Origin of the sequence: Zhongshania aliphaticivorans (assembly GCF_001586255.1) — a bacterium.
In the GTDB taxonomy this organism is placed as follows: domain Bacteria; phylum Pseudomonadota; class Gammaproteobacteria; order Pseudomonadales; family Spongiibacteraceae; genus Spongiibacter; species Spongiibacter aliphaticivorans.
In genome coordinates this window covers 287202-402544 of record NZ_CP014544.1, presented here as the reverse complement: position 1 = coordinate 402544, position 115343 = coordinate 287202, and the positions used below count along the sequence as shown (strand labels likewise).

Below are 115343 nucleotides of genomic sequence, written 5' to 3'. Positions count from 1 at the left end.
TGACCCAAACATCAATAGATGCCAAGATAACCCTCACCTATTAATCACAATAATCTAGAACATGCGAAAATAACCTTGTAAGCCGATGTTTTGTATATCGATTACACATATTTCCCCTATTAATATTAATACCAATAAAGAAGCACGCAACGGAGCTGGCAGCGATGAGCAATACCGAAAATCGGGTGATTACCCCACTATTTGATGCCGACGCCAATGCCCAAAGCATTGCGGCAACACTTAACACTCAACGCCAAAGCTTTATCGATGACGGCTACCCCACACTTAAAACTCGCATCGACCGGCTTGATCGCCTTATTGATTTACTGCGCGTGAACAAACAACGATTCTCAGATGCGCTGCGTGCCGATTACCGCGCTCGCTCCCATTTTGACAGTGTGGTATTTGACGTTCTGGTGCCCATTGAAAGCTTAAAATACTTGCGCAAAAACACCGCTAGCTGGATGAAAAAAGAATCCCGAGGCGCAAAGTTCCCCCTCAATTTACTCGGCGCCGACGCCCATGTATTTTACCAGCCACTGGGCGTGGTCGGCATAGTGTCGCCGTGGAACTTCCCTGTACAACTTACCTTTTCGCCGCTGGGCAATGCGATCTCGGCGGGTAACCGCGCCATGATTAAACCCTCGGAATTAACACCTGAAACCTCAGCATTAATGGCCGAGCTTATTCACAACACCTTTGCGACCGAAGAAATTGCAGTAGTTAACGGCGGCCCAGACGTGGCCAGCGCATTTTGCGGTCAGGCTTTCGATCATTTAGTGTTCACTGGTGCGCCGTCGGTGGCCAAACACGTAATGCGCGCCGCCGCTGAAAATCTCGTACCACTAACGCTTGAACTAGGCGGCAAATGCCCAGTGATAATTGGCGAAGGCGCCGACTTAAAAGCCGCTGTTGAGCGCACATTTACCTTTAAAACGATGAATGCCGGTCAGATCTGTTTGGCGCCGGACTACACCTATGTTAAAGCATCACAGCTCGAAGAATTTATTCAGTTTGCCCGCCAATTTGTGGAAAGCAATTTTGGCACACTGAATGACAATCCCGACTACGGCTCGGTAATCAACGCCCGCCACCGAGGCCGAATTACGTCTTATATACAAGAGGCCCATGACCGAGGCTATCGCGTTGAAGCCCTCGCCGACGATATTGGCTTGGCGCAACCAGAAAGCCACAATAAACTCGCCCCCACTTTGGTAATAAACCCTGACAGCGACGCCAAAATCATGTGCGACGAAATTTTTGGGCCAGCTATGGCGGTAAAAACCTACGACAATATCGACAGTGTTTGCACAGAAATTAACGCCGGTGAACGGCCCTTGGCGCTCTATTACTTTGGCTCGTCCAAGGCTGAAATTCAGCAAATCAAATTAAATACCACCTCCGGCGGTATGGTCGTAAATGATATTGCCGCCCATGTTTTACAAGACACCATGCCACTAGGTGGGGTTGGTCACAGTGGTATGGGTAGCTACCATGGCTTTGACGGCTTCCGCCAGCTCAGCCATGCCAAGGCCTATTACAAACAGGGCTTGGTGAGCCTGACCCCGTATTTCAAAGCGCCACACACTGCCAAAATGCTTAAGCTACTAGAGAAAGTGATGGGCTAATACTTCAGCGCTAACTCACTGCTTTTAGACGACAAAGTACAGGTGAAACTCTAATATGAAAGTTGACGCATTTAAAATCGACATTGACCAAGCCCAACTCGATGAACTCAGGCAGAAACTGAGCACCAGCCGCTTACCCAAAGACTTCGGCAATGATCAGTGGGCATACGGCAGCAACGGCGCGTACATGGCTGAGCTGCTGCATCATTGGCAGCACAATTACGACTGGCGCAAGCACGAAGCGGCAATGAATGAGTTTCCGCATTTTCGCTGCGTTATCGACGATATGCCAATCCACTTTATTCATATTAAGGGCAAGAGCAGCGGCGCGCCGTGTAAGCCCTTACTACTGCTACACGGCTGGCCCTGGAGCTTTTGGGACTACCAAAAAATGCTCGGCCCACTGAGCGACCCCGCAGCCCACGGCGGCGATGCCACCAATGCCTTCGACTTAATTATTCCCTCACTACCCGGCTATGGTTTCTCGTCACCGCTGCCAAAAACCGGCATTAATTTTTGGCGTGCTGCCGATATTTTTGTCGAGCTAATGCAGGGCCTTGGCTACGACAAATTCGCCGTCCACGGCCACGACTGGGGCGCAATCATTGCCGCGCAGCTCGGCCACAAACATGCAGAAAAATTAATTGGCAGCCACTTTACCACTTTACTCCCCCTAGACACCTTTACTGGCGGCACGGTTGACCCCAGCTACTTCACCGCCGAAGAACAATCGCTAGCAGAGTACAACGCCCACTTTTTTGCCGACGGTGGCGGCTACTTCGCTATTCAAAGCACACGACCACAAACCGTCGCTTATGGCTTAAATGACTCGCCGACCGGGCTACTGGCTTGGATATTAGAAAAACGTCGCAGCTGGAGCGATTGCGATGGCGTCGTTGAAAGCGTGTTCTCGAAAGACGATTTGATTACCACCGTCATGATTTACTGGTTAACAGAAACCATAGGCAGCTCAATGCGTTTTTACTACGAGGCAGCACACCAGCCTTGGACGCCATCACACGACCGCACACCCGTGGTGGAAGCACCTTGCGGAATTGCCGTTTTTCCAAAAGAAGTGGTGCTGCAACCCAAGGCCTGGATCGAGCATTACTACAATGTGCAGCAGCTGAGCTATTTACCCCACGGTGGGCATTTTGCCGCCATGGAAGAACCCGTAAAACTGTGCAAGGATATTCAGCAGTTTTTCGCCAAACTCCGCTAAACATCAAACGCGGCATAGTCGGGTAAACACCCTCCTATGCCGTCCTGCAGGCCCACTCACACCACCGGGAAACGCGCCGCTAACCACTCGCAAATATCGTCGCTGACCCGCGCGCGATCAGCTTCTAACTCATTAAGAATTTCGTGGTATAGCTCAGGATAAATGTGCACGGTCTTATCTGCTGAAGATATGGAGTCGTGCAATGCCATACTGGATTTGGCGGGAATTAGCTGATCCTCCTCGCCATGTAAAATCAGTATAGGCAAGCTAATTTGATTAAATTTTGGGGGCATGCCCGAAATAGTAGCGACCATCTGAGCTATGGTTCTTATTGGCACCGAGCCATGTAAATTTAAGGGATCATTCGCGTATAAGGCCACCTGCTCAGGGTCGCGACTGACCAAGCTAGGGTCAATTTTCAGTACGGGTAAGCGCGGCGCCAATGCCCCCAGAAATTTACATACCAGCTTCATCGCCCCCGGCACCATGTCGCTATTCAATGCCGCACCCGACAATATTAGCGCGGCCAAGCGATCTTGATGCTGGAGCGTATAGGCCGTGGCAATAGCGCCGCCCATACTGTGACCCAGTAAAATAATGGGGCACTTCTGGAGTGCCACCACGGCAGTCATAAGATGATCTAGATCGTCCACACAATGCTGAAAATTGCGAATCAAACCTCTGGGCGCCCCAGACTGGCCATGACCACGATGGTCTATGGCATAGACACTGAAGCCCAAATCGAGCAAGGTTTTAGCCAACGGCGCGTAACGCCCACCGTGCTCGCCCAGACCATGACTAATCACCACACAAGCCCGCGGCTTTACTGCAGGCCACGACTGCCAAAAAATCGGGGTATTTGCCTTGCCCTGAAACGTACTTTTATCCGCCACCAGCCAACTCCCTATTCGAGGTATTTATCTACACTAATGCTTCAATATCAAAGTAGGCGCACAGCCCCGCAAACTCGTCGCTCACGCAGCTTAACAATAATTTGGGTTCACGTACTGCGGCGGGGTCATAATTTAAAGCAATGCCCGCCACATCCTGGTGACTAATCATGGCAAACATACAGGCGCAGCCGGGGCGCGGCGGCAGCACGTAATGGGATTCGACCAGCGCGCCCGCCAAATAGGCACTGCGCGCCATACCGGGAATATTACTCACCTGCACATCAAGGCGAGATGAATATTGGGCGACAAGCTTTGCCGTTAACTTAATGGGCAATAACATCGCCACTGGCAAGAGTTGATTCATAAAATCTAAGGCTGGCTCGGCGCGGGCGCCACGAACAAAGGCTCGAATAACACTAATCCGTTCTTGAGGATCGGCAATATTCAACGGCGAGGCGTAACTCACACCAGTGAACTGATTGCCCCCCACGGCATCTCCAGGCTTACGCAGGCTAACAGGAAACGCGAGGGGCAGACTCGCTTCATCGTCAACACCAAAGGCCAAGTGATAGCGGCGGAAAGCACCAATGATCAGCGCGAGATAAACATCATTCAGCGAAGCCTGAGCCGCTTTTGCCAACAGTTTCAATGTGGGCAGGGGCAGGTTCAACAAATCGTAGCGGTTGGTCGCGCTGCGCTGCTGGAGCAAACGTGAACCTTTCGAGGCTTGCGCGGCATTAAGAGATTGAATAGATTTTAAATAGCGCTGCGCACTGGTGAGGGAGTAGCCCTCGTCGCGATGCTTCTGCCACACTTTAAAGCCAGATTTGATCATCTTACCCGGCGACGGCATTAACACCCGCTTGTATCGCGCAGCTGGCGCAAGCGCCGTTAAAGATTGCGCGCTGCCCCGCAATTGGCAGTCACTGCGTTCAGACAATGCCGCAGAAAACAGCTGTATCAAGCCGCCACCATCGGTTAAACAATGCTGAATTTTTAGGGCAAAGACGCTCTTATTTCCCGCCAGCCCATCTACAAAAAGCACTTCCCAGGGTGGCCGCTGCATTTCAGTGGGCGTATTCGCAAAATCGCTGAGCGCGCTTATAAGCACATCATTGCCGCTGTTTTGAGGCAGCGACAGACGGCGAAGGTGCTCACCCACTTGAAAGTTCTGGTCATCACGCCAAACTGGGAGTTGGCCGACTCCCAGCTCATGCACACACTGGCGTAAGCGGGGTACCGCCTTGCTCAAACCGTCGACAAAGTCGCAGACATCTTCCCACGACGGGGTCGAAGCCAAAAAATGCAATGAGGTTCCGGCTGAACTCCCTTGGGGGAGCGTCTCCATACGCCACATTAATGCTTCTGCCGCGCTGAGCTGGCTATCGCCACCCCAGTTAGCCAACTGCCTTAATTGCGACTCGGGAAATCGCAGTGCTTCACCAGTGGCGTCAATTTCTGCGCTGTCGTCAGCCAGCTCAGCTTGTACTTTTTGCATCGCCAACAGCCTTTAAAGTAAGCGAAGATTCAGACGCTACAGCGCCGACGGGCTGCGGCCAGTTTTCCAGTGTATCGACAAATTGCTGGCGAACCTTGGCGATATTTTCCGCGAGACTGTCTTCTGGCCAAGCACAGACATCAATCGCATCAAGCACACAAATATCCACCGTACCCGCACGCATCGCATTGTCTTCTCGCCACATTAGTTCCCCAGCATTGCGGATCACCACCGGGATTATGGGCACCCCCGCCTGCCGAGCAATATGAAAAGCGCCTTTTTTAAATTCGCCAACACGGGGCGTATAAGAGCGCGTGCCCTCCGGCGAAATGGCAACAGACAAGCCTCTGCGCAAACGATCAACGGCCGGTTGCAGGGCCTCTATCGCACGCTTACTATTGCTGCGATCTAAAAAGGACATCTCGGCCATTTTCAAAAACGGGCCAATTATAGGGACGTTTTCCGCTTCCTTCTTAACCACACCAGTCAGTTCGCGACGGATAATATTGTAAAACAAGAAGAAGTCGAGCTTGCTTTGGTGATTGAGAATAAACACTGCTGGGCGGTGCTCCCAAAGTTTATGTTCATTAACAATATTGACCTTAATCCCAGCAATGGCCAAGCCCAGCTCGGTGCCAATGCTACCCACCATATCGGCTGCGCGGCGAGGCTCCTTGTAAAGTTTGTTGTAGGCCATGCCTGCAAACATGGTTGCCGCCATGGCCGAGTACGCGCCCACAGTACCCGCAACGGCTTTTATTGATGCGCGTTTTCGCGGTGCGAACTGCAACTCAGGCCAGGCATTAGCAATACCGTGCTTACGCAATTCAGGATGCGGATTCACCATATGCGGTTTTGCCGTTACGGTGAGAAAGGCAATGTCCTCGCGACCATTTGCATAGCCATAACTTTGGCTGAGCTTAATCTTCTTGGTTTTGGCAAACTTGCTGACTGCCGTGGCTTTATTCACGCCCCACAGGGGCTGCCCGCAGAGATTGCCATTGAGCACACCGCGTTTAACTTCTAATTCTGTCGCAAGAATATGTTCAATGCCATATTCCTCTGCCAGTGCCTCTATTTGATATTTCGTCGCCGAGGAGGCAATCGCTACCGTGTGGCCCGCCCGCAAATGTGCGCGTACCAGCTCATAGCCTTCAAAAAACATCGAACTTGCAATACTGCTGTGAAACAGGCCAAACCACATCGCCCGAACATCGTCCTCCGTATTGCCCGCCAAGGTTTTAGCAAACTCACTAAACAACTCGGCAAAGGCTGCCTCGTCCACATCTTGGCGAAACGGTGTGCGCAAGGTATTGAATAATTCGACCAGCCCCATATCGCCTTCGCGAAGCCGCTTTTTAAGATAAACAAGGGCCGAGTAGCCCTCGATTAAGGTGCCATCAAAATCGAAAAACGCCCCTACCTGGGGGCCTTGTGGGCCACGCTTGATCGCGTTTAACGCCGCCGCTACATTACTCATTTACACCACCTTCCTGACTGTTGGCGCAGCGTTCCAGGTCTAGGCTCTCAACATTGGCAAGAGCGGCTACCACACTGTGCAGGTAATCCTTTAGGGCTAATCGGTCTTCGTGTAATCCCAACCTCTGCTCCAGCAAGTCACGATTTTTAGCGAGCTTTAATGCGTTTTTAAATAATTCCTGAGACAAACTCTCAGGACTACGAATTTTGTACTGTAACACCCACTGCCGACCAACCGACAAGCACTCGGCTATAAATAGGCTTTCATCGCTAATTGTTCCACCACCCTTGCTTGCCATTAACTCAGCGACAATAACGTAGGCCTCCATAAATGGCATTAACACGCGGTGGGCCATCAAAAACGGTGCCTGATAAAGCATATTGCGCCGCTCTTCTGCGCGCTGAACTTTGGCGAAAAAATCAGCGTCCAAAATCAGTGCTTCTTCACGCATCTCTTCTTTAAACTTATTTTTCTCGCTAAAGAAGAATTCAAATTTTAGTACATCCCTCAGCGCGTGCGCATCGTCCCAGCCTTGATCGAATATATTTTCATCACCATTATTAATATGACTCGTATGCAGTAAAGTCACTTCCAGAATTGCGCGATTAATAAACCAATGGATAGCGGAATTACGATAGTACGCGGCAATGTTGTGGCTGCCTGCACGAATATTATAAATCGGCTCTAAACCGCCCTTGTAGCAGTCTAATACATCGGCCTTAGCCAGACTGCTCAAAGCATCTTCGATTCCCGAGTGATTATCCAGTTCATCAACTACCTCGGTTGGCAAGGCTCGCCGCCGAGCATAATCTAATAATGGCGAAACTAAGTGGGTAATTTCCGGCAAGGTAAGCGCGCGATTGCGCACTGCGAGCAAAGCCAATGTCGCCAACGCTGGCCCAGTTACCGGCGTCACTTTATTAATTCGTTGAAAGACCTCGATAGCGACTTTCTCAATGGTCGAGGGATTTTTTGAATCTGGATGCATCGCCTCAGTTAAGGACATCAGTTCGCCAAAGCGAACATAAGCAGTACCTATCCATTTACTTTGCATTCGGGCGTAATTCGCCAGCCACGGCAAGCCCTCCTTAGCTTTTTTGGCATTACCGGCTTCTTCTGCAGCCATACCCCATATTTCATGGAGTTGGTCATAAGTGATCGCAACCGGTACCAGAATCACCGATTTACGGCTCTCTACACTTAGAGCCTGCCCGAGATAGCGCAACAAGCCGTACATTGGCGGGCGCAACTTGCCAGTTCTGGACCGTCCACCCTCCATATACCATTCCAAATTCCCGCCACTACGAGCCAGATATGCCAGATACTCTTTGATCATTAACTTGTAAACGCGATCGTCGCCAAAACTACGACGTATCAATATTGCGCCACTGCGTCTCACCACTGAACCCATTGGCCAAAAGCCAATATTATCGCCGCCAAGAATATAATTGCGTGGTAACGCGGAGGAGGAAATCAGTTGCGTAAGGATGAAAGGGTCCGCATAGGAGCGATGCGTTGGCAAAAACACCAACATATTATCCCTGCTCAAAACTTCTAATCGGCGCAGAGACTCTTGATCGACATCTACGGTCCATGCGTTGGTGTGCATAGGGGCTAACACACGGTCAAATAACGTAGTAAACAGTGGCTTTTGCACCGCCACCAGACTTTGCAAACTTCGTCGCGCACGGCTATGCGCCTCAGATTGGGACAGTCCCTCCTTGACAGCCAGTTCCCGCAAGGCATTTTGCACCCGTGACGAACCAAGAATTTTGCTGACTATTGCTTTTTTGCCCATCGTAATGGAGCTATCGCTAGCTTCACTAACTTGCTTACCGGCATGTTGACTGAGATCGCGTTCGTCTTGCTCGATATCCTTCTCTTTCAAGTTTGTCACCTAGCTATTGGTCAATATTACATGCCACCAATTCAAACACGTCGTCATACTGACGCTCCCATTAGTTGAAACCGCTATAATGACTTTAAAGTCAATATATCCGATGCACCGAAACTTCGCAAATATCGTGCGCCAATAAAATAAGCAGTGGAGTGATTTAATGGGGAAGGCGAAAGACGACGAATTCTTAGCGTATTGTCGCAATATACGTATCAACGTCTGCAATAAATTCTGCTAGTGCTAGCTTAGCCTTCGCACCGGGGGTCTTGTTCACCTCAGATAGAGCTGGCAAGGACACCTGAGTGATATGGTAGTCACAAAGTAATTTTCGGCATTTTTTAAGTATCAGCCTAGACCTCGAGGTCTGCAGCGCCGCAAACTCATTTAGCGCTAAAGATTCTTCAAGATCCTGCACTACTGCTTCGAGCAGGGGCTTAAGCAAGCTCCACGATTCATAGTCTGTGCTCATACAAGCCCAATTCTTTAATCATATTAAAAGGCGGGCAGCCTAAATGTGTGGCTGCCCGAAAGGCACAGCAAGCTAGGGCATAGGTATAGGGAAAGCAGACAAGGTATCCGTTGCGGCGCCCAGTTCAGGTAACGCAATACCATCTACCGGAACACCATAAGTACCAAGTAAGGCAAAAATCACTGAGCCGTAAAGCTTTTGAGGTTTACGACCAATTACAGGCAAACCTATGGGTAGTTTCTGCTCTGAGGCCAAGGCAAGTAAAGCGGCCATAGCACCTTTTGGCGAGCCCATTATTTCGAGATCCGCGCCGATCAACGGCACCGCACCTAAGCCATCTTCTATTCCAATGCCTGACAACAGATCGAGCCCAACACCGCCTATTGCCATAGGGTCGACCCCAAAGGGCAAAGCAAGACCGGGAACGCCTGCAGGTAGTTGTGCAACTGCGGGTGCACTCATTCCCGCAATGGCTACTGTAAATACCAAACTAGAAACAAAAACCCTATACTTACGCAATATCGCATTCATGTCTTTCTCCTTTTTTTAATTTAACCTTACTCTGCTGCGCTTACGCAGAAGAAGACATCGTCATCAATCTAGAAGATTACGAGGAGAGCGAGCTTACTCCCGAGTTCCCCCTGCGCCTCTACAGCGCAGCCGTCGCCGATATACGCCCGGTAACACACGACACCGTGCATTTGATTATTGAAGGTAGCGAACTCGCAAACTACAAATTCAAAGCCGGCCAATATTTGGAGATTAAGCCCCCCAACAGCATTGACAGTTGGCGCAGCTTTTCGATGGCCAATACACCCAATGAAGATGGTCGGATTGAGTTAATCATTAAAATCATTGCCAACGGCGAGTTTAGCAACTACCTCAAAGATGCCGCCAAAGTTGGCGATAGAATCGAGTTGCGCGGCCCTTACGGCCAATTTCAATTATCAGAAACATCAGCAGATATTATCATGGTGGCTGGCGGCTCAGGAATGGCGCCAATTATTGCCATGCTAAATCAATTGGTAGCTGAAAAGTCATCTCGGAATATCCGTTTTTTTTTACGGCGCGCGGGGATGTAAAGACCTCTACTTCATAGACGAGATTACCGCCTTAGGGCAACAACTTAATAGCTTCGAATTCATACCGGTACTGTCAGCGCTTGATGACGAAGATGACTGGCAGGGTGAAACGGGATTTGTCACCGAGGCACTGGCAAAACACTGCGACTCACTTCGCGGTGCCGAAGGTTACTTATGCGGCCCACCGCCAATGATTGACGCAGCGGTTGAGGTACTAAAGGCAAAGGGTATGTTCAATAGCCGAATTAAATTCGACAAATTTGTGCAAAACACATAGTTAGATGTTCACCGGCTTGCGCATTCACCTCAGGTGCGCAACTCGACTTGGGGCTTAGATTACTAAGCCCCTTTTTTTAAATATTAGCTAGATCTCTGCTCTACCGCCAAAGGCGCCGATGGCAAGAACAGTGCAGCACCTTTGACCGCAATAACACACAGTGCGATGGTCAGCAGCGTTCCCGCCCAGATCAGGCCTTGACTAAACTCTGCTTCAGATAAGTGCAAGGCAACAATAATGGGGCCACCTAGACCTGCGTTAGCACCAAGCATTGTCATTGGGAACAATACGATCAAACCAAGCAATCCTGCGTGGCCTGAAACACGTCGCCATAACTGCACTGCCAATACGGTAAAGATAATCACCTGAGTGCCTTCGAGCACGCCAATAACCAATGGATAATTCCACAATCGTAGAACATAGGGGCCGTAGTAGGTGTAAACGCCCATGCCTGTCCCGATCATTTCAAACACGCAAGAAGCGCTGATTTCGGCAAGCCAGATCATAAAGAGCAGCTTGGTTGTCATTCTGCCCTCATAAATCATTTTACCAGCATAAAGGCATGCAGTAGCGTAAAGAATAATATAACCACTATGCGACCAATTTGGCTGCACAATACCAAATGCAGTGAAATGTGAGTACATCGCGCCGGCCACGCCATTATGTACATCATAGAACCACAAATCGAATGCGACATCGTAAAGAGGTTCTATAAACGCACCCAAACCAGCTGCCACACAAGCGAGCACATAAAAAGGCGTTTTTTGCTTAACACCCATTTTGCTTGCTATGACAAGCATTACAACAACGATGGCCCAGCTACCCCATGTGAACACGTTCTGCCACACAAGGTTAAGCTCTCCCATCATTACTTCATTTGGCATTGCGCCCATAAATCACCCGTGACTGTCATTATAATTGATTTCAATATATATTAATTGACTCAAAAGTCAATATGAACAAGGGCCACAAAACCCAGCAAGCCAATATTGACTATATAATCAATTTGATCAAGACTAGACAAGTAAAAGTAAGGGGCCAGTGGCACCTACTCCAAACGCACTACAAACATAAAAAATGAGGTATGCCATGCACTTAGGATTCCTGAACAGCGAAATCAATAACAAACCTGATGAAGAGATACTTAGCTCTCGTCGAAAATTTGTTAAAACTGCCGGAGCAATGATCAGCGTTGCAGGATTAGCACCCAGCGTCGCCTTTGCCGCTAAGGCCAAGGAACAGGGCTTTAACGGCACGGGAAGAATGGGTATGTCTACAGGAGAAGACTGGATAGACACTTTCTATACCGGCGGCGCCGAAGCAATCATTCATTACTATGCCGACGATTTTGTTTTCGAAGACATTACCCTATTTCAAACCATACAAGACAAAGAAGAGTTATATAATGCATTCTTGCCATTTGGCAAAGGGTCTCCAGCCGGTGAACACCAGTTCGACGTGCTTCGCTACGATGGCGGCATGGCCGGCGACAGAACCGCGCAATTGCGCACGAAAAACCCCGGCGGTTATACCGATGCCGAATGGCAGCACTGGTCGCACGATACCTTTTTAGGCGCGGAGTACTCCTATGACGAATGGTGCGTAATGCAGTGGATTTGGCGCGGCAAACATAAGGTCGACTTCTTAGGGTTGCCCGCAACTGGCAAAACAACCACCACCCGCGGCATAACATTCCACTGCTATAAAGATCGCAAAATAGTTCGCGAATCGACCTACTGGAACTACCGGGACGTCGCTATTCAATTAGGCGCGGCGCAAGCACCAGATAAGTTCTGGCTTAAAAAGTAGCTTCTCTTTTATGGTGGAGGCATTGCTTTCTTTCATGCCACCACCATCCCGCCTACAGATAAATTCAGCCTAGACCAATACACTCGTCAAGCCGTGTTGCTATCGACACCACTTCACCACTTATCGCCCATCAAGACAGCACCCGGCGGGATACCAACACGTCGACTTGGAATATCGTAGCGAATATTATTTTTCTCAGAGATAGCTTGCGCAAACTAATTAAAAATTGGCTTGCGCATCAGGTTCAGAGACCGTATGTGAGGGCGGCGGCCGAACCAACATTTTTAAACCGTTTGACGTGCCCGCACTGCCATCTCATTTAAGTTTAACGTCTCTGAGGCGACTTTTAGAACGGCTTCACACCCTTTTGGCTCTTTCAAATTCTTAGGGTTATACCATGGACTAAAGGCGCGCAGCAGGCGTGGCGTAATAAAGAAAAACATACCTGAATATGACTTAAACTTACGAATAAAGCCTTTAAAGCCAGCATCAACCCGTCCAGCCTCAATGTCTTTCTTCAACATATATTCACTTAGCGGAACTGCAAAGCCAATCAAATGTGAAGTGGCCTTAATAATGCCACCGAGACGCCCCCAGTAAGTACCGTAGAGCGCCTCTACTACATTAAACGCGCAGCTACGGTGCTCGAATTCCTCTGATAAATGCCAGCGCCATAGCGACAATGTAATGAGATCGACATTTTGATCTTTGAGTCGCTTATTGGCCTGCACTAAAAAGTAAGCAGCAAAAATTGGGCCCGCTGTTTCAAAGCCCTCTGCGTATAACATAGCGTGACGCAGACCATAGTTCTTATCAAAGCGCTCATAATCAGCCTTTAGACGGTCCGTATACTTATCCATCTCTGGATAAAAGCCGGTCGCCCGCACCATATCGTTATACTTCATATGGGTTTTTGAGTGATTAGCTTCTTGTTGACAAAATAATTCGCAATCAGCAAATAGCGCCTCACTATTTTCAGGAAGCATTTTTTTGGCTTTCGCCAGAGCACGAATCAGATAGCCTTCTAGCAGCGGGAGGCCAATGCTCACCGCATTCCAAAATTGCGCTAGCTCCGGATCGTTTGGAATCCAGTCGATTCTAGCGTCGGAAAAATCAACCTCAATTTTGCGCGCTTCGGGTTTAATATTCATATGGGCACCTACTAATTTTATATCGTCGTGGCGGCTAGTGTTGATAATATACATTATATTGATCTTGGAGTCAATAAAGGGGTAGCTATCGCTTGTGAGCAAGATCGTCCGAAATCCCCAGCGCCGCCACCTTTGATCACTAGCATAATCCGGTCACCGCGCTACCTAATCGATCCATTATCACGCATAGCCAACCGGCAGCTACTTTAGCGCCGCGCGACAACGCAACGCCATCAATCAAGTTATTCTAGCGCTACAGTAAAGCCTCTGAATTAGCAGCCCCAGGCATATCCATAATCCCATCAGATCACACAACTAATTGATGGCACACTTAAAATGCTTACCCCATCCAGCCAGAAATTAATTGACTAGCGGCCCGCCAATCACTTTAAGACCAAGAATTACCCCAAAAAAAAGCCCGCAATTACGCGGGCAAAGTTGCATCAGAAACCAATATTTCTCAGCAAATTAATATTCCCATTCGAGACCTACACCGTACATCCGCGGCCTGGCGTAAGACTCACCCACACCAAAGTCCTGACGAAAACGCTGCATATGACTGACCTCATTAGTAAGATTCGACCCCCAACCGTAAAGCTTCATACTAGTCTTTGAATCTCTAATACTAAATCTTGCATTAACTTTTGTGTATTCTTCTTCTGGCACATTATTGGTGGGATCGAACCAGAACCCAGAGTTGTAGTAAGCACCCAGACCCAGCTCGTTTTCAAAACGCCCTATATCAAAGCGATAACTAACATCTACAACACCCGCAAAATCAGCGGTACGAATAGTCGTGTTACCGGAGCAATCGTAAGTGCCTTCTAAACCGGTTTCGGGATCGAAGTTAGTACACTCGTACTCGTCGTAGGCGCCATCCAGCCACGTTCCTGAGAAATTAACTACTAAGCCATCAATGGGCGTGTTGTAGGTCAATTCAAGCTCAGCACCATCAATCGTATATTCGGCGGCATTTTCAAGACGAGTTACACCACCACTGGTTAAGGACAATATTTGCGCGTGTCCGTTGACGACGGTAGTTGTAAACGCTGCCGCGTTGATGCGAAGACTTCCGTCTAGCCAATCAGATTTAATACCAATCTCATGAGACTCAGCTTCTTCAGGCTCGATTCTCGATGGAGGAGCATTAATATTGAGACCATTAAAGTTACCACTCTTAAATGCGGTCGAATAGCTGTAATAAACCATAGCATCTTCAGATAAATCGAAATCTATACCGAAGCTCGGCGTAAAATCCGTCCACGTCGCACTGTCTTCATCGTAGTCAAAAGCCCTCACCCAGTCAGTTGTTCCTAATATTGGCAAATTCTGCACCCGAGCATCTACCGTAGAGATGGGAATAACGCGGGTCTCATCAGAATAGCGACCACCAAATTTTACTGACAGATAATCGGTAATATCTATGTCAAATTCAGCAAACGCCGCCTTAGCATCGGTTTCTACACCGCCGTATAAAAGCAGGTGAATTGGATTAGCTGGCAAACCGTTAATACCCAGCGCGCTCAAACCTAGCGACTTAACAAGATTGTTAAGTAAATTAGGGTTAAGTCCAGCCAGCTGCTGACCAAGCGTAAGCCCGTCTACATATATTGGCGTGGTTTGATCTTTGTAGGTATCTTCAACATAAATACCACCAATCCAGCTCAACCAAGATGGCCCCCAATCCGAGCTAGTGAACACGATATCAATTGAGTCGGTTTCAGCGGTATTTGGAATAGCCTCGATGATAAGCAGCTTCTCGTATGCCATATCGTAGTCCCAGTAAACACCACTGGTTGCTTCAGAGTGACCGAAAATTGCCTTGGTATTGAAGTATTGATTTGAAATATCAAATTCTAATTTTGACGCCTGCGACTCCATCTCGGTGTAAACTTCAGTTCCTACACCTGTTTCCCATGGCTCCGGATTAGCGGTCAATACTGACGAGAACAACGGAGAAGGCTCCGCGTTGGTCAGGGGTGCAGAATCACCAGAGCTGTGACGAATATTGTAATGGCTAGCATTAATTTCCAGCCAATCGGTGGGCGCCCAGCGCGCCTCAACTTTTACGCCACGATCGTCATAATCTAAGTGCTTTTGGCTTGGGTCCGGCGTATAAATCATATACGTTTCGCGATTGGTATATAAACCAGAAACTCCCAAGGCAAGATTATCGCCAACTGGTCCGGATAAGTGCACCTTACCTTTCAATAAATTATAATTCCCCCCCTCAACAGTAACATTCGCCTGAACATCTTCAAAACTTGGCTTTTTTGTTTCCACAACAATGGCACCGCCAACTGCGTTACGGCCATACAGCGTACCTTGCGGCCCTTTTAACACAGTAACTGACTGCACATTACCCAAGGATTGCGCCTGGTTAGATGTCAGCGTTATGTATAAGCCATCAATATAGGTTGCAACACTCGAGTCAATTGGCCCTTGAAATGAATCAGAGCCGACGCCCCGAATAAATATCAAACTATATGCAGCCATTTCGGTTACAGTTAAGGCTGGCGTTACATTCATCAGATCTTTTATGTCTGCAACACCCATTGCATCAAGGGCGGCGCCAGTATGCGAAGTCAAGCTAGCTGAAATATCTTGAATATTCTCTGTTTGCTTACGCGCCGTAACGACAACCTCTTCTAGCTGGCGATTATTTTTTTTCCTTTCAATAGTGGGACTGGCATCGTCTTGCGCATATGCAGCCCCCCCCCAACATGATGAGTAACGTCGAAAATGACGTTAGCAGATGACTTTTTTTCATTGTTTAAAATCCCTCAACCTTACATTGTTATATTTTGTATACATAAGAATTTTGCACACACAAAATCTTCAAGCATTGCTTCTAACTTATTGTGACTCGCATTTAAAAAGTAGCACCTATTGATGCTACGGTCAATATCAGTGCATGTCAAATAGAAAAACAACATCTTTTACAAGCAGAAACACACAAAACCATACAACAGAAAAACATATTTTATATTTTAATATCAATCACTTACAAAGCATTACCCAAAGCTTAACAAAGAGTAGCTGCGAACGAGCAATGACTATTGAGTCTCATCGCAGTAGCGATTTTACAAATAAAATGCAATCTGCGTCACAATTAGCGCTCGCCTATTGCTCCACACCAAATTCATTATTGACTTACAGGTCATTATAGGTGCACACTACGGGAGTATTGATTTTTTTGGAGTGCTTGTAATGAAAAAGAATAAGACGTTTACACGATTTGCTGCATCTGTACTTCTTTGCGGCGCAGCCAGCATAGCTAGCGCTCAAGAACTGCCTGTTATTGGCGGGCTACTTGGCGGAGACATGCTTGGCGGACTTGGCAATTTAGGTGGCGAATCGCTTCCACTTGTTGAAAGCCTACCTGTACTTGGTACATTTTTACCGTTTGCACTGGGCGAGCTGCCCGCAAGTCTGCTAGCAATTGAGCCGCCTATCGATAAAACTATAGCAGGCTTCGGACAGATTGGCGGGTTAGCAGGACCGGTTTCCGGAAACCCTGAATCGCTGATTCGCCCTGTTCAGAAACTAGCTATTCCTGTTGCTTATGATGTAATCCCAGTAACGAAGGTATTACTTAACAACCCAGCTGACCTACCTGACTTCTTCACACAGGGCGGCGTACTGATTATGCCTGATATCGCATTAATTCCTGCGATCCCATTAGTTAATCAGCCTCTGTAGGCTTGCCAAACTGGCTGGCTCAGCGATGCTGAGCCAGCACAAATATCATTCATATCACCAAGCCATCAACACTTAGCCAGATCCATTCAAAAGCAACACTGAAAAGCCTCGCGCGGACGAGAAAACCCGTAGACTACAACAAAGACCTTGGCAATCAGCGAACCTACATGAGCGTATTTAACCAAGCTCTCAGCGACAGCTTGCGCACCGATACACTAAAAATTCGTAACAGCAAGCATTAAATGCCGCATACGAATACCAACCTGATGATAGCCGTCGCGGAAAATTAAAGAAAAATAGATTGCGAATTGTGACCTAACAGTGGAACTTACTCAGGCGCAATATAAATAGAAACGAGAGAATGCACAGTCTTCTTCATAGTCTTTGCAGAGCTGCCTGAAAAATGCATATGTGCAATTGCGTGAGCCATACTCAAAACAACCCGGGCGCCGTCACTGGCATCAATTCTTTCAGAAATTGAATTATCTTTCCTGCCCTCCAAAATCAAACTTCTAAGCGCCTTCACCGTATCGCGATAAAACTCAAGGTACATATCCCAGAGGAAGCCCCGCGTTAAACCACTCCACTCCAACCAAATAGTAATGTATTCAGGGTTGGATGAAATTGATTGCGCAAATGACGACAACATATCTTCAATGCGCTCCGAGGCAGAAGCGTTAAGATGAGCGCGGGACAATACGAATCCATCGAGAAGAAAGCGCCGCACTTCGCGAATCACTTCTTCTTGCAGTTTTTCTATTGTGGGGAAATAGTGAAATACAGTTGGGTTGGCAACGGCTGCGAATTTGGCTACATCCGCGTGAGTGGCATTAAGAATACCTTTTTCAGCAAAAACCAGGATTGCGCATTCCAATAACTGTACGCGACGGCGCTCGGGTGACATCCTCACCGCGCGAACCCTTTTTACGTCGCTTCCATTTGCTAAATCCAATTCTCCCAATTTTTTCTTTGCCATTTTATCTACCAATAACTCTTAAAAAAGGATTTTAGCATTCTTATTAACTATTTACTCAATTCCCAACATAGCATCTACTAACAAGCACTCGAGCTTAAACAGGCCCTAGCGATCCGGTGCCAAATAGCTCATTACCAGAGAGTGCACGGTATTCTCCACTGTTCGCTTGGAGCTCCCCGCAAAGCGCATATGTGCAATGGTGTGAGCCATCCCCATAATAACCCGCGCCGCGTCACTAGCATTGATTGTTGAAGATACCGAGTTATCGACTCTGCCCTGCAAAAGCATTTTGCGTAAACCCGCAACCGCTTCTTTATAAAATTCTAAGTACAGCTGCCAGATCAGGCCACGAGTGAAGCCAGACCACTCCAACCAAATGGTAACATATTCGCTATTTCGATCAATTTGCTCTTGGAAGGTCAGTAGCAAATTTTCAACTCGCTCGTAGGCGGGCCCCTCGGTCTTAAGGCGCGCGGTGATCATCTCGTCGACAAAGTAGCGATGAATAGCCTGCAACACTGCTTGCTGGAGATTTTCAATACTAGGGAAATAATGAAAAATTGTTGGAATAGAAACGCCAATACGTTCGGCAATGTCAGCGTGCGTCGCATTTGCCAAGCCACGCTCTGCGAATGCGGAAATACCTGCATTTAGAATTTGCTCATGACGGGCTTCCGGCGACATCCGCTTTGCTCGCGGTTTGCCTGCATTCACTACAGGAAGGCTGCCAACTTTCTTTTTCACGCATACGCCTCTTTAATATTCAATCTATATTTCGAGCAAAAAGGTCACTGGCCCATCATTTAACAAACTGATTTGCATATCAGCGCCAAATTTTCCGTTAGCTACTTTACCATATAATTGATTAAGTTCTGCCAAGGCGTGTTCATATAACACTTCTGCGATTTTCGGCGCCGCCGCCGTAGAAAAACCAGGCCGCAAACCCTTTTTTGTTTCAGCCGCGAGGGTGAATTGCGAAACGAGTAACACCCCCCCCCCAACATCCACAACCGATTGATTCATTTTGCCGTTACTGTCACTAAACACCCGATAATTAAGCAAGCGTGTCATCATTTTAGTGACAGCGGCTTCATCATCATGTTTTTCTAGCCCCAAAAAAACCAAGAGCCCCTGATTGATCTCGCCAACACACTCACCGTCGACTTCTACGCGAGCAAATTTAACCCGCTGCAATAATGCTTTCATTGTGATCCATACGTAATTTTTCCGTAATTATATAGGTATTACTTAGAGACTCGTATTGGCATTTACGGGCAGCGCGGGAACGGGGAGAGGCTTGAAGGGAGACGGTAAACGCAAAAGCCAAGCTAGTACGGCACGCGGGCTCTGTCATCATGGCGAACGAGAACCTTGGCCCTGCCTCCCCCGTCACGCATTCAGCCTAATAGCTCAACTCACCGCCGCTAAGCAGGTGGGCAACATCATTACTAGCCTTCACCAACGCATCCGCGATACTGGGTTCAAAGGCCGAATGCCCCGCATCGCGAACAATATGTAACTCAGCGCTAGGCCAAAGTTCATGCAACTCAACAGCGCTTTCGAGAGGGCATATCATGTCATAGCGACCCTGCACGATGATGCCGGGAATCGCGGCTATCACCGGCATGGCGGCCAAAATTTGATTGCCGCTTAAAAACCCCTGATTAACAAAATAATGGGTTTCTATGTGGGACATCGACACCGCGGTGTGGGAATTCATCAAATGATCTTCGACATCGTGATTTGGCCGCAAGGTCGAGCAGCGCGCCTCCCACAGTGACCACGCCTTGGCGGCGGCCATCCGCGCCAACTCATTCTCGCCATGGAGCACACGGTGATAGGCTGCAATCCAATTTTCACCGTCGCGACGCACTAACGCCTCGCTAAAATCTCGCCAGTAATCGGGGAAAACGCGACTGGCACCACCCTCGTTGTAAAACCACGCCAATTCCTTTGGCCGACACAGAAAAATGCCCCGCAAGATCATCGCCGCCACCCTCGCCGGATACATCTGCGCATAGACCAAACCGAGGGTTGAGCCCCAAGAGCCACCAAATACCACCCACTTATCAACCGCCAGGAATTCGCGAATGCGCTCCATATCGGCAATCAAGGCCTGAGTGGTATTGTCTTGCAAGCAAGCGTGAGGCTCAGAATGGCCACAGCCGCGCTGGTCAAACAGAATAATGCGGTAGCGCTCGGGGTCAAAAAAACTCCGCGCCTTGGGACTACAGCCAGCGCCGGGGCCGCCGTGAACGAAAATCACTGGAATACCGTCGGGGTTACCAGACTCTTCTATATACAGGATATGAGGGTCCTGCACCGGCAAACGATGAGTTTTATAGGGCTTTATATCTGGGAATAATGCGAGCATAGCGTCACAACCATATCCAATTAGTGCACTGGATTAGTGTAGCGCAGACAGCGACTTAACGCTTGAGGGGAAACTGGCGGCCTTGAGTCGGCCGCCAGAGGACTAGCTTAGCGACTTACTTAGGAGCGCGTTTACGCTCGTTCTCTTTCAGTAGCTTTTTACGCAAGCGGATGCTTTTCGGCGTTACTTCAACCAATTCATCGTCTTCGATGAATTCTAAAGCTTGCTCCAAAGTGTGCTTGATGTGCGGCGACAGCGTCAGCGCTTCGTCAGTACCGGAGGCGCGAACGTTAGTCAGCTGCTTGGCACGAGTCGGGTTAACCACCAAGTCGTTGGCACGGTTGTGCAGACCAATGATCTGACCTTCATATACTTCAGCCGCGTGGCCCATAAACAAACGACCGCGATCCTGAAGGTTAAACAAACCGTAGCTCAGGGTTTTACCACCAACCATCGATACCATTACACCGTTCTGACGACCAGCTAATTCGCCGCCCTTCACTTCGCCGTAATGATCGAAAACGGTAGTCATGATGCCGCTACCAGACGTCATCGTCAGGAATTGGCCACGGAAACCGATCAAGCCACGGGCAGGCGCGATAAACTCGAGTTTAACGCGACCTTTGCCGTCCGGCTCCATGTTGCTCATCTCGGCTTTACGCAGACCGAGTTCTTCCATGACTGAGCCCTGGTGCTGCTCTTCAACATCGATTACCACGTGTTCAAAAGGTTCTTGAACTACGCCATCAACCATTTTCGTTACAACTTCAGGGCGAGAAACACCCATTTCGAAACCTTCGCGACGCATGGTTTCGATCAGTACCGACAGGTGAAGCTCACCACGGCCCGACACTTTGAATTTATCAGGCGTTTCGCCTGGCTCAACACGCAGCGCCACGTTGTGAATCAGCTCTTGATCTAAGCGGTCACGAATATTGCGCGAGGTAACGAACTTACCTTCTTTACCCGCAAACGGTGAATCGTTGACCTGGAAGGTCATGCTTACGGTTGGCTCGTCTACGCTCAATGGCGGCAGGGCTTCTGGGTGGCCCGGTGCACACAAGGTGTCAGAAATATTCAGGCCTTCAATACCGGTTACACAAACAATCTCACCGGCCTTGCCTTCAGGTACTTCAACACGCTCTAGACCGTAGTAGCCCATCACCGTCAGCAATTTACATTTGCGGCTCTTACCGTCAGCACCAACCACAACCAGCTGGTCATTGGCTTTCATGGTACCGCGGGTAATACGACCAACACCGATAACGCCAACATAGCTGTTGTAGTCGAGGGCTGAGATTTGCATCTGCAGCGGACCATCAGCATCCACCTCTGGGGTTGGTACTTTGTCGACGATCATTTGGAACAAGGGGGTCATGTCTTCGGCCAGATCATTAAAATCTAAGCCGGCAACACCATTAATTGCCGAAGCAAACATAATGGGGAAGTCTAACTGTTCGTCGGTAGCGCCAAGACGGTCAAACAGATCAAAAACCTGATCGACAACCCAGTCTGGACGCGCGCCTGGACGGTCAACTTTGTTAACAACCACAATCGGGTTTAAGCCTTGCTCAAACGCTTTTTGGGTTACAAAGCGGGTCTGAGGCATGGGGCCATCAACCGCGTCAACCAGCAGCAATACGCTGTCTACCATAGATAATACGCGCTCAACCTCACCACCAAAGTCGGCGTGTCCAGGGGTATCTACGATGTTAATACGGTAGCCGTTCCACTCAATAGCGGTGTTTTTAGCAAGAATGGTAATACCGCGCTCTTTCTCCTGGTCGTTGGAGTCCATGATCCGCTCGGAATCTTGGTTACGGCGATCAAGGGTTCCCGATTGACTCAACAGTTTATCCACTAGCGTGGTTTTACCGTGGTCAACGTGGGCGATAATGGCGATATTGCGCAGCGTATCAATCATGGAGGGGCTTCGTTGTTGGATAAAATGGCCGCGCATTATACAACAAGCCCGCCCCTCATAGCAGCAGGAAGTCACATATCTTCTTGGCAAAATATACTAATTAGCAATAAAAGAACAAAATCAACGTCTTGGGCATCCATCAGATACCCGCTACAATCAATCTACGCGTATTTTACCCACTTCCCTACGGATAGCTCTGCAATGACCACAGCAAATGTGACCTGGAAAAGCCGCTGGACATTTATATTAGCCGCCACGGGCTCTGCTGTGGGCCTGGGCAATATTTGGAAATTCCCCTATATCACCGGCGAGTACGGTGGTGGCGCCTTTGTATTAGTCTATCTTGGCTGCATATTATTGATTGGCGTTCCGGTCATGATTGCAGAAATTATGGTCGGTCGCGCGGGGCGCAGCGACCCGGTGCACAGCATGAGCAAGCTCGGCCGGGAAGCCGGCAAGTCCTCATACTGGGGCGCAGTGGGCGCCGTCGGCATTATCGCCGGCCTGATGATTATGATGTTTTACAGCGTTGTCGCGGGCTGGGCACTAGAGTACGTCGCACAGAGCATAACCGGCCTCTACAGCGACGCCTCGACCGACGAGATTGAAACCAACTTCAGCAAGCTGCTTAGCGACAATACTCAACAGACCATTTGGCATAGCCTGTTCACCCTCGTTACTGCGAGCGTCGTCGCTGGCGGGGTTACCAAGGGTATTGGTAAGGCCGTAGAAATTCTCATGCCAATTCTGTTTGGCTTTTTACTACTACTGCTCGGTTACAGCTGGGTAAACGGTGACTTTAGCGCTGGCCTGCACTTTATGTTCGACACCGACTTCAGCAAACTAACCGGCGAAGCCATATTAGTGGCCATGGGCCATGCCTTTTTTACCCTGAGCTTAGGCATGGGCGCCATTATGGCCTACGGCGCTTATTTTCCTGGCAAAACCTCGATTGGCAAAACCGTACTGACCATCGCCGCCCTTGATACCGTTATTGCGCTGGTCGCTGGTATGGCCATGTTCCCGCTAGTCTTTGCCAATGGCCTCACCCCCGGCCAAGGCCCCGGCCTGATGTTTGTCACCCTGCCCATCGCCTTTGCCAATATGAACGGCGGCCTGTTTTTCGGCACTATCTTTTTTAGCTTGGTTAGCATTGCCGCCCTCAGCTCGTCGATCTCGCTGATTGAGCCTGGCGTAGCTTGGCTAGAAAAATACGGCGTTAAACGATCGCTATCAACCTTTGGCTTGGCCGGCATTGCCTGGCTCGGCGGCTTAGCGAGCATTCACTACGGTGCCGTATTTAATGCACTTGACTATATTACCGCCAATATCATGCTCCCCATCGGCGGCTTATTAATTGCCCTATTTGTCGGCTGGGTGCTACCAGCCAACATCACCGCGACCGAAGTAAATATGGGCGAAGGCCTGATATTCAAAGGCTGGCGAATAGCGCTGCGCTATATCGCCCCAGCAGGTATTTTGCTGGTCTTCTTAAACAGTCTCAAACTCATCTAAACAGGAACTAATCTGTGCGCAACCCGCTTTTAAACATTTTTATTATTGCCAGTCTGATTTTATTTGGCGGCCTTTATTACTACAGCGGCCAAGTTGAAGACCACTACAGCGAGAACGCTGAGCGTTATCTAAAAACAGCCCTCGTCAGCATTTCTAGCTGGCAGACAGAAGATTTAAAAGCGCAACTCGCCACCGCCACCCTCGCCCAGGTTGACGACCAACAGCTACGTAAATTATGTGCGGAATACGCTCGCTTGGGTGAATTTCAACGCATGGGTGAACTGCAGTTTTCTCGTTTGAGCGGGGCGCTATCACTGTTTAGCGAGCCGCCGCGACTCAGCTACAGCAGCAATGTTCATTTCGAACACGGCAGCGCGGTCATGACTGCCACTTTAACCTTGGAAAACCAGCGCTTTAAACTTTACAACTTTAATCTGGGCAAGCCCGAGCAGCAAACAAGCCAATAAAACACACCTAAGGCGCCAATAAGTGCGCCTGTAGATGGTCGCGAGCAGATTCCGGCAAGGGTATTGGTCGGTGCTCGCGATTGACACAAACCAGCGTCGACTCGCCGTCAGCCACCAACTCGTTGCCATCCTCTGAATACAGACTCTGCTTTAAGCTGAAGCTGCTATTGCCAATGCGCATCACCCAAGCCTTACCCCGTAACAGACCAGGATGATGCCACTCTCTGCGAAAATTCAAACCGACAGCGGCCATAATCAAGCCGAACTCATGTGCCCCACCGCCCATACCAAAGCCAGCTTGTTCAAGCCATTCCACCCTAGCTTCTTCAAGGTAGCGGAAATACTGCACATGGTTTATATGCCCCATGCTGTCCTGATCGGCCCAGCGCGGTTTAATCAACACGTCAAACAGGGGCTCTATATTTACTTCGCTCATGACGGACGATACACCTTTACGTTTTCAAAGCCCTGCTCCACCAAATGCGAAGCATGGAGACGACTCATCACCCCTTTATCGCAAAACAGCATATAGGTGCGCGATTGGTCCAGCTGCGCGAAACGGCTGTGCAACTCGTAAAAAGGAATGGTCTGTACTTCGCTCGTAGCCAATTTCAGAGGCTTACGATCAACCTCGTCAGGGTGACGAACATCGACAATAACCGCGTCGGGTAGCGGTATAGGTAAAGACTCGACGGCGGCTACCGTCAAATCTTCGTCGGCAAGCGCGTCGATATTAATGTAGTTAGCAGACGCTATGGCGCGCTCAAGTACAGCAAAATCGAAATTGGCCTCTTGGGCGGCAATTTTTTCAGGCTTAGCGCGAGTGGTAGGCTTAACCGAAATCACCCCGCAATACTCTGGCATATTGGCCGCAAAGGCCTCGGTGCCAATTTTGGCGGCGATATTAATGATGTCTAACTTGTCGGCGCAAATCAGCGGACGCAGCACCAAGGTGTCGGTGACCTGATCGATTACCGAAAGATTCTGCAAAGTCTGACTAGAAACCTGGGCCACCGCCTCGCCAGTAACGAGCGCAGACACTTCCAGCTGGGCCGCTACCTCTGAGGCTGCACGCAGCATCATGCGCTTGAGGATGACCCCCATTTGCGAGTTCTCAACATTTTTCAGAATCTCGCCGACGACATCCTCAAACGGCACACTGACAAACTTCACCCGGTGAGAGGCGCCGTATTTAAGCCAAAGATACAAGGCAACTTCTTTTACCCCCACCTCGTGCTCGCGGCCACCAAGATTAAAAAAGCAAAAATGGGTGCGCATACCCCGCTTCATGGTCAGGTAACTGGAAACCGTCGAATCGAAGCCCCCAGAAATCAAAGATACCGCAGCGTCAATCGTACCTAGCGGAAAACCACCCAAACCCTCTATACGACGATTAACGATGTAGACAAGATCTTGACGTACCTCAATACGCACAGTTACATCCGGATTGTGCAAATCAACGCCCGCTGACTCAATGTGCTGATTCAGACCACCCCCAACATAGCGCTCAACTTCACTGGAGTTAAAATCGTGGCTACCCACCCGCTTGCAGCGCACCACAAAGCTTTTACCACGCAGACTATCGCCAATGGCAAGCCGAGTTTTTTCAAAAATATCGTGTACGTCCACCAGCGGGTATTCAAGCACCTCAACAATATGCGCAATACCCGGCGTATTACTGAGCACCGCAACAAAGCCCGCCAAAACCTCCGGATCCCGACTGGCGGTTTCGATGGTTATTCGGTCCCAATCACGAATAATTTCCAAATTGGGATCTAGAGGCAGAAGTAATTTACGCAAATTGTCACGCAGCTGTTTGGTGAACTTCTTACGAACAGGCTTACTCTTGATGATGATTTCAGGAAATAATTTAACGAGGAATTTCATTTAAAGAATCGCGACGATGAGGGGCCAAGCATTATACCCTCTCCACCCCGCAGGTGGCAGCCCAAGGAATTCGCCCCAAGTTGGCGCACTAACTCAGAGCAAGCACCATAACAGTGCAATTATTTTGCCACCACGCACAAGGTTTAAGCAAAATCATAGCAAACCCTTTAAATGCAACACCATTAAACAGTATAAAACCGGCATGTTTTTTGCCTTTTCAGTTCGCAGATTGTGCCGCTATGCTGCACAATACAATACGAATATAATCGATAACCCTTCGGCGATGCCGAATTCAATCTTACTCTCTCTATCTGGAGGACGAACATAATGTCAGAGAACACTCTGCAGTTAATCGCCGAAAATGACGTGAAGTGGGCGGACATGCGCTTTACCGATACCAAGGGCAAAGAGCAACACGTCACCATTCCAGCCACTGAAGTCGACGTAAGCTTTTTTGAAGACGGCAAAATGTTTGACGGTTCATCCATTGCCGGCTGGAAGGGCATTAACGAATCCGACATGATCCTGATGCCTGACGACACCGCATCAGTCCTGGATCCCTTTACCGAAGAATCTACTATTATCATCCGCTGCAATATCGTAGAGCCATCTACTATGCAGGGCTACAACCGCGATCCACGCTCTATCGCCCAACGCGCCGAAGACTATATGCGCGCATCTGGCATTGCCGATAACGCACTGTTTGGCCCCGAGCCCGAGTTTTTCATTTTTGACGATGTTAAATGGAAAGTTTCAATGGAAGGCGCTAGCTATGCGATTGCCTCTGACGAAGCGGCTTGGAAATCAGGCGACAACTTTGAAGAAGGCAACACCGGCCATCGCCCAGGGGTTAAAGGCGGCTACTTCCCCGTACCACCAGTCGACAGCCTCCACGACCTGCGTGGCGCCATGTGTAATGCCATGACCGATATGGGCCTGACCATTGAAGTACACCATCACGAAGTAGGCACAGCTGGTCAGTGTGAAATCGGCGTTGGCCCAAACACCTGCGTTAAAAAAGCGGATGAAGTACAAATCCTCAAGTACTGCGTACACAATGTTGCCCACGCCTACGGCAAAACCGCAACATTTATGCCTAAGCCTATCGTTGGCGACAACGGCAGCGGCATGCACGTTCACATGTCTCTAAGCAAAGACGGCACCAATCTATTTGCCGGTGACGTGTACGGCGGCCTGTCTGAAACCGCCCTGTTCTACATTGGCGGCATCATCAAGCACGCCCGCGCTATTAACGCCTTCACCAACGCCTCTACCAACTCGTATAAGCGTCTGGTTCCCGGTTTTGAAGCACCAGTAATGCTGGCATACTCAGCGCGTAATCGCTCTGCCTCTATCCGTATTCCTTTTGTACCAAACCCCAAAGCGCGTCGCGTTGAAGTTCGTTTCCCAGACCCGTCAGCTAACCCTTACCTCGCGTTTGCGGTAATGCTAATGGCTGGTCTTGACGGCATTCAAAACAAGATCCACCCCGGCGACGCTGCGGATAAAGATCTGTACGACCTGCCTGCTGAAGAAGCCGCATCAATCCCAACCGTTGCTTCTAGCCTAGACCAGGCCCTGCAGGCACTGGATGCGGATCGTTCATTCTTAACTGCCGGCGGCGTATTTGACGACGATACTATCGATGCTTATATCGCCCTTAAGTCTCAGGAAGTTGAGCGCCTAGCCATGACAACTCACCCCGTTGAGTTCGATATGTACTACAGCGTTTAAACCACACTGCGCCTAAAAAGCCCGCTTTATGCGGGCTTTTTTGTGCCTGCGCACTTATGTCTATTTACAACTGACAAGCAGTGTAAGGCTTGCACTGCAAGGCACTTCACCACATCATAGAACCCTTAAACACCGAGGTGCTGTATGGCTCGCTACCTATTCCTAATTAGCTTCGCGCTGTTTACCAGCCTTAGCTTTGCCACCGAGATTTACCGTTCTACCGACCAGTACGGCAATACGGTGTTTTCCGACAAAGCACCAAAGAACAGCAGCCCCGTAGAACTCCCTCCCATCAACACCACCCCGGCGACCGAAGTCAGCGACACACCAACTCGTCAGGCATCTAAAGTCACCGCAGCTCACAGCAATCGAATTACCATTCAAAGCCCAGCCAATGGCGCCATTATCGCCAATGGTCGCCTTCCTACTACCGTCCGCGCATCCACCAAGGACGCCGTAGATCCATCGCTTCGTATTGTCTTTGAACTAGACGGCAAGACCCTGAGCAGCTCCAGCAGTACCCAGCACACCATTCCCCGCCTCAGTCGCGGCCCGCATCGCATTAGCGTCAGCCTTATTGACCAAAACAGCAAAACGCTTAGCAAGGATGCCGTCGACATTATGGTCTACCACCCCGGCAACTAAGCCCCATCCATAAAATGCGCACCATAATGGGGCCAGATCACCTATACTAGGTGCAGGCGCGTCCAATAATGTCGCGCTCAGCAACGACGAAGACTGCACTATATTGGGACTCTACTCGCACTATGCCCAAGAAATCCGTCAATTTTACCCGAATGCCAACCCCAACCCGCTTGGCCTAGAAATTGCTTTGAGCTAAGCACAACGAACACACTGGCGACGCTATGCCCCCGAATAATATCCACCACCAAATCCTCGACAATTTGAAAACAGCCATTTTATTGGTCGAGCCGAACCTGACCGTGAGCTACATCAACCCCGCGGCAGAATCGCTATTGGCGGTGTCGGATCAACGTATTCATGGCGAAGCCATCACCAAATTATTTCATGAGCAAGAAGACACCCTCGTCAAATTACTCGACGCCATTAACAACTGCGAGGCTTACACCAAACGCGAGACCGTGCTCACCCTGCGCTCCGGTATTGAAATCACGGTAGATTACGCCGTCACTCCAGTTACCGAAAACCGTCGCACCTCATTAATCATAGAATTACAGCCGCTAGATCGACTGATTAGAATCAGTCGTGAAGAAGGTTTATTGTCGTCACAGCAAAATAGTCAGGCCTTGATTCGCGGCATTGCTCACGAGGTTAAAAATCCCCTTGGCGGCTTGCGCGGCGCGGCGCAACTGTTGGCCCGGGAACTCAGCGATCCCAAACTCCACGACTACACCAATATTATTATTGAAGAAGCCGACCGGCTGCGTAATTTGGTTGACACCATGCTTGGCCCCCATCGCGCGCCAGAAAAACAAATGACCAATATCCACGAGGTCTTAGAGCGAGTACGCCAGCTCGTCGAAGCTGAAAGCGAGGGCTATATCCGTATTATTCGCGACTACGACCCGAGTATTCCCGACATTCTCGGCGACCGGGAGCAACTCATTCAGGCGTTCTTAAACGTCACCCGCAACGCCCAACAAGCATTGCGCCAAAACAGCAACGAAGACAGCGACCCAAGTATTATTATTCGCACCCGCACCCTGCGCCAGCTCACCATTGGCACCCATCGCCACCGTTTGGTGTGCAGTGTCGATATTATTGATAACGGCCCAGGTATACCTCAAGACCTGCGCGCCTCCATTTTTCTGCCCATGGTCAGCGGCCGCGCCGAAGGCACCGGACTGGGCCTATCAATTGCACAATCCATACTTAATCATCATAACGGACTAATCGAATGTAGCAGTGAGCCCGGTAACACCACCTTCTCGCTACACATTCCGCTGGAGCAAGCCTAATGAGCCAAACAAATGCTGTCTGGATAGCTGACGACGATCGATCGATACGCTGGGTACTTGAAAAGGCCCTAAACCAAGCAGGCATCATTACCCGCTGTTTTGAAAATGGCGACGGCCTACTCAGTGAACTTGAATCTGAAGTCCCCGATGCCATCATTAGCGATATTCGCATGCCCGGTATCGACGGCCTTAAATTATTGTCGCGGATTACTGCCGCCCACCCCGGTTTACCGGTGATTATTACCACCGCGCACTCCGACTTAGACAGCGCGGTGGCCTCCTACCAAGGTGGCGCCTTCGAGTATTTACCCAAACCCTTTGACGTTGACGACGCGGTTGCCACCACCCAGCGCGCACTGCAACACGCCAACAAAAACCGCAATCTACTGCCCGAGCAGGCACCGCTGGAAACCACCGAAATCATCGGTGAAGCACCCGCTATGCAAGAAGTATTTCGGGCCATTGGGCGTTTGGCGCAGTCCAATATCACCGTGTTAATTAACGGTGAATCGGGCACGGGTAAGGAACTCGTCGCACAAGCGCTCCACCGCCACAGCCCTAGGGCGACCAAGCCTTTTATTGCCTTAAACATGGCGGCCATCCCCAAAGACCTGATGGAGTCGGAACTGTTTGGCCACGAAAAAGGCGCGTTTACCGGCGCCAGCGCCCAGCGTCGCGGCCGCTTCGAACAAGCCAACGGCGGCACCCTATTCTTAGACGAAATTGGCGACATGCCTGCCGACACCCAAACTCGCCTACTAAGGGTATTAGCCGACGGCGAGTTTTATCGCGTTGGCGGCCACACCCCAGTCAAAGTTGATGTGCGTATTATTGCCGCGACCCACCAGAATCTTGAAAAGCTGGTGAAGAGCAATCATTTCCGGGAAGACTTATTTCACCGCATCAATGTTATTCGTATTCACCTGCCCAAACTCTCTGAGCGCCGAGAAGATATTCCCAAGCTCATGCAGCACTTCTTTACCCGTGCCGGTAATGAGCTCAATGTCGAACCCAAGCGCCTGCGCCCGGAAACCGAAGAATACCTATGCCAAATGGAATGGCAGGGCAACGTTCGCCAGCTCGAAAACACCTGCCGCTGGCTAACGGTGATGGCCTCAGGCCGCGAGATTCACATAAACGACCTGCCACCGGAATTACTAGAAAGACCTCAAGGCGAAGCCGCACCCGCCTCAAACTGGCAGGACAATCTCAAGCGCTGGGCCGACCAAGAGCTCATGCTGGGGCGCGAAAAACTGCTCGACCGCGCCGTACCCCAGTTTGAACGCATTATGATTGAGGCCGCCCTGCGGCACACCCATGGCCGCCGTCGCGATGCAGCCAATCTACTTGGCTGGGGACGCAATACCCTGACTCGCAAGATTAAGGAATTGGGGATGGGTGGAGATGATGAGGATTAATCGACGCTAAATGCGTTACGGGAGACGGGAGACGGGAGACGGGAGACGCTTAGAGTCAAAACATCGCAATTGCTTGGCTTTTGCGCTTACCGGACCCAAGCGCCAGTTTTTTATTGTTTTACATGGATACCTGCCTGCGCAGGTATGACCAAATAAAATTATGACGTTGGGCTTTCAGTCACCCCTGCGAAGGCAGGGGTCCATCTCAGCAACGGAGCGCAAAGTTAACACTTCCACCACAGACATTCGCTTCGCGAATATGGATATCTGCCTGCGCAGGTACGACGTCATGATAAAGATTGTCGTTCAGATCTTATTAATATCGTCGCCCTTGCGCAGGCAGGGGCCCATCCCGGTAACTGAGTACACACCGGCACTGCGTTTACCGTCTCCCGTCAAGCGTCTCCCAGCGGTTGGTGCGCCAGCTGGCCTCAGACCTTAGCGCCCAAAAAACCCACTTGCCGCCACGCCTCATAACTCACCAGCGCGACCGTATTCGATAAATTCAAGCTCCGGGCTTCGGCCATCATGGGGACGCGCAGGCAATGTTCCTGCCCTAAACTTTCCCGAACGGCTGGCGGCAAACCTGAAGTTTCTGAGCCAAACAACAGCACGTCCTCGACTTCAAAGTGAGCATCCGCGTAATTGCGGGTGCCTTTGGTGGTTAACGCAAATATCCGACGGTCACCCATCGCCGCTAAAAAGCTCGGGTAGTCGGCGTGGCGCGTTACCCGCGCCAGTTCGGCATAATCTAAGCCTGCCCTGCGCAATTTTTTCTCTTCCATGTCAAAGCCCAGTGGCTCGATCAGGTGGAGGTGGCAGCCATTGTTGGCGACCAGACGAATTATATTGCCGGTATTAGGGGCGATACGCGGTTCGTACAAAGCAATATGGAACATAGCTGGGCACCAGAAAAGCCAAGATGGTCATGACAATATAGGAGATAAAAAAATACCGCATACTGAGCTATCAGCAGGCGGTATTTCGGTCGGCGCTACAAACTTAGTGGGTGGTTGTAGCGGCGGTCTCGGCCTGACGTGCGGCCTGCGCCTCTTCAGCCTGACGATAGAGCGCTTCAAAATTCACTGGCTGCAAGGCCAGCGCGGGGAAGCCGCCCTTAACCACCAGCGCATCGACTGCTTCACGCAAATACGGGAACAGCATATTTGGGCAGGCGATACCTAACAACTGGCGCAACTGCTCGCCTTCAATGCCTTCGGCAACAAACAAACCGGCTTGGTGAATTTCAACCAAGAAGGCCGTTTCGTCATCTTCAAGCTTGGCGGTAATCGTCACGGTCAGAACAACTTCAAAGGTATTGTCGGCAACCGCTTTACTGCGCGTATTAAGATCAACCTGTATTTTTGGCTTCCACGCCTTGGTAAAAATCACCGGGCTGGCAGGGGACTCAAAAGACACATCTTTGGTGTAAATACGCTGTAGGGCAAATTTCGCTTGGACGGGCGTTTCTTCTGGCATTGTTTTCCGCTTCCTAAACTAATTTAAAGGGATCATAAACGTATATAAGGCCTAAACCGAGTTTCACAAGGCGCTAATTGACTATTATTCCGTCACTACGAGGCAATTAACGCATCTAACTTGGCGCTGCGCTCTAGGGCATACAGTTCGTCGCAGCCGCCGACATGGGTATCACCTACCCAAATTTGCGGCACCGTGCGCTGACCGCTGCGCTTGGCCAAGTCGCTGCGCAGATCATTGCGACCGTCGACCGGAATTTCATCAAAGGCAACGCCCTTGCTGCTCAACAACTGCTTGGCGCGAACACAAAAAGGACAAAATCGCGTTGTGTAAATTGTAACCTTGGCCATCTCTACCTCTTATAACATTTCCACTTACGCGAAAGACAGTAACGCAAATCGCCAGCTAGTTTTATTTCTTCACCAAGGGCAATTGCATTATCTGCCACTCAGAGATTCCACCCTTAAGCCGGTTAACCTGAGTGTAACCGAGAGACCCTAGCTTTTTGCCCGCAGCGCTGGAGTGCTGACCCATTTTGCACACTAAGACTAAGGGCTTGTCTTTTTCAGCGTGATCGGCGATCTCTTTCTCTAGCTTAGAGAACGGCAGGCTGACTGAATCCAGAATATGACCCTTGCTAAACTCGCCCTTGTCACGCAAATCGATCACGACGGCGCCCTGCTGATTCACCAAATTCACCACTTGCTGAGGCGTAAGCGCCTTACCTGCGCGGCGCTGCTCATGAAAACTCAGCAACAGCAGGCACGAAATTAATGCCGATATCAGTACCCACTGCTCAGCAACAAAGGGGATTAATTTATCCATGGAAACATCTCTTTATGCCATGTGCGCTGCACAATTCGCGAAAAAAGCGAGAGTATACACTGCCAAGCCGTAATTCTCACCCACCCCCGCATAGCCTCAACTGTGCTAAAAAGCTACAATGTGACGCTTATCTCCAGCGTCCAGAAGTGTAAATTTTATGGCCAACACCCTAGCAAAAAAACCAGTCGTACTTGTCATTCTCGACGGCTTTGGCTACCGCGAAGACCCTAAAGACAACGCAATCTTCCACGCCAACACCCCCAACTGGGACCGCCTCTGGCGCGACGCCCCCCACACACTTATATCAGGCTCAGGCCTTGATGTCGGCCTACCCGACGGCCAAATGGGCAACTCCGAAGTAGGCCATATGAGTCTCGGCGCTGGCCGCGTGGTTTACCAAAGCATTACCCGCATCGACAAAGCCATTAGCGACGGCGACTTTTACAGCAATCCGGTTTACACCGAGGCGGTAGATAAAGCTGTCAACGCAGGTAAAGCGGTGCACATCCTTGGCCTGCTATCTGCAGGTGGCGTACACAGCCACGAAAACCACATACTGGCGATGATTGAACTCGCCGCCCAGCGGGGCGCAAAGCAGGTTTATGTCCACGCCTTTCTGGATGGCCGCGACACCCCACCGCGCAGCGCACTGGGCTCTCTTGAAAAGCTTGACACTAAATTCAAGGAATTAGGCTGCGGTCGCACCGCCACCATGATTGGTCGCTACTTCGCAATGGACCGGGACAATCGCTGGGATCGTGTTGAAAAAGCCTACAACTTGCTAACCAGCGGCGAAGCAGACTTCCACTACGACAATGTTAGCAGCGCCCTGCAAGCCGCCTACGATCGTGATGAAAACGACGAGTTTGTCAGCGCCTCAATAATTCAACGCACCGGTGATGCCGACGCCAAGATCAGCGACGGTGACAGCGTCATTTTCATGAACTTCCGCGCCGACCGCGCTCGCGAAATTACCCGGGCCTTTGTCGACTCAGGTTTTGATGGTTTTGAACGCAAAGTGCGCCCCGCGCTTGCAGAGTTTGTAATGACCACCGAATACGCCGACAGCATCCCCGCCGCCGTCGCCTACCCGCCCAGCACCATGCACAATAGCTTTGGCGAGGTAATGGAAAAGCAGGGTAAAACTCAGCTGCGCATTGCCGAGACCGAGAAGTACGCCCACGTCACCTTCTTCTTTAGCGGCGGCCGCGAAGCACTCTATAAAGGCGAAGATCGCAAGCTGATCGCCTCGCCTGATGTCGCCACCTATGATTTAAAGCCCGAGATGAGCGCCCCCGAGCTGACCGACAATCTGGTCGCGGCCATTCACAGCGGCAACTACGACACCATTATTTGCAACTACGCCAATGGCGATATGGTTGGCCACACCGGTGTATTTGAAGCCGCAGTAAAAGCGGTTGAAGCATTAGACACGTGTATTAAGCGAGTTACTGATGCAGTAGTAGAAGTTGGCGGTCACTGCCTAATCACCGCCGACCACGGCAACTGCGAGCAAATGGTAGACTACGACGCCGGCCAAGCCCACACCCAACACACCACAGAACTGGTGCCGCTGGTCTATGTCGGCAACCGCCAACAGCGACTACTGGGAAAAGGTGGCAAGCTTGCCGATATCGCCCCAACCATGTTGGCCTTAATGGATGTGGAGCAACCCGCAGAAATGACCGGCATCAACCTGCTTCAGAACGATTGAAGCTGCCAATGGCCTTGTTCACTCCCGTGAACCTTAGCCACGCCCTGCTGCTTGCCCTGCTCTTAACAGCCGGGCTTGGCGGCACGGCTGTGGCTGCCGATGGCGAAGCCAACAAACAACAGCTGCGCGAGCTTAACCAAAAAATTGGCAAGCTTAAAAAATCTATTAGCAGCCAGCAGAGTGAACGCAGCAATGCGGCTAAAGCGCTGCAACGCATTGAAAAAGATATTGGCGTAACGGCGGCCAAACTCCATCGCACAAAAGAAAAATCTCAGCAGCAGCAGCGCAAGCTAAACGAATTGGAAAATCGTCAGCGCCAATTGCGCAGCCAACAACAAAGCCAAAAAGCCCTTATCGCCGAGCATGTGCGCAGCGCCTACTCACTGGGCAAAGAAAGCCAAATGAAAATGCTGCTCAATCAAGAAGATCCAGAAAAACTGAGCCGCACCCTTACTTATTTTGATTACTTTAACCGCGCCCGAAGTGCCGAGTTACGCAAATACCGCGACACGCTGAATGAGCTAGACACCATCAAACCTGCCATCAGTGCCGAGGCCGAAGCACTAGCGCTTAGCCGACGGGAGCTTGAGCAGCAACAACAAGCCTTGCTTGAACAAAAACAACGCCGCGCCAAGGCGCTAGCCGGTCTCGACAGTGAAATATCTAATAAAACGAGTTCACTGACCAACTTAGATAAGCAGCGCAAAGATCTTGAAAGCATACTGCAAGCCGTCGAGCGCGAAGTGACTAACATCGCCATGCCCGCTAACTACAAACCTTTTAAAGACCTGCGCGGCAAAATGCCCTGGCCAATAAATGGCAAACCGCTAAATCGCTACGGCGCGTCGCGCCAGGGCAGCGCGGTAACTTGGCAAGGCATACAACTTAGCGGCCAAGAAGGCGATGCGGTTAAGGCTATTCACAACGGCCGAGTGGTCTTTGCAGATTGGCTGCGAGGCGCGGGGCTATTAATAATTGTCGACCACGGCGGAGACTATCTCAGCCTTTACGCTCACAATCAGAGCTTATTGCGCAGCGAGGGCGATTGGGTGCGCGGCGGCGAGGGCATTGCCACGGTCGGCAATAGCGGTGGTCAACGCCAAGCCGGGCTGTATTTTGAAATTCGCTACAAGGGCCGCCCTACCGACCCCCGCAGCTGGTGTCGCTAAGCCATCGGCAGCATTCGCCGTCAAAGCAAGATACAATAAGTTTCGTTTAAAGGACGCTCTGGGAATCCATGTATGCCTGATATGTTTCGCCACACCTTTTCTGCGTTGCTAATACTCATACTCGCCGCACCAACAGCCGTATTAGCCAGCGAGGACAATAACACCGAGCAAGCAGAGCAACTCGCAGAAGCCAACAGCCAAGGGCAGCTGCCCCTTCAGGCATTGCGCAATTTTGCCGACGTCTTCAACCAGATTCGGCTGAGCTATGTTGAAGAAGTCGACGACAAAACCCTACTCGAAAATGCCATTCGCGGCATGCTCAGCGGCCTCGACCCTCACTCAGACTACCTCGACGCCAGCTCTTTTGAAGACCTCCAAAATCATACTACCGGTGAATTTGGTGGCCTGGGCATCGAAGTCGGCATGGAAAACGGCTTCATCAAAGTTGTTACCCCCATCGACGACACGCCCGCTGAACGCGCGGGCATTCAGCCTGGCGACTTAATTATTCAAATCGACAACAAGCCCATTAAAGGCATGAATCTGCAAGAAGCGGTGACTCTGATGCGCGGCCCAGCGGGCAGCAAAATCGTACTCACAATTTTGCGCAACGGTGTCAATGCGCCCTTTGACGTCAAACTTAAGCGTGATGTCATTACCGTGGCCAGCGTGCGCGGCGAAATGCTCCAGCCCGGCTACGGCTATATTCGCATCTCCCAATTTCAGAGCCGCACCGGCCAAGATCTAAAAAAGCAGCTGGCTACCCTCAAAGCAGGTCGCGAACCTCTCAAGGGCTTAATCTTAGATTTACGCAACAACCCCGGCGGCTTGTTACAAGCCTCGGTGCAGGTCGTCGACGAATTTATCAATGAGGGCTTAATTGTCTATACCGAGGGCCGCCTTCCCAATGCCTATAGCCGCTTTATGGCCAGCGCTAAAAATCCCGCTGACGACACCCCTATGGTGGTGCTAATTAATGGCGGCTCAGCGTCGGCCTCCGAAATTGTCGCTGGCGCTCTGCAAGATCACCGCCGCGCTATTATTGTCGGCACCCAAAGCTTCGGTAAGGGCTCAGTGCAAACGGTATTGCCGCTCTCTGAAGACAGCGCTATTAAACTCACCACCGCGCGTTACTACACCCCTAGCGGAAGCTCTATTCAGGCGCAGGGAATTATTCCCGACATCGTGGTAGAGAAAGCGCGGATCGAAGCAGTGAATGCAGGGATTCAAGTAACAGAAGCCGACCTAGCTGGCCACCTCGGTCGTGGTGACGGTGCTGAGAGCGACGGTAAAAGCCGCAAGAAGGAAAAAAATGACAGCAATGAATTGGCCGCCAATGATAATCAGCTTTATGAGGCGCTGAATTTATTGAAAGGCTTATACATTATGTCGAGCGCCAAGAAGGCATTAGCCGAAGCGGAAGGCGCAACCCAGTAAGCAGCAGATATTGGCGACAAAAAAACGGGCCATTTGGCCCGTTTTTTATAAGCGAACTTCTATTCCCCGCGCCGCCATATAAGCCTTGGCCTCCGGCACGGTAAACTCACCAAAATGAAAAATACTGGCCGCCAATACGGCGTCGGCGCGGCCTTCGATAATCCCCTCAACCATGTGATCGAGATTACCCACCCCGCCAGAGGCAATCACCGGCACCGGCACCGCATCAGATATTGCCCGCGTCAACGCCAAGTCGTATCCCGCTTTTGTGCCATCGCCATCCATGCTGGTCAACAGCACCTCACCGGCGCCGTTATTGACCATTTTAATCGCCCACTCCACCGCATTAATACCGGTAGGCTTGCGACCGCCGTGGGTAAAAATCTCCCAGCGCGGGCGACCATCGGCTTCATCTGCAACGCGTTTGGCGTCAATGGCAATAACAATGCACTGGGAGCCAAAACGGTCAGCCGCTTCTTTAACAAAATCAGGCCGATGAATAGCAGCCGAGTTAATACCGACCTTATCAGCACCCGCATTGAGCATGGCGCGAATATCTTTTATTTCGCGAATGCCACCGCCAACCGTCAGTGGTATAAACACCTCGGCCGCTATTTGCTCCACGATATGCGCGGTGGTTTCTCGGCCTTCGTGGGTGGCGGTAATATCTAAGAAAGTAATCTCATCCGCGCCCTGCTCGTTATAGCGCTTAGCTACCTCAACAGGGTCACCCGCGTCGCGAATACCAACAAAGTTGACCCCTTTCACCACGCGACCTTTGTCGACATCGAGACAGGGAATAATACGTTTAGCCAAAGCCATGATACTGTCCTGTTCGGGTCTATTTAGCCTTGCCGTCGCAATAGCTTTGCGCTTCGCGCAAATCGAGCTGGCCTTCGTAAATCGCGCGACCAGTAATGGCCCCTAGAATACCGGCATCCGCCACCGCTTGCAGGGCGCGAATATCATCCATATTGGTCACGCCGCCAGAGGCAATTACCGGCAGGCCAGAAGCCTTGGCCATCGCAACAGTCGCGTCAATGTTCACGCCCTGCATCATGCCGTCGCGGGCGATGTCGGTATAAACAATAGAATCGACGCCATCTTGCTCAAAGCGTTTCGCTAGTTCCGTAGCCAGTAAAGTAGACACTTCCGCCCAGCCGTCAGTAGCCACCAAACCGTCTTTGGCATCGAGACCAACAATCACTGAACCCGGAAAAGCCTTACAGGCTTCGGCCACGAACTTAGGCTCTTTAACCGCCTTGGTACCGATAATCACGTAATTCACACCGGCATCCAAATACTGCTCAATAGTGTGCAAGGAACGAATGCCGCCACCAATTTGAATGGGCAAATTCGGGTAAGCCTTAGCAATGGCGCTAACCGCCTCGCCATTCATGGGCTTGCCTTCAAAGGCGCCATTCAGGTCGACTAAATGCAGACGACGGCAGCCTTCCTTTACCCAGCGCGCCGCCATTTCAACGGGATCGCTGCCGTATACCGTGGCGTCGTCCATTTCGCCCTGACGTAGGCGCACGCAGTGGCCGTCTTTTAAATCAATCGCGGGAATAATCAGCATAGTGAAACCTTAAAATTAGTCAGTCACTGGGAAGAAGGCCGCAGGGCGATCCCAGTTCAAAAAATTGCTCAGTAAACGTAGACCCATATCACCGCTTTTTTCAGGGTGAAATTGCACGGCAAATACATTGTCGCAGGCCAATGCCGCATGCACTTGCACGCCGTAGTCGCAGCTACCCGCGACAAATTCTGGCGCATCCACATAGTAGCTGTGTACAAAGTAGAATCGGCTGGCGTCGGGAATGCCCGCCCACAGCGGGTGTTCAATGGCTTGGACGACGTTATTCCAACCCATGTGCGGGACTTTAAGACGGCCGCCCGCAGCATCACGCAGATCACTGCCAAAGAACTTAACTGCGCCCGGCAGTACATCTAAGCACTCAACCCCGCCGTTTTCTTCACTGGTTTCCAGCAGGGCCTGCATGCCAAGGCAAATACCGAGCAACGGCTTTTGCGCCGCCACTTCCTGAATCACCTCGTCCAAGCCGCGGAATTTCAGCTCCGCCATGCAGTCGCGAATCGCGCCCACACCGGGGAAAATCACCCGATCCGCGCTTAAAATTGTTTCGGGGCAATCAGTGACCATGACGTTTACGCCATCGCCAACCTTCTCGAGGGCACTGGCCACCGAGTGCAAATTACCCATGCCGTAATCGATTACGGCAACGGAAGACTTACTCATATCGAAAAATCCTAGAGACTACCTTTGGTAGAAGGCGTAATACCCGCCATCCGCTCATCCGCCTGCAAGGCCATGCGCAGGGCGCGGCCAAAGGCTTTAAACACGGTTTCGGCCTGATGGTGAGTGTTTTTACCACGCAGATTATCGATATGCAGAGTTACCTTGGCGTGATTCACAAAACCGTGGAAAAACTCAGAGAACAAATCCACGTCAAAGCCACCCACGCTGCCACGGGTATAGGGCACATGGTATTCAAGGCCCGCGCGTCCAGAAAAGTCGATAACAACTCGCGACAAAGCCTCGTCCAGCGGCACATAGGCTTGACCATAGCGAGTTATGCCTTTTTTGTCGCCAACCGCCTCGGCAAAGGCTTGGCCCATGGTGATGCCAATGTCTTCAACCGTGTGATGAGCGTCAATATGTAAATCACCTACCGCGTGAACGTCTAGGTCAATTAAACCGTGACGGGCGATTTGATCCATCATATGGTCAAGAAACGGCACACCCGTTTCAAAATGGGATTTACCCGTGCCGTCTAGGTTTACTGTCACAGTAATCTGCGTCTCTAGGGTATTACGGCTGATCGTAGCTTTGCGCTCGTTCATCGACGCCTCATCGGTTATTTGCTTACAATAAGGTATTATAAAAAATCCCGAACCGTATTACACCAAGCAGAAACGTCATAAATGCCCGTATACGCAGAAAACATCACTAAACCAGAGCCGCAAGACAGCGCCGACCTGGAAATCCTCTACCCCGGCACCAGCGCCAAGCTGGTCGCACAGGCGGCGGCAGGCAAAATAATCCTCTTTGGTGGCCGCTTTAATGGCCGCCTCATCTCGGCTTGCACCCTAACCCCAATATACGGCGGCGACTACCAACTCGCCCAATTGTCGGTAAGGGAAATCACCCGCCGACGCGGGGTTGCCCGACAGCTAATCATTCAGGCCATGAAGCAATTGCCAGATGACCTGCAGTCTATATCCGCCGACTTAAGCCACGCGCCAGAGCTAATCAACCTATTCTCAGAGCTGGGCTTTACCGCCACCCACACTTTCTGGCAGTGGCAACGCCCAACTTCATGAGTAAACAGGTATTTAGCCAGCAACTGCTGAAGTGGTTTGATATTGCCGGCCGTAAAGACCTACCCTGGCAACAAGACATCAGCCCCTATCGGGTCTGGGTGTCCGAAATCATGTTGCAACAAACTCAGGTCAGCACGGTAATACCGTATTACCAGCGTTTTATGGCGCGCTTCCCCGACATAGTCAGCCTCGCACTTGCGCCTAACGACGAGGTGCTCGCGCTATGGACCGGCCTCGGCTACTACGCCCGCGCCCGCAACCTGCACAAAGCCGCCAAAATGATTTGCGAAGACTTCGGCGGAGTCTTTCCCAGCGATCCCGAGACCATCCAAACCCTGCCAGGTATTGGCCGCTCCACCGCCGCCGCAATCTACTCCATCGCCATTGGCGGCCGCGCACCAATATTGGACGGCAATGTAAAACGGGTACTCAGCCGCTACGCCGCCATTGACGGCTGGCCGGGACTAAAAGATGTCGAAAACCAATTGTGGCTGCTGGCCGAAGACCTCACCCCCAAAAAGCGCGTAGCCGACTACACCCAAGCCATCATGGATCTCGGCGCCACCCTCTGCACCCGCAGCAAACCCAAATGCCCAGAATGCCCAGTGCAACGCGGCTGCGCGGCCTACGCAGCAGGAACCCAGACCAGCTACCCCGGCAAAAAGCCCAAAAAAGTGACACCGGTTCGCGAAATTCATCTGCTCATCATTGAAAATCCAGCTGGCGAAATCCTCTTAGAACAGAGACCCAGCAGCGGTATTTGGGGGGGGCTGTGGAGCCTACCTGAAGCAATCGATGCCGATGCCGCCGCCCACTACCTCGACAATACACTTAATGCTAAAGGCCAAATCCAAGCTTGGCCAAATATGCGCCATACCTTCAGTCATTTTCATCTGGATATCACCCCGCTGCACATCAAACTTAAGAGTGATATCAGCACGACCATGGAACCCCGCGAGATGCTCTGGTATAAGGGGCACAGCAATCAGCAAGTCGGCTTGGCGGCACCCGTCAAAAAACTGCTCGACGCCGTATTCAGCCAAGATTTACTAAGGAAACACAGCGCATGACCCGCACCGTATTTTGTAGAAAATATCAGCAAGACCTTGAAGGTCTGGACAAAGCCCCGTACCCAGGCCCCAAAGGTCAGGACATCTTCGAAAACGTCTCAAAAAAGGCCTGGGAAGAATGGCACGCCCACCAAACCATGCTAATCAACGAAAAGCACCTGAGCATGATGGACCCAGCCTCACGTAAATTCCTACAAGCCGAGATGAAAAAGTTCTTCTCCGGTGAAGAATACGAAAAAGCGGAAGGCTACGTACCGCCCAGCGAATAAGTCATTGTTTTTGGGGCTTGACTCGCCGATTAGGAACGGGTTTAATACGCGCCTTCTGAGAAGCAGCCAAAGCTCTCAAATATGCCCAGATAGCTCAGTCGGTAGAGCAGAGGATTGAAAATCCTCGTGTCGGCGGTTCGATTCCGTCTCTGGGCACCACTACTTTCCTGTTTAAAATCAACGATTTACTACCAATCGCAATCCAACCGGTTTTTGCGGTGCTGTGCCCAAATTTGTGCCCTCAATCCGTTTTGCCGCATACAGCGGCTCTACCCCATTATCGGGGGATAGCACTCATCAAACCCTGTTAATCACTCCGTCCCACCCGCAGTGGGCCAGCACTCTCATCCTGTAATTTTCAAAGTTTCTAAAACCATACGCTCGTCGTGTCATCATTTCCATTTTGTTGTGGAAGCCCTCAGTTATTCCGTTACTTTTACTAAATCGCCACATGGCCACAATGGGCTTCAACCAGGAGCGCAATGTGTTAGCTAGCGCTCGTAGCGGGCTCTCAGCTAGCTCATCAAGCAATTTCATGAATACCGGCAACTTGATGCTGGCTTTCTTGCGCGTCAGGGTCTTGAGCAACACAAATCGGATTAATCGTTGCTTGGCCACATACAGTGCTTGCAGCACTGGGTACTCAGCCAAATACTGCATAAGGTTGGCGTGCTGCTCATCCCGCAAATTCCATTGATGGCGACGCATTAAACTGATCAAACCGCGGTTCTTTCTGCCCTCAGGATCATGCTGCTTCCAGACACTTAAAAAGTGCTGGTTAATAAGCCTGACCACATGGAATCGGTCAGCCACGATCGCGGCATTGGGAAAGTAGCGGCGGGCAATGCTGCGGTACGTTTCCGAGAGATCCATCACCACAACCTGAACGCGCTCTCGTCCCTCAAGGGCCTTTAAATAGCGGCGCAAACTCAATTCTGATCGTCCTAGTTGGACATCAAACACTTTGTGATTCTTGAGGTCGGTAAGCGTGGTCGCATAACCCTTTTTACGGGTAAAGAAATGCTCATCTATCCCTAATACGCGAGGGCAATATCGGCGATCCCCCTCGGAACGCTTTTGCTTAATATGGTGCTGATACCAACGCTCTACCGTCGCTGGGCTGATTTGATGGGTTCGAGACAACTTGCGCTGCGTTACACCGCCATCGTGGGCTTCGAACACTTCCAGTCGATAGGCTTCTGAAGCGCGAAAACGCGGACGAATACCGGTAAAGGCGTGACGAAAATAGCGCTTACACTCCTGGCAATGGTACTTGGGTACTCGAAGGTGCAAGGTCATCACTTGATTCCCCTGACGAGTGTGCTTCACCGTCCTGAGATGCGTGGCTTTAATCCTCAGGCCATTGCCCTGACAATGCTTACAAGGCGGCCTGTGCACAGGCTTTGCCCAGACTTCGATCCCTTTCCTGCGGACTACCCGTTCAATCTCAAGGCCAGGTATGCCTATAATTCTTCCTGCGTGGGACATCGGTATTCTCCATCAAACTGTTTCTTCGCAAATTCAGTTTAATGAATGCCGGTGTCCCCCGTTAATGATGAAGAGCCCATACAGCAAGTGATCTGCTGCTAAATGCGCGTATCTAAGCACCATATCGACGGTCGACCAGCCTCCTAATTCCTGCAACTCTTGCAGGCCAGTACCGCTTTGGACGTGCCAAGACGCCCATGTATGCCGCAGATCGTGCCAGCGAAAATCTTCAATGCCAGCCCGTTTCTTTGCCGCTGCCCAAGCCTTAGTAGATGTTCGGTCTACCGGTTTACCCTGAAAAGTAAACACGTACTCCCCACCATCCCCACGCCGCGCCTCAAGTACTGCAAGTGCATCATTATTTAGCGGCACCGCAATAGCCTTGCGCGACTTCGACTGGTCAGCGTGTATCCACGCCACACGCCTCGATGTATCCACCTGATCCCAACGCAAATAACTAACATTGCGCTGACGCAACCCTGTTGCCAAAGTAAAACGCGCCATATCGGCCAAGTGTGGCGGTAATTCGGCAATCAATTTCGCTGCCTCATCCCGCGTGATCCACCGGATTCGTTTTTTAGACTCCGGAAACATTTTGACCCTTGGAGCCCGCTCAACCCACTCCCAATCATCCCGCGCCGCTCGGAGTATTGCCCGAATAAGCGCCAAATACCGGTTAGCCGTTGAAGGGCTGGCCTCCGCCTTTTTGACCTGAGCAATTTTGGCAATTAAATCAGCATCAATCTCGTCGAGCCATTTAGTCCCCAAAAACCGATCAAGCCATTTCAGCTTACCCAGATCCTTTTCGTGATCTGCCTTGTGATCCGTGCTTCCGACCCATCGCACAACGGCTTCTTGCCATGTGCGCCTTGGCTTTTCCCCTAGACGGTATTTCCGCCAGAGATCGGCCTTTAATCGGTCGTGGTATTCTTGAGCCTGCTCTTTGTCCTCAGTCCCAGTAGAGCGGCGTATGAACTCGCCACTGGGGCTAGTGAACTTGACCCACCAGACCGTTCCCCGTTGATAAAGTGACATTGTGAATCCTCCTGTTCACAGCCACTTAACGGCGTTTGCCCAAGGCCAGAATATAGCGAGCGCAGATGCCAGACAAGATCCTCCTCCAGAAAGACCCATTGTTTGGCAGGCTTCGCGCCGCGAATGCGCCCAGAGCGCGCCTTTTTGCGTAGCGCCGACGGTGACATCTTGAGGAAAGCAGCAGCTTCTTTGAGATCCAGCGTTTTCAAAATACATCTCCCTCACCCCCGACGATACCAGGTAAAGGTTTGTTAAATTTGGTCGCCTTGAGGCGTGCCTTTTCTAAGAGATATCTATCAAGCGCCTTCCTATCGGTCAGCGTTCGACCATAGTGGTAACGACGAGCCTCATTGATATATTGATCTACCGCCTTATCTACGTCCGAAATCCCCTCCTTTGCCATAAAGGAAGACAATCCCGCTAAACCATGTATAAATAAATAGTGATCATCGGGCGCTCTATCAGTCCGTACACGCCACAGCGTGCGCGCTACGCCACCCAAATCCGCAGTCATCAAGAACGACCAGAGAGGATGAAGCGGCCAGCGGCTGCGGGTACTGTCATTTGTAGGCTCACAGAGCTGCAACCAACTACCGCAGGCATAGGCCCACATCGAACCAAGGCCATCCACTAAATCCCCCATAGACTTGATACTCAACTCATTAAGGACAGAACGCCGGAACTGAAACTCAAGCCGCCAGACTTGTGATTCAGCGTCCCAGCCCTCAGCGGCCCATAAATCGTAGAAGAAATATTTTTTGGATTTTTCCTTAATCTCTCGCGTCTTGTCGTACAAGCGAGCTGATAAATCGCCACCTGCTCCGAACATCAAACCAGTAAAAACACCATGCTTTGAATACCTGCTCAATGACGCCGCCCGCCGAACCCAATAGTTATCTGGAACTTCACCAAGCTCGACTAACGTTACGAAGTCCACACAGAGATCGACACGACTGACCTCTAGCACGGCAACATCATCACTGAACTCCAGCAACAAACTTCCCAGCCGCAGAAGAACAGACTTTAGACCTTCACAGGCCAAAACCTCACTTTTTATCTGGCAATAAACCATCGGCAGGCTGGCAGCATCGCGACTGGACACCTGAATATGAAACCAATTATCTGCGAGCACGTAGGGAAACCGACCTTTACCCCTATCCAGAACCTGAAACCGATGATCACCCAGCTCTAGAAAAGCACCGGCGCGCACATCTGGATCGGCGGATTGAGCCAGCTCTTTTGAAACCCGTAATAGGTGTTCAGTTTTTTCGGAAATCTGCCCCTTGCACGAAACGTAGAGGGAATCGACCCCAGACCGAAGTATTGTGGTACCACTTAGCGAGTCCGTGCAGTTTGCAGGTGCTGTGTTACTAGGCTGCGCACTGCCAGCGTCGAGATTGCCACCGTGCGGAGTCGGTTTTTGCGGGCGCTTCGCGTCCTCAAAACAGTCTCCTCCGGCGGCTCCATTTGGGGGTGTGGTGGTATCGTCTAACTTTATAGCCATGTCCTGAACTCCTCAGGTAATTAAACATGGCTCCTATTAGTAAGCATGAGTCCCATTCGAATACAGGACATGGATTACGGTTTTGATGTCCTTGCCTTTTTGAAGCGCTGAGCAAACTTGGCTACCGCAGCGCCGGTATCCGCACGACCATCATCGTCGTAAACCTGTAAATCATCTACCAAACATTTAGTGAGTTCCGAATTCGTTAGCTCGGCTAATACTCCAACATCATCAAGTACATAAAGGATCACTCTTGCGTCATCTAAACGTTGATCAGGCCTAGCTGGCCGAGTTTTCTTGATCGCTTTTGCTAACTTATCAAAAAAATCTTCATCACCCATTATCTCAGCTAATTGAATCCGCAACTGAGCTAAAGGCATGCTCATTACAGACCGATCAACCACTATCGCTGAAAACAGAGCATCGTCATCACCATGTTCGAAATCGAGTAGCAACTCATGGATGGATTTAGAGAATATCTGCGCAGATTGAAGGTTAGAGGCTACGGCAAAGATCATTGAAAGAGCTGTGCTTTGCTCCTCGTCCGTAAGCGCATCGAAATACTCATCAAACTCTCCATTTTCAAAAAATTCCAGCGCTACCTGTTGTGGATCAGCAGCCTCCGCCCACTCCTTTGGCTTGTCGCCACAGCCACAGAAAATCAAGCAACCTGCGAGAATTTGAACCGGCGAATATGAAAAACAAAGAGGCTTCTGCTGCAGTGCATTAGCAAATTTAATGGCGCCTTCAATATTATCGCGGGAAAGGCTGGCCAACTCGTCGCGACCGGTATTCGCCGAATACCAATTTGCATAAGTAGTTTTAAGCTGCTCTTCCGTAAGCTTGGTATATTTTTTCAATTCCCCTTCCACACCTCTCCATAACTGTCAAATATACTGTGTAATGTTTCGTCAAAATTTACATCATGCCGCATACCAGACCGCGCAATCAAAATAGTTACATAAGAAAAGCTAGCCTGTAAGTATTTTCCATACATACGTTCATTCACTTTAAGCTCACTCCCGACCTCCAAATCTAGCCACGGACAAGCGGTCGAAAGCCTTAAATCCACACGATCCCCACGATGCGCTAACGCATTCCGTATCTGCCCAAACTCAAAGAATATATTATTCATATTAGCCGGTGTCCGACCTGACATTTCCACGGCTTTAAGTAAAGTTTCAAACCGATTTATCCCATTTTTAATACCAGAACTTACTTCTTTTTCTAGCAAGTCGACCAAGAATATATTTCGATCATCCTCATTAAGCGCTAGATACTCACCAAGTTTTATTTTCATATTTAAAAAGGGATCTTTTAAAAGCACCTCTTGATCATTTTTAATCCATGTAGCCACAACATCTTTCACACACAATTCAAGCAAAGACCATAATGAGACGACAGCCTGCCCATATATAATTGGGAAGTTTCGATTCACTTCGTCCTGAGCAAAATCAGACTGCTCTTGCATATCCAGACTTCTTTGCTCATCAACATCAGTGCCAATGGACTTATGGTAATTATCAAGCGCTTTAATAGCCTTAGGCAATGTAGTTGTTACCTTGATGCCTCCAATACTCAAGTCAACAATACGAGCCAAATGTTTCGCTTTCTCCATAAAGTTTTCTAATGGATCTATAGGCCACTCAGGTAGCTTACCCACAAATTTTCTCCTAAAAGTTCGAGACAGAAGTTTCTATATTCACAGTAGCTTAATCGCCACCATTAGCTTTAGAGGATAAATTTGATTTCAAAACAAGAATTGCGGCTACGACAACCATGACGAAAAGGAACAGCCACTCCATGTGAACACCTCATCTATAAAATATTGAATTCGCGATTGCGAGCGGTGAAATATAGCAGCTCACCCCAATTGACTACTAATAATTGAGATTTACTACCATAATCAATAAAGGGGAAGCACCTCCTTCGCTTGTAACAAAAAGAGACCGAGCGATGCTCGGTTTTTTTGTGCTCATAGAATACAGGGCTTCAACTATCCACGTACATACAACATCACACCGCCCAATAGAACGATTAGCGTCGTCAATGAAGAGACGAGCTGTGCAAGTTTCGCGCTCCCACCTTTTTTCCGCACATAAGTCCCAACACCCGCATTACCGATCACAAAAGCCAGAACAACAATCACCATAACAGAAGAAACTGACGAGGAGGCATTAGCCATAGTGGTTTCCATTACATCTCCTTCGCCAGTTTAGGCTTTTCATTTTCGGGGAGAGGCGAGTAAAATCTGCACGCAGGATATGTAGAACACGCCAATATCTTTTTCCCTGCATGCTCTCCCTTTTTAACGGTACGCTTCACTAGGCTCGACGCGCACTTAGGGCAATTATTAGAATTATCTATACTTGCCACCGGCGCCTGAATCGCCGATTCAACCTCACCCCCATTAGACCTAGACAGCAAACCCGAAAACATCTCAGCAACAGTAGATATTGTGTAGGCAGCTTTTGCGGGAACTTGAATCATCGGTATTCCCGCGGCCTCACAAGCTCCAAGTAATAAGTCATCACGCTCTTGACGTGACTTGGCCTGATGCGACTTATCATCCAGCTCGATTACACAGATCACAGATAAATCACTTGGATCGCAGAGGACGAAATCGAAGTGCTTACGATCAATTTTGTTTCGAGCGGTACTAGAAGCCCCCCCGCTGCAATCCTTTTCGAGGGCCTAATACATCACCAACGCGAACTTTACCAAAAACACGAGCGCGGCCAGCAACAGCCTGATCTAGCACACCCAAAAATGAGCGTTCTGCTGGGGTAAAGAGGGGACCGGCCCGCTGGTACGGAAATTCATCGACAGTAGCTGAATCGCCAGTATTTGCTTTAGCGGGTAATTTTGCCTTCAAAACGAGAATTGCGGCGACGATAACCACGACGAAAAGGAACAGCCACTCCATGTGAACACCTCATCCATACAAGTTTATATTTCGCGATTGCGAGATGTGGAATATAGCAGCTCACCTCAATTAACTGCTAATAATTGAGATTTACTGCCACAAGAAAAGGTGGGAAAACGCCGCAAGCAACTGATTTATAAGTAAAAATCATTCAGCCTTTACGAATTGAAAATCCTCGTGTCGGCGGTTCGATTCCGTCTCTGAGCACCATTTTTAGTCTCACCATAAAGAAGCGATAGGCAACAATGCCAAGTGGCGGTCAATTTCTGCTACCGCCTCTCGGTAGATCGGAAGGTGATTTTTCTCTACCTGCCAATGCTGGCGAAATAACTCGACTGTTTCCTTAGCCGCATCAAGCGCCAACGCTTTCGGTATCCCAGCCCTTCCTGCTAAATGAGCCAACTCTTCCTCATTGAACTCATCAAACCGACGCGTGCGACTGAATTTCAGTGCTGCTTCGCTATCCGGGAGATAAGGGATAGTCGAGAGGAAATCATAAGCGGGCGCTAGCCTGGCTATTCTTCGGTCAGGGTAATAAACCGACCAGTTTTTAAGATGCATATCGGCATTACCAATCAGAGTATTAAAGGTCAGGCGCCGAATAAACTCACGCACATCCTCTTGATCACTTTCAATGGCGATAACCTTTGCAATATTCGCAGCGCTCGCCTTCATATATTTGTCTCCTGGATAAACACCAAAGATTTGCGCAAAATCTTCCATGTGAACAGCACTGCCATCACTCAAGCGGTCAAAGCGCTCGATCACGAATGCCTTACCTGACAGTGCTGAAACGTCATTTGGCAGGCCTCCAATCTCATCTATATCCACTAGGTCGACAGTTGGCACATTCATCCCCAGCATGCGGGCCAGGGTCATCATCGAGTACTCGTTTTCGGGCACACCCAGGTACTTGTCAGAAGGCAGCTTGACGATCCACCCACCCCCAATCCCCTTTGCCGGGATAGTGAGACCACCACTGGCTCCCTGTAACACCGAAAACTTCAACTGCACGCCAGCCAACGAAAAGCGCAGTATTTTCTCTTCATTCGCCTGACTTTCGGCTTCATCAATAGAGCCTGAAGCTTCAGGTGGCCAGTCCTCTCCATCCGCCGGACGTACCGTTACAGCGCCTGGTAGATCTCTCCCTAGGGCCCAAAGCAGAAAAAATTCCCGCTCAGGATTTACACCAGCACGCTCAGCAAGGTAGTCCCGCATCCGTTCTTCTGGCAGCAAATTAGAAAAAAAAGGCATCAGGCGGGTTTGATACGGCCTAAACTCGGTAAGCAACTCACCATAGTGATCCTTGAAGCCAAGGCTTAGTGTCGGTCGGCGCGCTTCGGCGATATATTCTTCATTAAAGGCAAACAGATTCCTGTCACCATCGACCCGAGTCAACGTAGCGATTGGCTCGCCATAGAGCAGCACGTCAAGGACAGATACCTTAGGCATCATCATCTCCAGCAAGCGAATAGGCCGAATGTCGACGACCTTCTGGTTCGGAATCCTGCTGATGCACCGCGGCGTTACGCAGCCTGGTTATGTCTTCGAGCACAGTTTTGACGGACAAAGCGTTGCCCGATCCGCGAGCCTGTTTCTGCAGCTGCGTAGCCAACTCTTTAAGCTTGCTTTCACTTTCAGCAGAGAGAGGTATTCGCTCCAGCTCATGGAGTCGGCTTCGAAGCTGGGTAATTTCCCTGTCATTGGCAGATGTAGTATTCAATTTGTCAGCAGCGCGCCATAATTTAGTTATTGCATCCTGCCGCGAGGCTGATCTAGCCCGCGGCTGCGTGCTCCGAATGATGGAGCTCACCGCAGAAAGCCCCTTTCGCGGTACTAGCGCCAGCTCCAAGTCCAGTGCACGAGCGATCTCGACCAAGCTGGACAGACGTAAATCCACGCCTCCAGACTCAATTTTGGAGATATGACTCTGAGGCACGCCCGATAGGCCAGCCAGCGCACGCTGGCTCAAGCCTTTGGCTTCTCGGGCTCTCCTCAGGGAATAGGAAATCTCAACAGTAACACTCATATACTTGATCTATCTAAATAGCTAACATTACAAAATTATATACTATTATACATCAAGCGCAATGCCGCCAACAAAAAAGTCGATAAGTAAAAGCTGATCAAAAACACATAAAGATTAACAATTATAGATCATTTTATAATGAAGCTTTCAGCCCCCCACTGGACAGCATATCAAGCGATGAAGAGTTACAGGCGTTGTTGCCTTGGAATGTCGCGCTTGTAAAGAGTGGGGTTAACTGACCGCTTACGTCTATCTCGCCGGTTTCGGGATCAGGCTCTGGGATATAGCTTTCAATAATGGCCTGATCGTCATCTGTTGCCGGGCGAAAGCTCAGTGCCAGCTTTTTACCCGCCAGTTTCACCGTGGGTTCATTAATGCTGATAAAGGGCGAGCCTGGGTAGCCATAGCTTTGAGTTGCCAGTTCGTATTTGAATTTATGCCGGAGGCTACTGGGCACTTCCGAGAAGGATTGCTGGGTGACGATATGCTCGTAAGGCAGGCCTGCGGCCAGCGGCCGGGGCGGCAGGATGTTGACTTCCCTCAGGCCAAGCACGTCACCCACAGTGGCATCGGGGTTTTGGCTGTTGATGTAGTCTTCAAGCTGGCTCTGGAATTGCTGCAGGCTGTTCTCAATATCGGTCTGGGGAATATTCTGCACCCAGCCCTGTTCTTCATTGATGGTAGCGCTTTGTTCTATCTGGCTGGCCAGCGCCTCGGCATCAAAGGGCACATTGCCTGCCAGCTTCATGCCTTCGCTGAATTCATACTGTTTGAAGGACGCATCCATGGGAATCCAGCGGTCGCCTTCGCGGTTTTTTATACCCCGCGAGGGTTCAAAATCTACCCACGCCTCAACCCAGACATGCTCCATGCGAATGCTTTTAACTGTGCCGCCGCTGATCAGAGCGGTATTCGGAATGCCGCCCTGGCCCAGCAAGCCACCCGCCCACCCAAGCTATGGAATAGCTGAGACTGGAGAGGTCGCACCTGCCTGCAAGGATATAGCTAATAGCGTAATCACCGGCCATTCAAAACTCAGATCATCGCACTGCCATTCAAATAACACCCCAGAACAGCCACCCTTTAATCGATAACTTCGAACTTCTGACAGCAGGCGGTCTCCATAATAAATCGAACTACTTCTACTTCGCCATAAAGGCAGTCCAGCGATCATTGTCTTATTTTTCTTATAATGTCCGTAGACAACCCCATTTTTGAACAGAGTAATCCTTCTCCAGAAAAAAAGACCTGATGAAACGAGCTTGTAGTGTTCTCCGTTAGCCGCCTCAGCGTCGTATCCGTAGCTAACTGGAAAATCAACAGAAAATTTCAGCCTTCCGGCAACATCAGGCCCTTTTAAAACCTCATAGACGTATAACGACTTTCGGGTCAATGTATATCTCATAAATATATTCCACGCCTATGAGTTTTCAATATGATTAGTACGCCTCCATACAGCGCAAACCAAAGGCACCAAAACCAATGACCCTGCTCACTAAAGACCCACTAAACACATACCCTTGAAGTCGCCATAACCACTACAAAAACATTCATAGACCCGCCTTTAATAGAGTCAGTTATCTAAGACCTCCCTCATTCTATCTATAGAAAGTAGCAAAGGCGGAGCCACCAAAATTGTAGTTAAGACCACTAGCCAAATAATACGTAAGACCAACTTCTTGGGCCCTAAAAAGAACTCGTCATGCCAATCTATACCACAATATTTTTTATCGTCTCTCATATCTTTTTACATGCATCGGATATCTGCCCAACTGCGAAACTCGCAAAATAAGACAATACTTGGCTAAGAATTAAAATTCCCAGCCCCCCAGTTATCAGTGACAAGTATATAAGCCCTACGGAAAGGCCTATCAACATGACCATGAGCGGAAACACAAACAAACCACACGACGCCGATAAACTTGCTAAAGAAGCCAGTAAGGATATAAACGCCAGTATAGCGCCTATCGCACCAGCCCTTAACAGTATTGGTTTAGCCGCCTTCACAACTAGTAATCCAGCTTCAAAAACAGCTGCAATTACACCCCAAGTTGTAGCAACTGTACCAACAATATCAGCCCCATTACTCCCCCCAGCAATCTTATAAGCCCCCGCTCCTGTCTGCGGGTCAATCAGCAAATAACCACTGCCCACCCAACCAAAGTAATTAAGTTGCGCCTCGTGCGCTGTGGCAATCTGCCCCGCAAGCACAGAATTACGAATTTCACTCTCCACCTCGGCACTCAGGTTAATACTACTCAAGGCAAACTCAAGGTTTTCTTGTGTGATTGTCCAAATCTTTTGCCCTTCCGCTGCGGCAAGTGCTAAAGCTTTAACCGCCGAAATACCGTGCGCTGGACTTTCTGGTGTGCTGAACGTTTGTTCGGGAACTAAGTGTTCCATGGCACTTAAGCGCGCACCGCTGGCTTGAGTGAAGTTTACTCTGGTCGCCTTGCTGTTGTCTTTTGCCGCCCCATGAAAGGTGACCCGATCCACATCCATGCTCAGGCCGCTAAAAGAGGTATTTCTCGGAATACCAAACCAGTATTGGGGCTGAAGACTGGTTGAGAAAATGCCATAGCTCGGTAGCCGATAAGTCACCATATTAGTAGATTGAGCCTGAATCTCCTCTTGCACATCATTGAGTGCAAGATAACTCATGATGGTGCCATAGATCAGGTCACCGATCACATCGTGCTTGGTCAGAGTGGCGAGCTGGGTGTCATCACTGCTTTCCAGCTTTGCCTGGGTGGCTTCAAGACTGGTTTTTAGCTCTGCGGCCTGCGTGGGGCTAATACCCTGCAAATCCAAACCGATCGCGCGGTACTCCCCAGCAATAGGATGATTGTTAGATACACCCCAACCGTGTGAAGGGCTGTACAAGCCAAGGGTTTCATACAGTTCGGTGCCCATGGTCTGGTTGCCGCCGCTTTTGATAACTTCGCCATCCATGCTGAATTCGGCCACAAGGTGTATCAGGTAGCCGGGCAGCGTGTCGGGTATGGCGCTGGGGTCTATCTCGCCGGTTTCGGGATCAGGCTCTGGGATATAGCTTTCAATAATGGCCTGATCGTCATCTGTTGCCGGGCGAAAGCTCAGTGCCAGCTTTTTACCCGCCAGTTTCACCGTGGGTTCATTAATGCTGATAAAGGGCGAGCCTGGGTAGCCATAGCTTTGAGTTGCCAGTTCGTATTTGAATTTATGCCGGAGGCTACTGGGCACTTCCGAGAAGGATTGCTGGGTGACGATATGCTCGTAAGGCAGGCCTGCGGCCAGCGGCCGGGGCGGCAGGATGTTGACTTCCCTCAGGCCAAGCACGTCACCCACAGTGGCATCGGGGTTTTGGCTGTTGATGTAGTCTTCAAGCTGGCTCTGGAATTGCTGCAGGCTGTTCTCAATATCGGTCTGGGGAATATTCTGCACCCAGCCCTGTTCTTCATCGATGGTAGCGCTTTGCTCTATTTGGCTGGCCAGCGCCTCGGCGTCAAAGGGCACATTGTCTGCCAGCTTCATGCCTTCGCTGAGTTCGTATTGTTTAAAGGACGCATCCATGGGAATCCAGCGGTCGCCTTCGCGGTTTTTTACGCCCCGCGAGGGTTCGAAATCTACCCACGCCTCAACCCAGACATGCTCCAGGCGAATGCTTTTAACTGTGCCGCCGCTGATCAGAGCGGTATTCGGAATGCCACCCTGGCCCAACAGGCTTTGCGCTGCAGCGGGTACGGTAACACCACCCACCCAATTCATTACCTTATCGGCGGGCACTGCCACAGTACCGTAGGCGTAGCGAGCCGGGATACCGGCTGCCCGCAGCAGAGCAATCAACAAACTGGCGGTATCGACGGCATTGCCCTTGCCGGTTTCCAGTGTGTATTGGGCGCCCTGAATGGAGCCATAGCTGGGAATAAAGCGGATATTGTTGTGCACCCAAGTGTAGATCTCTACGGGGTTGTTATTCAGGCTTTCGGCCAGCGCTTTGATTTCGTCCGTTTGCACGGCATCGATGGTTTCTGCCAGATCCGCCTCAGAGGGCTGACCCAAGGGGTTCAGCATTTCTGCTGTGAGGGTAGAGGAAGCCAATTGGGTGTACTGCTCAAAGGGGTTGATGCCAAGGACAAGCTGGATTTCACCTTTGCTCATTTTGGGTTCGCGCACGTCCTCTGAAGGTGAGCCCCAGGGTAAATGCTTCGGATCGACCGCCGTATGGGTGCGCTTAAACTGTTCATCTTTCATGGCCTCCGCCAATTCAGTTAACAGCTGCCCCTGCTCTTCAGCTTCTTGCGATGAGGTAAGTCTGTTCAGTTTGCTGTCGATATTGGCAAACTTCTCTTTAACAAGCTTGACCGCATTCGCATGGCGCTCTTTAGCCAATGCCTTTGCAGGCTCGGGCAATACCGTTGATTGGGAGAATGCTGGGCCTTCCTGTTCAAGATTCACTACTGCCTCGGCGTAAGCTTCTCTGACCTGAGAGACCAACGCAGAGACTTCGGCCAAATCGTCATCGGTCAAGGGCGAGCCACCCATACCGAGTTTTTCCAACATACGCTCAAACCAGGACTGGGCTTGCTTCCGCTGACTACGCGATGCGGGTAGATCCTTCGCCAATTTCTGTTGCAGCTTCTGCAGGCGATGAGCCAGCTTTTTCTCTGGCGTATTTTCAAGCAACTGTTCAATCTGACGCGCCTTGGCATCGTCTTTATTCATTTCGTTGGCAAGCGCCGAGCCGGTGGGCGAGAAATAAAACACGAAGGTGAACATCAGCACTGTGAAAAGCGATGTTCCTCTGGCGATCATCCCGTGGCGAAAAACGTCCAATGTCAGCCCTATCATTTGTATTACCTCAATGATTCAAACGCCCTTGCGGCACTGGCAGCAAGGGCTGTCGGATTATTTCCTAGTCTTCGTTACTCAGTGAAATAGATGAGCTTTGCCGCTGCAGCTGGTAGAGCAGTTGGTCAACAATGAGCCGTAGCGATGTCGCTGGGTCGTTGTCTTTTTCTGCCAGCTCATCTGCCGCCAACAGCAGTGACTTAATGGCATTGTCGATTTTGCCCTTGGCAATACCTGACTCCGCAGCACGTATTTTCTTGTCTGCAAAACTGTAACTTTTATCTTTAGGGTATTGCTCCTGCAGCAGTTGCAGCAATTCATCAGCTTCAACAAAGGGTAATATGTCTTTAACCGGCCCCAGTTCCAGGCTGAAGTCACTGTCCTTCACCATTAGAGAGCGATTGATGCCCGCATTGATATCCACCAGCAATGGCACCGAGTCGGTTGGCTCTTCTGGGAGTTGGATATAGAATATTTTGCTGATTTCCGTCGGCGCAGAAAGGTCCTGCTGCCACAACCAACTGCCATCATCGAGTTGCTGAACCGCACTGGTGTCAACGATGCTGCCGCCAGCTGGCAAACTTAGCCTTACGTCAATCGCGGCGCGACGGCTCAAATTTTCAATGTGCAGTTCAAGCGGAGTGATTCGGCCTGCGGCAATCGGCCAGTTCTCCGGCTGGATCTTTGCTAGGGCCGCCAGCAACAACTGCTCGTGCAGAGCGCGGTTTTGAGTCGCCATATTCAACACATCATAGGCAAAATAGACATGATGCCCCAGCCCGTAGTTCGCAACGCTGACTGCAGCGGACGCCTCAGGATAAGCGCACTCATGGCTGGCGTTTTTACCACCCGAAAACACCGCCCAGATTTGCGCGCTGCAATGGGCCAACGCCAGGCCGTCTGTCACAGGCTCACTTACGCTAATTGGCTCATCCAGCACCCCGCTTAATAAATCTACCGATTGAACACCATTATTCTGCCCAGTCAGGGCAACAGCAAATGCACTTTCCATCTGGCTATTGCGACGATTCCAAGCGCCGGCAATCAAGACGCCCATTGCGCTGTTCTGGGCCTCAACCAGCAAGGCCTCAACTTGAGGATGAAGTGTTACTCCCTCCGAAAAAATGGCTGCGGCACTATATCCCCCACTATTAAATTCATTCTCGAAATTATCGGCAGTGGTGGCAATGGTGTAGCTCCAGCCATTTTCAGTGAGCAGCGCTTCTAAATACTCCCGCTGACTCACCGGCGAAATATCATCATGGGGCGCCGCGTAGTCATCTGCATCCAGCAATATCAATAACCGACCTCGGCTTGCCGCGTGCAACTGTATTTCCAGTTTGGGAGGAATAAACTGGAAGCCCGCTGCGGCAAGCTGGCGAAGTTCCTCATCAATTTCCGCCGACAAAATGCAGCCGTAGTCGCCATAAGCTGGAGGATCGGCAAGCATCAGACTATAAGGACGGGGCTGACCAGAAGGAAGTACAACACTCTCTTCGCGCAGTTGATAAAGCACTTCACCACTATCAAGGCTGATAACTTGATAGATCAAGTTGGCATTCACATCAGCCGAAACACTGCGATTGGTGGTAGCAAACTGGCAGTTCTTGGGTTCACCCGTGTCATAGTGCTCGACATCAACTGTGCCAGCCAGCGCGCTTAATGCCGCGCGCTCAATGGCAAAGACAGTCTCGCTCTCTGCCAATAGCCCCCCACCCTGGGATACCTGCCATACCGCACGATAACTGCCTTCCTCCCTGTCTTCCAGACGCAGCAGATATTGACGATCATCATTGCTTGCTGGCGCCAGGCTATTCACAGAATAGGTCTGAGATTGAAGCAACTCACCGCTGGGGCGATAAATACTCAGCACGCCGTCGCCACCGTCAAAATTGGCATTGCTGGTATTGTTAAGAACACGCAGATTGATCATGGCCTGATCCCAGGCTTGATAAACCGGCTTATCGGTATTCACCAAAGCGGAAATGTCGGAAAGATCCCCATTTTGGGTGGTGATGGAAAATGCCGTAGCGGCTTGCCGCAGCACTTTACCCTGTTCATCCAGAATACGCGCCAAAGCCAGGTAGCTACCTGCATACACGCTGGCAGCACTGAAATACAATTCCGGCAGATTCCGAAGTTCATCCGCCTGTAAGCCCGTGACATTGACGGTGCCTAAATCGGCGGCAAGATTTTGCTGCGTATCGGTAATAATGATGGACACCAGAGCATCGATGTCGATATCGGCAAGATTGGTAACAGCAGAACTCACATTAATCTGTTCATCCGGCCCGTATAAGCTCTTGTCAGTGGCTACCGATACACTGCTCAGGGTTGGCGCCACACTCACCAACTGCTCACCCAACTGCTGGTGCACGGGATTACCGTCAATATCGATATAGGACACTTCCAGCTTTTCGCTTACCAACCGCAACTCACCGGGTACCAGACTATAAAGCTTCAAGTCTGCTGACAGGTTTTCGACCTGATCCACACTAAATGTTGGAAATTCCCAAGTGACAAGTGTGCGATCACCTTCAACTGAGATAGAAGCGGGAAGATGCGAGAAGGACGATGTGTCGATATCAATGTCGATCGCAGAAATGGTGCTGACTACGCGCACATCTGAAATGGCAGGCTCGATAACCTCAATAGTGATGGATACCGGAGACGAGGCGCCGCCACGATTATCATTGGCTAGGAAGGTGACAATATGCTCGCCAATGTCGCTCTCTACTGGTGTCCAGTCGAGACTGGCCAGCCCTAACCGGCCACCCGAGATGCTTTGTTCAAAGCTCGCATTTCTAGGCAGGCCAACGTGATTGAGGTACACAATGTCATTGCTATCAGCGTCGCTGGCCTGTACAACAATGCTCAAGGGCTGCCCCACCACAGCGGTGATCACTGTGCCCGCTTCTGGCGTAGGTGGGTGATCGAATACCGGCGCAGTATTGGCGCCCTGATCCTGCAAGCGAATCAGAAAGTCAATTGCGGTGGTGCTTTTAACGCTATCGTCCTCAGCACGATCTTCAATAGTTACCTGAACAGAATATAGACCGTTTGAAAACGAGTTAGCACCCGTCCATGTAAAAACACCCTTATCTCGATCCACAGCCATTCCCGCGGGGATTGACGGAATAGCAGATTCAGACCGGGTCGACATACGCCAGGTAATCTTGTCCCGATCAGGATCGACTGCAGGAATCAGAAATCGGCAGTCGTACTTTGCACAGCTCACGATCGGTGGAAGATTGCTGACGGGAGAGGAGTTTCCATTAGCCAAATCAACGCGGGTATATACCCGCCAATAGGCATTGGCCGCATTTCTAATAGCGCCAATTTTGCAGCAGCTCGAAAACTGCGCCAACCAAGGGTTGCCATTATTACTTGGACCGGGGTAATCATGCCGAATCACCTCGTTCCCTGAAGAATCAATAGCACGACCAACAATCCAGTCCTCTTGCAGGTTTCTGGCAACGACCTTGTAATTCAGATTATCCGATCGTCCATCGCCGTAACTATAGCTTCCAGGCCGAAATGTCTGTCCGATTTGGGGGTGGCCAAATGCGCTGCTCCTAAAAGCGACCGTCATCGTAAAGTCTGCCGCCGAAGTCGACACATCTGGCCGAGACTGATAGGTAAAATGTCCAAACCGAAAATGGCTCGCCTCCGCGTAAGCGGCAGCAAATAATAAAACCAAAGCCCATACCAGGCGCAAACCGTGAACACGGCCAAATCCCTTCGCTAGATTATTCACCGTCAACTCCTTTGACCTGGATATTGCTTTTCACGCTAACCCCTTCCAGCGGAACCACTTCATTTGGATTCAAAGACTGTATAATTTCCAGACGTATAGAAGGCGGAACAAACACCGTCGCATTGCTCAGCACCTCTACATCCGCTCCGGAAACATTCAATATTTCCAGCACATAATTGCCACTGGCAATAAACTGGTGCAGCACGCGGCCCAACTCAATGCTGCTGGTTAAGCCGTCGGCTATCAAAGGAACTGTCGCATGGCCACTGAGCAAATTCTGGCCCTGAGGATCCTTAAAGACATAATCAAAATCCAGAACGGTTTCTGTATTCGATCGATTAAGAATATCTGCCGTCAGGACCATGTCCGCCTCGCCATTGAGCAATACATAACCCGGGCTAGCACCTGCTTTTAGCGAGGCGAGCTTTGTGGTTTCAATCACCTCAATAACGGCGCTTTTTTCTGACACCAGATTACTGGTGGCGGCGTCCACTGCTTGAACCGTGAGCACGTAATTGCCTGGCGGTGCATTTTCGGTGTTCCACCATTGCTCCAGTGCTATTTCGCGCTGCTCACTCGGGGCAAGTTCTTCAATGGCTTCTGCAAGATGCTGTTGGTAATGAGCCAATTCCTCCTCATCAAGGGCCGAGTCTAAAGGCGGCAAGTAACTCGCCGAGAATTTTGCCACTTCCACCCCCGTACTATTTGTTACTTTCACATAAAGACGGGCACCCACGGTCAGCGCCGTGTTATTTTCCAGGTTCGCCGTGATCAATACCGGCTGGTAAGCCCCGTAGCGTTCAGCATCACTCGCCAGACCAATCACTTCCACACCGCCGAGATCAGCTTTACGAATATTGATATTCAATGCCAAATCACTGTGCTCACTTAGTGAAATATCTTTGTTGGTGAACAGGTAGCCAGGTGCGTTAACTGCGATCGTAAATTCCAGTACAGAAATGCCCGATAACTGATAGAAACCACTATTGTCGGTAGTTGTACTTTGCAAACCAGCTTCAACCGTCGCACCCGCTACCGGTAAGCCTGTGCTCAAATCCAAGAGCTGCCCACTCACCGAAGACGATGGTAAAATTACTTGCTCTCGCATCGTAATCACCCCCACATTGACGTTTGTTCTTTCGGGAACGATCAGACTCGCGCCAAGAGTTTCATAGCCCTCCTGGGAAAAAACTAACTGAACCTCCCCAGCATCAAGTTCGCTAACAACAAATCGTCCATCGGCCCCAGTCCTTATCGACCCGGCGTCACCAGACAAGGTAATCAACACTTCAGCGAGACCCTGCTCATCTGCATCAACCACAACCCCCCGGATAGAAGAGCTGAGCGGCTGCTCTTCAGAGCTCGGCAATAACTCAGGCGAAAAACTAATCGATGTGCCCGCCGACAACTCAACGCTGGCACTAACTTGGTAGTAGGAGTCAGACACCACAACAAGTGTTGCTGCGCCCAATTCGGAAAGTAATTGGTAATGACCGTTTTCATCGCTTACAGCGCTGACCGAGCTGCCGTTCACAGTGACAGTCACTGTGGCCCCGGCAATCGGCTCGCCAGTAGCACTATCAATCAATGTGCCGGTGATGAGTGAGGCTGTGGGAGCAACCGATAAGCGAATTGTACCAACATCGGCAAACTGCCCCTTTTGCAAAACCAGATTCTGCGAAGCCCCCAAATAGCCAGGTGCTGAGTAAGAAACAATATAATTCCCTGCATCCAGATTCGAGACCGCAAAGGCGCCATCAGCTTCAATGGATACAAGCTCAGAATCAACGTCTCGCACATCAATCGCCGCATTGGGGAGTGGATTGCTTGTCAATGCATCCAGCAACCGCCCTCTTATCACCGCCTTCTCCGGATCGGCAGGAACATCGAGATTAGCCAACAAGTCCAGTGTCGACATTGCCAGGGCCGTAGAATAAACCTGCCCTTCCCAGCTGCCACTCCCTTGCTGGCGTCCAGAGAGCGCCGAAACCGACAACTCATACAAGGAAGTGTCTGTCGTGATTGGGATAAGCGCTTGCAATGCGAGCGCACTTTCCCAGTCGCTGTCCCACAGATTGCCGCTCCCCTTAACCGCATACAGGAAGCCGACGGAACGACTCAACAGAGAGGAAATATTAAATGTGTACAGATAGGGCTTGATGGCTTTAACGACCAGCGCAGAAACCATGACGGAGGATTGATCACCATAATACCCAAAACCACCACTCGCCAACTGAGCAGACGACAAATAACTCAGCGCCCTGCCAGCAACCGCAGCATCCTGCCCAATTCCCTGCAACGCGATCAATGCATAAGCTGTATCTAAGGGAGTACTGTCATATCCGATAAAATCACCGAAGCCGCCATCCAATCCCTGCCTACGGCCCAGTTCATGTGCAGCCTCCGCGACCGGCAGTGAAGTATCAGACAGCGCGCTCACTAAACGCGCCAATTGCTCTGTCGAAAGCGCCTCTGGGCTGTCTTGCAAAAACGCTATCGCAGCAGCGGTGTTGATCCCCTCACCACCCACTAAAGCCGACACAATTACCGCCTCAGACGTAGCCTGATAATCACCCGCCACATCGCCAGCGACTACAATAGCCCCATCCTCACGCTGCGAGGTTTCTAACCAGTGCAGCGCGCTGTTAATTTCTTCAGAGTTTGCTGAGGCTGAGTGCGTCACACCATCGTGAGCATTAGAAAAGGGTGATAAGAGGGATAAAAGTAGAAACCCCGCTGTAATCGCCCACGCGGAAGTACATATTTTTCGCACAGTCGTCATCCACCCCGTCCCTGTCTGTGGTTACTGTCTGGCTAGAAAGGCGACACACGATGATATGTGACGACTGAAGGCTTCCTTGCCAATCAATCACTAACTTTTAGTCGAGATGAAAACTAACCCATAGTTGTGGCAGAAAAAACCTCTTCCAAACCCCACGAGAAAAAATATAGCCATTTTTGCGATGCACATCACAAAGTGACGCTGACCGAATGCGACTCAGTATTGCGTGCAGATCAAGTCGCACGCTAACACCCTGATACTCCAAAAAAACCTAGTCTATTCACATTATCGTCATCTTTGTGAATTAGTGTAGGCTGTTGTTTTTTTGCCTTATTGAGGCTCGATATGCTTATGCGACCCGCTCTTACGATACTTGTCTTTACTAGCCTATTAATTAGCGCCTGTGGTGGCACTTCTAGTAGTCCACGCTCACAAACTAGTGTGCCAGTAGTGGCTCAGTGTGATAGCAGTGCAGGGTATAGCGAAGACAGCCCCCCACCTATTGAGCACGTATTTGTGTTCGTATTAGAAAATAAAAGCTTTGATGAGACTTATGGCCCCGGTTCTCCAGCGGTGTATCTACGGGAGAGTTTGGTACCAGCAGGGCAACTGCTGACCCATTTTTACGGCACATCTCACGCATCCACGGGCAATTACCTTTCAATGATCGGCGGTCAGGCTCCAAATGTGGCTTCTCATGCCGATTGTGCAGTTTTTGCCCAATGGACCGAGTACAACCCTCTGCAACCAGTACTGGAATACGGTCAAGCGAATGGCGTTGGCTGCGTATACCCTGCACGCTTTCCAACCTTGGTTGATGAGCTAGAGCTAAATAATACCTTTAACGGCAGCCAATACACTTGGCGCGGCTGGATGGAAGATATGGCACTTGAACAAAGCGGGCAGATTCGTGCCCAAGGTCGCCCCGCCGACAATAGCTGTACCGGCCCCGCCCTAAACAGCTTAGACGACACCAATGGTTCGGACACTATTGAGCAGTACGCAGCACGCCATAACCCGTTCTTGTTTTATCGCAGTATTATCGGCAATGCCGAAACTGCAAAAGACTACGCCCGCTGTGACCGCAACGTGGTTGATCTACACACTGGCTCAGCAATTCAAGGCGTTCTAGATCTACAAACCGCTTTACTGAAACGCAGCACGACCCCCAACTACAATCTTATTGTGCCGGACAACTGCCACAATGCTCACGACACTGGTGCCCAGTGCGCAGACTCCAGCGGTGGCCCCGGCGGCCTAGCTGAGGCAGATCAGTTTTTACAAACATGGGTGCCTCTGATCATGAAATCACCCGCCTATAGGGAAGCAGGCATGATCGTCATTTTATTTGATGAGTCAAATTTCGGGACCGGCGGCACTGAAGACTACGATGCTTGCTGCGGCATGGAATTGGATGGCGGCTTAAAGCACCGGGGCGCAGACACCGGCTTAAACGGCCTGCTTGGTCCCGGAGGCGGTCGCTTTGGTGCGGTGGTTTTATCGCCGTTTACCAAGGCAAACACAGAGAACAGCACCCCCTATAACCACTACAGTTTTCTGCGCACGCTAGAAAACCTCTTCGGCTTAGACAAGGTGCACATCGACCCCAATTTGCCGGACATCGAGCCTGCTATACAAGCTAAAACCCCTGGCTATATTGGCTACGCCGGCTTGCCCGCAGAGGAAGGTATGCACGCCTTTGGTAGCGATGTTTACAACTGCGAATAGACGTCTTGAACACTCAACGTAAGGCGCCTACTTACAAAGACTTTAAAAACCAAATTAATTTTTCGCGCTCTTCCTTAGAAAGCGAAGCCCATGCGTCTCTTGAGGCTTGGGCTTCGCCACCATGCCACATAATTGCCTCCTTAAAATCCCTCGCACGGCCGTCGTGAAGAAAGCCAACTTTATTGCCACCTACCGCCTTGGCTAAATGAATTCCCCAAAGCGGCGCAGTGCGCCATTCATTACCCTGTGCGCCAAATTCAATAACACCATCTGCTAGGCCCTCTCCCATATCGTGCAATAACATATCGGTATAGGGCCAGATTAACTGCTCACTTAAAACGGGGTGATTATCCAGCCTTGCAGTACGCCAGCTAGGCTGATGACAACCCGCACAACCCAACGTGTGGAATAAAGCTTTACCTGCTAAAACCTCTTTACGATCATGCCAACGCCGTGCTGGAACCGCCAAGTGGCTTGCATAAAACAACAACACCTCTTCTATTTCATCGCTTAGTTCCGGGCGTATTGAGGGTTGCGATGCCAAGCAATCTGTCTGCACCGATGTACATGGCTGGTAGGGATACAGCTGCGAACTGATACCGATATCTTGCTGAAAGGCTAACAGACTTTGTTGGCGTATGGACGGCTGCCCAGCTTTCCAGCCAAAGCGGCCAATGACCGTCGCACTAGTCTCTTGACTCCATACTCGATTAACCCTGCCAGAAATGCCGTCACCATCGCTATCGCCAACATCTTCGCCGGCCAAAATAGCACTTGCAGCAATACTCTCTAGCAAGCCAAGCCCGATCATTGCAGGGGCCACCCGCAAACTTAACCCATGACCATCGGCGAGGGGACCATAATGCAATTGCTCCAATACAACGAACGGCTTGCGCATCGAAATCGTCTCACCGTCTGCCAATGCCACCGAAGAATTTTGCCAATAAATAACAGGCACCGCCTCCGGCAACAAACCTGGTAATGCTCGCGTTTGAATTTGGTGGCCGTATACTGGATCCGGCTCCCCATTCACTAGGGCAATACGCAGCACCGACGATTCACTAAGGGACTCCGTAGGCGGATGACCACGGCCATCACGAATATGACAATCTTGGCATGCCGCGGCATTAAATAACGGCCCAAGACCCGTGCGACTGTTCTCAACTGATGATTCGGGTTGCCAGGGCGCAGTAAAAAAAGCATTCCCGAGTGCAAATTTATTTCGCTGACCAATAGATAAATTCACCGCAGCTTGAGAGTAAGATTCTCGCGACAAACTCACGTCGGGATTTATTTTTTGAAACGTGGTCGTGCCGCCAGACAACATTTCACCGTCTTCTACATGAGCAAAATCAGGCGCGCGCGAACACCCCGACGATAAAACCAGCAATATAAAAATGGCGGCGATGAATCGAGAAAATAAAATAATCATTGATCCAACGCAGAAAAACTCGCAGGGTCTTTTAACTCAAACCCCAACTTTAACGCCAACTTTCCCAGTAAATTTGCCTGCGTTTGCAATCCTCTAATTCCGCGCTGCAAGAGCACATGCCCCGCAGCATTACCTGGTGCAATAAGCTGATCAACATACTGCTCGCCATTATTCCCAGCCTCCCAAATCACTTTCATCGCGGCCTTTGTTTCACTGAATCCAGCATCGATCTCTCGAGCCAAAGCTGGGTAATATTCAGTCGCGAGCGCCGCTAGGGACTGGGCCTCTAGATCTATAGCGCTACGCCCTTTGTAACGACCATAATAGAAATTTTCAATGCCCAGTGCGTTATACCAGAGTGAATTATGCGTATCATCACTAAAGCAATCTTGCTCTTCTTCTGGGGAGTTTGTCATTAACGCCACGTGCATGCGTTCACCCGCCAGCTCTTCTGCCGACATTGCAGCCAAACCAAAGAGCACTCGATTCAGCCCTTCGTTAACAGGCGATTTCTGCAGGCGATCACCAGCATTACCGTCACCCGGCGCCCAATAGCCCCGCATTTCTTTCAGTTTACTAAGAATGTGTAAACTTTGTGCTTGCAGAAACTCACCACGCTTGCGGCAAGATTCAATACCCGACGCCAAACGGTCCCCATCACTACATAGAGATGGGTCTAGAGAAAAATCAGTCCAAGGCCGTTCGCCTGCGCCCTGCGAATTGCCATGGCGATCCTGCCCCCATAACATGAACTCAAGCGCGTGGTAGCCCGTGGCAATATTGCTTTCTATTCCACTGCTCAACTCCAACATTTGCAATTGCCTAATAACAATATAATTAATGGGTACTTGCCGCCCAGCGGCATAAATCACATTAGAACTAATTAAGTTAGCATGCGCCCATTCATTGCTCGCAGATACCCGATAATAGCGGTCAACATAGTCGATAAAGCCTTCATCCAATGGCCAACTATTAATTCCCTTCTCCCATTCATCGACAAACCAATTCCCAAAGCGAAGGGCTTCACTTTGGGAATAAGGCACTCGCGCCTCACGCCACGCGTTCCGCGCTTTTTCCAGTGACGCATCGGAAGGGTTTGTTTGCAGCTCAATAACCGCCATGTATAACTGCTTTGCAGCAACGTAGGCATCGTCATATATCGCATAGGCTTGCTGACGATATGCCGCCAACACCGCACGTTTTTCTTCTTCGCGGGGAGATGGTGCACACGCTGAATTCAGCAATACCGCTAATAAAGCCAATATATAAGCCCGCGCAGGCTTGCGTAAAAAAATGTGCATACTTCTCCCAAGCAAAATGCGCATCAACCAGATTACGCCAGCATATCAGAACTTTTTCTGTAGTGAGTACGTTAATGGCCAGCTATTATTTCGACTGCTTTCTGATAAATTTAAGCGGAGCCTTCGACTGATATTAGACCAGCATCAATAGCAAACTAATCAGCACGAATCTTATTGCTGTATAGATAAATGATCACCTAAGTAAGCTAAAGGAAGCATTTAAGGAATACGCGATTTCATCGGCTTCTTGTGGTTAAAGGCGACCGCTTATACAGCATTATTTCTAAACGAGATCTGCTTAAATCAATCAGAACAAAATTTCGTGTATTCCAATCGTCGATAGCGAGGAAGCGCCCGTTGGCATAATTTCATGGCGCGACATTATGCGGGAGCTCGGGAAAGCCCTTCATACTAAGCATTAACAGCAACCCTTATCCTGCGGCCATTTCTGACCACAGGACTCGGCTTGCCAAATCAGTCGACGATTAAATTCCCGTTTGAGAGTAAGTCATTAATAATGTCTTGATCCGTCAAGGAACCGCCAGCAGTGAGATCAACACCTTTCAGGGTAATATGCTGCTGAGATGTTCCGGTATCACCACTAATGTCGATATTAACAATGGTTCCACCGGCCCCGTCACTTTGGAAGCTTAGGTAGTCGCTAAGCTCACCACTCTCTTCACCCTGGAGTAAATCGGCTAAGTGCAATACATCGCCGCCTGCGCCGGTCTCAAAATCGAGAACCACATCTTCCGCTGGCGCAGTACTTGTACCCTTATCCGCATTAGTCCAAACAAAGATATCTCGGCCATCGCCGCCCATCAGATTGTCATCACCCTGGCCTCCGGAGAGAACATCCTCACCTTTTCCGCCCAGCAAACTGTCATCGCCCGAGCCGCCAAAGAGACTATCGTCGCCCGCATCGCCGCGCAGGGTATCAGCGCCGGCACCGCCATATATTTTGTCGCTGCCTGCGCCACCTTGAGCCACGTCGTCACCAGCGCCACCATCAATGAAGTCATCACCTAAGCCGCCATCAAGATGGTCGCCACCAGCGCCGCCGAGCAACGTGTCATTACCTGCGCCGCCAGCGAGGCTGTCGCGGCCGTCACCGCCAAGCAAGGTGTCGTCGCCAGCGCCACCGCTGATCACATCTGAACCTGCGCCACCGTCTAGAACGTCGTTCCCATCGCCACCGCTAATCGCATCATTAGTCGCACCACCAACAATACTATCGCTACCAGCGGTACCGGTAATTTCGTTTTCGATAGTGTGGATGTTGAGCTGGGCCGTATCCGATTGGCCGTCTGAATCGGTCAGCGTGTAAGCAATAACTTCTGGCTCACCGGCACTCGCGCTACCTTGAGGCTGGTAGGAAACATTATACAAACCGGTATCGTAACCTGATCCGGTGTAGGCCACATCAATAGCGGTAACCGAAGAGAACTGGGATAAGTCCAGTGTTTCTCGTTCACTATTATTTTGAGCGGAGTACGTTATGGTACTTTGCGTAACGACGCCATCACCGTCAGTGTCATGTGACACTACTACGGTGACCTGATCGTTATATTGCCGCTGAAAATCGTCTAATGTCAGTACAAGATTGCGCACTCCATTTGGCAGTTTGGCAGCATCAAATGCCAAGGCGATTTCCTCACCCTGACTCAATAGCTGGCCATTGCCCCCCTGTACACCAACACCATCACCGCTAAACTGCAGCTGGCTACCGCCGGATACAATGCTTATATCAAAATCAGCATTATTGACATTACTTTGCGACGTGGTATTCACCGAGAATTCCTGTTGCGCAAAGGTGTCTGGGGTAAATTTGTAATAACCAGATTCGTTAAATACCAGCTCCGAATTGTCATTACTGTCGACCACAATCACCTGCGCGATTTCGTTGCCGAAATTATCGGTAGTTACGCTGAAGCTCCAGCTTAATGTTCCCGATGAGCCGCCAGCCGGGATACTGCCGCTATCAAAGTCAAGATTAAAGCTTTGACCACGGAAGCTCACTTCAGTAATGGTCGCATCGTCAACAACTGTATCGATACCACCACCCTGCGCAGCAAATGGTGTAAAGCTATTACCAAGGGCTGGACCGCCATCGGTGCCAAGCGCATTAATGACGTTGCCTTCGGCAACTTCTCCAGCAGCAATTGAATGCAAGTCATCGTTTGCCGTAGGGGCATTATCCAGTACATCAATCGTTGCCGTAGACGTTGCCGTATCACCATCGCCATCAACAACGGTGTAGTCAAAGACCAGCTGCTCACCAGCGTTGCCGTTGGGCGAGCTTAAGGTGTATGAGCCGTCGGAGAAATCAAAGGTAAATACCCCCAGATCAAAGCCAGCTACATCGTTGCCAATGGTCAATAGAGTTCCTTCGAACTCAGCGCCGGTCAAACTAGGCGAAACCGTGACAGCAGTGCCGTCATAACTGAAGGTGTAGTTGGTACCGTCGATATCCATATTAATGCTTTCGACGTAACCGCCGTCGGCACCAAATTCAACATTTCTAACACTGCCGTTGGCCGTGATGTTACCACCAAAGGCTGTAGGTACCGTGTTGAGTAGTTCTGCCTCTAGCTGCGTAATATCTGCAACAATTATCGCGCTGTCGGCATGACCACCGCCCTGCTGCAATGAATCGATATTGTGAATAAAGTCGAGGTCTGCACTACCATTTGCCAAGCCAGGTCCAATGCCAATGGCAAATGAATTAATGCCATTGTCGTTAACAAAGTCTTTAAACCCGCCGCCAATGGGCGAGGTGCTCGATACACCGTCAGACACAAAATAAGAAATATTCTGCACGCCATCGGCAGGGTCTTGCGTGGCCAAGTCTGCAGCTAGGTCTGCTTCAATTTCATCCAGCGCACTAACATAATTTGTGCCGCCAACCGCTGTCAGGGCATTTAGGGCACTTTGGAAGTCTTCGAAATTATCGTAGGTTCCTACCACGCTGGCTGTTGTCGAGAATGACACCAAGGTGACCGATACCTGTGAGGACTGCTCAAAAAATTCCGATGTCAGTGAGCCGACCGCCTGTTTAGCAACATCGAGACGTGTAGGTTCGCCAGCTGGTGGCGCATTATTATTCGTTAAGGACCAGCCCATACTGCCTGAGGTATCTAAGGTCATGACCAAATTAAAAACTTGCTCATTCGATTCGGGCACCGATTCAGCGATCGGGTTCGCCACGGGCGCGTCGTCAATGACCGCAACTGTTAGGCTGTTAGAAAAGGCAGTACCGCTTTCAGTAAAGGTGTAATTAAACACTTCATCAACATCGTTGCCGCTGCCATCTGCCCGGTCCAGCTCGTAGCTGTAATCACCAGCGCTGAAGCCCGGTGTGCTGTTGTCAGCGTAGACTGTGAGCGTACCTATCGCAGTAGTCACGGTAATGATGCCGCCTACAGGCGACTGCCCGTTTATGCTGTCGATACTGCTAGCGTTAGTGGCTGCTGCATCGTTATCTAACAGATTGCCAGTAACGATCGTTGTACCGTCGCCAGTACCGTCACTTAATGCACTTTCACTCACCGTGCCGCTGTCTGCTGCAGTAGAGCCAACCTGTATGGTAGTTACTGCGGATGTCGTGAGCTCGCCGTCAAATACGTCATAAGTAAATGTCGCTTGGCCATCAGCAGGCCCCGCATCAAACTGCAAACTGGATAATTGTGCCGCAGTAAGTATGTCGCCAATCGCAACTGGTGTGCCATCGGCTAGGGTGACCGTACCTAATGCACCGGGCAAGCCAGTAACGGTGATTTCTAGCAAACTGTCGTCGGTATCTGGATCTGTTGGCGCCTGTATATTCAGTTCATTGTCTTCTGAGCCGTCAACAAAGAAGACTGCATCGTCAAATACATCAGGCCCGTCATTAACAGGCGTTACCGCAATATTGCCGCTATCAGAACCATAAAGATTATTGAAATCTTCATCGTAAGCTTCAACAGTCACTGTGCGCGGCGATGAGCTTGGATTATCTGAACTGTTTCGATATTCAAGCGTACTAAGCACCGTCAAGTAATCGCTAATATCGTCACCGCCACTCAGTGTCAGCTGCCACACTCCACCCACCACAGCGGTAGTCGCAACAACACCGGTACCGGCAGTCAAGAACGTAAGTACATCCTGACTCGGCAAATAGCCGTCTACCTTCACTACCACCGACGAGAGATTATTGTTGTCAGCATCGGTAATTGAAATACCCGACAACAGCTTGGCCGCATCGCCATTTTCGGTATAGCTAATATCTGGCACGCCACTCACTATTGGCGGATTATTCGCTGCCGAACTCACGTTAACCGTGACTGTTGCGGTATCTGTTTCACCGTCGGCATCGGTCAATGTGTAAGTGAAGGTATCAGTGCCAGTGAAGCCCGCGTTTGGAGTATAGGTAAATGTGCCGTCGCCATTATCAACAACAACACCGCTGCCGCCCTGACTAAAACTCGTAATTTCTGCACCATCAACCAAGGTGTCATTGGCCAACAGATTATCAATCAGCAAGTCTGTATTTTCGGCGGTTAAGTAAGCGTCGTCTTCTGCAACTGGCGCGCCGTTATTCGCCCCGATCGTACCAATGCCCTGAATACCATTCACTGTGGTATGCGCAGAAGTTTCGAAATTGACCGCCTGATTAAAGTTGCTTATATCAACCGATAAAGTTTCGTCTCCTTCAAACTGATTCGCGTCGCTATTAACCGTTACGGTAATGGTTGCCGTGGTGTCACCCGCAGCAATCGTAGCCTGGGTTACACCAATAGACTGGTAATCTGCGCCGCCAGTTGCACTGATATCAACAGTGCTAAAATCAAAGGTCAAATCTGAAGCCAAGGCCTCATCGATAGAAACAGTAAAGGTTAACGTTGTTGTGCCCGTGGCCGGTTCCTGAACCAGTACATCGTTAATCGAGACAGTCGGAATCGTGGTTACAGCAATAGTCGTTATAGCAACATTACTACTGCTAACGCCATCGCTGACCATGACCTCTATCACCCTAGTGGTGTCAGAGCCATTACCTGCATTTTCAAACTGAATTGCCTTAATAGCCGCTTGGTAATCAGCTAGGCTTGCGCTACCCGTTAGGGTCAGTTCACCTGTTGCTGCATTGTAAGCCGAAGCAGTAATACCAGACGGCAGTGTGCCAACATTCAACAAATCGCCGGCTTCGGCATTTGTTAAAATAATTGTCGCAGACTGCAGGTTACTGCTATCCACGTCTGTAATTGTAATATCACTGTCTGCAATCGAGACCCCGCTGCCACCTTCTACATAATTAGTAACGTAACCCGTACCGGTTACATCACCATCGAGGTCAATACTAGGTGGAACCATGTGAGTCGAGGTCGTCGTCGCCGTGAACGGGTTACCCGCGTCATCACTGCCCGCAACCGTCGCATCAAAGCTCGTGTCCGCCGCCAAGTCCGCGCCAGCAACATCAATACTAAACGTATTGCCTGCCAGCACTTTTCCGCTGTAATCCGTGCCATTGATCGTAAACGTCACATCGTCGCCGACCGCGGCATCGCCACCAACACTACCCGTCACGGGGATCGTGGTGCCCGCTTCCGCAGCATCAACTACATCGTCAGCGGTGATGTCGTTGACGGTGATGGTTGCCGCTGCAGACGTATCAACCGTGTGGGTTGAAGTCGTTGTAGCCGTAAACGGATTGCCCGCTGCATCAGTGCCCGTCACGGTGGCATCGAAGCTGGTATCAGCCGCTAAGTCTGCGCCGTCAACGGCAATGCTGTAGGTGTTGCCAGCCAAGACGGTGCCGCTGTATGGCGTGCCGTTGATGGTGAAGCTCACGGTATCGCCAGGGGCGGCATCGCCGCCAACCGAACCGGTGACGTTGATGCTTCCGCCAGCTTCAGCCGCGTTCACGATGTCATCTGGCGTGATGTCATTAACGGTGATTGTTGCACTCGCCGTCGTATCAACGGTATGGGTTGAAGTCGTGGTTGCGGTAAATGGATTACCCGCGGCATCGGTACCCGTTACTGTCGCGTCGAAGCTGGTGTCGGCGGCCAAGTCAGCGCCATCAACCGCAATGCTGTAGGTGTTGCCCGTCAAGACAGTGCCGCTGTAAGGCGTGCCGTTGATGGTGAAGCTAACAGTGTCACCCACTGTTGCATCACCACCGACGGTTCCTGTTACATCAATCGTGCTTCCGGCTTCTGCTGCGTTCACAATGTCATCAGGCGTGATGGCATTAACCGTGATTGTTGCCGCAGCAGACGTATCAACGGTGTGGGTTGACGTAGTCGTTGCGGTGAACGGATTACCTGCCGCGTCAGTGCCAGTCACAGTCGCATCGAAGCTGGTGTCGGCGGCCAAGTCTGCGCCATCAACGGCAATGCTGTAGGTGTTGCCAGCCAATGCAGTACCGCTGTATGGCGTGCCGTTAATGGTGAAGCTGATTGCGTCACCAACGGTTGCATCGCCACCAACCGAACCGGTGACGTTGATGCTTGTTCCGGCTTCGGCCGCGTTAACGATGTCATCTGGGGTGATGTCGTTCACCGTGATTGTTGCACTCGCCGTCGTATCAACGGTATGGGTTGAAGTCGTGGTTGCAGTGAAGGCATTACCCGCTGCGTCTGTACCCGTTACTGTCGCATCGAAGCTGGTGTCGGCGGCCAAGTCGGCGCCGTCAACGGCAATGCTGTAGGTGTTGCCGGCCAGCACGGTGCCACTGTATGGCGTGCCGTTAATGGTGAAGCTAACCGTATCGCCAGGCGCGGCGTCGCCACCGACTGTTCCTGTTACATCAATCGTGCTTCCAGCTTCCGCTGCGTTCACGATGTCGTCAGCGGTGATGTCGTTAACGGTGAATGTTGCCACAGCAGTGGTATCAACGGTGTGGGTTGACGTAGTCGTTGCGGTAAATGGATTACCCGCGGCATCAGTGCCCGTTACTGTCGCGTCGAAGCTGGTGTCTGCCGCTAAGTCTGCGCCATCAACCGCAATGCTGTAGGTGTTGCCCGCCAGTACGGTGCCACTGTATGGCGTACCGTTAATCGTGAAGCTAACCGTATCACCCGGGGCGGCATCGCCACCAACCGAACCAGTGACGTTAATGCTTGTTCCAGCTTCCGCTGCATTCACGATGTCATCAGGGGTGATGTCGTTGACGGTGATCGTTGCGCTCGCTGCCGTATCAACGGTATGCGTTGAGGTCGTCGTTGCGGTAAATGGATTACCTGCCGCGTCAGTGCCGGTTACGGTGGCATCGAAGCTGGTGTCGGCGGCCAAATCGGCGCCGTCAACGGCAATGCTGTAAGTGTTGCCCGCCAGCACAGTACCGCTGTAGGGCGTACCGTTGATGGTGAAGCTAACAGTGTCACCAGGCGCGGCGTCGCCGCCAACAGTACCTGTTACATCAATCGTGCTTCCAGCTTCTGCCGCGTTCACGATGTCGTCAGGCGTGATGTCGTTAACAGTAATCGTTGCACTCGCTGCCGTATCAACGGTGTGGGTTGACGTAGTCGTTGCGGTAAATGGATTACCTGCCGCGTCTGTACCCGTTACGGTCGCATCGAAGCTGGTATCGGCAGCCAAATCGGCGCCGTCAACGGCAATGCTATAGGTGTTACCAGCCAAGACAGTACCGCTGTAAGGCGTGCCGTTAATGGTAAAGCTAACAGTGTCGCCCACTGTTGCGTCGCCACCGACAGTGCCAGTGACGTTTATGCTTCCACCAGCCTCAGCCGCGTTAACGATGTCATCTGGGGTGATGTCGTTGACCGTGATTGTTGCTGTCGCGCTGGTATCAACCGTGTGGGTTGAAGTCGTGGTAGCGGTGAAGGCATTACCCGCGGTATCGGTACCGGTCACAGTCGCATCGAAGCTGGTGTCGGCGGCCAAGTCGGCGCCATCAACCGCAATGCTGTAGGTGTTGCCAGCCAGCACAGTACCGCTGTATGGCGTGCCGTTGATGGTGAAGCTCACGGTATCGCCAGGCGCGGCGTCGCCACCGACTGTTCCTGTTACATCAATCGTACTTCCGGCTTCGGCCGCATTCACGATGTCGTCAGGCGTGATGTCATTAACGGTGATTGTCGCCGTAGCAGACGTATCGACGGTATGCGTTGAAGTAGTCGTAGCAGTGAAGGCATTACCCGCGGCATCAGTGCCCGTCACAGTCGCATCGAAGCTGGTATCGGCAGCCAAGTCGGCGCCATCAACCGCAATGCTGTAGGTGTTGCCTGCCAGCACGGTGCCGCTGTATGGCGTGCCGTTGATGGTGAAGCTAACGGTGTCGCCAGGGGCCGCATCGCCGCCGACGGTGCCGGTGACGTTGATGCTTGTTCCGGCTTCGGCCGAGTTAACGATGTCATCAGGCGTAATGTCGTTAACGGTGATTGTTGCGCTCGCTGCAGTATCAACGGTGTGGGTTGAAGTCGTGGTAGCAGTGAACGGATTACCCGCTGCATCAGTACCGGTCACGGTGGCATCGAAGCTGGTGTCGGCGGCCAAATCGGCGCCATCAACGGCAATGCTGTAAGTGTTGCCCGCCAAGACAGTACCGCTGTAAGGCGTGCCGTTAATGGTGAAGCTCACCGTATCGCCAGGCGCGGCGTCGCCGCCAACCGAACCAGTAACGTTAATGCTTGTTCCGGCTTCGGCGGCATTCACGATGTCATCTGGCGTGATCGCGTCTACGCTGATGGTTGCTGCTGCGCTCGTATCTACCGAGTGCGTTGACGTTGTTGTAGCAGTAAAGGAATTACCCGCGGCGTCGCTGCCCGCAACGGTGGCGTCGAAGCTAGTTTGCGACGCCAAATCAGCGCCCGCGACAGGAATGCTAAAGGTGTTGCCAGCCAACACAGGACCGCTGTAGGGCATGCCGTTAATGGTGAAGCTCACAGTATCGCCTGGGGCGGCATCGCCACCAACAGTACCGGTGACGTTGATGCTTGTTCCGGCTTCGGCCGCGTTAACGATATCGTCAGCGGTGATGTCGTTCACCGTGATTGTTGCGGTCGCTGCAGTATCAACGGTGTGCGTTGAAGTCGTCGTTGCGGTGAACGGATTACCCGCGGCATCGGTACCCGTCACAGTCGCATCGAAGCTGGTATCGGCAGCCAAGTCGGCGCCATCAACGGCAATGCTGTAGGTGTTGCCCGCCAAGACAGTGCCGCTGTAAGGCGTGCCATTGATGGTGAAGCTAACTGTGTCGCCAGGCGCGGCGTCGCCACCGACTGTTCCTGTTACATCAATCGTACTTCCAGCTTCGGCTGCGTTAACGATGTCATCTGGGGTGATGTCATTAACGGTGATTGTTGCACTCGCTGCCGTATCAACGGTATGCGTTGAGGTCGTACTTGCGGTGAACGGATTACCCGCAGCGTCAGTGCCAGTCACTGTTGCATCGAAGCTGGTTTGTGCTGCTAGATCGCTGCCCGCAACCGCAATGCTGTAAGTGTTGCCCGCCAGTACGGTGCCGCTGTAGGGCGTGCCGTTAATGGTGAAGCTAACCGTATCGCCAGGGGCGGCGTCGCCGCCGACGGTACCGGTCACATCAATCGTGCTTCCGGCTTCGGCTGCGTTCACGATGTCGTCAGGCGTGATGTCGTTAACTGTGATTGTTGCCGCAGCAGATGTATCAACGGTGTGCGTTGAGGTAGTCGTAGCCGTGAAGGCATTACCCGCATCGTCTGCGCCAGTCACTGTTGCATCGAAGCTGGTTTGTGCTGCTAGATCGCTGCCCGCAACCGCAATGCTGTAAGTGTTGCCCGCAAGCACGGTGCCGCTGTATGGCGTGCCGTTGATGGTGAAGCTAACAGTGTCACCAGGCGCGGCGTCGCCACCCACTGTACCGGTGACGTTGATGCTTGTTCCGGCTTCGGCTGCGTTCACGATGTCATCAGGCGTGATGTCGTTAACGGTAATTGTTGCGGTCGCTGCAGTATCAACGGTGTGCGTTGAAGTCGTCGTAGCCGTGAACGGATTACCCGCCGCGTCAGTACCGGTCACGGTCGCATCGAAGCTGGTATCGGCGGCCAAGTCGGCGCCATCAACCGCAATGCTGTAGGTGTTGCCAGCCAAGACAGTACCGCTGTAAGGCGTACCGTTGACGGTGAAGCTCACGGTATCGCCTGGGGCCGCATCGCCGCCAACCGAACCGGTGACATTTATTGTTGTTCCAGCTTCAGCCGCGTTCACGATGTCATCAGGGGTGATGTCGTTAACGGTGATTGTTGCCGCAGCAGACGTATCAACCGTGTGGGTTGAAGTCGTCGTTGCAGTGAACGGATTACCCGCGGCATCGGTACCGGCCACGGTCGCATCGAAGCTGGTTTGTGCTGCTAGATCGCTGCCCGCAACCGCAATGCTGTAAGTGTTGCCCGCCAGCACAGTACCGCTGTAGGGCGTACCGTTGATGGTGAAGCTAACAGTGTCACCAGGCGCGGCGTCGCCGCCAACAGTACCTGTTACATCAATCGTGCTTCCAGCTTCTGCCGCGTTAACAATGTCATCTGGGGTGATGTCGTTGACCGTGATTGTTGCGCTCGCTGCCGTATCGACGGTGTGCGTTGAAGTCGTCGTAGCCGTAAACGGATTACCCGCGGCATCAGTGCCAGTCACTGTCGCATCGAAGCTGGTTTGTGCTGCTAGATCGCTGCCCGCAACCGCAATGCTGTAGGTGTTGCCAGCCAGCACAGTACCGCTGTATGGCGTGCCGTTGATGGTGAAGCTCACGGTATCGCCAGGCGCGGCGTCGCCACCGACTGTTCCTGTTACATCAATCGTACTTCCAGCTTCTGCTGCGTTAACGATGTCGTCGGGCGTGATGTCGTTGACCGTGATCGTTGCTGCTGCAGACGTATCGACGGTATGCGTTGACGTCGTGGTTGCCGTGAAGGCATTACCCGCGGCGTCGGTGCCAGTCACTGTTGCATCGAAGCTGGTGTCGGCGGCCAAATCGGCGCCGTCAACGGCAATGCTGTAGGTGTTGCCAGCCAGTACAGTACCGCTGTAAGGCGTGCCGTTGATGGTGAAGCTAACGGTATCGCCAGGCGCAGCGTCGCCGCCGACGGTGCCCGTTACATCAATTGAAGTACCGGCCTCCGCTGCGTTCACGATGTCGTCAGGCGTGATGTCGTTGACCGTAATCGTTGCGGTCGCCGTCGTATCAACGGTGTGGGTTGAAGTCGTCGTTGCGGTGAACGGATTACCCGCAGCGTCAGTGCCTGTCACGGTGGCATCGAAGCTGGTGTCGGCGGCCAAGTCGGCGCCGTCAACCGCAATGCTGTAGGTGTTGCCAGCCAAGACGGTGCCGCTGTATGGCGTACCGTTAATCGTAAAGCTAACGGTATCGCCCACTGTGGCATCACCACCAACCGTACCTGTTACATCAATCGTACTTCCGGCTTCGGCTGCGTTCACGATATCGTCAGGCGTGATGTCGTTAACAGTGATCGTTGCTGTCGCGGTGGTATCAACTGTATGCGTTGAAGTAGTCGTAGCAGTGAACGGGTTGCCCGCATCGTCAGTGCCCGTCACGGTGGCATCGAAGCTGGTTTGTGCTGCTAGATCGCTGCCCGCCACTGTAATGCTGTAGGTGTTGCCCGCCAAGACAGTACCGCTGTATGGCGTGCCGTTAATGGTGAAGCTAACCGTATCACCAGGGGCAGCGTCGCCGCCGACGGTGCCCGTTACATCAATTGAAGTACCCGCTTCAGCCGCGTTCACTATGTCATCAGGCGTGATGTCATTAACGGTGATCGTTGCGGTCGCTGCAGCATCAACGGTGTGGGTTGACGTAGTCGTAACCGTAAACGGATTACCCGCTGCGTCGGTTCCCGCAACCGTCGCATCGAAGCTGGTATCGGCGACCAAGTCAGCGCCGTCAACCGCAATGCTGTAAGTGTTGCCCGCCAGTACGGTGCCACTGTATGGCGTTCCGTTAATCGTAAAGCTAACCGTGTCCCCAGGGGCGGCGTCGCCGCCAACAGTACCTGTTACATCAATCGTGCTTCCAGCTTCTGCCGCGTTAACGATGTCGTCCGGCGTGATGTCGTTGACCGTGATTGTTGCAGTCGCGCTTGTATCAACGGTGTGGGTTGAAGTCGTCGTAGCCGTGAACGGATTGCCCGCATCGTCTGCGCCAGTCACTGTCGCATCGAAGCTGGTATCAGCCGCCAAGTCGGCGCCATCAACGGCAATGCTGTAGGTGTTGCCGGCCAGCACAGTGCCGCTGTATGGCGTGCCGTTGATGGTGAAGCTAACAGTGTCGCCCACTGTTGCATCGCCACCAACCGAACCGGTGACGTTAATGCTTGTTCCGGCTTCGGCCGCGTTAACGATGTCGTCAGCTGTGATGTCGTTAACGGTGATTGTTGCACTCGCCGTCGTATCAACGGTATGCGTTGAAGTCGTGGTTGCGGTGAACGGATTACCCGCTGCATCAGTGCCAGTTACAGTCGCATCGAAGCTGGTGTCTGCCGCCAAGTCTGCGCCATCAACTGCAATGCTATAGGTGTTGCCCGCCAGTACGGTGCCGCTGTATGGCGTGCCGTTAATCGTAAAGCTAACAGTGTCACCCACTGCTGCATCGCCACCGACAGTGCCCGTCACATTAATTGAAGTACCCGCTTCTGCTGCGTTAACGATGTCGTCAGCGGTGATGTCGTTGACCGTGATTGTTGCACTCGCCGTCGTATCAACTGTATGCGTTGAAGTCGTGGTTGCGGTAAATGGATTACCCGCGGCATCGGTGCCAGTCACAGTCGCATCGAAGCTGGTGTCGGCGGCCAAATCGGCGCCATCCACCGCAATGCTGTAGGTGTTGCCGGCCAAGACAGTACCGCTATAAGGCGTGCCGTTAATGGTGAAGCTGATTGCGTCACCAACGGTTGCATCGCCACCCACTGTACCGGTGACGTTGATGCTTGTTCCGGCTTCGGCCGCGTTTACGATGTCGTCAGCGGTGATGTCGTTAACCGTAATCATTGCGCTCGCCGTCGTATCAACGGTGTGGGTTGACGTAGTCGTTGCGGTAAATGGATTACCCGCATCGTCAGTGCCGGTCACGGTGGCATCGAAGCTGGTTTGTGCTGCTAGATCGCTGCCCGCAACCGCAATGCTGTAAGTGTTGCCGGCCAGCACGGTGCCACTGTAAGGCGTGCCGTTAATGGTGAAGCTAACGGTGTCGCCCACTGTGGCATCGCCACCAACCGTACCTGTTACATCAATCGTACTTCCGGCTTCGGCTGCGTTCACGATGTCATCAGGCGTGATGTCGTTAACGGTGATTGTTGCGCTCGCCGTCGTATCAACGGTGTGGGTTGAGGTAGTCGTTGCGGTAAATGGATTACCTGCCGCGTCTGTACCTGCAGCCGTCGCATCGAAGCTGGTGTCGGCAGCCAAGTCAGCGCCGTCAACCGCAATGCTGTAGGTGTTGCCAGCCAATACAGTACCGCTGTAAGGCGTGCCGTTAATGGTGAAGCTAACCGTGTCGCCCACGGTAGCATCGCCGCCGACAGTACCGGTCACATCAATCGTGCTTCCGGCTTCGGCCGCGTTAACGATGTCATCTGGGGTGATGTCGTTAACCGTGATTGTTGCGCTCGCGCTGGTATCAACCGTGTGGGTTGACGTAGTCGTAGCCGTGAACGGATTACCCGCTTCATCAGTGCCAGTTACTGTGGCATCGAAGCTGGTGTCGGCGGCCAAGTCGGCGCCATCAACCGCAATGCTATAGGTATTGCCCGCCAGCACAGTGCCACTGTAAGGCGTGCCGTTGATGGTGAAGCTAACAGTGTCACCAGGCGCGGCGTCGCCGCCAACAGTACCTGTTACATCAATCGTGCTTCCAGCTTCTGCCGCGTTAACGATGTCGTCAGGCGTGATGTCGTTAACAGTGATCGTTGCTGTCGCGGTGGTATCAACTGTATGCGTTGAAGTAGTCGTAGCAGTGAACGGGTTGCCCGCATCGTCTGCGCCAGTCACTGTGGCATCGAAGCTGGTTTGTGCTGCTAGATCGCTGCCCGCAACCGCAATACTGTAGGTGTTGCCGGCCAGCACAGTACCGCTGTAAGGCGTGCCGTTAATGGTAAAACTAACCGTATCGCCCACTGTTGCATCGCCACCTACTGAACCAGTGACGTTGATTGTTGTTCCGGCTTCGGCCGCGTTCACGATGTCATCAGGTGTGATGTCGTTGACGGTGATCGTTGCCGCAGCAGACGTATCAACGGTGTGGGTTGACGTAGTCGTTGCGGTAAATGGATTACCCGCAGCATCGGTACCCGTTACTGTGGCATCGAAGCTGGTGTCGGCGGCCAAGTCAGCGCCGTCAACGGCAATGCTGTAAGTGTTGCCGGCCAGCACAGTACCGCTGTAAGGCGTACCGTTGATGGTGAAGCTGATTGCGTCACCAACGGTTGCATCGCCGCCGACAGTACCGGTCACATCAATCGTGCTTCCGGCTTCAGCCGCGTTAACGATGTCATCTGGGGTGATGTCATTCACTGTGATTGTTGCCGAGGCAGAGGTATCAACCGTGTGGGTTGACGTAGTCGTTGCGGTAAATGGATTACCCGCGGCATCGGTACCCGTTACTGTCGCGTCGAAGCTGGTGTCGGCCGCCAAGTCGGCGCCGTCAACCGCAATGCTGTAAGTGTTGCCCGCCAGCACGGTACCGCTGTAAGGCGTTCCGTTAATCGTAAAGCTAACCGTGTCGCCAGGGGCGGCGTCGCCGCCAACAGTACCTGTTACATCAATCGTGCTTCCAGCTTCTGCCGCGTTAACGATGTCGTCCGGCGTGATGTCGTTGACCGTGATCGTTGCCACGGCAGTGGTATCAACCGTGTGGGTTGAAGTCGTAGTTGCCGTAAACGGATTACCCGCAGCGTCAGTGCCGGTCACGGTGGCGTCGAAGCTGGTGTCTGCCGCTAAGTCTGCGCCATCCACCGCAATGCTGTAGGTGTTGCCTGCCAGTACAATACCGCTGTATGGCGTGCCGTTGATGGTGAAGCTAACCGTATCACCCGGGGCGGCGTCGCCGCCGACGGAGCCCGTTACATCAATTGAAGTACCGGCTTCTGCTGCGTTAACAATGTCGTCAGCGGTGATGTCGTTGACCGTGATCGTTGCGGTCGCACTGGTATCAACCGTGTGGGTTGAAGTCGTCGTTGCGGTGAACGGATTACCCGCTGCATCAGTGCCCGTCACGGTGGCATCGAAGCTGGTATCCGCCGCCAAGTCGGCGCCATCCACCGCAATGCTATAGGTGTTGCCCGCCAGCACGGTGCCGCTGTATGGCGTACCGTTGATGGTGAAGCTGATTGCGTCACCAACGGTTGCATCGCCACCAACAGTACCGGTGACATTGATGCTTGTTCCAGCTTCGGCCGCGTTCACGATGTCATCTGGGGTGATGTCGTTGACCGTGATCGTTGCGGTCGCTGTCGTATCAACCGTGTGGGTTGAGGTCGTGGTAGCCGTAAACGGATTACCCGCAGCATCGGTACCCGTTACTGTCGCATCGAAGCTGGTGTCGGCCGCCAAGTCTGCGCCATCCACCGCAATGCTGTAGGTGTTGCCCGCCAGCACGGTGCCACTGTATGGCGTGCCGTTGATGGTGAAGCTCACCGTGTCGCCCACGGTAGCATCGCCGCCGACAGTACCGGTCACATCAATCGTGCTTCCGGCTTCGGCCGCATTAACAATGTCATCAGGCGTGATGTCGTTAACGGTGATCGTTGCCGCAGCAGCGGTATCAACCGTGTGGGTTGAAGTCGTGGTAGCCGTGAACGGATTACCCGCTGCGTCTGTACCCGTTACTGTCGCGTCGAAGCTGGTATCAGCCGCCAAGTCTGCGCCGTCAACGGCAATGCTATAGGTGTTGCCCGCCAGCACGGTGCCGCTATATGGCGTGCCGTTGATGGTGAAGCTAACGGTATCGCCCAATGTTGCATCACCACCAACCGTACCTGTTACATCAATCGTACTTCCGGCTTCGGCCGCATTAACAATGTCATCAGGCGTGATGTCGTTAACGGTGATCGTTGCCACAGCAGACGTATCAACCGTATGTGTTGAGGTGGTTGTCGCGGTGAACGGATTGCCCGCTGCATCAGTGCCAGTTACTGTGGCATCGAAGCTAGTGTCGGCGGCCAAGTCGGCGCCGTCAACCGCAATGCTGTAAGTGTTGCCCGCCAGTACAGTACCGCTGTAAGGCGTACCGTTAATGGTGAAGCTAATTGCGTCACCAACGGTTGCATCGCCACCCACTGTACCGGTGACGTTGATGCTTGTTCCGGCTTCGGCCGCGTTTACGATGTCGTCAGCGGTGATGTCGTTAACCGTAATCATTGCGCTCGCCGTCGTATCAACGGTGTGGGTTGACGTAGTCGTTGCGGTAAATGGATTACCCGCATCGTCAGTGCCGGTCACGGTGGCATCGAAGCTGGTTTGTGCTGCTAGATCGCTGCCCGCAACCGCAATGCTGTAAGTGTTGCCGGCCAGCACGGTGCCACTGTAAGGCGTGCCGTTAATGGTGAAGCTCACGGTATCGCCAGGCGCGGCGTCGCCGCCGACCGAACCAGTAACGTTGATGCTTGTTCCGGCTTCGGCCGCGTTCACGATGTCATCAGGCGTGATGTCATTAACCGTGATCGTTGCGGTCGCTGCAGTATCAACGGTATGCGTTGAAGTCGTGGTAGCCGTGAACGGATTACCCGCGGCATCGGTTCCCGTTACTGTTGCATCGAAGCTGGTGTCGGCGGCCAAGTCAGCGCCGTCAACGGCAATGCTGTAAGTGTTGCCGGCCAGCACAGTACCGCTGTAAGGCGTGCCGTTAATGGTAAAGCTAACCGTATCGCCCACGGTAGCATCGCCACCCACTGTACCGGTGACATTGATGCTTGTTCCAGCTTCAGCAGCGTTCACAATATCATCAGGCGTGATGTCGTTAACGGTGATTGTTGCCGCAGCAGACGTATCAACGGTGTGCGTTGAAGTCGTGGTAGCCGTAAACGGATTACCCGCGGCATCGATACCCGTCACTGTCGCGTCGAAGCTGGTATCAGCCGCCAAGTCCGCGCCATCAACCGCAATACTGTAGGTGTTGCCAGCCAATACAGTACCGCTGTAAGGCGTGCCGTTAATGGTGAAGCTAACCGTGTCGCCCACGGTAGCATCGCCGCCGACAGTACCGGTCACATCAATCGTGCTTCCGGCTTCGGCCGCGTTAACGATGTCATCTGGGGTGATGTCGTTAACCGTGATTGTTGCGCTCGCGCTGGTATCAACCGTGTGGGTTGACGTAGTCGTAGCCGTGAACGGATTACCCGCTTCATCAGTGCCAGTTACTGTGGCATCGAAGCTGGTGTCGGCGGCCAAGTCGGCGCCATCAACCGCAATGCTATAGGTATTGCCCGCCAGCACAGTGCCACTGTAAGGCGTGCCGTTGATGGTGAAACTCACGGTATCACCCGGCGCAGCGTCGCCACCGACGGTTCCTGTTACATCAATCGTACTTCCGGCTTCCGCCGCGTTCACAATGTCGTCAGGCGTGATGTCGTTGACCGTGATTGTTGCGGTCGCTGCAGTATCAACCGTGTGAGTTGAAGTCGTCGTAGCGGTAAATGGATTACCCGCATCGTCTGCGCCAGTCACTGTTGCATCGAAGCTGGTATCGGCCGCCAAGTCGGCGCCATCAACCGCAATGCTGTAGGTGTTGCCGGCCAGCACAGTACCGCTGTAAGGCGTGCCGTTAATGGTAAAACTAACCGTATCGCCCACTGTTGCATCGCCACCTACTGAACCAGTGACGTTGATTGTTGTTCCGGCTTCGGCCGCGTTCACGATGTCATCAGGTGTGATGTCGTTGACGGTGATCGTTGCCGCAGCAGACGTATCAACGGTGTGGGTTGACGTAGTCGTTGCGGTAAATGGATTACCCGCAGCATCGGTACCCGTTACTGTGGCATCGAAGCTGGTGTCGGCGGCCAAGTCAGCGCCGTCAACGGCAATGCTGTAAGTGTTGCCGGCCAGCACAGTACCGCTGTAAGGCGTGCCGTTAATGGTAAAGCTAACCGTATCGCCCACGGTAGCATCGCCACCCACTGTACCGGTGACATTGATGCTTGTTCCAGCTTCAGCAGCGTTCACAATATCATCAGGCGTGATGTCGTTAACGGTGATTGTTGCCGCAGCAGACGTATCAACGGTGTGCGTTGAAGTCGTGGTAGCCGTAAACGGATTACCCGCGGCATCGATACCCGTCACTGTCGCGTCGAAGCTGGTATCAGCCGCCAAGTCCGCGCCATCAACCGCAATACTGTAGGTGTTGCCAGCCAATACAGTACCGCTGTAAGGCGTGCCGTTAATGGTGAAGCTAACCGTGTCGCCCACGGTAGCATCGCCGCCGACAGTACCGGTCACATCAATCGTGCTTCCGGCTTCGGCCGCGTTAACGATGTCATCTGGGGTGATGTCGTTAACCGTGATTGTTGCGCTCGCGCTGGTATCAACCGTGTGGGTTGACGTAGTCGTAGCCGTGAACGGATTACCCGCTTCATCAGTGCCAGTTACTGTGGCATCGAAGCTGGTGTCGGCGGCCAAGTCGGCGCCATCAACCGCAATGCTATAGGTATTGCCCGCCAGCACAGTGCCACTGTAAGGCGTGCCGTTGATGGTGAAGCTAACAGTGTCACCAGGCGCGGCGTCGCCGCCAACAGTACCTGTTACATCAATCGTGCTTCCAGCTTCTGCCGCGTTAACGATGTCGTCAGGCGTGATGTCGTTAACAGTGATCGTTGCTGTCGCGGTGGTATCAACTGTATGCGTTGAAGTAGTCGTAGCAGTGAACGGGTTGCCCGCATCGTCTGCGCCAGTCACTGTGGCATCGAAGCTGGTTTGTGCTGCTAGATCGCTGCCCGCAACCGCAATACTGTAGGTGTTGCCGGCCAGCACAGTACCGCTGTAAGGCGTGCCGTTAATGGTAAAACTAACCGTATCGCCCACTGTTGCATCGCCACCTACTGAACCAGTGACGTTGATTGTTGTTCCGGCTTCCGCCGCGTTCACGATGTCATCAGGTGTGATGTCGTTGACGGTGATCGTTGCCGCAGCAGACGTATCAACGGTGTGGGTTGACGTAGTCGTTGCGGTAAATGGATTACCCGCAGGATCGGTACCCGTTACTGTGGCATCGAAGCTGGTGTCGGCGGCCAAGTCAGCGCCGTCAACGGCAATGCTGTAAGTGTTGCCGGCCAGCACAGTACCGCTGTAAGGCGTGCCGTTGATGGTGAAGCTAACAGTGTCGCCCACTGTGGCATCACCACCGACGGTTCCTGTTACATCAATCGTACTTCCGGCTTCGGCTGCGTTCACGATGTCGTCAGCGGTGATGTCGTTGACCGTGATTGTTGCACTCGCGCTGGTATCAACCGTGTGCGTTGACGTCGTGGTAGCGGTGAAGGCATTACCCGCAGCATCGGTACCCGTCACGGTGGCATCGAAGCTGGTGTCGGCGGCCAAGTCGGCGCCGTCAACCGCAATGCTGTAGGTATTGCCAGCCAAGACAGTACCGCTGTATGGCGTACCGTTAATGGTGAAGCTGATTGCGTCACCAACGGTTGCATCGCCACCGACTGTTCCTGTCACATCAATCGTGCTTCCAGCTTCTGCCGCGTTAACAATGTCATCTCGGGTGATGTCGTTAACGGTGATTGTTGCCGCAGCAGACGTATCAACCGTGTGGGTTGAAGTCGTGGTCGCAGTGAACGGATTACCCGCAGCGTCCGTGCCGGTCACGGTGGCGTCGAAGCTGGTGTCTGCCGCTAAGTCGGCGCCGTCAACGGCAATGCTGTAGGTGTTGCCCGCCAAGACAGTGCCGCTGTATGGCGTGCCGTTAATAGTGAAGCTCACCGTGTCGCCCACGGTAGCATCGCCGCCGACAGTACCGGTCACATCAATCGTGCTTCCGGCTTCAGCCGCGTTAACGATGTCATCTGGGGTGATGTCGTTGACCGTGATTGTTGCGGTCGCTGCATTATCAACCGTGTGGGTTGAAGTCGTCGTAGCGGTGAACGGATTACCCGCCGCGTCAGTGCCAGTCACGGTGGCATCGAAGCTGGTATCAGCCGCTAAGTCTGCGCCATCAACCGCAATGCTGTAGGTGTTGCCTGCCAAGACAGTACCGCTGTATGGCGTGCCGTTGATGGTGAAGCTGATTGCATCACCAACGGTTGCATCGCCACCGACTGTACCGGTGACGTTGATTGTTGTTCCGGCTTCGGCCGCGTTCACGATGTCATCAGGCGTGATGTCATTAACCTTGATCGTTGCGGTCGCTGTCGTATCAACCGTGTGGGTTGAAGTAGTCGTAGCAGTGAACGGATTACCCGCAGCATCGGTACCCGTTACTGTCGCATCGAAGCTGGTGTCGGCGGCCAAATCGGCGCCGTCAACCGCAATGCTGTAGGTGTTGCCTGCCAGTACGGTGCCGCTGTAAGGCGTGCCGTTGATGGTGAAGCTGATTGCGTCACCAACGGTTGCATCGCCACCAACCGAACCTGTGACGTTGATGCTTGTTCCGGCTTCAGCAGCGTTCACGATGTCATCAGGCGTGATCGCGTCTACGCTGATGGTCGCTGCTGCGCTCGTATCTACTGAATGCGTTGACGTTGTTGTAGCAGTAAAGGAATTACCCGCGGCGTCGCTGCCCGCAACGGTGGCGTCGAAGCTAGTTTGCGCCGCAAGATCGCTACCCGCTACCGGAATGCTAAAGGTGTTGCCAGCCAACACTGTGCCGCTGTATGGCGTGCCGTTGATGGTGAAGCGAACTGTGTCGCCTGGGGCGGCATCGCCGCCGACCGAACCAGTAACATTGATTGTGGTGCCCGCTTCCACCGCGTTAACCACGTCATCGGCAGTGATGCTATCAACGATGATCGTCGCTGCACTAGCGGTATCTACGGTGTGGGTTGATGTGGCCGTTGCAGTGAAAGGGTTGCCCGCACCGTCCGTGCCCGCAACAATGACGTCGAAGGACGTATCAGCAGCAAGATCAGCGCCCGCTACCGGAATGCTGTAGGTGTTTCCAGCGAGTACGATGCCACTATAAGGTGTGCCATTAACCGTAAAGCTAACGGTGTCGCCCACGCTAGCATCGCCGCCAACCGTACCCGTAACATTGATGTTCGACCCGGCTTCGGCCGCGTTAACCACGTCATCAGCGGTGATATTATCAACCGTGACGGTCGCCGCTGCAGAGGTATCAACCGTGTGACTTGAGGTGGTCGTAGCCGTAAACGGATTGCCCGCGGCATCAGTGCCCGTAACGCTTGCATCGAAACTGGTGTCGGCCGCTAAGTCTGAACCGGCTACTGCAATACTGTAAGTGTTGCCCGCCAGCACAGTACCGCTGTAAGGCGTACCGTTGATGGTGAAGCTCACGGTATCGCCAGGCGCAGCGTCGCCGCCAACTGAACCAGTAACGTTGATGCTTGTTCCGGCTTCAGCCGCATTGACGATGTCATCAGGCGTGATGTCATTAACCGTGATCGTTGCGGTCGCTGCAGCATCAACCGTGTGGGTTGAAGTCGCAGTAGCAGTGAACGGATTACCCGCCGCATCGGTTCCTACAACCGTGGCATCAAAGCTGGTGTCGGCCGCTAAGTCGGCGCCATCAACCGCAATGCTGTAGGTGTTGCCAGCCAAGACAGTGCCGCTGTATGGCGTGCCATTAATGGTAAAGCTAACCGTATCGCCAACCGCGGCATCACCACCAACAGTACCAGTGACATCAATGCTCCCACCGGCCTCTACTGCATTCACGACATCATCGGCAGTAATGTTATCGACGGTGATGGTCGCCGTCGCTGTGGTATCAACGGTGAATGGACGGCTGTCGTTTGCCGTGAAGCTATTACCGGCGTCATCGCTACCCGTCAGGGTCGCGGTGGCACTACCTGCAGTGAGGGCCGCCACATCCGTGGCGGGAACAGTAACACTGAAACTGGTGTTGTCTGCATTGACGGTGGCCGCGTAATCCTTGCCACCAATACTAACAATAACACTGTCACCGCTAGCGGCATCGCCACCAACCGTGCCAGAAATAATAAGATCAGTGCCCGCTTCCGCGGCATTAATAATGTCGTCGGCCGCAATTGCTGCCAGCGCAATAGTTGCCGCCGCACTGGTATCAACGCTGTGCGTTGAGGTACTGCTTGCCGTAAACGGGTTGCCGGCATTATCGGCGCCCGTAACCGTGGCATCAAAGCTGGTGTCAGCCGCTAAATCTGTGCCCGCTACCGCAATACTAAAGGTATTGCCGGCTTGGACCGTACCGCTGTAGTTAGTGCCATTGATGGTAAAACTTACCGCATCACCAGGCGCCGCATCGCCGCCCACTGAGCCAGTCACATTGATTGTGCTGCCAGCTTCCGCCGCGCTAACAACGTCGTCAGCGGTAATGCTATCGACGGTAATGGTCGCCGACGCAGTGACATCAGAAATATGCGTTGAGGTAGTCGTTGCAGTAAAGGGATTACCGGCATCATCGCTGCCAGTTACACTTGCATCAAAGCTGGTATCGGCTGCCAAATCTGCACCCGCGACGGCAATACTGTAGGTATTACCGCTTTGTACGATACCGCTGTAATCATTGCCGTTAACGGTAAAGCTAACCGTGTCACCCGGGGCCGCGTCACCGCCGACCGAACCCGTCACGTTAATTGTACCGCCCGCTTCCGCCGCGCTAACCACGTCATCGGCGGTGATACTATCGACGGTGATTGTCGCGGCCGCTGTCGCGTCAAAAATATGTGTGGAAGTGGTGCTTGCCGTAAACGGATTCCCGGCGTTATCTGTGCCCACTACCGTGGCATCGAAGCTGGTATCCGCTGCTAAATCGCTGCCAGCTACCGCAATACTGTAGGTGTTGCCGGGCTGAACGATACCGCTGTAATCGCTGCCATTAATCGTGAAGCTAACCGTGTCGCCTGGGGCGGCGTCGCCACCGACCGAGCCTGTCACGTTGATCGTACCACCGGCCTCTGCCGCATTAACCACGTCATCGGCAGTAATGCTATCCACGATAATGGTCGCCGCCGCAGTGGTGTCTACGGTGTAGTTTGAGGTGGTCGTTGCGGTGAAGCCATTACCCGCTGCATCAGTGCCCGTTACTGTGGCATCGAAGCTGGTATCCGCAGCCAAATCGGCGCCATCAACGGCAATGCTGTAGGTGTTACCCGCCAGTACAGTACCGCTGTAAGGCGTGCCGTTAATGGTGAAGCTCACGGTATCGCCAGGCGCAGCATCGCCACCGACAGTACCGGTGACGTTGATGCTTGTTCCCGCTTCAGCAGCGTTCACGACATCATCAGCGGTGATGTCATTAACGGTGATCGTTGCCGCAGCAGACGTATCGACGGTATGCGTTGAAGTCGTCGTCGCCGTAAACGGATTACCCGCAGCGTCAGTGCCCGTCACGGTCGCATCGAAGCTGGTATCAGCGGCCAAGTCGGCGCCGTCCACCGCAATGCTGTAAGTGTTGCCCGCCAAAACAGTACCGCTGTATGGCGTGCCATTGATGGTAAAGCTTACTGTGTCGCCTGGTGCCGCGTCACCACCGACCGTACCCGTCACATTTATCGTTGCGCCGGCTTCGGCTGCATTTAAAACGTCGTCAGCAGTGATGTCATCAACAGATATTGTTGCACCGGCAACGTTATCCACCGTGTGAGTTGACGTTGTTGTCGCCGTAAACGGATTCCCGGCGTCATCGCTACCAGCAACACTTGCCTCGAACGAGGTATCGGCAGCAAGATCAGATCCAGCTACGGCAATACTAAAGGTATTGCCCGCTTGCACGGCGCCACTGTAATCCGTGCCATTAATAGTAAAACTAACCGTGTCGCCAATGGCGGCGTCACCGCCAACCGAGCCCGTCACATTAATGGTGCCACCGGCTTCCGCCGCGCTAACCACGTCATCGGCGGTAATATTATCAACCGAAATCGTGGCCGTCGCAGCGGTATCAACCGTGAAGGGCCGACTGCTGGTTGCGGTAAATGGATTACCGGCATCATCGCTGCCGGTGAGGGTCGCAGTAACATTACCTGCCGTTAGCGCCGCCACATCCGTAGCCGGAACAGTAACGCTGAAAGTGATGTTGTCTGCATTGACGGTCGCCGCATAATCATTGCCACCAATGCTAACCACGACGCTGTCGCCGCTAACAGCGTCGCCGCCAACCGTACCGCTAATTGTAAGATCTGCGCCTGCCTCGACCGCGTTAATAATGTCATCTGTGGCAATCGCATCCAGTGCAACACTTGCGGCAGAACTGGTATCCACACTGTGTGTTGAGGTGGTGTTTGCGGTAAACGGATTCCCCGCATTATCGGTGCCAACAACAGTGGCATCAAAGCTGGTATCGGCCAGCAAATCACTACCTGCTACCGCGATACTATAGGTATTACCTGCTTGGACAGTGCCACTGTAATCCGTGCCATTAACAGTAAAACTAACGGTGTCACCAACAGTGGCATCGCCACCGACCGAGCCAGTGACATTAATTGTGGCTCCGGCTTCCGCAGCGTTAACAACATCATCCGGCGTGATGCTATCGACAATAATCGTTGCGGTCGCAGTGGCATCAACCGTGTGTGTTGATGTGCTTGTGGCAGTGAAGGGATTACCCGATCCGTCGCTGCCCGATACTGAGACATCGAAGCTGGTGTCGGCGGCCAGATCCGATCCCGCCACCGCGATGCTATAGGTATTGCCTGCTTGAACAATACCACTGTAGTCCGTGCCATTGACGGTGAAACTAACGCTATCACCAGGCGCTGCATCGCCACCCACCGAACCAGTGACATTGATTGTGCCGCCCGCTTCTGCCGCGCTAAGCACATCATCGGCGGTGATGCTGTCGACAGTGATTGTCGCTGCTGCCGACGCATCCGAAATATGCGTTGAGGTGGTCGTCGCCGTAAACGGATTACCCGCGTTATCTGTGCCGACAACCGTGGCATCGAAGCTAGCATCGGCCGCTAAATCTGCGCCCGCTACCGCAATGCTAAAGACACGGCCCGCTTGCACAGTACCGCTGTAATCTGTGCCGTTAATGGTAAAACTGACGGTATCACCAACGGTGGCATCGCCACTAACCGAGCCCGTGACATTAATTATACCGCCCGCTTCCGCCGCATTGACTACGTCATCGGCGGTGATGCTATCGACGACAATGGCCGCCGAGCTTGTGATGTCGACGCTGTGTGTTGAGGTCGTGCTGGCAGTGAAGGAATTACCCGCGCCATCTGTGCCTGCAACGGTGACATCGAAACTGGTATCTGTAGCCAAATCAGCGCCCGACACCGCAATGCTAAAGCTATTATCCGCTAGTACCGTGCCACTGTAATCAGCGCCATTGATAGTGAAACTAACTGCGTCGCCTGGCGCGGCATCGCCGCTAACAGAACCGGTAATATTGATCGTTGCACCAGCTTCAGCAGCGTTAATGACATCATCGGCGGTGATGCTGTCCACGGATATTGTCGCCGCAGCCGTCGTGTCTACCGCGTGGCTAGAAGTAGTAATCCCAGTAAATGGATTGCCGGCGCTATCGCTGCCCGTCACGGTGACATCAAAGCTATTGTCAGCAGCTAAGTCGGCTCCCGACACCGCAATACTGTAGGTATTCCCCGCCTGCACAGTCCCGCTGTAGTTAGTGCCATTAACGGTAAAGCTAACGGTATCGCCAACAGTGGCGTCGCCGCCGACGCTACCCGTGATGTTAATTGTTGCGCCAGCTTCTGCGGCGTTAACTACATCATCGGCGGTAATGTCATCGACGCTGATACTCGCAGTACTGGCCGTATCTACTGTGTGAGTTGAAGTGGTCGTCGCAGTGAAGAAATTGCCCGCATCGTCGGTGCCAGTCACCGTAGCCTCGAGGCTCGTGTCGGCTGCTAAATCTGCGCCAGCAACGGCAATCGTAAAGCTATTATCAGCCTGAACGGTGCCGCTGTAGGTGTTGCCATTAATCGTAACGCTAACGGTATCGCCAGCTGCTGCGTCGCCAGTAACCACACCAGTGACGTCAATTGTTCCGCCAGCCTCAGCCGCATTCACTACGTCATCGGCGGTAATGCTATCGACGGCAATTGTTGCTGCCGCAGAGGTATCAACTGCGTGAGTCGATGTGGTGCTTGCGGTAAACGGATTGCCGGCGCTGTCGGTGCCCGTCACCGTCACGTCGAAAGACGTGTCGGCGGCCAAATCCGATCCTGCCACCGCAACGCTATAGGTATTACCCGCCTGAACAGTACCAGTGTAAACGGTGCCATTGATGGTAAAGCTAACTGTATCGCCAACCGCCGCATCGCCGCCGACGCTACCCGTAACGTTAATCGTTGCGCCAGATTCCGCGGCGTTAACCACGTCATCAGTCGTAATATCATCAATGGTGATGGTCGCCGCTGCAGTGGTATCAACAAGATGGGAAGAGGTTGTTGTTGCCGTAAACGGATTACCGGCATTATCCGCACCCACGACTGTGGCGTCGAAAGACGTACCTGCCGCTAAATCAGCGCCAGCAACCGCAACGCTAAAGGTATTGCCGGCTTGAACTGTACCGCTATAGTTAGTGCCGTTAATGGTAAAACTAACTATGTCGCCAATGGCTGCATCGCCACCAACCGAACCAGTTACGTTAATTGTGCCGCCAGCCTCAACCGCATTCACAACGTCATCGGCAGTGATGCTGTCGACGGCAATTGTTGCTGCCGCAGAGTTATCAACAGCGTGAGCTGACGTTGTTGTCGCCGTAAACGGATTCCCCGCGTTATCTGTACCGGCAACCGTCACGTCGAAGGAGGTGTCGGCGGCCAAATCAGCTCCCGCCACCGCAATGCTAAAGGTATTACCGGCTTGCACGGTGCCGCTGTAGTCCGTGCCATTAATGCTAAAGCTGACCGTATCACCAACTGCTGCATCGCCACCAACCGAACCGGTCACATTGATAGTGCCTCCCGCTTCCGCAGCGTTAACGATGTCATCGGCAGTGATGCTGTCGACGGCAATTGTTGCTGCCGCAGAGCTATCAACTGCGTGAGTCGATGTGGTGCTTGCGGTAAATAGATTACCGACGCTATCGGTGCCCGTCACCGTCACATCGAAAGACGTGTCGGCGACCAAATCCGATCCCGCCACCGCAATGCTAAAGGTGTTTCCTACCTGAACCGTGCCGCTATATTCCGTGCCATTAATAGTAAAGCTAACCGTGTCGCCAATGGCTGCATCGCCGCCAACCGACCCGGTCACATTGATAATGCCTCCCGCTTCCGCGGCGTTAACCACGTCATCGGCAGTGATGCTGTCGACAGTAATCGACGCTGCCGCTGCAGTATCAACTGTGTGAATCGATGTAGTTGTCGCTGCGAAAGGATTACCCGCTGCGTCTGTACCCGCAACCGTAGCATCAAAGCTGGTATCGGCTGCTAAGTCTGCTCCGTCAACGGCGATGCTGTAGGTGTTGCCCGCCAAGACAGTACCGCTGTATTGCGTGCCGTTAATGGTGAAGCTAACCATGTCGCCAACGGCGGCGTCACCGCCAACCGAACCAGTTACATCAATCGTACTTCCGGCTTCAGCCGCGTTTACGATGTCATCAGGGGTGATGTCGTTGACGGTGATTGTTGCCGCGGCAGAGGTATCAACCGTGTGGGTTGACGTCGTGGTTGCCGTAAACGGATTGCCCGCGTTATCTGTGCCTACAACCGTCGCGTCAAAGGAGGTTTGAGCGGCGAGATCAGACCCAGCTACCGCAATACTAAAGGTATTGTTCGCTTGCACGGTGCCGCTGTAGTCGGTGCCATTAATGGTAAAGCTAACCGTGTCGCCAACGGCGGCGTCACCGCCAACCGAACCGGTCACACTGATAGTTTCTCCCGCTTCCGCAGCGTTAACGATGTCATCGGCAGTGATGCTGTCGACAGCCACACTCGCTGCCGCTGTTGTATCAACCGTATAGGTAGATGTGGTCGTTGCCGCAAACGGATTGCCCGCATTATCTGTACCGGCAACCGTCACGTCGAAGGAGGTATCGGCGGCCAAATCAGCTCCCGCCACCGCAATACTAAAGGTATTACCGGCTTGCACGGTGCCGCTGTAATCAGTTCCATTGATGGTAAAGCTAACCGTGTCGCCAACGGCGGCGTCACCGCCAACCGTCCCGGTCACATTGACCGTACCGCCAGCTTCTGCAGCGTTAACGATGTCATCGGCAGTGATGCTGTCGACAGCCACACTCGCTGTCGCTGTTGTATCAACTGTATAGGTAGACGTGGTCGTTGCAGTGAATGGATTACCCGCGTTATCTGTACCAGCAACCGTCGCATCGAAAGAGGTATCGGCGGCCAAATCAGCTCCCGCCACCGCAATACTAAAGGTATTACCGGCTTGCACGGTGCCACTGTAGTCGGTGCCATTGATGGTAAAGCTAACCGTGTCCCCAATGGCTGCATCACCGCCAACCGAACCAGTTACGTTAATTGTGCCGCCAGCCTCAACCGCATTCACAACGTCATCGGCGGTAATGCTATCGACGGCAATTGTCGCTGCCGCTGTTGTATCAACTGTATAGGTAGGCGTGGTCGTTGCCGCAAACGGATTGCCCGCGTTATCTGTACCGGCAACCGTCACGTCGAAGGAGGTGTCGGCGGCCAAATCAGCTCCCGCCACCGCTACGCTAAAGGTATTGTCGGCTTGCACGGTGCCGCTGTAATCAGTGCCATTAATGGTGAAGCTAACGATGTCGCCAACGGCGGCGTCACCGCCAACCGACCCGGTCACATTGACTGTGCCTCCCGCTTCCGCAGCGTTAACGATGTCATCGGCGGTGATGTTATTGACGGTGATAGACGCTGAACTGCTCGTATCTACCGTGAATGGTAGGCTGGTATCCAGTACCACACTATTACCGGCATTATCGGTGCCTGTAAGCGTTGCAGTTACAGTACCACCGGTGAGTAGACTTACATCCGCGGCGGGAACAGTGACGCTAAAGCGAGTGCCGTCAGCATTGATGGTCGCGTCATAATCCTTGTCACCAATAGTAATAGTGATGCTGCTGTCTGCCGCGAGGTCACCTGAAATAGAACCACTAACAACAAGCGCACTAGCCAATTCAACCGAGTTAACCACGCCGTCCAACGCAACTTCATCAAGGCTAATACTTGTTTTAGCTTGGTCTGGCTGTGAGCCATAACGCGGCCCACTCAGCGAATCAAAATCAAGCTCGTCTGTGTCGTCACCGCCAGTAATAGGCGTCAACCTGGTATCAACAGCCCCTTCACGGCCTTCGCGAAAAAATTCAGACGAAGCTGCAAGTCCGTCGCCAAACCCTGTGTCCCTAATACCCGCTGCCGTCGGGTCTAACTCAGATAAATCAAGGCCGCCCAGAATTGCCTGCTGTAAGGCGGCAATTTGATCTACGTCGACATCCTCATAGCCCACACCGTTATAGGCCGAGGTTTCATCGAAAAGAATTTTGGCGTTAGCCTCAACATGAAGCTGACTGCCATTATAGAATGTCACCGAAACGGTGGAATTAAGTCCCGTTGTTAGCAAATCACCTTCATGAAGGCTATCTCCAACATTAACAACGCGAATTATTCCGTCGGCACTGCGAACGGTTGCAGAACCGACGATTTCAGCGATAAACCCTATTTGCTTGGCAGCCATTGTGTAAACCTCTCTTTAGATCTCTCAATCCTAGCAAGGTTACAGGTCGGGCGCATGGTACCTAAGTACGATGCCGCCAGCTTATGAGGAACAAACAAGCCGAAACAGCCGAAGAAAGAATAAGAATAGCGGAGAATTTAGGCAGAGGCCGGGCGATAACTCAGCAAGGCCATTAAGCCTTTGCGGTCTTTTACACCAAGTTTTTCATAGATACTGGTGAGGTGAGATTTCACCGTGCGCTCAGATATATTACACGCCAACGCGATTTCTTTATTTGAACGCCCCTCAGCGACAAATTCAGCCAGCTCACGCTCACGAACGGTCAGTTTTTCCAATTCAACCGCTGAATCGCGCAACTGAGCATCTCCCGCCTTCGCGAGTGCAAACACCTCGCGGAGTAAGGCTGGCGGAAACCAACTTCCGCCGGCCTCCAGTAACCGTATAACCTGCGCGTAGTGTTGTGGTGCCATATAGCTATTGAAGTAAGCTTTTGCACCTCCCTCGCTGGCGGTCAATAAATTAACGAGCGATGGCACATCATCTGCTAACGCAACTACCGCTGGCGCGAACGAATCAGAACGCACAAAAGTATGAATTTCTTTATCAGAAAATGAAGAGAGGTGCACAATGCAAACATCACCCGGCTCGCTAGCCGGCAGCAATGTCATCGTTGAAAGCTGGCAAACGCCACCTTCCGACAAGGCATTATCAACGTGGTTAAAAAACGTTGAAGACTTAGAGCAAACATATATCGTCATTTAATTCTCGGTCATCGCTTTCTGCAGCCCGCGATTTATAGGTTTTAACAAGTATTGAAGCACCGTCTTTTTGCCCGTCACTATATCAGCCTCGGTGGTCATACCCACTTTAACAGGCAGACGCTCGACATCCGAACCAAGATAGGAATGCTCTGGCAATACTCGAACAATATAGAAGCTTTCACCTTCATCAGTTGTTGTGGTATCCGCACTGACATAAATAACTTTGCCAGCCAAGCTACCGCTAATCGCAAAATCATAGGCAGAAAACTTCAACCGTGTAGGTTGGCCGATCTGAATTAACGCAATGTCAGAGGGCTTAATCCGCGCCTCAACCAAAGGCTCATCCCCTAAAGGCACAATTTCCAAGACATTATCACCCGCCTTAACTACCCCACCAATGGAGTTAGCGTATAGGCGTTTCACCACACCGCGTACCGGTGAACGTAGCGTTGTGCGGCTAACCCGATCACCTAAAGCTGTCTGGGTTTGTTCAAAGCGCGACATTTCCGCAAGCACTTCATTCAGTTCACGTTTAGCTTCATTACGAAAATCGTGTTCAATTTGACTTAATTTCCGTCGTGCCTCCTCAATAGACGACTGCAAGCGAGGTATTGTGATCGTTACCGTCTCCAGCTCACCCTCAATTTCAGCTTCCCGCTGCCGAAGTTGCAGAAAATCAATTTCGCTGATAATGCGTTCTTCCACCAAGGGCCGCTTTATTTTTATTTCTTCGCGCACTAGCTTTAAAGATCGACGTAACTGCCGCTGCTTCGCATAGCCTTCTTCCAGCCCACTCTCTTGTTGAGACAATTGCTGACGATAAATACTCAGAGTGTCCAACAACTGCTGCTGATTGCTGTCGTATAAACTACGTTCAGAACGCACCAGCTCGGGTATCGTTTTTGCGATTTCTGACGAAACAACGAAGTCTTCATCATATGCTTCCGCGCGAAGGCGAATACTTCGCGCCTGCAACTCATAATACTTCAGCTGATTTTCTTCAAATGAACTTGAAAAGGCCACATCACTGAGCTTAAGCAAAGACTGGTTCGGCTCAACCAAGTCCCCCTCTCTGACTAAAATTTCAGCAACCACGCCACCTTCCAAGCTCTGAACCTGCTGCACCTGCCCCGCCGGTATCACCTTACCGGAACCGCGCACAACCACATCAACCTGCGCAAAGGCCATCCAAACCACCATCGTCAAGAACAGCCCCGCTAACACCATAAGCACGGTAATCAAATAACGCGGAGACCGCTGCACCACCGCCGCGGACAGGCTACGCATATAAGCCAAATCTGCGTCATCCAGCTCCTTATGAGTTTTTAATTCTGTTTTCATCAGGTCAGCTTACTTCCCAAGTTGCTTAAGTTTCTCAACGACTTGCTGCTTTGGACCGTCAAGTAAAATGCGACCATTCTCGACCACAATCAGTCGCTCAACCAAATCTAGCATAGATGTCTTATGAGTAATGACGATTAGGGTTTTGTCCCGAGTGTAATCAAATAATTTTCGCTTAATCCTAAATTCGGTAGAGTTATCCATATTACTGGTTGGCTCATCCAAAACCACAATAGATTCATTGCGCAGTAAAGCCCGCCCCAAGGCGATAGCCTGGCGCTGACCGCCGGACAAACATGCGCCTTGCTCTCCTACTTGGGTGTCGTAGCCCGATGGTAATTGATTAACAAATTGATCAACCCCACACAATGCGGCCACATCGAGAAGCCGATCATCGCGAATTTGCGGGTCGCGATAAACGAGATTATCGCGAATCGTACCTCGCATCAGACCAACTTCCTGAGAAAGATAGCCGATGTGCTGCCGGAGATCAGCAGGATCAATTTGCTTGCTATTAATATCATCTACCGAAATAGAGCCCGCAGTAGGCTCATACAAGCCAATGAGCAATTTCGCCAAACTGCTCTTACCTGAACCAACCTTCCCTATAATGCCCACGTGCTCGCCGGGGGTAATTTCAAAGGAGATATCAGTCAAAGAAGCCTGTTGCGCCTCAGGGTAGGTGAACGATACCTTTTTAAATTCAATATGCCCATCAAAGCTGGGACGACGCACGTATTGCTTATTCTCGGGCCGCTCCACAGGCATATTCATAATGCCATCTAAAGAATCAAATGCAGTGCGAGTTTGTTGATATTGCGAAATCAACGTTGCTACCTGGCCCACTGGCGCCACGGCACGCGATGCCAACATTGACACCGCAATTAAGCCACCGAGCGATAAGGCCTGATCACTAATCTGATAAACACCAAAAATAATGATACAAACCGTATTTAGCTGCATTAGAAACTGCGAGATCACTGCAATTGAGCTTGAGAGTATACGACTGCGCATCGACTTATTCGCAATTGCGCCGGATGACTCCTCCCACACCCATTGCGAATGGCTAGCAACGCCCAAAGATTTAATGGTTTGAATTGAATGCAAGCTCTCAATTAAATGCGCATTCTTGTTCGCTGATGCCTCAAAGGTTGATTCAATACTCTCTCGCAATGGTTTCATAATCGCAAAGCTATATAGAAGCAATAAAATCATGACCACAATCGGCACCACGACCAGTGGCCCACCGATGTAAGCAACTAAAATAAGTAGCAAAATCGAAAACGGTAAATCAACTAAGGCACTAATGGTTGAAGAAGTAAAAAAACCACGAATACTTTCAAATTCACGCAAATTATTAGCAAAAGCACCAACGCTGCGTGGCCACTCCGACATTTTGAGGTTCATCACCTGTTCATAGATAATGGACGACATGATGACATCGCTTTTTTTACCCGAAACTTCAAGAAAATACGTTCGTAAAAAGCGCAAGGCCATATCAAAGGCATAGATCAGCAAAACCCCGATCGCCAATACCCAAAGAGTTTCGATCGCGTCGTTTGGCACGACGCGATCGTATACATTCATAGTAAACAGCGGCGTGGCGATTACAAAAAAATTGATTAGAATCGATGCCACGATCACACTAACAAAAGCTTCTTTTGACAGCTTAAGGGTATCCCAGAACCAGTGGCCTTTACGAAGATTTAACGTTTTCTTACTGGCCGACTCTTGTTTGAATTCAAGCTTGAGCAAAAAAGCAAAACCTGCGTAAGATTCGTTAAGCTTAGCGAAATCTATCCATTCCGCGCCCCCAGATACCTCGGGGAAAATAACTCGCGCTTGGCCAGTCTTACGGTCGATCTTCTCTAAGATCACAGCATCGCGATTTTTCAATACAAGAATACATGGCAGCAACAGGCCTGAAATTTCTTCTAGGTCTCGCTTAATTAATCTTGACGCAAAGCCGGCGCGCGCCGCCACCCGCTGAAACATTCCCTTAGATCGCTTGATAGAAAACATTTCAGGACCCCGAGCACCCGGGGCAACCGGCAAACCAGAGATCAGTGCATCAACCGTTACCGGTCGATTATAAAGTTTAGAAAAGACCACTAAACAACTTAGCAAAGGGTCATAAGTATGCTCTATTTCTGTCATATAATTCTCTCTGGTTTCCCCAGATAATTGCCCTGCATACCATCAACGCCCATGAGTAATAAGCGATCGCGAAGAGCCTTTTCATCAACCCCTACTGCTATCAGTTCGATATCTAAGGTGCGCACCACATTGCGCAGCGCTTGATACGCACTGGCATCGCTTTCTGCACCGAGATCATCAAGTAGCCGTGCAGAGATTTTTACATACTCAGGGTTAATAGCTTGCAGAGTATGCATTGAAATATGCAGATCCAAGTGATCCACACCAAAACTATGGCCGTATTGTTTAACCGTATCAGCAAGCTGCTGACACCGCTCGGGGTGACTCCTAACCGCTTCATGGCTCACTTCAACACACAGTGTGCCTGGCGATTTTTGAAACAGTTCGAGCATTTGATTTAGCTCTTCAAATGCGTGGGCGCCACTGATAAACAAATCAGAAAAGTTTACGGCAAAAGGTACAATATATTTTCCCGCAGTCACTGCTGGCAGTAGCTCATTCACTTTCCGGTATATTTCCAGACCGAAGCCAAGAGACAGCGCCATAGGCATGAAGACAGCCGCGGGAATTGGCCGCCCTTCCTCATCATCAATACGAACAAATATTTCTCGATGCATTACCGCACCGCTTGTATCATAAACCAATTGCGATACTAAGTAGAATTGATTGGAGGACAGCGCATGCTGAAACCAATTCCGCCACTGCAGCTTTCCTTGGGGTAAAGACAAATGCTGCTCGCCGGGGAAACATAGTTGGTAAGCACCTAGGGATTGGGCTTGACTCAAGGACAAATCTAACTCTGACAGCAACTCAGTTGCACCGTCAGCTCTACTTAATTCAGCAACGCCAGCGTTTAAAGAAACCACATCTTGATTGAAGTGACAGCGCGCTTGAAAACGTTCAAATAATCGGCTTATTAATGTAGTCGCCAGTTCTCGTTCCGTTGGCATAATTAAGGCGAACTCGTCATCACTAATCCGTGCGTACTTATAGTGAGGATACTCCGCAAAGCTATCTTTTAAACACACGGCAAAGAGCTGCACAATTTCATCAGCGCGTTGATACCCAAAATCTTCCCGCAACGTCTCTAGCCCATTAAGCTTTATCATTGCCATCACGCTGTGAAAACCAGCAATGTCGGCGAAATTAGCATTCAGTTCGGTCATCAAAAATCGCCGATTTCGCAGCCCAGTTAACTCATCGCGGTAGAGTAAACTTTGATAGCGAGCTACAGCCCGCTCTTGCTCATTAAAAATTTGCTCGACATTACTCGACAAGCGGTTCATGGCCTGCACAACTCGGCGTAATTCCCGTGTTTGAGGTAAGCGTTTCTGCTGGGTAAAGCGATTGGCCTGAATATCATTTGCTTGGATATACACCGCTTTTAAAGGCTTAAGCAGATAATGTAAAATTAGCCACAATGTCATTAAAACGACAACAAACACCAACACAAACCACTGCGTGGTAGACACTAATCGCTCATATAAACCGGCATAAGCAAAGCCTGGATGAAGCGTAATCTCCAGCTCAGCAACAGGCACCCAACCCTTCATCACCATCGCCCGTCCAGTTGTGGAGTTAAGCCGCACGGTATCTACAAACCACTCGGGAACGCCACTGGTTGTTAGTGGCCGACGCTTTTCGAAGATTAGCCGCCCATCCGTTGCCACCAAGCGAATATCGCTGTAATAACCGCTGTCGAACACCGCATTAAATAAAGTTTCTACCGCTGCTGTATCTTCACTATTTTGGGTAGTCGACATTGAGATCGCCAGCACCGTCGCGGCATCCTGGACTGTGGACTCTAGCTGCTCCCGCAGCAGACTCGTCGACTGCCGCAAGCTGTCTATACTTATAATCGCCAACAACAACACAAAGCCAATGGATACCAGAACGGCAATTTGCCTGAACAAGGTCATTTCGCACCATCCTGAAGAGTTTCTAACAATTGCGTCCACTTACTATTCTTTACTTTGCTTGTTGGCACTTTTGTTCCTAAACCAGCACTTGAATCAGTCAAAAAGAACGAACGCGCATTGAAACTATAAACAGGCACCAAATCTGCTCGTTCGGAAGCGGGCAATAAATGCGGATTATAATTATCTAAAACAAGAGGGATGCTCTCTGGGCTTTCGAAATACGTGAGCACCATATGGGCAACATTGAGTTCTGTTGCTTGAACATACGTTAAAAACAGCTTGCTTTCCGCCACGCCCACCTCACGTAAAGCGAAATATTTCGCAATGACGTAATCTTCACAATCACCCCGCATCCGCCCTATAAACTCTTCTGGTGTTGCCCAGTAATCACGCTGCTGCCAATTTTCTACATCACTCACGTATTCAAACTGATTAAAGTAGTTATTAACTCTCTCCAGTTTTTCACGCTCACTCAAATCAGCAATTTCAAACAGAATCATCTGTAAATCGAGCCCGCGCTGATAGGCAGCGTCACCGTACCGGCGTTGCAGCGCATCCAAATGATGCTGATTAACAATCGAATCAGCCAGCAAAGGTATACTAACAACAAGCAGAAAAAGCATGCGCCAAACGCAATAGCGAGTACCTATGTGTTTCTTCGAAATTGCCACCAACTTAGGCCTCAATAAACGCTAACCGGATCAATTCCTCCATTTATCACTCTGTAAACATTAACAAAGAGCATGCCGTCACGCATTACAGGCCATCACAGAAGCACAAAAAGAACACGGAACCTGCTTATTAGCGTAGTACATTCTACGCAATAATCCCCCATGCTACCGAGAGCCCTACCTCACAACAAAGCGAAATTCACCTCGGCGGTTAATCGCACGGCCATTATCGGTAGCGTTATCGGCCAAAGGCTCCTCTTCGCCGCGACCGGCGGTGTATATACGATCAGAAGATATGCCTGATTCCATTAATAATTGCTTTGTCACCTCCGCGCGTCGCTCCGACAAACGCCGATTATATGCACTAGAACCCAAACTATCGGTGTAGGTCGACACCTCGACAAGGACTTCAGGATTAGCCAGCAATGCATTAATAATGCGCTTTGCTAACACATGCGACGCCGCGGTCAACGACGCACGGTCAAATTCAAAATTCACATAATAGACAGACGTAAAATCAACCTCAGCCTGCTCGCCGACCACCAGTGTTACCGTTGCCACCCCAGTGGCTTGGCCGTCGTCGATAACATAGGTGAAGGTATCTCTACCAAGAAAGCCTTCAACAGGGCGATATACAAAACTATTAGCGGCACGCATCGCCAACTGTCCGAACTTTGGCTGGGAAAACGTTTTGATACGCAGCTGATCGCCATCGCTATCGCGATCATTTGCCAGCAACGACGCATGGCTGATCTCAACAATATCACCCGCTTTAACCGCCACAGAGTCATTTACCCCCTGCGGTGGATTATTGCCGACCTGCGCAAGTGGTCCACTAACGACCTTGGCCTGCCCAACAGCACAACCATATTCATTAACACTGGCACCGCTAAGACTATTGTCACAGTGATCGCTCTGATCCGTTTCCGTATCGGCATCCACATTATCTTTAAGAGGCAAGCGATCTCGGCCTTTAGCGACAAGACGGGCAACAAGGAAATTATTCTCGTCGACAGTAGGCTTGAGCCCTAACCCCTCGAACAGCCGCCCGGTGCCTTCTAAAATACGGAAGCGTGCCGCAAACGAATCAAAATAAGCGCTAATATAGGCATTTTGTGCACTATTTAGCTCATTTTTGGCATCGAGCAGGTTAATCAGATCACGCTGACCGATAAAAAACTCTTCCTGATAGGAAACCATGGTCTTCTGAGACTGAATAACATGCTCACGCAAATAGCCCAGCTGCTCCTGTAAAGACTGATCGCCCATCCACGCAAGTCTTAACGTATTGATAATTTGGCGACGAACGCGCACCGCATACTGCTGATGTTCATGCACTACACTGATTTTTTTCTTCTGTTCCGCTCGGTCTGCACCACCGTTGTAGAAGTTATACTCAAGCGTAAGCGCGACACTGGCCTCTTCGGTATCGCCACGGATACCATTTAAATCCTGCCCCACCTGCTGGGCCAAACGTAGATTGAGCTTGGGGTAATACTTGCTTTTAGCGCGTTTCTCATCGAACAAAGCGGCAGCAATATTTGAAGTAGCAACTGCCATCGCCGGATGCTGAACAAGTGCTAGGTCAGTCATTCCGTCGAGATTTAGCTCAGGGTGTGCAGGCAAGCTTGGTTCAACTAGGTCCACCGGTTGGATATAGCGGCCCAGAAGGTGATGCGCTTGAGTTAAGGCATCTTCTAAATTGTTGCGCTGTGAAATCAAGCCTGCGCGGGCACGTGCAACGCGCCCCTCAGTTTGTTCAAGCTGGGACCGGCGACCAGCGCCAGATTGGCTGCGTCGGGTAATTTTACTTAAGGTCTCTTCATGAGAGCGGAGGTTTTCTTGAGCAAGCTCGAGTAAACGCTGCTGTTTCATTACCTCGAGATACGCCTTAACCGCGTCTAGGGCGACATTATCCGCAGTGTCATAGAGCTGGAATAGTGCTGCGCGCATTCGCGCATCAGCCTGCTCAGAAAAATTAACCGTATCAAAACCATTAAACAGGTTTTGTGTAATAGACAACTCAGCTTGGCCACTTGAATAATTGTTTTCTTGCGCCAGTGGCGAGCTAAGCACCGTCGGTGATTCACTATCAACCCGCCCACCCGTTGCGTATAAATCAATGCTCGGCCGCCAGCCACTGCTTGCAATCGTCTGATCCTGTGTCGTTTGACGGAAAACGTGGAGCTGCTCTAACACAAGCGGATGCGCACTAATCGCATCCGCAACAAAGTCTTGAATATCCAGCGTTTGTGCTTGTCCATGTACCGCACAGACACCAAATACCCAGGCCAAACCAAATTTTCTCATCGTCAACAAAGCCTTCGTATTTAAGTAAGTATTGCTCAGGGTGCTTCCTGCACCCATTCGTCAGTGTCTGCCGAGCGTATAAAAGACATTCTCTGCGGGCACTTTACCGATTTTTCTAGACTAAAACCCTTGCGATTAAAGTTCAATCTCAAATGCGATTATCGCCTTAATCAACTGATTATCCACCTAATAATACGAACCGACCCAACATACTTACTACATTTACTGGAATCGGCTCGTCGCTTTTGAGTCATTGGCACGATTATCGTAGCGCCCACATAGGATACGTTGTTGTTACAAGGCGATTAGAACAAGCCTATAAGCTTGCCTTGATTTTCGGTACTAGACTGCACGCGGTAATCAGCCTTTCAGTATATGTCCACTGTTAGTCGCGTGACGTCAACAAGGGTAATGCAGAGCACGAACGCTCCCGCAAAGCCGACACAGGTCAGGCGCAATCTCTAACGCGTATATTTACCGAGCATTTCAACTAGCTGATCCTTTCTAAACGGCTTCAATAAATAATCATTCATACCCGCCACCAGACAACGCTCACGATCACTCGCCAGGGCATTTGCGGTCATGGCAATAACGGGCAAACCTGCCAGCGCCGGATTGAGACGAATATGCTCAGTCGCCACAATGCCATCCATTTCTGGCATTTGCATATCCATAAACACCAGGTCGAATTGCTGCTCGTTTAAACAGACCAAGGCTTCTACGCCATTGGCGGCGATATGCGTAGTACAACCGATGCTTTCTAGCATGGTATTGATAACGTACTGGTTGACCTGGTTGTCTTCCACCAGCAAAACCCTGACATCAAAATCTACTGCCAACACCGCCTCTGTCACTGATGCCAGCGCGCGATGTTCGCTTGCATCAGCCCATTGCAGGGGCAGTAGCGCAGTAAACTCCGAGCCTCGGTTCAGCTCACTTTTTACACTGATACTGCCGCCCATTAACTCGGCCAATTGGCGACTAATCGTTAAGCCTAAACCACTACCGCCGTAACGGCGCGTAGTCGTACTGTCGGCTTGGGTGAATTTTTCAAACACTTTTGCAATATGCTCAGAACTCATACCCACACCGGAGTCTTGCACCACAAAGCGAATTGGCCCACCCTTGCCGCTGTCGCAGTGCAAGGACAAGGTCACAAATCCCTCGCCAGTAAATTTCAGCGCGTTACTCAGCAAATTATTGAGTATTTGCTTTAGCCGACCTTCGTCACCATTCACATGCGCTGGCACATGACTGTCGCAATAGGCGGTAAGCTCCACGCCTTTTTCGTCAGCAAGAGCCTGAAAAGTATCAACGGTGTCACGGATACAGGTGTTTAAATCAAACACCTTGCACTCAAGCTCCAGCTTGCCCGCCTCAATTCTGGAGAAGTCGAGGATATCACTGATAACCGACAACAAAGCCTGCGACGAACGTCGCATGGTGTCGAGGCGCTCGCGCTGCAAGTCATCAGCGGGCGACTCCCGCAGTATTTCCACCAAACTCATAATGCCGTTTAAGGGGGTGCGAATTTCATGGCTCATGGTGGCCAAAAATTCAGACTTAGCTAAATTGGCACTCACTGATTCGGCGTGGGCATCACTGAGTGATTGCTGATTCTGTTCCCGCTCAATTTCGCCGCCCAGCCAATGCGCCGCCAGCTGCATAAGGTTTTTGTGAATATCGGTGAACCGCGACACAGATGAAGAGGTATGGCAAACCGTGCCAAATAACTCGCCGTGTACATAAATGGCAGCGCCAATATAACTCTCTACCCCCATGTGCTTACGGGCAGGGTGTTCTGCAAGCCCAGCTTTACTCAAATCGGGGATCAAGCGCACGCGATTCGCCGATTCCACACACGCAGAACAGAGGGTGTTGTCGAATTTGCTCAAGGTACCCGGCAGCATTTTCGAGGCGGCTCCCGCAGTAAACAAAACCTTGATCATCTCTCCTTCAAGGACGTTAATACGACCAAAATCGGTGCCGATAATATTATTCAGCAGGGCCAATAATTGCTGACACTTTTGCTCTAAGCTTAAATCAACTTGCCCCGATAAGCGGCTTAGTTTCTCTAATGCCAATTCGTAGGCCACTTGGTCATTGAGATCGACCAGCGTACCCGCCATACGCAGCGGTGCAGCGCTCTCGTCGCGCTCAATGACCTTGCCACGCATTAGCACCCAACTCGCCTCACCGCTGGGCTTGCGAATATTCACTCGTGTTTCAAAAAGACTGTCGTCCGCGCGAATATGACTGAACATGCGTTTCTCAAGAGATTTAAAGTCTTCCTCGAGAATATTCGCCAACATAAACTCCGCCACACTAAGTCCGCAGTTATCAGGATAGGCAATAATCGCTTTGAACCCTGCATTACAATCAACAACGCCCTTTGGTATCTGCCATTCCCACAAACCTAAATCTGCACTGTCTACCGCGTACTCATAAAACTCCCTAAGCCTCACGGTTTCGGCCAAAAGGGCCTCATTCGTCGCGCCCAATTCATCCGACATCAAAGTTAGTGAGCGCTGACTGCGCTCCACCACTGAGTCATAATCGGCATACGCCGCCCCCACTAGCTCTAGCAGCTTATCAATATCGACTGCGTCCCCAGTACTTGCGGCGCGCAATTGACGCTGTAACAAACGGTGCCTAGACATAGCGATCTAGTCTTCCCAAATAGTGGTAATCGTCATAGTTTGATTATGCAGTTGGCAATTACCAGTAAAGCCGTGAGGGGCAATTTCGCCATAAGAGTAAAAACCTGTGATGCTGGTCTCCGACGGCAGAACATCTTTTACCGCCTCAACTTCGTCGGCAACCATTTGCCCCATAAGCAATTTACGACCAATACAGCTGACCAGTATCGCAAGGACTTCTTGGTGATCTTTGCTTGCCTGCGCCTGTTCTGCCGACAACTCTGCACCCCGAGCGAGCTGCGCGAAGCTTGCGCTCATTAACTTGGCGCTGTAACCCTCTGGCACATCGCCGGTAAAAATCAGGCTCTTATTCGCTTCGTCTACGCCGCTAATGGTTCGCACAACGTCTTGCTTATCCTGGCCCGGCGCCCAAATGGCCAAAGGATATAACAGCGCACTCCCCGGCAAATTTGCCGCCTCGGCGCCGAGGTAATGCTTGTATAAATCCAGCGCAGGAGCGCCATCTAACTCGTAGAGTATATTTCCTTCAGAGCGCGTAATTCGGCGCGGCGGGCCAAACACTTGCCAGCCCCCCATGCTACCGCTGCGGCAGTGCACACCGCTGCCGTAAACCCCTAGGGCCAAAACCTGTAAAGCCCGTGGCGGACCATCTAAACCTACATAGCTTTCGCCAAGGCCAGGGCTGCCCCCGGCCAAACCACCCGTTAGCAATACATTATCTGGAAGGACCTCAGCAAAACCACGCACTAGTTCGCTACCATTGACCTTGATGCCATCGGACAACACAAACACCCATTTCAGGTCATCGCGTAGTAATTGGCTGGCAAGCTCGACGCCCGTATTACGATCTTCACCAAAACATACATCTGCGCTGGCAATATCGAACTCCGCCCGCTCGAAGCGCAGCGCCACCCCAGAAATACTGCCATCCAATATCTCTGCGTCGTGAATTTCACCACCACTTGAGCAGCCTATTTGACGGGCCTGCGGGTAGCGTTTACGTAAAAGTTCAGAGACATCATGGTCACGCATCACGGTTGGGGCAGCAAAATAGATCACAAGGGCGGCATCTGACATACCGCTGTCACCGCACCAGGACGTTTGCCACTTGAACAACTCTGACTTCACCATCTAGCCCCTTTTGCGGAATATAGTTATGAGCCATCATAAGCCGCCACTCAATATGACTGTATACGGTAATACCCATAACAACAAATTGGCGCGAGGATAAATACCGCCATCAGAAAGGCACAAAAAAAGGAGCCGAAGCTCCTTTTTAATGCAATCGTCGTCTCGGTTACATACCGGGAACCGTCATTGTCGGCAAGGGGGCGGTCGGCAACGTAGCGTTACACGCTTGCTCAGCGCCGGTTAAGGCCTGTTGGAAAGGCAAACAAGCCTCCCCTGCTTCTGTAGCAAAAGGCCAGCACGGGCTATCTGGCAATGCATCTGGGCTGCACGCGGCCACGTCATTGTCACTCAAAAACTGCGCTAGGCATGCGTCATTCTCATCCGAGGTAAAGCACTCGACTACCTCGATTGAAAGACCCTGCGCGAAGGGATCGCAGAGTTGGCTGCCATTCTCGCCCAAATACGATTGGCATTGTTCAAACAGTGCGCCCTGCAAAAATGCCGCACAGGCTTGGGCATCTGCGGCACAATCTTGCAGCGCCGCTAAATTTTCGTTATTAACAATGTCACCAACAAACGCGGCGCATTGCTCAGTCACACCCTCGGCCGCCAAGCTGGCGCAGAAATCATTGCCACAGCTTTGCGCATCGAAACTGCTGGGCTGACAAGCACTAAAAGCTTCAGGCTTTGGTGTTACCGTAATCGTAACGCCATCGCTGTCACTTAATTCAGCATCGCTAATAACAAGAATAAAGTTCAGCGCCGTGACATCGTCCACGTCTGGGGCGGTAAAACTTGGCTGCGCTGAATTCTGATTATCTAAGGTAACGACGGGGCCGCCATCTTGACTCCAGCTGTAGCTTAGCTCATCACTGGTATCTGGGTCGCTGCTCGCGCTGCCGTCTAGACTGACCACACTGCCCGACTCAACATTCTGATCTGCGCCAGCGTCAGCGACTGGCGGTTGATTGCTCTCACCACCGGTTTCACCACCTGTATCGCCCTCCACCTTCACCAAAACCGATACCACTGCACTATCACTAGCGCCCTGGTCATCACTTACTGTGAGCGTAAACTGCAGATTAACGGTCTCTGCTGGGCTTGGCGCAGTAAAACTCGCCACTGCCTGCCCGCCATTGACGATGCCCACTCGCTCACCGTCACCGGTTTGCAGCCAGTTATAGCTAATTTCGCCATCGGCGTCGCTGCTTGCGCTACCGTCCAAAATCACAGTGGCGCCAGGACTCACAATTTGGTCATCACCGGCTACCGCAACCGGCTTTTGATTTACCGGCGCGCTGTCGTTGTCTAACACCAGCACATTGACAATGTCGCTGCCCTGCCCGCCTTGATCATCGGTCACGGTAAAGCTGAAATACAAAATAGTGTCGGCAACCACTTCTGGTGCCACAAAACTCGCCTCGACTTTGTTAGCATCAGTGATCTGCACGGGATTGCTTTTTGCTATGCCATTACGGTCGGTGTGCTGCCACTGCATGGCAACTATGCCACCCTCGTCATCGCCAGCGACACCGGTCAGAATCACAGTTTCGCCTTCGACCAAGGTTTGGTCGTCACCTGCCGACGCAACCGGCAAGCGATTAAGCGCAGCGCCCGAGGCCACCGCCGCTTCAGTTTCGCTCAATTCTTCGGTCGCCGCGGCAACGCTAACAATATCCGCCAGACCGCAGTTCGCACGGCCACGCGCCTGCTGCACCTCACAAATATATTTCACTGCGGGGCTGTCTTCGCTCACAAATAAATCACTTACGGCAAATTGAATTTCGTTTGCGTAAGTGGCGATCAACTGCGCCGCCTCTTCTGGAATGGCAATACCATTGGCGGTATTGCGATCAACATCAAGGCTCTGCAAAAAGCGCGCGATATTAACAATAGCGGGGTATTTAGCGAGTACATCGTCGAAACTCATGCCCGCACTGTAATCGGCCCGAGCACCCGGAACTAAATCGAGCAGGGTTAGAATCGGCGCCGCCGTACTGCTGCCCAGGCTCAAGCCAGCAATACTAAAATTCACGGTTTCCGCTTCACGATAAAGAAAGCCACCGTCGATATCAGTAAAACCACTCAGGGTTCTTGTTGTCGCTTTCAAGCCCATTACTGGGCTGTCTATTAGGCGACCACTACTGGCTTCGGCTGGAACTGTGGGGCTGTTATTGGCACGCCCAGATGATGAAGTAGAACTGCCACCACAGGCAGTGATAAAAACAGCCACGAGCAATATTGCCGGGGTCAAAATTCGCATAAATAATCCTTACTTATTGTAAATATCGCCCGGCCACGTGCGCGCGCCAAGAAATGAGTTCATGCTTTTAACTGGACTGGGAAGAATAACCGAGTTGACACTAACAAGAAAACCAATTGGGGTGGTAAATCACCCCAATTTACGTTGCGGCTTATTTAATTTCCAGGCTGCGCCAGTCTACTTTGAGTTCCTGCGCCCAGTTTTTAATGACTTTATCCACTTGTGGCGCGCGCGTTTTAGTCACTTCACCGGTTTTGGGATTTTTAAAACTACGCAGTGGCCGCGGTGCCATTTTTTTACGCGGTTTTGCAGGCGCGGCGGCAGCACTGGTCTTTTTGATGCCTACCGCTGCTTTTTTAACACCCGCTTTGCGGCCACGCTTTTTAGCCGGCGGGGTATCAGCGGCAGGTTCAGCGCTTAATATAGCAACTAAATCTTCTGCACTCTGACCATATTTAGTCATAAGCGCTTGAAGCTCTGAGATGAATTTAAATTTTTGATCTAATGCTTTGTGTTCAGCTTGTAATTGCTTTTGCAGTTTTGCGATATCCATAAACACCTTTTCAATAAACATTAAAACATAAGGTCCAAACGACCATCATTTTAACACACATAAAATAGGAATTTATAAGGTAGAACTACCGGAAATCATTAGAAAAAAGCGAATAAAAATTGCGGGGAGAGCGAGGACAAAAATAATAAAGAGAGCAGCCAACTGGCTGCCCTCTAATACAGCTTATTTAATTTTTGGATTTAAACGGCCCGAGTCATATTCCATATACATGGCTTCGAGACTCATGGGTTTAATTTTAGACGCATTGCCTGCAGTGCCAAACGCTTCGTAACGGGCAATACAAATTGCCTTCATTTCTTTAATGGTTTCTTGCAAATATTTGCGCGGATCAAATTCGCTGGGATTCTGTGCCAAGAAACGACGAATAGCACCAGTAGAGGCCAAGCGCAAATCAGTATCAATATTCACTTTGCGCACGCCGTACTTAATGCCTTCGGCAATTTGTTCTACTGGTACGCCGTAGGTCTCGGGAATTTCACCGCCAAACTCATTAATAATGGCCAACCAATCTTGGGGCACACTTGAGCTACCGTGCATAACCAAATGGGTATCAGGAATACGCGCATGAATCGCTTTGATACGGTCAATTGCTAAAATATCGCCCGTGGGTGGACGGGTAAACTTGTAGGCGCCGTGGCTGGTGCCGCAGGCAATGGCCAGCGCATCAACACCCGTTTTAGCAACAAAATCAGCGGCCTCTTCTGGGTCAGTTAGCATTTGATCGTGAGACAAAATACCCTCAGCACCAACACCGTCTTCTTCGCCAGCTTGACCTGTTTCAAGCGAACCCAAGCAGCCCAACTCACCTTCAACCGACACGCCGCAGGCGTGAGCCATTTCGACTACGCGACGGGTAACGTCGACGTTGTAGTCATATTCAGCAGGGGTTTTACCGTCTTCAAGCAGCGAGCCGTCCATCATGACCGAGCTAAAACCCAACTGCATAGAGCGCTGGCAAATGGCCGGGCTGGTGCCGTGATCCTGATGCATAACCACCGGAATCTCGGGAAACTCTTCAATCGCCGCTAAAATCATATGACGCAGAAACGGCGCACCAGCGTATTTACGCGCACCAGCAGAGGCCTGCATGATAACGGGGCTATTGGTTTCACGCGCCGCTTCCATAATCGCGCGGGTTTGCTCTAAGTTATTTACATTGAACGCCGGAACGCCGTAACCGTATTCGGCAGCGTGGTCCAGCATTTGGCGTAGACTGATAAGTGCCATGGTAATTTCCTTTAAAGTTTCTAATTGTTTGCTAGATGCCGGACGGGAGACGGGAGATGCAAAAGCACAGCGTCTTACGTCTCCCGTCCAGCGTCTCCCTTAAGCTTTTGCGCGTTCTTCTAGTACTGCTACTGCCGGCAATACCTTGCCTTCTACGTATTCCAAAAAGGCGCCGCCGCCGGTAGAGATGTAAGACACTTGATCGGCGATGCCAAATTTATCGACAGCGGCAAGGGTATCACCACCTCCGGCAATGGAGAATGCCGACGACTCGGCAATTGCTCTGGCGATGTCTTCAGTGCCATCGGCGAATTGATCGAACTCAAACACGCCAACGGGACCATTCCAGATAATAGTGCCCGCTTGTTTCAGTATTTCGGCCAAACAGGCAGCAGAAACTGGGCCAATATCAAAAATCATATCGTCGTCGCCAACAAATTCAACGGGGCGCAGGGTAGCAGGCTCGTTCTCGTCAAACTTTTTACCGGTCATCACATCGCTTGGTAGCGGGATCTGACACTTTTCCATAAGGGCCTTCGCTTTGGGAATCAGGTCGTGTTCACACAGAGACTTACCCACGTTAAAGCCTGCCGCCGCCAAGAAGGTATTGGCAATACCGCCGCCAACAATCAATTGATCGACCTTATCAGACAGGGTTTCTAGCACGGTGAGTTTGGTCGAAACTTTGGAGCCACCGACTATTGCCACAAAGGGCCGAGCGGGATTAGCCAGCGCGCGCTCTAGGTTTTCTAATTCACTGGCCAGCAACGGTCCAGCACAGGCCACCGGCGCGTATTTGGCCACGCCGTGAGTAGACGCTTGGGCGCGGTGAGCGGTGCCAAAGGCGTCCATCACAAACACATCGCAAAGTGCGGCGTAGGCTTTAGACAAGGACTCTTCGTCTTTCTTCTCGCCCTTGTTAAAGCGCACGTTTTCCAGCAGCGCTAGCTGGCCATTGGCCAAGCTCACGCCGTTTTGCCAATCGCTGAGCAGCGCGACGTCTTGGCCTAAGGCCTCGCTTAAATAGTCAGCAACGGGCTTTAAAGAATACTGCTCTTCAAACTCGCCTTCGGTGGGGCGACCAAGATGAGACATAACAATGACCTGGGCACCTGCGGCCAAAGCCAATTTTAATGTTG

The 115343-nt window shown here is 51.4% G+C and carries 74 protein-coding genes and 1 tRNA gene (1 of these 75 only partly in view); 21 read left to right on the top strand and 54 right to left on the bottom strand.

What is annotated here, in order from left to right; translation table 11 throughout:
- Positions 1–164 precede the first annotated feature (164 nt).
- Together AZF00_RS01705 and AZF00_RS01700 are read left to right on the top strand one after the other, a co-directional pair.
- Positions 165–1628, top strand: a complete 1464-nt coding sequence (locus tag AZF00_RS01705; RefSeq protein WP_082793641.1) for a coniferyl aldehyde dehydrogenase — start codon at positions 165–167, stop codon at positions 1626–1628.
- Positions 1629–1683: 55 nt separating this feature from the next.
- Entirely contained in the window at positions 1684–2850 is a 1167-nt protein-coding gene (locus tag AZF00_RS01700) for an epoxide hydrolase family protein (protein WP_062382790.1), read from the top strand.
- 56 nt (positions 2851–2906) lie between these two features.
- Here AZF00_RS01700 and AZF00_RS01695 read toward each other — a convergent pair whose 3' ends face one another.
- From AZF00_RS01695 to AZF00_RS01670, 6 genes are all read right to left on the bottom strand, one after another.
- Entirely contained in the window at positions 2907–3743 is an 837-nt protein-coding gene (locus AZF00_RS01695; RefSeq protein ID WP_062382786.1) for an alpha/beta hydrolase, read from the bottom strand.
- Positions 3744–3771: 28 nt separating this feature from the next.
- Entirely contained in the window at positions 3772–5241 is a 1470-nt protein-coding gene (locus AZF00_RS01690) for a wax ester/triacylglycerol synthase domain-containing protein (protein ID WP_062382783.1), read from the bottom strand.
- Positions 5222–6721, bottom strand: a complete 1500-nt coding sequence (locus AZF00_RS01685) for an HAD-IB family hydrolase (RefSeq protein ID WP_062382780.1) — start codon at positions 6719–6721, stop codon at positions 5222–5224. Before AZF00_RS01685 ends, AZF00_RS01690 begins: the two co-directional genes overlap by 20 nt.
- Entirely contained in the window at positions 6714–8609 is a 1896-nt protein-coding gene (locus tag AZF00_RS01680) for a 1-acyl-sn-glycerol-3-phosphate acyltransferase (RefSeq protein ID WP_062382777.1), read from the bottom strand. The genes AZF00_RS01685 and AZF00_RS01680 overlap by 8 nt, the downstream gene beginning before the upstream one ends.
- Before the next feature lie 196 nt (positions 8610–8805).
- The gene (locus tag AZF00_RS01675; protein WP_062382773.1) at positions 8806–9087 is read right to left on the bottom strand and encodes a hypothetical protein; all 282 of its coding nucleotides are present in this window, start codon (positions 9085–9087) and stop codon (positions 8806–8808) included.
- A 72-nt stretch (positions 9088–9159) separates the two neighbouring features.
- Positions 9160–9618, bottom strand: coding sequence for a hypothetical protein (locus tag AZF00_RS01670; protein WP_062382770.1), 459 nt, complete (start codon positions 9616–9618; stop codon positions 9160–9162).
- A 170-nt stretch (positions 9619–9788) separates the two neighbouring features.
- On the opposite strand from AZF00_RS01670, the gene AZF00_RS01665 reads away from it, so the two are divergent.
- Positions 9789–10169, top strand: a complete 381-nt coding sequence (locus tag AZF00_RS01665; RefSeq protein WP_231856179.1) for an FAD-binding oxidoreductase — start codon at positions 9789–9791, stop codon at positions 10167–10169.
- Positions 10117–10446, top strand: coding sequence for a ferredoxin reductase domain-containing protein (locus AZF00_RS19765; RefSeq protein ID WP_081482692.1), 330 nt, complete (start codon positions 10117–10119; stop codon positions 10444–10446). The genes AZF00_RS01665 and AZF00_RS19765 overlap by 53 nt, the downstream gene beginning before the upstream one ends.
- Before the next feature lie 83 nt (positions 10447–10529).
- Here AZF00_RS19765 and AZF00_RS01660 read toward each other — a convergent pair whose 3' ends face one another.
- Positions 10530–11339: a hypothetical protein gene (locus AZF00_RS01660; RefSeq protein ID WP_008251198.1), complete on the bottom strand. Its 810-nt coding sequence runs from the start codon at positions 11337–11339 to the stop codon at positions 10530–10532.
- A gap of 196 nt (positions 11340–11535) precedes the next feature.
- Between AZF00_RS01660 and AZF00_RS19415 the strand changes: the two genes are divergently transcribed.
- On the top strand, positions 11536–12255 hold the full coding sequence (locus tag AZF00_RS19415; RefSeq protein WP_008251196.1) for an ester cyclase: 720 nt from the start codon (positions 11536–11538) through the stop codon (positions 12253–12255).
- Positions 12256–12539: 284 nt separating this feature from the next.
- On the opposite strand, the gene AZF00_RS01650 is transcribed toward AZF00_RS19415, so the two are convergent.
- On the bottom strand, positions 12540–13406 hold the full coding sequence (locus AZF00_RS01650) for a metal-dependent hydrolase (protein WP_197465705.1): 867 nt from the start codon (positions 13404–13406) through the stop codon (positions 12540–12542).
- A 468-nt stretch (positions 13407–13874) separates the two neighbouring features.
- Entirely contained in the window at positions 13875–15962 is a 2088-nt protein-coding gene (locus AZF00_RS01645) for a TonB-dependent receptor (RefSeq protein WP_062382766.1), read from the bottom strand.
- A 654-nt stretch (positions 15963–16616) separates the two neighbouring features.
- Here AZF00_RS01645 and AZF00_RS01640 point away from each other — a divergent pair.
- Positions 16617–17108, top strand: a complete 492-nt coding sequence (locus AZF00_RS01640) for a hypothetical protein (RefSeq protein WP_008251191.1) — start codon at positions 16617–16619, stop codon at positions 17106–17108.
- A gap of 328 nt (positions 17109–17436) precedes the next feature.
- Here AZF00_RS01640 and AZF00_RS01635 read toward each other — a convergent pair whose 3' ends face one another.
- The 5 genes from AZF00_RS01635 to typA all read right to left on the bottom strand — a co-directional run bounded on the left by AZF00_RS01635 (position 17437) and on the right by typA (position 22382).
- Positions 17437–18084 (bottom strand): TetR/AcrR family transcriptional regulator, encoded by a 648-nt coding sequence (locus tag AZF00_RS01635; protein WP_008251189.1) that lies wholly within the window; start codon positions 18082–18084, stop codon positions 17437–17439.
- 105 nt (positions 18085–18189) lie between these two features.
- Positions 18190–18828 carry a TetR/AcrR family transcriptional regulator gene (locus AZF00_RS01630; protein WP_008251187.1) on the bottom strand — a complete coding sequence of 213 codons (639 nt, stop codon included), beginning with the start codon at positions 18826–18828 and terminating at the stop codon, positions 18190–18192.
- Positions 18829–18852: 24 nt separating this feature from the next.
- Positions 18853–19290 carry a D-aminoacyl-tRNA deacylase gene (gene dtd, locus AZF00_RS01625; protein ID WP_008251185.1) on the bottom strand — a complete coding sequence of 146 codons (438 nt, stop codon included), beginning with the start codon at positions 19288–19290 and terminating at the stop codon, positions 18853–18855.
- Between the two features lie 196 nt (positions 19291–19486).
- The gene (pip, locus tag AZF00_RS01620) at positions 19487–20458 is read right to left on the bottom strand and encodes a prolyl aminopeptidase (protein ID WP_008251183.1); all 972 of its coding nucleotides are present in this window, start codon (positions 20456–20458) and stop codon (positions 19487–19489) included.
- A gap of 115 nt (positions 20459–20573) precedes the next feature.
- Positions 20574–22382: a translational GTPase TypA gene (gene typA, locus AZF00_RS01615; RefSeq protein WP_062382763.1), complete on the bottom strand. Its 1809-nt coding sequence runs from the start codon at positions 22380–22382 to the stop codon at positions 20574–20576.
- A gap of 201 nt (positions 22383–22583) precedes the next feature.
- On the opposite strand from typA, the gene AZF00_RS01610 reads away from it, so the two are divergent.
- Together AZF00_RS01610 and AZF00_RS01605 are read left to right on the top strand one after the other, a co-directional pair.
- Positions 22584–23897: a sodium-dependent transporter gene (locus AZF00_RS01610; RefSeq protein ID WP_008251181.1), complete on the top strand. Its 1314-nt coding sequence runs from the start codon at positions 22584–22586 to the stop codon at positions 23895–23897.
- 14 nt (positions 23898–23911) lie between these two features.
- Positions 23912–24364 (top strand): hypothetical protein, encoded by a 453-nt coding sequence (locus AZF00_RS01605; RefSeq protein WP_008251180.1) that lies wholly within the window; start codon positions 23912–23914, stop codon positions 24362–24364.
- A 7-nt stretch (positions 24365–24371) separates the two neighbouring features.
- On the opposite strand, the gene AZF00_RS01600 is transcribed toward AZF00_RS01605, so the two are convergent.
- Both AZF00_RS01600 and thiI read right to left on the bottom strand, forming a co-directional pair.
- A complete protein-coding gene (locus AZF00_RS01600) occupies positions 24372–24800 on the bottom strand; it encodes an acyl-CoA thioesterase (RefSeq protein WP_062382759.1) in 429 nt (142 codons plus the stop codon).
- A complete protein-coding gene (thiI, locus tag AZF00_RS01595) occupies positions 24797–26251 on the bottom strand; it encodes a tRNA uracil 4-sulfurtransferase ThiI (RefSeq protein ID WP_062382756.1) in 1455 nt (484 codons plus the stop codon). Before thiI ends, AZF00_RS01600 begins: the two co-directional genes overlap by 4 nt.
- Before the next feature lie 327 nt (positions 26252–26578).
- Between thiI and glnA the strand changes: the two genes are divergently transcribed.
- The 4 genes from glnA to ntrC all read left to right on the top strand — a co-directional run bounded on the left by glnA (position 26579) and on the right by ntrC (position 31343).
- Positions 26579–27985, top strand: a complete 1407-nt coding sequence (gene glnA, locus AZF00_RS01590) for a glutamate--ammonia ligase (RefSeq protein ID WP_008251176.1) — start codon at positions 26579–26581, stop codon at positions 27983–27985.
- Between the two features lie 144 nt (positions 27986–28129).
- Positions 28130–28630, top strand: a complete 501-nt coding sequence (locus tag AZF00_RS01585) for a DUF4124 domain-containing protein (RefSeq protein WP_062382753.1) — start codon at positions 28130–28132, stop codon at positions 28628–28630.
- Positions 28631–28851: 221 nt separating this feature from the next.
- The gene (glnL, locus tag AZF00_RS01580; protein ID WP_008251174.1) at positions 28852–29925 is read left to right on the top strand and encodes a nitrogen regulation protein NR(II); all 1074 of its coding nucleotides are present in this window, start codon (positions 28852–28854) and stop codon (positions 29923–29925) included.
- A complete protein-coding gene (gene ntrC / locus AZF00_RS01575; RefSeq protein ID WP_008251173.1) occupies positions 29925–31343 on the top strand; it encodes a nitrogen regulation protein NR(I) in 1419 nt (472 codons plus the stop codon). Before glnL ends, ntrC begins: the two co-directional genes overlap by 1 nt.
- A gap of 431 nt (positions 31344–31774) precedes the next feature.
- Here ntrC and AZF00_RS01570 read toward each other — a convergent pair whose 3' ends face one another.
- The 4 genes from AZF00_RS01570 to AZF00_RS01555 form a co-directional block, all read right to left on the bottom strand.
- Positions 31775–32242 carry a tRNA (cytidine(34)-2'-O)-methyltransferase gene (locus tag AZF00_RS01570; RefSeq protein WP_008251172.1) on the bottom strand — a complete coding sequence of 156 codons (468 nt, stop codon included), beginning with the start codon at positions 32240–32242 and terminating at the stop codon, positions 31775–31777.
- A 103-nt stretch (positions 32243–32345) separates the two neighbouring features.
- Positions 32346–32822, bottom strand: coding sequence for a protein-export chaperone SecB (gene secB, locus AZF00_RS01565; RefSeq protein WP_008251171.1), 477 nt, complete (start codon positions 32820–32822; stop codon positions 32346–32348).
- A gap of 95 nt (positions 32823–32917) precedes the next feature.
- Positions 32918–33172, bottom strand: a complete 255-nt coding sequence (grxC, locus tag AZF00_RS01560) for a glutaredoxin 3 (RefSeq protein ID WP_008251169.1) — start codon at positions 33170–33172, stop codon at positions 32918–32920.
- A gap of 61 nt (positions 33173–33233) precedes the next feature.
- Entirely contained in the window at positions 33234–33647 is a 414-nt protein-coding gene (locus AZF00_RS01555) for a rhodanese-like domain-containing protein (RefSeq protein ID WP_008251167.1), read from the bottom strand.
- Positions 33648–33804: 157 nt separating this feature from the next.
- Here AZF00_RS01555 and gpmM point away from each other — a divergent pair, with 157 nt between their 5' ends.
- The 3 genes from gpmM (at position 33805) to AZF00_RS01540 (ending at position 37967) form a co-directional block, all read left to right on the top strand.
- Positions 33805–35361, top strand: coding sequence for a 2,3-bisphosphoglycerate-independent phosphoglycerate mutase (gpmM, locus tag AZF00_RS01550; RefSeq protein WP_062382751.1), 1557 nt, complete (start codon positions 33805–33807; stop codon positions 35359–35361).
- Between the two features lie 8 nt (positions 35362–35369).
- Positions 35370–36530 (top strand): murein hydrolase activator EnvC family protein, encoded by a 1161-nt coding sequence (locus tag AZF00_RS01545; protein ID WP_062382748.1) that lies wholly within the window; start codon positions 35370–35372, stop codon positions 36528–36530.
- Positions 36531–36602: 72 nt separating this feature from the next.
- Complete coding sequence (locus AZF00_RS01540; RefSeq protein ID WP_062382745.1) at positions 36603–37967, top strand: carboxyl-terminal processing protease CtpA; 1365 nt, start codon at positions 36603–36605, stop codon at positions 37965–37967.
- A 45-nt stretch (positions 37968–38012) separates the two neighbouring features.
- Here the strand turns inward: AZF00_RS01540 and hisF are convergent, their stop codons facing one another.
- Genes hisF through hisB form a run of 4 tightly spaced genes read right to left on the bottom strand, consistent with a single transcriptional unit; the run spans position 38013 to position 40832 of the window.
- Positions 38013–38789 carry an imidazole glycerol phosphate synthase subunit HisF gene (hisF, locus tag AZF00_RS01535; RefSeq protein WP_008251150.1) on the bottom strand — a complete coding sequence of 259 codons (777 nt, stop codon included), beginning with the start codon at positions 38787–38789 and terminating at the stop codon, positions 38013–38015.
- Between the two features lie 19 nt (positions 38790–38808).
- Entirely contained in the window at positions 38809–39546 is a 738-nt protein-coding gene (gene hisA / locus AZF00_RS01530; RefSeq protein WP_062382741.1) for a 1-(5-phosphoribosyl)-5-[(5-phosphoribosylamino)methylideneamino]imidazole-4-carboxamide isomerase, read from the bottom strand.
- 15 nt (positions 39547–39561) lie between these two features.
- The gene (gene hisH, locus AZF00_RS01525; protein WP_062382738.1) at positions 39562–40227 is read right to left on the bottom strand and encodes an imidazole glycerol phosphate synthase subunit HisH; all 666 of its coding nucleotides are present in this window, start codon (positions 40225–40227) and stop codon (positions 39562–39564) included.
- Between the two features lie 11 nt (positions 40228–40238).
- A complete protein-coding gene (gene hisB / locus AZF00_RS01520) occupies positions 40239–40832 on the bottom strand; it encodes an imidazoleglycerol-phosphate dehydratase HisB (RefSeq protein WP_008251145.1) in 594 nt (197 codons plus the stop codon).
- Between the two features lie 81 nt (positions 40833–40913).
- Here hisB and AZF00_RS01515 point away from each other — a divergent pair, with 81 nt between their 5' ends.
- From AZF00_RS01515 to AZF00_RS01500, 4 genes are all read left to right on the top strand, one after another.
- Positions 40914–41312, top strand: a complete 399-nt coding sequence (locus tag AZF00_RS01515) for an acetyl-CoA sensor PanZ family protein (protein WP_008251143.1) — start codon at positions 40914–40916, stop codon at positions 41310–41312.
- Positions 41309–42382: an A/G-specific adenine glycosylase gene (gene mutY / locus AZF00_RS01510; protein ID WP_008251141.1), complete on the top strand. Its 1074-nt coding sequence runs from the start codon at positions 41309–41311 to the stop codon at positions 42380–42382. The genes AZF00_RS01515 and mutY overlap by 4 nt, the downstream gene beginning before the upstream one ends.
- Positions 42379–42651, top strand: a complete 273-nt coding sequence (locus AZF00_RS01505; RefSeq protein ID WP_008251139.1) for an oxidative damage protection protein — start codon at positions 42379–42381, stop codon at positions 42649–42651. The genes mutY and AZF00_RS01505 overlap by 4 nt, the downstream gene beginning before the upstream one ends.
- Before the next feature lie 83 nt (positions 42652–42734).
- Positions 42735–42810 (top strand) — tRNA-Phe (locus AZF00_RS01500).
- Between the two features lie 138 nt (positions 42811–42948).
- Here AZF00_RS01500 and AZF00_RS01495 read toward each other — a convergent pair.
- From AZF00_RS01495 to AZF00_RS01425, 15 genes are all read right to left on the bottom strand, one after another.
- Positions 42949–44139 (bottom strand): ISL3 family transposase, encoded by a 1191-nt coding sequence (locus AZF00_RS01495; RefSeq protein ID WP_062382734.1) that lies wholly within the window; start codon positions 44137–44139, stop codon positions 42949–42951.
- A gap of 33 nt (positions 44140–44172) precedes the next feature.
- Positions 44173–45174: a tyrosine-type recombinase/integrase gene (locus tag AZF00_RS01490; RefSeq protein ID WP_062382727.1), complete on the bottom strand. Its 1002-nt coding sequence runs from the start codon at positions 45172–45174 to the stop codon at positions 44173–44175.
- Between the two features lie 205 nt (positions 45175–45379).
- Complete coding sequence (locus tag AZF00_RS01485) at positions 45380–46678, bottom strand: hypothetical protein (RefSeq protein ID WP_062382723.1); 1299 nt, start codon at positions 46676–46678, stop codon at positions 45380–45382.
- A gap of 74 nt (positions 46679–46752) precedes the next feature.
- A complete protein-coding gene (locus tag AZF00_RS01480) occupies positions 46753–47550 on the bottom strand; it encodes a hypothetical protein (RefSeq protein ID WP_008251131.1) in 798 nt (265 codons plus the stop codon).
- A complete protein-coding gene (locus tag AZF00_RS01475; RefSeq protein ID WP_008251129.1) occupies positions 47535–48341 on the bottom strand; it encodes a hypothetical protein in 807 nt (268 codons plus the stop codon). The genes AZF00_RS01480 and AZF00_RS01475 overlap by 16 nt, the downstream gene beginning before the upstream one ends.
- A 333-nt stretch (positions 48342–48674) precedes the next feature.
- Entirely contained in the window at positions 48675–48875 is a 201-nt protein-coding gene (locus AZF00_RS01470; RefSeq protein WP_008251127.1) for a hypothetical protein, read from the bottom strand.
- Positions 48875–49321, bottom strand: a complete 447-nt coding sequence (locus AZF00_RS19760; protein ID WP_418112992.1) for a DUF2726 domain-containing protein — start codon at positions 49319–49321, stop codon at positions 48875–48877. Before AZF00_RS19760 ends, AZF00_RS01470 begins: the two co-directional genes overlap by 1 nt.
- Before the next feature lie 16 nt (positions 49322–49337).
- Complete coding sequence (locus AZF00_RS01460) at positions 49338–49604, bottom strand: DUF2726 domain-containing protein (RefSeq protein WP_062382718.1); 267 nt, start codon at positions 49602–49604, stop codon at positions 49338–49340.
- Positions 49605–49823: 219 nt separating this feature from the next.
- Positions 49824–51056 carry a type II toxin-antitoxin system HipA family toxin gene (locus tag AZF00_RS01455; protein ID WP_008251123.1) on the bottom strand — a complete coding sequence of 411 codons (1233 nt, stop codon included), beginning with the start codon at positions 51054–51056 and terminating at the stop codon, positions 49824–49826.
- Positions 51049–51633 (bottom strand): type II toxin-antitoxin system RelB family anti-toxin, encoded by a 585-nt coding sequence (locus AZF00_RS01450; RefSeq protein ID WP_008251121.1) that lies wholly within the window; start codon positions 51631–51633, stop codon positions 51049–51051. Before AZF00_RS01450 ends, AZF00_RS01455 begins: the two co-directional genes overlap by 8 nt.
- 133 nt (positions 51634–51766) lie before the next feature.
- Positions 51767–52570 (bottom strand): transglutaminase-like domain-containing protein, encoded by an 804-nt coding sequence (locus AZF00_RS01445; protein ID WP_062382715.1) that lies wholly within the window; start codon positions 52568–52570, stop codon positions 51767–51769.
- Positions 52571–52588: 18 nt separating this feature from the next.
- A complete protein-coding gene (locus AZF00_RS01440; protein ID WP_008251110.1) occupies positions 52589–53038 on the bottom strand; it encodes a hypothetical protein in 450 nt (149 codons plus the stop codon).
- Positions 53039–53370: 332 nt separating this feature from the next.
- A complete protein-coding gene (locus tag AZF00_RS01435) occupies positions 53371–56463 on the bottom strand; it encodes a transglutaminase-like domain-containing protein (RefSeq protein WP_197465703.1) in 3093 nt (1030 codons plus the stop codon).
- Positions 56464–56527: 64 nt separating this feature from the next.
- Entirely contained in the window at positions 56528–60220 is a 3693-nt protein-coding gene (locus AZF00_RS01430; RefSeq protein ID WP_008251104.1) for a putative Ig domain-containing protein, read from the bottom strand.
- The gene (locus tag AZF00_RS01425) at positions 60213–63002 is read right to left on the bottom strand and encodes a carboxypeptidase regulatory-like domain-containing protein (RefSeq protein WP_062382712.1); all 2790 of its coding nucleotides are present in this window, start codon (positions 63000–63002) and stop codon (positions 60213–60215) included. The genes AZF00_RS01430 and AZF00_RS01425 overlap by 8 nt, the downstream gene beginning before the upstream one ends.
- A gap of 450 nt (positions 63003–63452) precedes the next feature.
- On the opposite strand from AZF00_RS01425, the gene AZF00_RS01420 reads away from it, so the two are divergent.
- Positions 63453–64730 carry an alkaline phosphatase family protein gene (locus tag AZF00_RS01420; RefSeq protein ID WP_197465702.1) on the top strand — a complete coding sequence of 426 codons (1278 nt, stop codon included), beginning with the start codon at positions 63453–63455 and terminating at the stop codon, positions 64728–64730.
- 31 nt (positions 64731–64761) lie between these two features.
- Here the strand turns inward: AZF00_RS01420 and AZF00_RS01415 are convergent, their stop codons facing one another.
- On the bottom strand, positions 64762–66162 hold the full coding sequence (locus AZF00_RS01415; protein WP_062382705.1) for a di-heme oxidoreductase family protein: 1401 nt from the start codon (positions 66160–66162) through the stop codon (positions 64762–64764).
- On the bottom strand, positions 66159–67463 hold the full coding sequence (locus tag AZF00_RS01410) for an imelysin family protein (protein WP_197465701.1): 1305 nt from the start codon (positions 67461–67463) through the stop codon (positions 66159–66161). The genes AZF00_RS01415 and AZF00_RS01410 overlap by 4 nt, the downstream gene beginning before the upstream one ends.
- 302 nt (positions 67464–67765) lie before the next feature.
- Here AZF00_RS01410 and AZF00_RS19755 point away from each other — a divergent pair, with 302 nt between their 5' ends.
- Positions 67766–67885, top strand: a complete 120-nt coding sequence (locus AZF00_RS19755) for a CBS domain-containing protein (protein WP_082793705.1) — start codon at positions 67766–67768, stop codon at positions 67883–67885.
- A gap of 52 nt (positions 67886–67937) precedes the next feature.
- On the opposite strand, the gene AZF00_RS19265 is transcribed toward AZF00_RS19755, so the two are convergent.
- The 13 genes from AZF00_RS19265 to AZF00_RS01345 all read right to left on the bottom strand — a co-directional run.
- Positions 67938–97190, bottom strand: coding sequence for an Ig-like domain-containing protein (locus AZF00_RS19265; protein ID WP_062382700.1), 29253 nt, complete (start codon positions 97188–97190; stop codon positions 67938–67940).
- A gap of 137 nt (positions 97191–97327) precedes the next feature.
- Positions 97328–97948 carry a response regulator transcription factor gene (locus tag AZF00_RS01400; protein ID WP_062382697.1) on the bottom strand — a complete coding sequence of 207 codons (621 nt, stop codon included), beginning with the start codon at positions 97946–97948 and terminating at the stop codon, positions 97328–97330.
- Positions 97949–99292, bottom strand: coding sequence for an HlyD family type I secretion periplasmic adaptor subunit (locus AZF00_RS01395; RefSeq protein ID WP_008246800.1), 1344 nt, complete (start codon positions 99290–99292; stop codon positions 97949–97951).
- Positions 99293–99301: 9 nt separating this feature from the next.
- The gene (locus AZF00_RS01390) at positions 99302–101449 is read right to left on the bottom strand and encodes a type I secretion system permease/ATPase (RefSeq protein WP_062382693.1); all 2148 of its coding nucleotides are present in this window, start codon (positions 101447–101449) and stop codon (positions 99302–99304) included.
- Entirely contained in the window at positions 101446–103368 is a 1923-nt protein-coding gene (locus tag AZF00_RS01385; protein WP_062382690.1) for a bifunctional diguanylate cyclase/phosphodiesterase, read from the bottom strand. Before AZF00_RS01385 ends, AZF00_RS01390 begins: the two co-directional genes overlap by 4 nt.
- Positions 103365–104039, bottom strand: a complete 675-nt coding sequence (locus tag AZF00_RS01380; protein ID WP_197465700.1) for a transglutaminase-like cysteine peptidase — start codon at positions 104037–104039, stop codon at positions 103365–103367. The genes AZF00_RS01385 and AZF00_RS01380 overlap by 4 nt, the downstream gene beginning before the upstream one ends.
- Positions 104040–104216: 177 nt before the next feature.
- Positions 104217–106349: a TolC family outer membrane protein gene (locus tag AZF00_RS01375; protein ID WP_197465699.1), complete on the bottom strand. Its 2133-nt coding sequence runs from the start codon at positions 106347–106349 to the stop codon at positions 104217–104219.
- A gap of 461 nt (positions 106350–106810) precedes the next feature.
- The gene (locus AZF00_RS01370; protein ID WP_082793638.1) at positions 106811–109009 is read right to left on the bottom strand and encodes a hybrid sensor histidine kinase/response regulator; all 2199 of its coding nucleotides are present in this window, start codon (positions 109007–109009) and stop codon (positions 106811–106813) included.
- 6 nt (positions 109010–109015) lie between these two features.
- Positions 109016–110140, bottom strand: coding sequence for an FIST signal transduction protein (locus AZF00_RS01365; RefSeq protein WP_062382680.1), 1125 nt, complete (start codon positions 110138–110140; stop codon positions 109016–109018).
- 166 nt (positions 110141–110306) lie between these two features.
- Positions 110307–112403: a PKD domain-containing protein gene (locus tag AZF00_RS01360; RefSeq protein ID WP_062382676.1), complete on the bottom strand. Its 2097-nt coding sequence runs from the start codon at positions 112401–112403 to the stop codon at positions 110307–110309.
- Between the two features lie 151 nt (positions 112404–112554).
- Positions 112555–112977 (bottom strand): hypothetical protein, encoded by a 423-nt coding sequence (locus AZF00_RS01355; RefSeq protein ID WP_062382673.1) that lies wholly within the window; start codon positions 112975–112977, stop codon positions 112555–112557.
- A 162-nt stretch (positions 112978–113139) separates the two neighbouring features.
- Entirely contained in the window at positions 113140–114204 is a 1065-nt protein-coding gene (gene fba / locus AZF00_RS01350) for a class II fructose-bisphosphate aldolase (RefSeq protein WP_008246785.1), read from the bottom strand.
- Between the two features lie 99 nt (positions 114205–114303).
- Positions 114304–115343, bottom strand: partial view of a phosphoglycerate kinase gene (locus AZF00_RS01345; RefSeq protein ID WP_062382669.1) — the 3' portion only. Its footprint extends 124 nt past the window's final position; the window shows 1040 of its 1164 coding nt (coding positions 125–1164); its start codon lies beyond the right edge, outside the window; it ends in the stop codon at positions 114304–114306.

Bases quoted from the DNA above. Each gene is read 5' to 3' on its own strand.
- AZF00_RS01705 (WP_082793641.1), top strand. From the start codon at position 165: ATGAGCAATACCGAAAATCGGGTGATTACCCCACTATTTGATGCCGAC.
- AZF00_RS01700 (WP_062382790.1), top strand. From the start codon at position 1,684: ATGAAAGTTGACGCATTTAAAATCGACATTGACCAAGCCCAACTCGAT.
- AZF00_RS01690 (WP_062382783.1), bottom strand. From the start codon at position 5,241: ATGCAAAAAGTACAAGCTGAGCTGGCTGACGACAGCGCAGAAATTGAC.
- AZF00_RS01685 (WP_062382780.1), bottom strand. From the start codon at position 6,721: ATGAGTAATGTAGCGGCGGCGTTAAACGCGATCAAGCGTGGCCCACAA.
- AZF00_RS01675 (WP_062382773.1), bottom strand. From the start codon at position 9,087: ATGAGCACAGACTATGAATCGTGGAGCTTGCTTAAGCCCCTGCTCGAA.
- AZF00_RS01670 (WP_062382770.1), bottom strand. From the start codon at position 9,618: ATGAATGCGATATTGCGTAAGTATAGGGTTTTTGTTTCTAGTTTGGTA.
- AZF00_RS01660 (WP_008251198.1), bottom strand. From the start codon at position 11,339: ATGGGCGCAATGCCAAATGAAGTAATGATGGGAGAGCTTAACCTTGTG.
- AZF00_RS19415 (WP_008251196.1), top strand. From the start codon at position 11,536: ATGCACTTAGGATTCCTGAACAGCGAAATCAATAACAAACCTGATGAA.
- AZF00_RS01650 (WP_197465705.1), bottom strand. From the start codon at position 13,406: ATGAATATTAAACCCGAAGCGCGCAAAATTGAGGTTGATTTTTCCGAC.
- AZF00_RS01645 (WP_062382766.1), bottom strand. From the start codon at position 15,962: ATGGGTGTTGCAGACATAAAAGATCTGATGAATGTAACGCCAGCCTTA.
- AZF00_RS01640 (WP_008251191.1), top strand. From the start codon at position 16,617: ATGAAAAAGAATAAGACGTTTACACGATTTGCTGCATCTGTACTTCTT.
- AZF00_RS01635 (WP_008251189.1), bottom strand. From the start codon at position 18,084: ATGGCAAAGAAAAAATTGGGAGAATTGGATTTAGCAAATGGAAGCGAC.
- dtd (WP_008251185.1), bottom strand. From the start codon at position 19,290: ATGAAAGCATTATTGCAGCGGGTTAAATTTGCTCGCGTAGAAGTCGAC.
- pip (WP_008251183.1), bottom strand. From the start codon at position 20,458: ATGCTCGCATTATTCCCAGATATAAAGCCCTATAAAACTCATCGTTTG.
- typA (WP_062382763.1), bottom strand. From the start codon at position 22,382: ATGATTGATACGCTGCGCAATATCGCCATTATCGCCCACGTTGACCAC.
- AZF00_RS01610 (WP_008251181.1), top strand. From the start codon at position 22,584: ATGACCACAGCAAATGTGACCTGGAAAAGCCGCTGGACATTTATATTA.
- AZF00_RS01600 (WP_062382759.1), bottom strand. From the start codon at position 24,800: ATGAGCGAAGTAAATATAGAGCCCCTGTTTGACGTGTTGATTAAACCG.
- thiI (WP_062382756.1), bottom strand. From the start codon at position 26,251: ATGAAATTCCTCGTTAAATTATTTCCTGAAATCATCATCAAGAGTAAG.
- glnA (WP_008251176.1), top strand. From the start codon at position 26,579: ATGTCAGAGAACACTCTGCAGTTAATCGCCGAAAATGACGTGAAGTGG.
- AZF00_RS01585 (WP_062382753.1), top strand. From the start codon at position 28,130: ATGGCTCGCTACCTATTCCTAATTAGCTTCGCGCTGTTTACCAGCCTT.
- glnL (WP_008251174.1), top strand. From the start codon at position 28,852: ATGCCCCCGAATAATATCCACCACCAAATCCTCGACAATTTGAAAACA.
- ntrC (WP_008251173.1), top strand. From the start codon at position 29,925: ATGAGCCAAACAAATGCTGTCTGGATAGCTGACGACGATCGATCGATA.
- AZF00_RS01570 (WP_008251172.1), bottom strand. From the start codon at position 32,242: ATGTTCCATATTGCTTTGTACGAACCGCGTATCGCCCCTAATACCGGC.
- secB (WP_008251171.1), bottom strand. From the start codon at position 32,822: ATGCCAGAAGAAACGCCCGTCCAAGCGAAATTTGCCCTACAGCGTATT.
- grxC (WP_008251169.1), bottom strand. From the start codon at position 33,172: ATGGCCAAGGTTACAATTTACACAACGCGATTTTGTCCTTTTTGTGTT.
- AZF00_RS01555 (WP_008251167.1), bottom strand. From the start codon at position 33,647: ATGGATAAATTAATCCCCTTTGTTGCTGAGCAGTGGGTACTGATATCG.
- gpmM (WP_062382751.1), top strand. From the start codon at position 33,805: ATGGCCAACACCCTAGCAAAAAAACCAGTCGTACTTGTCATTCTCGAC.
- AZF00_RS01545 (WP_062382748.1), top strand. From the start codon at position 35,370: ATGGCCTTGTTCACTCCCGTGAACCTTAGCCACGCCCTGCTGCTTGCC.
- AZF00_RS01540 (WP_062382745.1), top strand. From the start codon at position 36,603: ATGCCTGATATGTTTCGCCACACCTTTTCTGCGTTGCTAATACTCATA.
- hisF (WP_008251150.1), bottom strand. From the start codon at position 38,789: ATGGCTTTGGCTAAACGTATTATTCCCTGTCTCGATGTCGACAAAGGT.
- hisA (WP_062382741.1), bottom strand. From the start codon at position 39,546: ATGCTGATTATTCCCGCGATTGATTTAAAAGACGGCCACTGCGTGCGC.
- hisH (WP_062382738.1), bottom strand. From the start codon at position 40,227: ATGAGTAAGTCTTCCGTTGCCGTAATCGATTACGGCATGGGTAATTTG.
- hisB (WP_008251145.1), bottom strand. From the start codon at position 40,832: ATGAACGAGCGCAAAGCTACGATCAGCCGTAATACCCTAGAGACGCAG.
- AZF00_RS01515 (WP_008251143.1), top strand. From the start codon at position 40,914: ATGCCCGTATACGCAGAAAACATCACTAAACCAGAGCCGCAAGACAGC.
- mutY (WP_008251141.1), top strand. From the start codon at position 41,309: ATGAGTAAACAGGTATTTAGCCAGCAACTGCTGAAGTGGTTTGATATT.
- AZF00_RS01505 (WP_008251139.1), top strand. From the start codon at position 42,379: ATGACCCGCACCGTATTTTGTAGAAAATATCAGCAAGACCTTGAAGGT.
- AZF00_RS01495 (WP_062382734.1), bottom strand. From the start codon at position 44,139: ATGTCCCACGCAGGAAGAATTATAGGCATACCTGGCCTTGAGATTGAA.
- AZF00_RS01490 (WP_062382727.1), bottom strand. From the start codon at position 45,174: ATGTCACTTTATCAACGGGGAACGGTCTGGTGGGTCAAGTTCACTAGC.
- AZF00_RS01485 (WP_062382723.1), bottom strand. From the start codon at position 46,678: ATGGCTATAAAGTTAGACGATACCACCACACCCCCAAATGGAGCCGCC.
- AZF00_RS01470 (WP_008251127.1), bottom strand. From the start codon at position 48,875: ATGGAAACCACTATGGCTAATGCCTCCTCGTCAGTTTCTTCTGTTATG.
- AZF00_RS01460 (WP_062382718.1), bottom strand. From the start codon at position 49,604: ATGGAGTGGCTGTTCCTTTTCGTCGTGGTTATCGTCGCCGCAATTCTC.
- AZF00_RS01455 (WP_008251123.1), bottom strand. From the start codon at position 51,056: ATGCCTAAGGTATCTGTCCTTGACGTGCTGCTCTATGGCGAGCCAATC.
- AZF00_RS01450 (WP_008251121.1), bottom strand. From the start codon at position 51,633: ATGAGTGTTACTGTTGAGATTTCCTATTCCCTGAGGAGAGCCCGAGAA.
- AZF00_RS01440 (WP_008251110.1), bottom strand. From the start codon at position 53,038: ATGAGATATACATTGACCCGAAAGTCGTTATACGTCTATGAGGTTTTA.
- AZF00_RS01435 (WP_197465703.1), bottom strand. From the start codon at position 56,463: ATGATAGGGCTGACATTGGACGTTTTTCGCCACGGGATGATCGCCAGA.
- AZF00_RS01425 (WP_062382712.1), bottom strand. From the start codon at position 63,002: ATGACGACTGTGCGAAAAATATGTACTTCCGCGTGGGCGATTACAGCG.
- AZF00_RS01415 (WP_062382705.1), bottom strand. From the start codon at position 66,162: ATGATTATTTTATTTTCTCGATTCATCGCCGCCATTTTTATATTGCTG.
- AZF00_RS01410 (WP_197465701.1), bottom strand. From the start codon at position 67,463: ATGCACATTTTTTTACGCAAGCCTGCGCGGGCTTATATATTGGCTTTA.
- AZF00_RS19265 (WP_062382700.1), bottom strand. From the start codon at position 97,190: ATGGCTGCCAAGCAAATAGGGTTTATCGCTGAAATCGTCGGTTCTGCA.
- AZF00_RS01400 (WP_062382697.1), bottom strand. From the start codon at position 97,948: ATGACGATATATGTTTGCTCTAAGTCTTCAACGTTTTTTAACCACGTT.
- AZF00_RS01395 (WP_008246800.1), bottom strand. From the start codon at position 99,292: ATGAAAACAGAATTAAAAACTCATAAGGAGCTGGATGACGCAGATTTG.
- AZF00_RS01390 (WP_062382693.1), bottom strand. From the start codon at position 101,449: ATGACAGAAATAGAGCATACTTATGACCCTTTGCTAAGTTGTTTAGTG.
- AZF00_RS01385 (WP_062382690.1), bottom strand. From the start codon at position 103,368: ATGACCTTGTTCAGGCAAATTGCCGTTCTGGTATCCATTGGCTTTGTG.
- AZF00_RS01375 (WP_197465699.1), bottom strand. From the start codon at position 106,349: ATGAGAAAATTTGGTTTGGCCTGGGTATTTGGTGTCTGTGCGGTACAT.
- AZF00_RS01370 (WP_082793638.1), bottom strand. From the start codon at position 109,009: ATGTCTAGGCACCGTTTGTTACAGCGTCAATTGCGCGCCGCAAGTACT.
- AZF00_RS01365 (WP_062382680.1), bottom strand. From the start codon at position 110,140: ATGGTGAAGTCAGAGTTGTTCAAGTGGCAAACGTCCTGGTGCGGTGAC.
- AZF00_RS01360 (WP_062382676.1), bottom strand. From the start codon at position 112,403: ATGCGAATTTTGACCCCGGCAATATTGCTCGTGGCTGTTTTTATCACT.
- AZF00_RS01355 (WP_062382673.1), bottom strand. From the start codon at position 112,977: ATGTTTATTGAAAAGGTGTTTATGGATATCGCAAAACTGCAAAAGCAA.
- fba (WP_008246785.1), bottom strand. From the start codon at position 114,204: ATGGCACTTATCAGTCTACGCCAAATGCTGGACCACGCTGCCGAATAC.